75 protein-coding genes (1 of these 75 running past the window's edge) are annotated in these 84621 nt (G+C 59.2%); 41 read left to right on the forward strand and 34 right to left on the reverse strand.

The window, feature by feature from the left end:
• Positions 1–210 carry the start of a CDP-alcohol phosphatidyltransferase family protein gene (locus ALP40_RS22310; RefSeq protein WP_122210315.1) on the reverse strand. 408 nt of this gene lie to the left of the window's left edge, so 210 of the gene's 618 nt are visible here — the first part of the coding sequence; its start codon is at positions 208–210; its stop codon lies off the left edge, out of view.
• Positions 211–498: 288 nt separating this feature from the next.
• On the opposite strand from ALP40_RS22310, the gene hflK (ALP40_RS22315) reads away from it, so the two are divergent.
• From hflK (ALP40_RS22315) to cfaB, 5 genes are all read left to right on the forward strand, one after another.
• Positions 499–2442 (forward strand): protease modulator HflK, encoded by a 1944-nt coding sequence (gene hflK, locus ALP40_RS22315; protein WP_122210316.1) that lies wholly within the window; start codon positions 499–501, stop codon positions 2440–2442.
• A gap of 11 nt (positions 2443–2453) precedes the next feature.
• Entirely contained in the window at positions 2454–3482 is a 1029-nt protein-coding gene (gene hflC / locus ALP40_RS22320) for a protease modulator HflC (protein WP_122210317.1), read from the forward strand.
• Positions 3479–4549, forward strand: coding sequence for a protease modulator HflK (gene hflK, locus ALP40_RS22325; protein WP_122210318.1), 1071 nt, complete (start codon positions 3479–3481; stop codon positions 4547–4549). Before hflC ends, hflK (ALP40_RS22325) begins: the two co-directional genes overlap by 4 nt.
• Positions 4546–6471 (forward strand): cation-translocating P-type ATPase, encoded by a 1926-nt coding sequence (locus ALP40_RS22330; protein ID WP_122210319.1) that lies wholly within the window; start codon positions 4546–4548, stop codon positions 6469–6471. The genes hflK (ALP40_RS22325) and ALP40_RS22330 overlap by 4 nt, the downstream gene beginning before the upstream one ends.
• A 292-nt stretch (positions 6472–6763) precedes the next feature.
• Positions 6764–7951 carry a C17 cyclopropane fatty acid synthase CfaB gene (gene cfaB, locus ALP40_RS22335; RefSeq protein WP_122210320.1) on the forward strand — a complete coding sequence of 396 codons (1188 nt, stop codon included), beginning with the start codon at positions 6764–6766 and terminating at the stop codon, positions 7949–7951.
• Between the two features lie 180 nt (positions 7952–8131).
• On the opposite strand, the gene cls is transcribed toward cfaB, so the two are convergent.
• Entirely contained in the window at positions 8132–9571 is a 1440-nt protein-coding gene (gene cls, locus ALP40_RS22340; protein ID WP_122210321.1) for a cardiolipin synthase, read from the reverse strand.
• 166 nt (positions 9572–9737) lie between these two features.
• Here cls and ALP40_RS22345 point away from each other — a divergent pair, with 166 nt between their 5' ends.
• Together ALP40_RS22345 and ALP40_RS22350 are read left to right on the forward strand one after the other, a co-directional pair.
• Positions 9738–10259, forward strand: coding sequence for a DUF3617 domain-containing protein (locus tag ALP40_RS22345; protein ID WP_122210322.1), 522 nt, complete (start codon positions 9738–9740; stop codon positions 10257–10259).
• A gap of 198 nt (positions 10260–10457) precedes the next feature.
• Entirely contained in the window at positions 10458–11684 is a 1227-nt protein-coding gene (locus ALP40_RS22350; protein ID WP_122210323.1) for an N-acetylmuramoyl-L-alanine amidase, read from the forward strand.
• 6 nt (positions 11685–11690) lie between these two features.
• On the opposite strand, the gene ALP40_RS22355 is transcribed toward ALP40_RS22350, so the two are convergent.
• Positions 11691–12080 carry a glutamine synthetase gene (locus ALP40_RS22355; RefSeq protein ID WP_122210324.1) on the reverse strand — a complete coding sequence of 130 codons (390 nt, stop codon included), beginning with the start codon at positions 12078–12080 and terminating at the stop codon, positions 11691–11693.
• A 141-nt stretch (positions 12081–12221) separates the two neighbouring features.
• Between ALP40_RS22355 and zigA the strand changes: the two genes are divergently transcribed.
• Positions 12222–13430 carry a zinc metallochaperone GTPase ZigA gene (zigA, locus tag ALP40_RS22360; RefSeq protein ID WP_122210325.1) on the forward strand — a complete coding sequence of 403 codons (1209 nt, stop codon included), beginning with the start codon at positions 12222–12224 and terminating at the stop codon, positions 13428–13430.
• Entirely contained in the window at positions 13430–14080 is a 651-nt protein-coding gene (locus tag ALP40_RS22365) for a DUF1826 domain-containing protein (protein ID WP_122210326.1), read from the forward strand. Before zigA ends, ALP40_RS22365 begins: the two co-directional genes overlap by 1 nt.
• 6 nt (positions 14081–14086) lie before the next feature.
• On the opposite strand, the gene ALP40_RS22370 is transcribed toward ALP40_RS22365, so the two are convergent.
• The gene (locus tag ALP40_RS22370) at positions 14087–14458 is read right to left on the reverse strand and encodes an NADH:ubiquinone oxidoreductase (RefSeq protein WP_122210327.1); all 372 of its coding nucleotides are present in this window, start codon (positions 14456–14458) and stop codon (positions 14087–14089) included.
• A gap of 52 nt (positions 14459–14510) precedes the next feature.
• Here ALP40_RS22370 and ALP40_RS22375 point away from each other — a divergent pair, with 52 nt between their 5' ends.
• Positions 14511–15488 carry a GTP-binding protein gene (locus ALP40_RS22375; protein WP_122210328.1) on the forward strand — a complete coding sequence of 326 codons (978 nt, stop codon included), beginning with the start codon at positions 14511–14513 and terminating at the stop codon, positions 15486–15488.
• A gap of 150 nt (positions 15489–15638) precedes the next feature.
• Here ALP40_RS22375 and ALP40_RS22380 read toward each other — a convergent pair whose 3' ends face one another.
• On the reverse strand, positions 15639–16031 hold the full coding sequence (locus ALP40_RS22380; RefSeq protein WP_083181938.1) for a DUF3301 domain-containing protein: 393 nt from the start codon (positions 16029–16031) through the stop codon (positions 15639–15641).
• A 114-nt stretch (positions 16032–16145) separates the two neighbouring features.
• On the opposite strand from ALP40_RS22380, the gene pdxY reads away from it, so the two are divergent.
• On the forward strand, positions 16146–17012 hold the full coding sequence (gene pdxY, locus ALP40_RS22385) for a pyridoxal kinase PdxY (RefSeq protein WP_122210329.1): 867 nt from the start codon (positions 16146–16148) through the stop codon (positions 17010–17012).
• Between the two features lie 48 nt (positions 17013–17060).
• Here pdxY and ALP40_RS22390 read toward each other — a convergent pair whose 3' ends face one another.
• Positions 17061–17546, reverse strand: coding sequence for an acyl-CoA thioesterase (locus ALP40_RS22390; RefSeq protein WP_122210330.1), 486 nt, complete (start codon positions 17544–17546; stop codon positions 17061–17063).
• Positions 17547–17846: 300 nt separating this feature from the next.
• Between ALP40_RS22390 and ALP40_RS22395 the strand changes: the two genes are divergently transcribed.
• Positions 17847–19613, forward strand: coding sequence for a cation:proton antiporter (locus ALP40_RS22395; RefSeq protein WP_122210331.1), 1767 nt, complete (start codon positions 17847–17849; stop codon positions 19611–19613).
• Positions 19614–19654: 41 nt separating this feature from the next.
• On the opposite strand, the gene ALP40_RS22400 is transcribed toward ALP40_RS22395, so the two are convergent.
• The 3 genes from ALP40_RS22400 to uvrD form a co-directional block, all read right to left on the reverse strand.
• Positions 19655–20062, reverse strand: a complete 408-nt coding sequence (locus tag ALP40_RS22400) for an SMI1/KNR4 family protein (RefSeq protein ID WP_122210332.1) — start codon at positions 20060–20062, stop codon at positions 19655–19657.
• 131 nt (positions 20063–20193) lie between these two features.
• On the reverse strand, positions 20194–21036 hold the full coding sequence (locus ALP40_RS22405; protein WP_122210333.1) for a Tim44 domain-containing protein: 843 nt from the start codon (positions 21034–21036) through the stop codon (positions 20194–20196).
• 357 nt (positions 21037–21393) lie between these two features.
• On the reverse strand, positions 21394–23577 hold the full coding sequence (gene uvrD, locus ALP40_RS22410; RefSeq protein ID WP_122210334.1) for a DNA helicase II: 2184 nt from the start codon (positions 23575–23577) through the stop codon (positions 21394–21396).
• A gap of 339 nt (positions 23578–23916) precedes the next feature.
• Here uvrD and hexR point away from each other — a divergent pair, with 339 nt between their 5' ends.
• Both hexR and ALP40_RS22420 read left to right on the forward strand, forming a co-directional pair.
• The gene (gene hexR, locus ALP40_RS22415; RefSeq protein ID WP_122210335.1) at positions 23917–24783 is read left to right on the forward strand and encodes a transcriptional regulator HexR; all 867 of its coding nucleotides are present in this window, start codon (positions 23917–23919) and stop codon (positions 24781–24783) included.
• 109 nt (positions 24784–24892) lie between these two features.
• The gene (locus ALP40_RS22420) at positions 24893–25114 is read left to right on the forward strand and encodes a PA3496 family putative envelope integrity protein (RefSeq protein ID WP_122210336.1); all 222 of its coding nucleotides are present in this window, start codon (positions 24893–24895) and stop codon (positions 25112–25114) included.
• Here the strand turns inward: ALP40_RS22420 and ALP40_RS22425 are convergent.
• Positions 25068–26018 carry a LysR family transcriptional regulator gene (locus ALP40_RS22425; protein ID WP_122210337.1) on the reverse strand — a complete coding sequence of 317 codons (951 nt, stop codon included), beginning with the start codon at positions 26016–26018 and terminating at the stop codon, positions 25068–25070. The genes ALP40_RS22420 and ALP40_RS22425 overlap by 47 nt on opposite strands.
• A 181-nt stretch (positions 26019–26199) precedes the next feature.
• Here ALP40_RS22425 and ALP40_RS22430 point away from each other — a divergent pair, with 181 nt between their 5' ends.
• Positions 26200–27615 carry an acetyl-CoA carboxylase biotin carboxylase subunit gene (locus ALP40_RS22430; RefSeq protein ID WP_122210394.1) on the forward strand — a complete coding sequence of 472 codons (1416 nt, stop codon included), beginning with the start codon at positions 26200–26202 and terminating at the stop codon, positions 27613–27615.
• Between the two features lie 12 nt (positions 27616–27627).
• Complete coding sequence (gene oadA, locus ALP40_RS22435) at positions 27628–29436, forward strand: sodium-extruding oxaloacetate decarboxylase subunit alpha (protein WP_122210338.1); 1809 nt, start codon at positions 27628–27630, stop codon at positions 29434–29436.
• Positions 29437–29776: 340 nt separating this feature from the next.
• On the opposite strand, the gene ALP40_RS22440 is transcribed toward oadA, so the two are convergent.
• Genes ALP40_RS22440 through ALP40_RS22450 form a run of 3 tightly spaced genes read right to left on the reverse strand, consistent with a single transcriptional unit; the run spans position 29777 to position 31544 of the window.
• Entirely contained in the window at positions 29777–30448 is a 672-nt protein-coding gene (locus tag ALP40_RS22440; protein WP_122210339.1) for a GNAT family N-acetyltransferase, read from the reverse strand.
• Between the two features lie 11 nt (positions 30449–30459).
• Positions 30460–30906, reverse strand: coding sequence for a GNAT family N-acetyltransferase (locus tag ALP40_RS22445; RefSeq protein ID WP_122210340.1), 447 nt, complete (start codon positions 30904–30906; stop codon positions 30460–30462).
• Positions 30903–31544, reverse strand: coding sequence for an FMN-binding negative transcriptional regulator (locus ALP40_RS22450; RefSeq protein WP_122210341.1), 642 nt, complete (start codon positions 31542–31544; stop codon positions 30903–30905). The genes ALP40_RS22445 and ALP40_RS22450 overlap by 4 nt, the downstream gene beginning before the upstream one ends.
• Before the next feature lie 89 nt (positions 31545–31633).
• Between ALP40_RS22450 and ALP40_RS22455 the strand changes: the two genes are divergently transcribed.
• From ALP40_RS22455 to ALP40_RS22465, 3 genes are all read left to right on the forward strand, one after another.
• Positions 31634–33196 carry a PLP-dependent aminotransferase family protein gene (locus tag ALP40_RS22455; RefSeq protein ID WP_122210342.1) on the forward strand — a complete coding sequence of 521 codons (1563 nt, stop codon included), beginning with the start codon at positions 31634–31636 and terminating at the stop codon, positions 33194–33196.
• Between the two features lie 54 nt (positions 33197–33250).
• On the forward strand, positions 33251–34462 hold the full coding sequence (locus ALP40_RS22460) for a YeeE/YedE family protein (protein WP_122210343.1): 1212 nt from the start codon (positions 33251–33253) through the stop codon (positions 34460–34462).
• Positions 34463–34603: 141 nt separating this feature from the next.
• On the forward strand, positions 34604–35476 hold the full coding sequence (locus tag ALP40_RS22465; RefSeq protein ID WP_181116215.1) for a bestrophin family protein: 873 nt from the start codon (positions 34604–34606) through the stop codon (positions 35474–35476).
• Between the two features lie 315 nt (positions 35477–35791).
• Here the strand turns inward: ALP40_RS22465 and ALP40_RS22470 are convergent, their stop codons facing one another.
• From ALP40_RS22470 to aspA, 3 genes are all read right to left on the reverse strand, one after another.
• Positions 35792–36796, reverse strand: a complete 1005-nt coding sequence (locus ALP40_RS22470; RefSeq protein WP_122210345.1) for an asparaginase — start codon at positions 36794–36796, stop codon at positions 35792–35794.
• 28 nt (positions 36797–36824) lie between these two features.
• On the reverse strand, positions 36825–38276 hold the full coding sequence (locus ALP40_RS22475) for a sodium:alanine symporter family protein (RefSeq protein ID WP_122210346.1): 1452 nt from the start codon (positions 38274–38276) through the stop codon (positions 36825–36827).
• Between the two features lie 282 nt (positions 38277–38558).
• Positions 38559–39983, reverse strand: a complete 1425-nt coding sequence (gene aspA / locus ALP40_RS22480; RefSeq protein ID WP_004881647.1) for an aspartate ammonia-lyase — start codon at positions 39981–39983, stop codon at positions 38559–38561.
• Positions 39984–40268: 285 nt separating this feature from the next.
• Here aspA and ALP40_RS22485 point away from each other — a divergent pair, with 285 nt between their 5' ends.
• The gene (locus tag ALP40_RS22485; RefSeq protein ID WP_122210347.1) at positions 40269–41174 is read left to right on the forward strand and encodes a LysR substrate-binding domain-containing protein; all 906 of its coding nucleotides are present in this window, start codon (positions 40269–40271) and stop codon (positions 41172–41174) included.
• Between the two features lie 67 nt (positions 41175–41241).
• On the opposite strand, the gene ALP40_RS22490 is transcribed toward ALP40_RS22485, so the two are convergent.
• Positions 41242–41877, reverse strand: a complete 636-nt coding sequence (locus tag ALP40_RS22490) for a hypothetical protein (RefSeq protein WP_122210348.1) — start codon at positions 41875–41877, stop codon at positions 41242–41244.
• Positions 41878–42238: 361 nt separating this feature from the next.
• Here ALP40_RS22490 and purE point away from each other — a divergent pair, with 361 nt between their 5' ends.
• From purE to ALP40_RS22510, 4 genes are all read left to right on the forward strand, one after another.
• Positions 42239–42730 carry a 5-(carboxyamino)imidazole ribonucleotide mutase gene (gene purE / locus ALP40_RS22495; protein ID WP_002555898.1) on the forward strand — a complete coding sequence of 164 codons (492 nt, stop codon included), beginning with the start codon at positions 42239–42241 and terminating at the stop codon, positions 42728–42730.
• Positions 42731–42739: 9 nt separating this feature from the next.
• Positions 42740–43822 (forward strand): 5-(carboxyamino)imidazole ribonucleotide synthase, encoded by a 1083-nt coding sequence (locus ALP40_RS22500; protein WP_122210349.1) that lies wholly within the window; start codon positions 42740–42742, stop codon positions 43820–43822.
• A 463-nt stretch (positions 43823–44285) separates the two neighbouring features.
• Positions 44286–44531: a GlsB/YeaQ/YmgE family stress response membrane protein gene (locus ALP40_RS22505; protein WP_004881638.1), complete on the forward strand. Its 246-nt coding sequence runs from the start codon at positions 44286–44288 to the stop codon at positions 44529–44531.
• 83 nt (positions 44532–44614) lie between these two features.
• Entirely contained in the window at positions 44615–45148 is a 534-nt protein-coding gene (locus tag ALP40_RS22510; RefSeq protein WP_122210350.1) for a DUF3299 domain-containing protein, read from the forward strand.
• A gap of 12 nt (positions 45149–45160) precedes the next feature.
• Here ALP40_RS22510 and ALP40_RS22515 read toward each other — a convergent pair whose 3' ends face one another.
• Both ALP40_RS22515 and ALP40_RS22520 read right to left on the reverse strand, forming a co-directional pair.
• Entirely contained in the window at positions 45161–46072 is a 912-nt protein-coding gene (locus tag ALP40_RS22515) for a D-hexose-6-phosphate mutarotase (protein ID WP_122210351.1), read from the reverse strand.
• A 108-nt stretch (positions 46073–46180) separates the two neighbouring features.
• Positions 46181–46582: an acyl-CoA thioesterase gene (locus tag ALP40_RS22520; protein WP_099231224.1), complete on the reverse strand. Its 402-nt coding sequence runs from the start codon at positions 46580–46582 to the stop codon at positions 46181–46183.
• A 429-nt stretch (positions 46583–47011) separates the two neighbouring features.
• On the opposite strand from ALP40_RS22520, the gene ALP40_RS22525 reads away from it, so the two are divergent.
• From ALP40_RS22525 to ALP40_RS22565, 9 genes are all read left to right on the forward strand, one after another.
• Entirely contained in the window at positions 47012–48301 is a 1290-nt protein-coding gene (locus ALP40_RS22525) for an MFS transporter (RefSeq protein WP_122210352.1), read from the forward strand.
• Positions 48302–48463: 162 nt separating this feature from the next.
• Complete coding sequence (locus ALP40_RS22530; RefSeq protein ID WP_122210353.1) at positions 48464–49462, forward strand: phosphate ABC transporter substrate-binding protein PstS family protein; 999 nt, start codon at positions 48464–48466, stop codon at positions 49460–49462.
• A 138-nt stretch (positions 49463–49600) separates the two neighbouring features.
• Positions 49601–51886, forward strand: coding sequence for an ABC transporter permease subunit (locus ALP40_RS22535; RefSeq protein WP_183136074.1), 2286 nt, complete (start codon positions 49601–49603; stop codon positions 51884–51886).
• Between the two features lie 69 nt (positions 51887–51955).
• Positions 51956–53572, forward strand: coding sequence for a phosphate ABC transporter permease PstA (pstA, locus tag ALP40_RS22540; protein WP_183136076.1), 1617 nt, complete (start codon positions 51956–51958; stop codon positions 53570–53572).
• 70 nt (positions 53573–53642) lie between these two features.
• The gene (pstB, locus tag ALP40_RS22545; protein ID WP_122210356.1) at positions 53643–54476 is read left to right on the forward strand and encodes a phosphate ABC transporter ATP-binding protein PstB; all 834 of its coding nucleotides are present in this window, start codon (positions 53643–53645) and stop codon (positions 54474–54476) included.
• Positions 54477–54546: 70 nt separating this feature from the next.
• Positions 54547–55311, forward strand: a complete 765-nt coding sequence (gene phoU / locus ALP40_RS22550) for a phosphate signaling complex protein PhoU (RefSeq protein WP_122210357.1) — start codon at positions 54547–54549, stop codon at positions 55309–55311.
• A gap of 204 nt (positions 55312–55515) precedes the next feature.
• A complete protein-coding gene (locus tag ALP40_RS22555; RefSeq protein WP_122210358.1) occupies positions 55516–56412 on the forward strand; it encodes a response regulator in 897 nt (298 codons plus the stop codon).
• Positions 56413–56819: 407 nt separating this feature from the next.
• Entirely contained in the window at positions 56820–62030 is a 5211-nt protein-coding gene (locus tag ALP40_RS22560; protein ID WP_122210359.1) for a deaminase domain-containing protein, read from the forward strand.
• A gap of 138 nt (positions 62031–62168) precedes the next feature.
• Positions 62169–63071: a M23 family metallopeptidase gene (locus ALP40_RS22565; protein ID WP_122210360.1), complete on the forward strand. Its 903-nt coding sequence runs from the start codon at positions 62169–62171 to the stop codon at positions 63069–63071.
• 170 nt (positions 63072–63241) lie between these two features.
• On the opposite strand, the gene ALP40_RS22570 is transcribed toward ALP40_RS22565, so the two are convergent.
• From ALP40_RS22570 to phoB, 3 genes are all read right to left on the reverse strand, one after another.
• Positions 63242–64582 carry a hemolysin family protein gene (locus tag ALP40_RS22570; RefSeq protein WP_122210361.1) on the reverse strand — a complete coding sequence of 447 codons (1341 nt, stop codon included), beginning with the start codon at positions 64580–64582 and terminating at the stop codon, positions 63242–63244.
• A 99-nt stretch (positions 64583–64681) separates the two neighbouring features.
• The gene (gene phoR / locus ALP40_RS22575; protein ID WP_122210362.1) at positions 64682–66004 is read right to left on the reverse strand and encodes a phosphate regulon sensor histidine kinase PhoR; all 1323 of its coding nucleotides are present in this window, start codon (positions 66002–66004) and stop codon (positions 64682–64684) included.
• A gap of 60 nt (positions 66005–66064) precedes the next feature.
• Entirely contained in the window at positions 66065–66754 is a 690-nt protein-coding gene (phoB, locus tag ALP40_RS22580) for a phosphate regulon transcriptional regulator PhoB (protein WP_004881608.1), read from the reverse strand.
• Positions 66755–66915: 161 nt separating this feature from the next.
• Here phoB and ALP40_RS22585 point away from each other — a divergent pair, with 161 nt between their 5' ends.
• Positions 66916–67293 carry a hypothetical protein gene (locus tag ALP40_RS22585; protein ID WP_122210363.1) on the forward strand — a complete coding sequence of 126 codons (378 nt, stop codon included), beginning with the start codon at positions 66916–66918 and terminating at the stop codon, positions 67291–67293.
• A gap of 20 nt (positions 67294–67313) precedes the next feature.
• On the opposite strand, the gene ubiA is transcribed toward ALP40_RS22585, so the two are convergent.
• Together ubiA and ALP40_RS22595 are read right to left on the reverse strand one after the other, a co-directional pair.
• Positions 67314–68204, reverse strand: a complete 891-nt coding sequence (gene ubiA, locus ALP40_RS22590; protein WP_122210364.1) for a 4-hydroxybenzoate octaprenyltransferase — start codon at positions 68202–68204, stop codon at positions 67314–67316.
• Positions 68204–68764 carry a chorismate lyase gene (locus ALP40_RS22595; protein WP_122210395.1) on the reverse strand — a complete coding sequence of 187 codons (561 nt, stop codon included), beginning with the start codon at positions 68762–68764 and terminating at the stop codon, positions 68204–68206. The genes ubiA and ALP40_RS22595 overlap by 1 nt, the downstream gene beginning before the upstream one ends.
• A gap of 188 nt (positions 68765–68952) precedes the next feature.
• On the opposite strand from ALP40_RS22595, the gene ALP40_RS22600 reads away from it, so the two are divergent.
• From ALP40_RS22600 to ALP40_RS22625, 5 genes are all read left to right on the forward strand, one after another.
• Positions 68953–69120 carry a rubredoxin gene (locus ALP40_RS22600; RefSeq protein WP_054986759.1) on the forward strand — a complete coding sequence of 56 codons (168 nt, stop codon included), beginning with the start codon at positions 68953–68955 and terminating at the stop codon, positions 69118–69120.
• 23 nt (positions 69121–69143) lie between these two features.
• A complete protein-coding gene (locus tag ALP40_RS22605; protein ID WP_122210365.1) occupies positions 69144–70292 on the forward strand; it encodes an NAD(P)/FAD-dependent oxidoreductase in 1149 nt (382 codons plus the stop codon).
• A 188-nt stretch (positions 70293–70480) separates the two neighbouring features.
• Positions 70481–70780, forward strand: a complete 300-nt coding sequence (locus ALP40_RS22615) for an HU family DNA-binding protein (protein ID WP_122210367.1) — start codon at positions 70481–70483, stop codon at positions 70778–70780.
• 268 nt (positions 70781–71048) lie between these two features.
• Positions 71049–71489: a hypothetical protein gene (locus tag ALP40_RS22620; protein ID WP_122210368.1), complete on the forward strand. Its 441-nt coding sequence runs from the start codon at positions 71049–71051 to the stop codon at positions 71487–71489.
• 168 nt (positions 71490–71657) lie between these two features.
• The gene (locus ALP40_RS22625) at positions 71658–72035 is read left to right on the forward strand and encodes an SCP2 sterol-binding domain-containing protein (protein WP_122210369.1); all 378 of its coding nucleotides are present in this window, start codon (positions 71658–71660) and stop codon (positions 72033–72035) included.
• Here the strand turns inward: ALP40_RS22625 and ALP40_RS22630 are convergent, their stop codons facing one another.
• From ALP40_RS22630 to ALP40_RS22675, 10 genes are all read right to left on the reverse strand, one after another.
• Entirely contained in the window at positions 72036–73997 is a 1962-nt protein-coding gene (locus ALP40_RS22630; protein WP_122210370.1) for a DUF4105 domain-containing protein, read from the reverse strand. It abuts the gene before it with no gap.
• Positions 73994–74314: a DUF2388 domain-containing protein gene (locus tag ALP40_RS22635; RefSeq protein WP_122210371.1), complete on the reverse strand. Its 321-nt coding sequence runs from the start codon at positions 74312–74314 to the stop codon at positions 73994–73996. Before ALP40_RS22635 ends, ALP40_RS22630 begins: the two co-directional genes overlap by 4 nt.
• A 38-nt stretch (positions 74315–74352) precedes the next feature.
• A complete protein-coding gene (locus ALP40_RS22640) occupies positions 74353–74658 on the reverse strand; it encodes a DUF2388 domain-containing protein (RefSeq protein ID WP_122210372.1) in 306 nt (101 codons plus the stop codon).
• A 94-nt stretch (positions 74659–74752) separates the two neighbouring features.
• Complete coding sequence (locus tag ALP40_RS22645; protein WP_122210373.1) at positions 74753–75073, reverse strand: DUF2388 domain-containing protein; 321 nt, start codon at positions 75071–75073, stop codon at positions 74753–74755.
• A 318-nt stretch (positions 75074–75391) separates the two neighbouring features.
• Positions 75392–75607 (reverse strand): DUF1127 domain-containing protein, encoded by a 216-nt coding sequence (locus tag ALP40_RS22650; protein ID WP_004881584.1) that lies wholly within the window; start codon positions 75605–75607, stop codon positions 75392–75394.
• A gap of 320 nt (positions 75608–75927) precedes the next feature.
• Positions 75928–77421, reverse strand: a complete 1494-nt coding sequence (locus tag ALP40_RS22655; protein WP_122210374.1) for an acetyl-CoA hydrolase/transferase family protein — start codon at positions 77419–77421, stop codon at positions 75928–75930.
• Positions 77422–77599: 178 nt separating this feature from the next.
• Positions 77600–79054, reverse strand: a complete 1455-nt coding sequence (locus ALP40_RS22660) for an NAD(P)(+) transhydrogenase (Re/Si-specific) subunit beta (protein ID WP_122210375.1) — start codon at positions 79052–79054, stop codon at positions 77600–77602.
• Positions 79051–79374, reverse strand: a complete 324-nt coding sequence (locus ALP40_RS22665) for an NAD(P) transhydrogenase subunit alpha (RefSeq protein ID WP_004881581.1) — start codon at positions 79372–79374, stop codon at positions 79051–79053. Before ALP40_RS22665 ends, ALP40_RS22660 begins: the two co-directional genes overlap by 4 nt.
• Before the next feature lie 10 nt (positions 79375–79384).
• Positions 79385–80506 (reverse strand): Re/Si-specific NAD(P)(+) transhydrogenase subunit alpha, encoded by a 1122-nt coding sequence (locus tag ALP40_RS22670; protein WP_122210376.1) that lies wholly within the window; start codon positions 80504–80506, stop codon positions 79385–79387.
• Positions 80507–80935: 429 nt separating this feature from the next.
• Positions 80936–81844 (reverse strand): LysR family transcriptional regulator, encoded by a 909-nt coding sequence (locus ALP40_RS22675; protein ID WP_122210377.1) that lies wholly within the window; start codon positions 81842–81844, stop codon positions 80936–80938.
• A gap of 155 nt (positions 81845–81999) precedes the next feature.
• On the opposite strand from ALP40_RS22675, the gene ALP40_RS22680 reads away from it, so the two are divergent.
• Both ALP40_RS22680 and ALP40_RS22685 read left to right on the forward strand, forming a co-directional pair.
• Positions 82000–83181, forward strand: coding sequence for an acyl-CoA dehydrogenase (locus tag ALP40_RS22680; protein ID WP_122210378.1), 1182 nt, complete (start codon positions 82000–82002; stop codon positions 83179–83181).
• 12 nt (positions 83182–83193) lie between these two features.
• Positions 83194–84414 (forward strand): CaiB/BaiF CoA-transferase family protein, encoded by a 1221-nt coding sequence (locus tag ALP40_RS22685; protein WP_122210379.1) that lies wholly within the window; start codon positions 83194–83196, stop codon positions 84412–84414.
• Positions 84415–84621 lie beyond the last annotated feature (207 nt).

The following is an 84621-nucleotide window of genomic DNA, read 5'->3' on the forward strand; positions in this document are numbered from 1 at the left end:
GAGGGCCATGCGCAGGATCATCCACAGCGGGATGAGTGCAAACGCAGCGTAGTGAGGCACCGATAACGCTACGACAACGCCGATCAGCAGCGACACGAAGCAGGCGGCAATCGTGACCTGATTGGCCGTCACGCCCTTCTCGTACAGGCGCTGTACTGCGGGCCGCAACAGGTTTTGAAAGCGGGGTTTGAGCTGATAGATAGAAATCAACGAAGCGCATCCATGTCTGTGGATAACTACATAAAGCCCCCGCGCTTAGGGAGTGCGGCAGGGCCAGCCGCTAGTGAAACATAATGTGACCTGTATCACGCAGTGCTGTTTGTGCGATATGTCTCATCGTTGAGAAATCGTACGCTCAAGGCCAACTGAACACCGGTTGAACCTGACGAAAATTTCACGGCAAGTGTTACATCGTAACGCTATGATGCGGCAGCATTCAGACCGCCGATGCAGGCCTCCAGCAGGCCAAGGGCGACAGTGAGCAGGTTCGGGGTAGTGATGCGGGTTGATCTGGATGTAGAACACGCAGGCCTTGAAGGTCTGCCGCGTTTTCAAATGGCTTCGCGTCAGGTTCGACGCCTTGCACAGCTTATGTACATCGCCGCAGGGTTTGGCATTGCCGGGCTGGTGCTGGCGTTTTTTATCGATCTGTTTTCCCCGGGTTCTGTGTGGATGGCGGTGCTGGTCAACGGCAGCGCGGCGTTGCTGCTGCTGGCCGCAGGCTTGCAGTCGGCACGTGGCGTGGCGCTCTGGCGTACCCGCGCACTGGATTCACCGGTTGCCGTCGAACCCGCCCTTGCGACGCCTGACGTCGACGAAACGGGCTGGTACGAACGCCTGCTCACTCGCCTGAGCGAGTCCGGTGACTCGTTGCTGCGTCAGATAGGCACCTCGACCTTGTGGCTTGCGGGGTGGGCGCTGTGGGCGCTGATCAGTGTTCAGTCGATCTGGAACCTGACGCTGCTGGGCAACGAGATATCACCGATCGCCAATCTGGCCGGCAGCCTGCTGTTGTTGCTGGCGTTTGGCTTGTTGGTGCTTGAGCGGCAGCTGAGCGGCGAAGCCCAATGGCCGGAGGCCGAACCGCTGTCCAGGCTGGTGCGCATGACAATCATCGTGTTGATGGTCGGTGCGGTGTGCCTGTTCTTTTCCAGCGCTGACCGGGTGTGGCCCGCGCGTCTGGCGGTGTTGATCGGCCTGCTGCCAATGGCGGTCGCCATCGAATTTCTCGTTCGCGCCGCGCTGTCGTTGTTCAGCCCGCGCAACGAGCGGATCGAGCCTCGTCTGCTGGCGAGCAGCTTCATTGCCGACCTGCTGCGCTGGCCGCCGCGTCCGCTGATGGCGCTGCAGCACGAACTGCACAACCGCTTCGGCATCGATCTGCGCCAGATTTGGGCCTTCACTTACATGCGCCGCGCCTTTTTGCCGGTGCTCGCGGTTGTGGCTGCCTTGGGCTGGGCGCTGACCGGCGTGCATGAAATACCCCTGCAAGGGCGGGGCATCTACGAGCGCTTCGGCAAGCCGGTCGAGGTATGCGGCCCGGGTCTGCACGCCGGTTTGCCGTGGCCGTTCGGTCGCGTTCTGGCCGTCGAGAACGGCGTGGTACACGAACTGGCGACCAGCGTTTCGTCAGCCAGTGAGGCCGAGCAGACTGCCGACCCTGCCGAGGGGCCCGCACCGGCCAGCGCCAATCGCTTGTGGGACGCCAGCCACATCAACGAAAAATCCCAAGTCATCGCCAGCAGCGCAGGGGCCAAGCAAAGCTTTCAGATCGTCAACATGGACGTGCGCTTCGTCTACCGGATTGGCCTGACCGACGCTCAAGCCCTGGCGGCGACCTACAACAGCGCCGACGTTCCAGCCCTGATCCGCAGCACCGCCAGCCGCGTGCTGGTACACGATTTTGCCTCACGCACCCTTGATGAATTGCTAGGTGAGCAGCGCAGCGGTTTGGCAGACGACATTGGCAAGTCCGTGCAGGCCGACTTGCAGCGTTTGAACAGCGGCGTGGAAATCCTCGCCACCGTGGTCGAGGCGATCCATCCGCCCGCCGGTGCCGCCAATGCCTATCACGCGGTGCAGGCGGCGCAGATTGGCGCGCAGGCGTTGATTGCCCGTGAGCGTGGCGCGGCCAGCGACAGGGCCAATCAGGCTCAGCTCAACGCCAGCGTCGCCCACGATCAGGCCAGCGGTACCGCCCGCGAAGTACTGGCCACGGCTCAAGGCGCCGACCTGCGTTTCGATGCCGAGCGCAAGGCTTACACCAACGCCGGGCAGGCGTTCCTGCTGGAGCACTACCTGACCCGCCTTACCGAAGGCCTGGGTAATGCGAAGCTGTTGATACTCGATCACCGTCTGGGCGGCGATAACGCGCCGACCATCGACCTGCGTTCCTTCACACCACCGGCAGACCCAACGGCGCCGCGTAAAGCCGCTCAGTAAGGAGTCGTCCCTTGAGTCTGTTCCATCATCATCACGATCACAGCGACCACGGTGCCCACGACCATAGCGGTCATGGCCATCACCATCATCATCACGAAGCGGCAGGTCCGGCCGCGTTTCCCTGGCGGCGGGCGAGTCTGGCCGCGGTGTTGATCGCGTTCGCCCTCGCAGCCGCCAGCCTGGTGCAGGTGCGTTCCGGTGAGGCAACGGTGGTCACCCGTTTCGGCAATCCGTCCCGTGTGCTGCTGGAGCCTGGGCTGAACTGGCGCTGGCCTGCGCCGTTCGAGGCGACCATTCCGGTGGACCTGCGCCTGCGTACCACCTCCAGCGGTCTGCAGGACGTCGGTACGCGTGATGGCCTGCGGATCATCGTTCAGGCTTATGTGGCCTGGCAGGTTCAGGGCGACGCGGATAACGTGCAACGCTTCATGCGTGCGGTGCAGAACCAGCCGGACGAAGCGGCACGACAGATTCGTACCTTCGTCGGCTCGGCGCTGGAAACCACGGCGAGCAGTTTCGACCTGTCGAGCCTGATCAACACCGACGCCAACAAAGTGAACATCGCCGCGTTCGAGAACCAGTTGCGTCAGCAGATCGATCAGCAATTGCTCGTCACCTACGGCGTGCGGGTGCTGCAGGTGGGCATCGAGCGCCTGACACTGCCCTCGGTGACGCTCAACGCCACGGTTGACCGCATGCGCGCCGAGCGCGAAACCATCGCCACCGAACGCACCGCCGTGGGCAAGCGCGAGGCGGCGCAGATTCGTTCGGCCGCCGAGCGCGATGCACGCATCGTCGAAGCTGATGCCACGGTCAAGGCCGCTGACATCGAGGCTCAGTCCCGTGTCGAGGCTGCGCAGATTTACGGCCGGGCGTACGCCGGTTCTCCCCAGCTCTACAACCTGCTGCGCTCACTGGACACGTTAGGCACGGTGGTCACGCCCAGCACGCGGCTGATTCTGCGCACCGACGCCGCGCCGTTTCGGGTGCTGGTCGATGGCCCGCCGACGCTGGAAGGCAAGAGCGGATCGCAGCCATGAGTGCGCCTGCTGACGACACCACGCCTCAGCGCCCGGCCGTCAACGGGCCTTGGTTGCAGGCCAGCCGCCTGGCGTTTCTGGGGTTGTACGGTGTGACGCTGCTGGCGGCGCTGGGCTGGATCACCTCCAACGTGCGCCAGATAGACCCGCAAAACCGCGCCGTGGTCATGCGGTTCGGGGCGCTTGAACGTATTCAAAATGCCGGCTTGCTGACGGCCTGGCCACAGCCGTTCGAGCAGGTGGTGTTGCTGCCTTCGGCAGACCGGGTCATTGAGCGTCGGGTCGAAACCCTGCTGCGCTCGCCTGCTGCCCTGAAAGCCGATGAGATTGCCACGCTGTCCGCACCCATCAGCGACGCGTTGGCAGGCTCGGGTTTTCTGCTGACGGGGGACGCCGGTGTGGTCCAGCTGGATGTGACGGTTTTCTATAAGGTCACTGACCCGTATGCGTTCGTGTTGCAGGGCGATCATGTGCAGCCTGCGCTGGACCGGCTGGTCAATCGCAGTGCCGTGGCGCTGGCTGCGGCGCGAGATCTGGACACGATTCTGGTTGCACGGCCCGAGCTGATGGGCACTGACAGCCAGGCGGCCGAGCGACGTGAACGCCTGCGCGGCGATCTGGTGCGCGGCATCAATCAGCGTCTGGCTGCGCTGAAAGACGCCGGAATGAGCATCGGCATTGAAGTCGCCCGTGTCGACGTGCAGTCGAGTTTGCCGCCCTCGGCCGTCAATGCCTTCAACGCGGTGCTGACGGCCAGCCAACAAGCCGATCAGGCCGTGGCCAACGCGCGGACCGACGCCGAAAAGCTGACCCAGACCGCCAATCAGCAAGCTGACCGTACCGTGCAGGTCGCCCACGCTCAGGCGTCCGAGCGACTGGCCAAGGCGCAGACCGACACCGCGACAGTGGTCAGCCTGGCGCAGTCCGGGCAGAACCGGAACGATCCCGACCTGATGCAGCGTATCTACCGCGAACGGGTGCCCGCCATCCTGCGCCAGGCAGGTTCGGTGACCACGGTCGATCCCAAAGACGATTCCCGCCTGATCATTCAGGGAGCACAGCAATGAGTGGCGAAGCCGTTCACACCCACGAGCCTGCCAAACCACAAGCGGCGGGCAGCATGTTGAGCGGTGCCGAGCAGCGCAGCGCCGCCCGCCAGTTGACGCTGGCCATGCTGGCGCTGGGCTTGTTGGGGCTCGGCCTGATCTGGCGCTTTATTGCGCCGGAGCAGAACGGGGTCAGCCAGCTGTTGCTGGGTGCTGCGTCCCTGCTGGTCGCCATTCCGGTGGTCAGTGCCGGCTGGCACAGCCTGCGTCACCCGAGCCTGCACGGCATCACCGATCAACTGATCGCGCTGGCCATGCTGGGCGCATGGGCCACCGGCGACCTCATGACCGCTGCCTTGCTGCCCATCATCATGATCTTCGGCCACGTGCTGGAAGAGCGCAGTGTAATCGGCTCGCAGGAAGCCATCGAGGCACTGGGGCGTCTGACCCGCAGCCATGCCCGGCTGCTGAGTGCCGATGGCAGTATTCGCGAGGTGGACAACACGACCTTGAAAGCCGGTGATCAGGTTGAAGTGCGGGCAGGGGACCGGGTGCCTGCGGACGGGCGGGTGTTGTCGGGTCAAGCCAGCCTCGACACGTCTTCGATCACCGGCGAGTCGGTGCCGCTTGAAGCAACGGTAGGTGTTGAAGTGTTCGGGGGCGCGATCAACCTGGATGGGCTGCTGCGCATTGAAGTGACGCGCATCGGTGATGAATCCACGCTGGGCAAGGTCATCGCCCTGATGCAAAGCGCCGAACGCTCTAAGCCGCCGATTACACGCTTGCTGGAGCGTTACGCAGGCAGCTACATGGTGCTGGTATTGCTGATTGCCGCGCTGACCTGGTTCATCACCCACGACGCCCAGGCCATGTTGGCCGTGCTGGTGGCCGCCTGTCCGTGCGCCCTGGTGCTGTCGGCTCCGGCCACCGCCATCGCCGGTATTGCCGTCGCGGCACGCCACGGGATTCTGATCCGCAGTTCGGCCTTCCTGGAAGAACTGGCGGACCTGACCTCCTTGGTGGTGGACAAGACCGGAACACTGACCTTCGGACGACTGCGCCTGCAGTCGATCCAGGCCCGTGGAACGCAGCATGCGCAGTTACTGGAGCTGGCGGCCAGTCTCGGTTCTGCGAGCAGTCACCCGGTCAGTCGCGCCTTGGCCGGGCTTGTGGATAAAAGTGCGCTGCTGCCACTGACCGATATTCGCGAGCGTCAGGGGCTGGGCGTGGTGGCCTCGACCGCGCAGGGTGATGCCGCGCTGGGTCGTCCTGAATTGTTCGAGCAACTGGGCATCGTCACTTCCGAGGTGCCTGAGCACGACGGGCCTTTGGCAGGCCTGTCGCTGAACGGTGAGTTTCTGGCCTGGCTCCTGCTGGCCGACACGCTCAAGCCCGAAGCCAAAGCCGCGCTGCTGGAGCTTCGTGACTTGGGCATGGGCCGACAACTGCTGCTGACCGGCGACCGCCAGGGTGTGGCCGAACACCTTGCTCGCGATGTCGGCATTGCCGATGTTCAAGCCCAGGCGTTGCCGGAGGACAAGCTCAACAGGGTCACGCGCGAGATCGCCAAGGGTTTCAGGCCAATGGTAGTGGGTGACGGCGTCAATGACTCGCTGGCGTTAAAAGCGGGCGTGGTGGGCGTGGCGATGGGGGCGGGTGGCGCAGACATCGCGCTGGCTTCTGCCGATATCGTTCTGATCGGTAGCGATCTGCGACGGCTGGGCACTTGCGTTCGGCTAAGCCGTCAGTGCCGTCGGACGTTGCAAGTCAATGTGATCATTGGTCTGGGCTGGACGCTGGCCATCGTTGCTCTGGCCGCTTTTGGTCTGTTGGGTGCAGCGGGGGCGATGATCGCCGCCATTCTGCACAACCTGAGCACGTTACTGGTGCTGGCAAATGCCGGGCGTCTGCTACGTTTCCAAGAGCCGCTGATCAAGTTATGAGCCGCTTTGCAGGCATCGAGCGGAGCGGTTTCGCCTGAAAAGCTTCGGTCATCACAACGTGTTTAAGTGTCAAAAATGGCTTGAGCTTTGAAGAACTCTGTTACAGATTAAGAGTCACTCATCAAGAGTGCAGTCCAAATTCAGGCTGTCGTCTGGCTCGAGTCAGTGGGCACAAGGTTGTTCCCGGAAGTTGATTCAATGCAGTTTCGCCATCGCCAATAGCCTATCGGCCCTGTTGGGGGGCTTGTCTTGGATGCTCTATTCGAGTTTCTGGATAAGGGGGTGATTCATCATGCTCACGCAACTTCCGTCGGCCTTGCAGAGCCTTCATCTGCCGCTACGTCTCAAGCTGTGGGACGGGCATCAAATGGATCTGAGGCCTGAGCCCAGCGTCACGATTGTCGTGAAGGATCCGCGACTGGTTTCCGATTTCACCCACCCCAGCCTCGATCTGCTGGGCAGTGCGTTCGTTGAAGGACGGCTTGAGCTCGAAGGCTCCATCAGCGAGGTAGTGCGCGTCTGTGACGAGCTGACTCACGCGCTGGTCGAGGAGGACGATGTTTACGATGCGTCCTCCCATACCCGTCACGACAAAGACACCGACGCCGCGTCGATCTCGTACCACTACGACGTGTCCAACGAGTTCTACCAGCTCTGGCTCGACAAGGAGATGGTTTACTCCTGCGCCTATTTCAAGACCGGTAACGAGTCGCTGGAACAGGCGCAGCAGGACAAATTCCACCACCTGTGCCGCAAACTGCGCCTCAAGCCCGGCGAGTACCTGCTGGACGTCGGCTGCGGCTGGGGCGGCCTGGCCCGCTTCGCTGCGCGCGAATACGGTGCCAAGGTGTTTGGTATTACCCTCAGCCGCGAACAGCTCAAGCTCGCCCGTGACCGTGTCACGGCAGAAGGGCTTGATGGTCAGGTCGAACTTCAACTGCTCGACTACCGTGACCTGCCGCAGGATGGCCGCTTCGACAAAGTCGTCAGTGTGGGCATGTTCGAGCACGTCGGCCACGCCAATCTGCCGCTGTACACCCAGCGCCTGTTTGGTGCGGTGAAGGAGGGTGGGTTGGTGATGAACCACGGCATCACCGCCAAGCACACCGATGGACGTCCTGTTGGGCGAGGGGCGGGCGAGTTCATTGGCCGCTACGTCTTCCCCAACGGCGAACTGCCACACATGGCAATGATCAGCGCCTACATCAGCGACGCAGGGTTTGAGGTGGTCGACGTCGAAAGCCTGCGGCCGCACTACGCCAAAACCCTGGAGCACTGGAGCGCGCGCCTTGAGTCACGCCTCAATGAAGCCGCTGTCATGGTCCCCGAACACACGCTGCGCATCTGGCGCCTTTACCTGGCTGGCTGCGCTTACGCGTTTGCGCGGGGCTGGATCAACCTGCACCAGATACTGGCGGCGAAGCCTTTTGCGGACGGTACGACCGTGCTGCCGCTGACACGGGAGGATCTTTATCGGTGACTCAGGGCTAAAGACTCTCTGGCAGCAATCCATTGGCTGTAGGAAGCCTGCATCTTTCCGAGATGGTTTCTGATCCACCGCTTGTGCAGGTTTTGCTGCCGGTGCCAGGCAGATCGCGACAAGTCCGCTCCTACGCTGTTTGATGCCAGATGGTGCTGCGGAGGCTGCCTTCCTTGACCCTTACAAAATCGGTGAAATCAACCGGGCCACACGCATGCCCAATTGATGCAGCCGACGCGTCTCGTGGCTTTCCTGAATCGAGATTTCACGCGCCAGGGCGAAGTCGGCATTGAGCATGGCCTCAACCTGATTCGAAAAGTCGCTGTCCACGGTCAACAGCATCAATTCGAAGTTGAGCCTGAACGATCGGTTGTCGAGGTTAGCGCTGCCGATGGCGGTGATTTCGTTGTCCACCAGCACCACTTTCTGGTGCAGGAAGCCCGGTTCGTAACGAAATACCCTCACGCCAGCACGTACCGCATCGAAGGCATACAGGCTGGACGCGGCGTAGACCACGTAGTGATCCGGGCGTGACGGCAGCAGCAGACGCACGTCCACGCCACGCAGTACCGCCAGACGTAGCGCGGCCGACACTGCCTCGTCGGGGATGAAGTAGGGGCTGGTGATCCAGACGCGCTCTTCAGCCGCGTGGATGGCTTCGACGAAGAACAGCGAGCAGGTTTCCTGCGCGTCTGCCGGTCCGCTGGCCAGCAACTGGCACAGCACGCCATCTTCAGGAAAGGTTTCCGGCAGGCTTAAAGGCGGTAGCTCGCGAGTTGCCCAGAACCAGTCTTCGGCAAACGACTCTTGCAGGCAGGCAACCACCGGCCCGATGACCTCGACATGGGTGTCGCGCCACGGTGCCAGGGGCGGCTTTAGGCCCATGTACTCGTCGCCGACGTTGTGCCCGCCCATATAGCCTTTCAGGCCATCTACCACCACGATCTTGCGATGGTTGCGAAAGTTGATCTGGAAGCGATTAAGCCAGCCGCCGTGAGTGGCAAACGCTTTAATCTGCACACCGCCAGCGCGCAATGTCTCAATGTAATCGGCGGGCAATGCATGGCTGCCGATCCGGTCATAGAGCACGAAGATCGCCACGCCTTCAGTGGCCTTTTCCAGCAGCAGTGTTTGCAACTGCCTGCCCAGTGCGTCGTCGTGAATGATGAAGAACTGGACGAGTATGGTTTGCCGCGCCGCTCGGATAGCCTCGAAGATCGCGCCAAATGTCTCCTCGCCATTGATCAGCAGCCGGACCTTGTTGTTGGCCAGCGCCGGCATGTGTCCGAGTTTGGGCATAGCACGCAGCGAGGTATAGGCTTTGGAGCGCCGCGCCGCGACAGCTTCTTCGATCCACGGCCGCCAGTTGAGGCTGCCAATGGCCACGCGCATTTCCTGGTTCGCTTCGCGACGCGCCTTGATGTACGCATCAAACGAACTGCGGCCAAACACCAGATAGGGAATCAGTGTGAAATAGGGGATGAACACCAGCGGCATCGCCCAGGCAATTGCGCCTTGCGAAGTACGTACGGTCAACAGTGCATGAATGGCAGCACCGGTGCCCAGCAGATGAATGAAACCCAGGAGGTAACCGAAAAAATACGGGTCGTGGTAATCCATGTGGAACAATGCTCCTCGGCTTTGCTGCCTAACAGACCACAGCTGAACGGGAATGTCGCTATTTTATTCCGCGTGCAACTGGGCAGCGCTTCCGTCGTCTAAGCCTCATCTTCTGGCCGGTTGTCCCGGCCTTGTTTCTCTGTCATTGCCGCTCAGGAAAAATCAAATGAACAAACGTATGTTGGCCTTGATGTTTTGCCTGGCAACGCCGCTGGCTCAAGCGCAAATGCTGCAACCAGGCTTATGGGAGCTGACGTCCAGCAACATGAAGGTGGACGGTCAGCAATTGCCTGATTTGCAGCTGATGCTGGGGCAGCTGAAAAATCTGCCGCCTGAACAGCGGGCCATGATGGAGCAGATGATGCAGAAGCAGGGCGTCACACTGGGCGGCCAAGGGGTGCGGGTTTGCCTGACGCCGGCGCAAGTGAAGTCAGATGACATTCCGCTGACTGATCCCAAATCCGGCTGCACGCAAAAGATCACCGCACGCAACGGCAAAACCTGGAATTTCCAGTTCAGTTGCCCCAAAGCACAGGGAACAGGGCAGGCACAGTTCCTCAGTGATCGTGAGTTCACCACCAATGTCGTGGGTACTTTCAACGCCACCGGCCAACAACAGAACGGCAGCATGGACACCCGAGCCGTTTGGTTAGGCGCGCAATGTGGCACCGTCGCACCACGTACTTGAGCCAATTCAGACGCTTACGTTCCACGTGGAACATTCCTGAAATAACGGACGTTTTATTGTCATTCGTTGGAATGTTCCATGACGTAATCTTCATGAAGCGCTTCATATTTCATTCGTAACTGCATGTTATATTGTTACTAATGTCATGGATGAACCCTTCATGAGCCGGGATGCTCGTTTTTGCGCTTGAGACATCCCATGCACAGACGCCAAATGCTGCTCAATATGCTCCTGGCCGGTGCGGCCCTGACCTTGCCGTTAGGCGCTTATGCCACGCAAATCCGCAACGCGCGTCTATGGCGTACCAACGACAAGCTGCGTCTGGTCCTCGATCTCAGCGGACCTGTGCAATACAAAACCTTTACCCTCACCTCTCCTGACCGTCTGATCATCGACGTCAGCGGCTCGCGGCTGACCGGTGATTTCAGCCAGCTGGCCCTGGACCGAACCGTCATTACGTCCATTCGCTCCGGCCACTACGGCACAGGTGATGACACGCGCATTGTTCTGGACCTGACTGCACCCGTGCAGTTGAACAGCTTTTTGCTCGGGCCTCAGGGCGATCAAGGTCATCGTCTGGTGCTGGACATGAGTTCCACAGTGCGTGAACCGGTGAAAATGGCCGAGTTGCCACCGCCGGTTCCGGTCAAGCAGCCCAGCAAGGCGCGCACGGGTGGACGCGACATCATGGTCGTGGTCGACGCAGGTCACGGCGGTAAAGATCCTGGTGCAGTGGGTTCCAGAGGCGAGCGAGAGAAAGACGTGGTGCTGTCGATCGCGCAGTTGCTGGCCAAGCGTCTGAAGCGCGAAAAAGGCTTTGATGTGCGTCTGGTGCGCAACGACGACTTCTTTGTACCGCTGCGCAAGCGCGTCGAATTTGCCCACAAATCCAATGCCGATATGTTCATCTCCGTGCATGCCGACGCAGCACCACGGCTCACGGCGTCAGGCGCTTCGGTGTTTGCGTTGTCAGAAGGCGGCGCGACGTCTGCCACCGCCCGTTTCATGGCGCAGCGTGAGAACGGCGCGGATCTGTTGGGCGCAAGCTCGCTGCTTAATCTGAAAGACAAAGACCCGATGTTGGCCGGTGTGATTCTCGATATGTCGATGAACGCGACCATCGCCGCCAGCATGCAACTGGGGCACACCATTCTGGGCAGTCTGGAAGGCATCACCACGCTGCATCAGAAGCGCGTGGAACAGGCTGGCTTTGCGGTGCTCAAGTCACCGGATGTGCCGTCGATTCTGGTCGAGACGGGATTCATCTCCAATACGCGTGACAGCCAGCGTCTGGTCACGGCACGTCATCAGCAGGCAGTTGCCGACGGACTGTTCGAAGGTCTGCAACGCTACTTCCAGCGCAATCCGCCAATGGACTCGCACATGGCCTGGATGCAGGCGCAGAAGCAGGAACAACAGGTCTGATCTGCTTTATCTGCAGCCGTTCAAGCGACTGCAGGTGATCTTGCTGCGTGTGCCGTCCGAGCTTGAAACACGCGTGATGGTCGTCCAGCCCACGCGCTGTATGGTGCCGATCCAGGCTTCTCCATCGGAAGCCAAACCTGTGAAGAACGTCAATTGGTCGTAGCGGCTGTTGGTCTGCACCCAGCGACGTTTATCCAGCACTTCATAGCCTCTCAGCCAGGTTGTTTGTCCCGCCGTGGTGACGCTGTAGTGATTGCCCAGCGCGTCGCTGCATGCCAGTACCGTGGCGCTGCGTGTGCATAACGCCAGATCGGCGGCAGGCTTTGCGCCCGCCGCCATCGCCTGCGCGCAGGTCAGAGCCAGTAGTGCAATCAGACCTGTCGCGACCTGTTTCATGAAGAACCCTTTGTTGAGCCATATAGCTATTTTTTGTTGTTATACTATAACATCCGCGAGTGATTAGAGCGTGCTGCCAGATGGATTCGTCGCAGCACGTACGAACAAGGCTCAAGCCTTGCACCCCGTTGGAGAATCCTGATGTCGAACCGTTTACCCGTTACCGTCCTGTCCGGATTTCTCGGTGCCGGAAAAAGCACCTTACTCAATTACGTGCTCCGCAACCGTGAAAATCTGCGTGTTGCCGTCATTGTGAATGACATGAGCGAGATCAATATCGACGGCGGTGAAGTCCAGCGTGACGTCAGCCTGAACCGCGCCGAAGAAAAGCTCATCGAGATGAGCAATGGCTGCATCTGCTGCACCTTGCGCGAAGACCTGCTCGAAGAAGTCAGCCGCCTTGCTCAGGATGGCCGTTTTGATTACTTGTTGATCGAGTCCACCGGCATTTCCGAGCCGTTGCCTGTTGCAGAAACATTCACCTTCCGCGACGAAGCGGGCAAGAGCCTGACGGATTTGGCACGTCTGGACACGATGGTGACGGTGGTCGACGGGGTGAACTTCATGCTCGACTACGAAGCCGCCGAAGGCTTGTCCACCCGTGGTGAAACCTTGGGTGAGGACGATGATCGCTCGATTACCGACCTGCTGATCGAGCAGATCGAGTTCGCCGATGTGATCCTGCTCAGCAAGATCGATTTGATCAGCTCCAGCGAGCGCGAAGAATTGATCGCCATCCTGAGGCGCCTGAATGCCGATGCCGATATCATTCCGATGGTGATGGGTGAGGTGCCTCTGGCCAGAATCCTTAATACCGAACGTTTCGATTTCGACCGCGCCTCTCAGGCACCGGGCTGGTTGAAGGAAATGCGTGGCGAGCACATTTCCGAAACCGAGGAGTACGGCATCGCCTCCACGGCCTACCGTGCCCGTCGTCCGTTTCATCCGGAGCGCTTTTTCAATTTCATTAATCGCCCGTGGACCAACGGCAAGCTGCTGCGCTCGAAAGGCTTTTTCTGGCTGGCCAGCAAATATAAGGACGCGGGCAGTTGGTCCCAGGCCGGCGGGCTGATGCGGCACGGGTTCGCAGGCCGATGGTGGCGCTTTGTGACGCGTGAGAGCTGGCCTGAAGATCAGGAAAGCGTGACCTCGATTCTGAACAATTGGTCGGTAGAAACCGGCGACTGCCGCCAGGAGCTGGTGTTCATCGGTCAAAACATCGATTTCGAGCAACTGACAGCCGAGTTGGACGGGTGCCTGCTGACCGATGCTGAAATGGAGGCGGGTGTCGAGTGCTGGAATGCGTTGCAGGACCCGTTTGGCCCTTGGTACGAGGAGGTAGCCGCCTGATGCATGCTCATTTTCTGAAATACCAGCCGCCTGTTCGTCAAGCGCATGGCGAAACGCCGGACGTGTTGGGCGAAGTGCTGGAAGACGGCGTCAATCTTGCGGTCTGGCAGCGCCAGTTGCCTGCGCACATCGAAGACTTCGGCACGTTGCTTCTGTCGATGGGCCAATCGTTGTCCGAATCCCTGACGCTGGAGGTGAAGGGTGGCGATGTCGAGCCCGATCTGCGCACCCTGGCCTCGGGATATGCCGACCTGCAGGGCTATCAAGGCTTTATCGCCGACGTGTCCTGGCTGGTCAGCGCCTACGCCTGTCTACTGGGTGCGGACTGCGTGGGGCTGCGCCTGCGAGTGCTCGACAAGGCCATGTGCCCGCGCTTTCACGTCGATCACGTGCCTGTGCGCTTGATCACGACCTATGCAGGGTGCGGCAGCCAGTGGCTCGAAGAGGGTGCCATTGACCGCAAGCAGCTGGGCCGTGCAGAAGCGGGGCCATTGGATAGCAGCGTTATCCGGCAGATCAATACTGCAGCCGTGGCGCTGCTCAAGGGTGAGCGTTGGCGCGGGAACGAAGGTGCGGGTCTGGTGCATCGCTCCCCGGCACTGGTGGGCAACGAGCGTCGGTTAATTCTCACGCTGGACTGGCTGGCATAGCGCCTGTTACGGCGTGACCCATTGGCCCTTGCTTTGCCCCTCGCAGAAGGGCTTGAGGTACAAAGCGTCTGTGGCCACGCCGTAATAGTGGATGTGTTCGCGATAAGGCATATTGGCGACCTGTGCATCGCGACAGACCCCGAATGCGCCTGTTGGGCATTGTTGAGAATAGGTGACGTCCGTCTTCTGGCCTGCCAGCTGGGGTTGGCAGAAGCCGTCGCGGAACAGGCCCTCCGGGATGTTGATGTTCTCCTGACAGACTTTGACGTCCAGTCGTTCGGCCTGACTGTGGACCAGGCACGCCTGAGCCCACGTCTTGCCGGGAAACAGCGCCATCAGCATTAACGCCAATCCGGCAGATAGCCGCTTTGCTTGCATCGTTACCTATCCTCGTTCTTCAATGACGAACGCACTCGCAGAAGTCACTCATATGCTGCAGAACATTCCCACACACGTCATCGGCGGCCCGCTGGGTGCCGGCAAGACCAGCCTCATCAAACAACTGCTGGCCCAGCGCCCGGCCCATGAGCGGTGGGCCGTACTGGTCAACGAATTCGGGCAAATTGGCCTGGACGCTGCGCTGCTGAGCACGGCTGAGGATGGTATCGCAATTGGTGAGGTGGCTGGCGGTTGCCTGTGCTGCGTCAACGGCGTGCCATTCCAGATCGGGTTGAGTCGCCTGCTGCGCAAGGCCAGGCCTGACCGTCTGTTGATCGAGCCTTCCGGGCTGGGCCATCCCGCGCAACTGATGGCGCAATTGCGCGAAGCACCTTGGCGCGGGGTGCTTGCGCTCCAGCCAGGCATCATGGTGCTCGATGCGTTGGCACTGGGCGAGGGTGAGTCACTGCCTCCCACCCAAGAGCAAGCACTGGTACTGGCCGGGTTGGTGGTCATGAACAAATCCGAACACCTGGACGAGTCTGCCAGGCAGGCGCTGATCACGCAGTTGGCAGGTCATTCCCTGTTTTGGACGCGTTATGGACAATTGCCCGTCGAGCTGTTGCCGGGTTATGCGCATCACAACGCTGTGGATAAATCCGCTGTGGATAACCTGGTGCTGCCGCCCAGCGTCGGGCTGTTGCCAATGGTCTGGACCGACCCCAACGTGCCCATCTGCCTGAGTCATGAGGGCGAGGATGGCTGGAGCATCGGCTGGCGTTGGCACCCCTCACAGCGTTTCGACCTGACACGCACCCTGCATTGGCTGGAAAGCCTGTCTTGGCGAAGGGCGAAGATGGTTATCCACAGCGAGGGCGGTTGGTATTCAGGGAATGTCGCAGACAGCGGGCGATTGGCCTGGCACGCCAGCGAATGGCGACAGGATTCGCGAATGGAACTGATTTTCGCGACGCCTCAAGACGTGGAGATGTTGCAGGCACAAATGGCCGGGTGCCTCATTAAACTATGACTAGAAGCGCCACTCTATTTTACTGGACCGTGGGAGCGGACTTGTCCGCGAAGGACCATGACGCCGCTCTCCTGATCTCCATCGCCGACAAGCGGTTGCGAGCCAGCGCTGGATTAGACAGGTAAAGGCATCTCCCGGTTTTTCTGGCGACTACTGCTTCCACTTCTGATGCGATTGACGCCACTCGCTCATCTGGATGATCTCGGCGCTGGGCGGGGGCGTCTTGATTTCAAACGGGTAGGGTGCCAGTTCGATCTGCGCGGTATGGGCCCCGAACATCGTGATCGTGCCGGGATGGCGCTGTTCACCGGTGACGGTGAACTCAAAGCCGTACACCCTGGCCAATCGTCTGTGGCCCTGGGCGTCGCGGGCAAAGGTGAGGCGGCGCAGGGCGACGTTACCGTCCAGCAACTCGAGTTCGAGCCGGGCGCAGTGCTGCTTGACGCGCTCCAATGCTTTCTCGCGCAGACCATGAGCGTGCCACCACCAGGCCGCAGCGCTTGCGAACAGCATCAGCACGAAAATGTTTCCCAGGGTCAGCATGACGGAGTGCTCCAGCAAAGGAGCCACCAGCTTAACTGTCCTGAGTGATTTACAGCCATACTGTGCGACTTATATTTCTCATTACTGCATTTGCATCGTGTTCAGGATACTCCCATGAAACGTACACCCCACTTGCTCGCTATCCAGTCCCATGTGGTCTTCGGCCACGCTGGGAACAGTGCAGCGGTGTTTCCGATGCAGCGTATCGGGGTCAATGTCTGGCCGCTCAACACGGTTCAGTTCTCCAACCACACGCAGTACAAGCAATGGACGGGTGAAGTGCTGGCACCACAGCAGATCCCGGCCCTGATCGATGGTATCGCCGCGATTGGCGAGCTGGGCAACTGCGATGCCGTACTGTCCGGCTATTTGGGTAGTGCAGCGCAAGGGCGGGCGATCCTGACCGGCGTGGCGCGCATCAAGGCCGCCAACCCCAAGGTGCTGTATCTGTGCGATCCGGTGATGGGTCACCCTGAGAAAGGGTGCATCGTTCCGGCAGAAGTCAGCGATTTCCTGCTGGAGGAGGCCGCAGCAGTAGCCGACTTCCTGTGCCCCAATCAGCTGGAACTGGACAGTTTCTCAGGCCGCAAGCCCGAATCCCTGCTCGACTGTCTGGCAATGGCAAAGGCCTTGTTGTCACGCGGTCCCCGAGCGGTAGTGGTCAAGCACCTGGATTACCCCGGCAAGGCCGCTGACGGCTTCGAAATGCTGTTGGTGACTGCCGAGGCGAGTTGGCACCTGCGCCGTCCATTGTTGGCGTTTCCGCGCCAGCCAGTGGGCGTGGGCGACCTGACCTCCGGCCTGTTTCTGTCGCGCGTCCTGCTGGGTGATGACTTGGTCGCGGCATTCGAATTCACCGCGTCTGCCGTGCATGAAGTGCTGCTCGAAACCCAGGCCTGCGGCAGTTATGAACTGGAACTGGTGCGTGCTCAGGACCGCATTGCGCATCCGCGCGTACGTTTCGAAGCGACCCGGCTGTAATCGCTCAAATCAGACGCTTGGTTCAGGCATCCCTGCCTGGGCCAGGTCTTACAAGGCTTCTTCCTTGATTTCCTGATACCGCTTTTCCAGTTCCTGACGGAGCTGGCGGCGTTGTTGCGCCTGAATGTAGCGGCGTTTGGCGTCGGCGCTTTCAGGCTCCAGCGGCGGGACGCTGGCCGGTTTGCGATTGTCGTCCACGGCCACCATCGTGAAGAAGCAACTGTTGGAGTGGCGCACCGAGCGCTCGCGGATATTTTCCGTCACCACTTTGATGCCGACTTCCATCGAGGTATTGCCGGTGTAGTTCACCGACGCCAGGAACGTCACCAGTTCGCCTACGTGTACCGGCTCGCGAAATATCACCTGGTCCACAGACAGCGTCACCACGTAGCGTCCGGCATAGCGGCTGGCACATGCATAAGCCACTTCATCCAGGTACTTGAGCAGCGTACCGCCGTGTACGTTGCCAGAGAAGTTGGCCATGTCCGGGGTCATCAATACAGTCATCGACAGCTGGGCGTTTCCGGGTTCCATAGCGTACTCACACGGTCAAGGTGTTGGTGGGCGCCTATGCTGGCGCTCAGGGGTTGAAGGGTCTTGCAATCACATTATCGGGACGCTGGCTGTCAGGCAGCCGTCACGCTTGCGGCCTATCTGTTTCCATATATTGCACCGGCTTTCTGCCGAGGGGGGCGGTGTTACCCTTCAAAAACCCGTGGATCGGGGTTTTTACTACGCATTTATCAGACTCTGATGGCGAGGTTACCGCTATATGACGTGACAGGGAGCGTCGATACCGGTCGAGAAGTCATCCTTCACAAGGAGCCGCACCCCATGCATGCCATCAATTTCATTCAGGATCTGGCAGTGATCATGCTGGTAGCGGGTGTGGTTACCATCCTTTTTCATCGGCTGCGGCAACCCGTGGTGCTGGGCTACATCGTGGCCGGCTTCATCATCGGGCCGCATACGCCACCCGTTGGCCTGATTCACGACGAAGACACGATAAAGATTCTGGCTGAACTGGGCGTGATCTTTCTGATGTTCTGCCTGGGGCTGGAATTCAGCCTGCGCAAATTGTTCAAGGTCGGTGCCACGGCGTTCATTGCCGCCTTCCTCGAAATCGCCTTGATGATTTGGATCGGTTACGAGATCGGCCAGTTCTTCGGCTGGAAAACGATGGACTCGCTGTTTCTGGGGGCGATTCTGGCGATCTCCTCGACCACCATCATCGTCAAGGCGCTGAACGATCTGAAGATGAAGAACGAGCGCTTCGCTCAACTGATCTTCGGGGTATTGATTGTTGAAGACATCTTGGGGATCGGCATCATTGCGCTGCTTTCCGGTATTGCGGTCAGCGGTTCGGTCAGCTCTGGTGAAGTGTTCTCGACGGTCGGCAAATTATCGCTGTTCATGATCGTGGCGCTGGTGATCGGTATTTTGCTGGTGCCCCGTGTGCTGGCGTACGTGGCGCGATTCGAAAGCAACGAGATGCTGCTGGTGACCGTGCTGGGCCTGTGTTTCGGTTTTTGCCTGCTGGTGGTCAAGCTGGAGTACAGCATGGTGCTGGGTGCGTTCCTGATCGGTGCAATCATGGCCGAATCCCGGGAGCTGGTAAAAATAGAACGCCTGATCGAGCCCATCCGGGACATGTTCAGCGCCATATTCTTTGTGGCAATCGGCTTGATGATCGACCCGAAAATCCTGCTCGATTACGCCTGGCCTATCGCGGTGATTACCGTCGCCGTGGTGCTGGGCAAGATGCTTTCCTGCGGGCTGGGCGCCTTTATCGCGGGCAATGATGGCCGCACTTCGCTGCGCGTCGGAATGGGTCTTTCACAGATCGGCGAGTTTTCCTTCATCATCGCGGCGCTCGGCATGACATTGCAGGTCACCAGTGACTTTCTCTATCCCGTGGCGGTGGCTGTTTCCGCTATCACCACGTTGCTGACGCCCTACTTGATTCGGGGCGCTGATCCGCTGTCGAACAAGCTGGCGGCAAGAGTGCCCGCACGCATCGCTCGCGTTTTCAATATGTACGGTGAATGGCTGCGCAGCATTCAGCCACAAGGGGAGGGGGCGGTGCTGGCCAAAATAATCCGGCGCATCCTGCTGCAGGTCGGCGTCAACCTGGCGCTGGTGATAGCAATCTTCTTCAGTGGTGGCTATTTTGCCGAGCGTATTGGCGGCTACATGAGCGAATGGATCGGTGACATCAGCCACCAGAAGGCATGGATCTGTGGCGCGGCCTTGTTGCTGTCGCTGCCGTTCCTGATCGCGGCCTATCGCAAGCTCAAAGCGTTGTCGATGCTGTTGGCCGAGATGGGCGTCAAGCCGGAAATGGCAGGGCGTCACACCGCACGGGTACGCAAGGTCGTGGCTGAAGTGATTCCACTGGTTTCGCTGGCGGTGATCTTCGTCATGCTGGCAGCGCTGTCGGCAAGCATTCTGCCGGCCAACGAATTACTGCTGGTGGTCGCTCTGGTCGCAGCGCTAGTGGCTGCACTCTTGTGGCGCTGGTTCATCCGCGTGCATACGCGCATGCAACTGGCGTTGATAGAGACACTGGGTAACAACAATCAGGAGTCATCCGGGCATTGAGCCCGGTGACACATTTTTCGGCAGGCGTCGATCAGCGGATATCAGCTTTCCAGCCAGACATCCCGCGCCCAATGCCAGACCGATTCCCAGCTTTCTTCGGTGACCAGTTCTTCTTCGGCTGACCACAACAGCACGGTGCCGTCTTCTTCGACACAGTAGTAGTCTTCACCGTCCTGGCAGATCGGGATCAGCTCGCGTGGCACGCCATTGTCCCAAGCGGTTGCCGCCACTTCCGGCAGGTAGGTATGCGACTGCGGGTCGGTGACCGTGACCGGCTCCAGGCTGCCATACACCACGTCGCTGACGGTCAGGAGAAACTCCTTGAAGACAAACGGGATGTTGATGAACAGCTGTTCCTCGATCTCGACCAACTGGTCTTCATCAGGCAGTTCGAGCGGAACCGGAACCGGTTCGTTTGCTTCACGCAGTTGTTCGATGACTTCTTCCACGACACAGATCCTCTCACTTGATGGCGCGGGTTATACAGTAGCGTAAAGGCTTTCTCAAAATAACTATCCGAACGGATAAACGAAAAACCCCGGACATGTCCGGGGTTCTGAACGCATGAACGTAATCTGGTTCAACCGTTCTGGCGAATTCCCGCAACCAGCCAGGGTTGGTTGTCGCCTTGTGCGCGTTCCATGTTCCAGCTTTCACTGAACACTTCGCCCTGATCAAAGCGCGAAGTTTTGGAAACACCCGAGAAGGTCAGCGTCGCGATCGTCTTGTCGGCACGATCATCCACACCGTCCAGCTGAACGGTGAGGTTATCGATGTAAGTCGACTGGAAGCCATCGCCCAGGTCCGCACGTTCCTTTTTCAGGAACTGGAGCATTTGCGGGGTCACGAACTCGGCGATCTTGTCCATCTCGTTGGCATCCCAGTGCTGTTGCAGCGACTGGAAGTGACTGCGAGCGGCCTCAAGGAAACGTTCTTCGTTGAACCAGGCAGGCGCGTTGATAACCGGCGCTGCGGAAGCCGCCGAACTGCTGCCGAAAATCGGGTTTTGCGCAGGCTGACTGGTTTCACGCTGGTATGGCGCACCGGCACCGGCCATTTTCGGCTGTTGCTGCTGACGTCGACGCGCAATGAAGCGGAAGATCAGGAAGGCGATCAGGCCTACGATCAGGAAGTCGAACAGTTGAAGGCCCTGGAAGCCGTCACCCATGAACATCGCCGCCAGCAGGCCACCGGCAGCGATGCCGGCCAATGGGCCCAGCCAACGGGACGCGCCGCTGGCGGCAGGCGTTGGGCGACCTGCAGCATTAGGCGCTGCGGCAGGGGTTGCAGGTGCAGTCTGGCGCGCTTGATGGCTCGGCGCCGAGCCCATGCTCTTGCCACCACCGAAACGCGCGGCGTTCACATCCAGACTCAGAGTGAGCCCGATGCACAGCGCCATCGCGAAGCTAAGAAAACGTTGCATATGGGTATTCCCGTTTTGTGATTGCACGCGCGCCATGTTGCACAGCACATGGCTGCATGACCAGCGCGTTAATGTTTCGGACTTTTACATAAAAGGCGTAAGACATTTCGCTTTAGCTTGTGGGCTTGGTCATTTGTACGTGCAGTTATACATAAGTTTCGCTGAATGAAAGCACAACCCAGGCATTAACGATGAGCGTGCTGTCGTGACGATAGGTGTCATATTCCAGAGCGGATGCGGAACGTCCCGGGCGGTGTTACCACGCAACGCGTGGGAACAATCACGAATCCCAAAGCTGATGATGATCGTGCGCATGCTCCGCGTGGGCATACGGAGCATAGGAACAATCGAAACCGGTTACAAAGCCACCAGCTTCGCGTAGCCCATCATCAGCCACTTGCTGCCTTCAGCGAAGTTGACCTGCACGCGGGCCTGAGCGCCTGCGCCCTCGAAATTGAGGATCACGCCTTCGCCAAATACCGCGTGCTGCACACGCTGGCCCAAGGTGAACTCGGTTTCCGGAATCCCGGTGCCGGTGAACAGACTACTGTTGTTGACCTTCTGCGTGCCGCCGAACGGTCGGCTGACACTGTTGGACAGGCGCACTTCCTGAATCAGCGCCGGCGGGATTTCACGCACGAAGCGCGATACCTTGTTGTAGGTTTCGCTGCCATACAGACGGCGTGTTTCGGCATACGTCATGACCAGTTGCTGCATGGCGCGAGTGATGCCAACGTAGGCCAGACGACGCTCTTCCTCAAGACGGCCGGGCTCTTCCAGGCTCATTTTGTGCGGGAACAGGCCTTCTTCCATGCCCACCAGGAACACGTGGGGGAATTCCAGCCCCTTGGCGCTGTGCAGCGTCATGAGCTGGATGCTTTCTTCATGTTCCTGAGCTTGGGTGTCGCCCGCTTCAAGCGATGCGTGACCCAGGAAAGCGGCCAATGGCGTCAGGTCCTCTTCGCTTTCGGTATTCTCGAAGGCGCGTGCAGCGCTGACCAGTTCCTCAAGGTTTTCTACCCGAGCCTGGCCTTTCTCGCCTTTTTCCTGCTCGTGATAAGTAATCAGCCCGGACTGCTCGATGACGGTCTGGGTCATCAGGTGCAGCGGCATGTCCATGACTTTGGCCGACAGGTTCTCGATCAGCTCGATGAACCCGCCCAGCGCAGTGGCTGCGCGGCCAGTCAGGCCTTTGTTGGCGACCAGCAGACGCATGGCCTCCCACATCGAGACGTCGGCGTGTCGGGCATGCTCACGAATCGCCTCAACGGTTTTCTCACCGATGCCGCGTGCCGGAACGTTGATCACTCGCTCGAGCGCCGCGTCGTTGCCGCGACCTTCCAGCAGTCGCAGGTACGCCATTGCGTTCTTGATTTCGGCGCGCTCGAAGAATCGCTGGCCGCCATAGATGCGATACGGAATACGCTCGCGCAACAGCGCCTCTTCCAGTACCCGCGACTGGGCGTTGGAGCGGTACAGAATGGCAATGTCGTTACGCGAAATACCGGTCTTGAGCACGCTCTCGATGGTTTCGACCACGTAACGCGCTTCGTCGTGCTCGTTGAAGGCGGCGTACAGGCTGATCAACTCGCCGTCGCCGACATCGGTCCACAGCTCTTTGCCGAGGCGACCGCTGTTGTTGACGATCAGGCCGTTGGCCGCTTTGAGGATGCTCGCCGTGGAGCGATAGTTCTGCTCCAGACGGATGACTTCAGTGTCCGGGAAGTCAGATGAATACTGGTGAATGTTCTCGATCTTGGCGCCGCGCCAGCCGTAGATGGACTGATCGTCGTCGCCCACCACCATGAGGCTGTCGCCGCCCTGGGCCAGCAGACGTAACCAGGCGTATTGCACCGCGTTGGTGTCCTGGAACTCGTCCACGAGTACATGGCGGAAGCGCCGTTGGTAATGCGCCAACAGACCAGGGTTGTCGCGCCACAGGTCCAGAGCGCGCAGCAGCAGTTCGGAGAAGTCGATCACTCCCGCTCGCTGGCAGGCGGCCTCATAGGCTTCGTAGATACTGCGCATGGTGGTGAGGAACAGGTCGCCGCTGGCCTGAATGTGCTGTGGGCGCAGCCCTTCATCTTTCTGGCCATTGATGAACCACTGTGCCTGACGGGCAGGCCAGCGTTGTTCGTCCAGACCCAGCTCGCGGATCACGCGCTTGACCAGACGTTGCTGGTCGTCGCTGTCCAGAATCTGGAAGGTTTGCACCAGCCCGGCTTCCTGCCAGTGCGCCCGCAACAAGCGGTGCGCCAGGCCGTGAAAAGTGCCGACCCACATGCCTGCCGGGCTGATGCCCATCAGTTGCTCGATGCGATGACGCATCTCGGCAGCCGCCTTGTTGGTAAACGTCACCGACAGGACTGAGTGCGGGGAGGCTTGCTCGACCTGCATCAGCCAGGCGATGCGGTGTACCAGCACACGGGTTTTGCCGGAGCCAGCACCGGCCAGAACCAACTGACGACCCACGGAGGCGGCTACGGCCTGGCGTTGGGCATCGTTGAGGGAATTGAGAAGCAGAGAGAGATCATCGCGCATCGGCGCATTCTAGGGTGCTGCGTCATGGTGGGCAAACCATGCTTTGCGTCAGACAATAAAAAATCCACAAGGCTGACGACCGGTCGGCACGCGATTATTTCATCAACAGGCAGATTGGTGAGAGCAATGGCCGAAATGCTGCTTCAATGATTCTGAGCGCGTTATGATTTCCGGGAGAACGTCGGTTATGTAGGATTATTCCCACATATTTTTATGAATCGCCCTCCTAAATGCCGAGCATGACGTTTCACGTTCGTTTAACTGGGCGTCCCGCAGGTCATGTAGTATAACTACAAGAAAGCTACACCCCGCCCACCGCTTCATTATCGAGTCTGCCTTTTGAATCTGCTGCAACATATCGCACAGTCCCGTCACCTGTTGCGTAAATCGGAGCTCAAGGTAGCTGACCATGTGCTGCTCGACCCCGCAGCCGTGATGCACAGCTCAATGGCCGATCTGGCGCATAGCGTCGGAATCAGCGAGCCGACCATCGTGCGTTTTTGCCGCGCGATCGGCTGCACCGGGTTTCAGGACCTCAAGCTCAAGCTGGCCCAGAGTCTGGCCGCAGGCGCGAGCTTCGGGCAGTTCGCGATTCACGAAGACGATTCGGTTGCCGACTACAGCCTGAAGATTTTCGATACCACGCTGCACACCTTGATGGAAGTGCGCGAGAACCTTGATCCCCACGCGCTGCAACTGGCCGTTACGGCGATGGCGGGAGCCAATCGTGTCGAGTTCTACGGCTTCGGGGCGTCCGGTGCAGTGGCTGCAGATGCGCAGCACAAATTCTTCCGACTGCTGCTGACCGCGGCGGCGTATTCCGATCCACACATGCAAGCGATGTCGGCGGCGACCCTCAAGCCAACGGACGTGGCGGTCTGCATTTCACAATCCGGCCGTTCCAAGGACCTGCTCATCACCGCCAACATGGTGCGTGAAAGCGGTGCGACCCTGATCACGTTGTGTCCAAGCCAGACGCCGCTGGCCGAGTTGTCGTCGGTCAATCTGGCCATTGATGTTCATGAAGACACCGAGATCTATACCCCGCTGACCTCGCGCATCGCGCATCTGGTGGTGATCGATGTGCTGGCAATGGGTGTCGCAATGGCCCGTGGCCCGAGCCTGGTCAACCATTTGAAAAGCGTCAAGCGCAGCCTGCGCGGTTTGCGTTTGTCACCCAAGTCGATCAAGACCCACGAAGACTGACAGCCCTTTCGACGAACGAAAGTTCATCGATCTGTCATCTTCGTGCCGCCTGACTGTCACCCGTGCGCTTCATTCTGGTGCTCCCTCAAAACGTATTGGGAGACAGGACATGGCTCGGCACTACGACGATTTACCCAACAGCACCGTGAAAACCCGCCGTCAGCAGGAAGATCAGCGTCGCATGGAATTTCGTCGCGCTATCGAGAGCTATTGTGAGGCGCGTCAGCTCAATCAGGATCTCTGCGATTACATGGACAGCGTGAGCGGCACCGTCTGGCAGACCGTCACGCCATCCGTGGGCGTCCGTCAAAACGCTCGACAAGCTGGCTGATTTGCGCACGTTCGGTACGGATGAACGCCAGGAACGCGTGGGCGACCGGCGACAGGCGTTTGTCCCTGGCCTGAACCACGCACCAGCTTCGGTATAAAGGCAGCTCCGCCACGGGCAGCTCAACGAGCGTGCCCAAGGCGAGTTCCTGGCAAACGGCATGTCGCGTCAGCACGGCCAGCCCCAGCCCCGCCACCACGCATTCACGCTGCGCCTCGCTGGATGACACCTCCGACGTCTGCGTAAAGTGCACGCGCTTTTCCTTGAAATACTCTTCGCAGGCTCGGCGCGTCCCTGAGCCGGGCTCGCGTGTGAGCAGCGGCCAGGGTTCAAGGTCTTTCAGGGTCAGTGAGGGCTGGCTGCACAGTGGATGATCAGGCGGCGCCACTGCAACGATGGGGTTGTTCAAAAACGGCAGAAATTCCAGGCCCATGTCCTGCGGCACCATCGACATCACCACCAGATCATCCCGGTTATCCGAAAGCCGCCTGATGACGAGTGCCCGGTTGACCACGGTCAGGTTCAGGCTGACTTCCGGGTAGTGGCGTTTGAACGCCGCGAACAGGTGTGGGATGAAGTACTTGCAGCTCGATTCGATGGCCAGTTTGAGCTGGCCTTGCAGAGAGCCCTGCATGTCCGAGAGCTGCATATCCAGATTTTCCAGTCGCCCAAAGATGTCGCGGCTGGCGGCCTGCAATGCCTCGGCCGCCTCGGTGAGGTAGAGCTTTTTGCCGACGTACTCGAACAGTGGCTGGCCGACCAATTCCTCCAACTGGCGAATCTGCAAGCTGACCGCAGGCTGTGTCAGCGCCATTTCCTCGGCGGCACGGCTGTAGGAGCGCAGGTCGCACACCTCATTGAAAATACGCAGTTGACGCAATGTCATACGCATCAATGACTTACGCATTTCAGCTAGCCCCCGAAGATTGATTGAACGCCGACTATAAGCTTTTGCTTATGGGTAACCCAATTTTTACTCATTTTTATTAATTGTCGATCAGGCATAGGGTGTCCCTGCGGCAATGAGTCACATGCCCGGTTACAAAAAAGCAGCCGTGACGTTGGTCCTTAAGGTCGAGGGAACGCCAGTGATAAAAAAAATATTGATTGCCAACCGTGGAGAGATTGCCGTTCGTATCGTGCGCGCTTGCGCCGAGATGGGCATTCGCTCGGTGGCAATTTTCTCCGACGCCGACCGCCATGCCTTGCATGTCAAACGCGCTGACGAGGCCTATAGCATTGGTGCCGAACCGCTGGCCGGGTATCTGAACCCGCGCAAACTGGTCAATCTGGCTGTGGAAACCGGCTGTGATGCGCTGCATCCCGGCTACGGGTTTCTGTCTGAAAACGCTGAACTGGCGGACATTTGCGCCGAACGCGGGATCAAGTTCATCGGTCCTTCCGCTGAAGTCATCCGTCGCATGGGTGACAAGACTGAAGCGCGTCGCAGCATGATCAAGGCGGGTGTACCCGTCACGCCGGGCACTGAAGGCAATGTGGCTGATATTCACGAAGCGCTCATTGAAGGCGATCGCATCGGGTATCCGGTGATGCTCAAGGCCACCTCCGGCGGCGGCGGGCGCGGTATTCGGCGTTGCAACAGCCGTGAAGAACTGGAGCAGGCTTTTCCCCGAGTCATCTCGGAAGCAACCAAAGCCTTTGGCTCGGCCGAAGTGTTCCTCGAAAAGTGCATCGTCAACCCCAAACACATCGAGGCACAGATTCTCGGCGACAGTTTTGGCAATGTTGTGCATCTGTTCGAGCGCGACTGCTCGATCCAGCGTCGCAACCAGAAGCTGATCGAAATCGCCCCCAGCCCGCAACTGACCCCAGAACAGCGCGCCTACATCGGCGATCTGTCGGTACGTGCCGCCAAGGCCGTGGGCTACGAGAACGCGGGCACCGTGGAGTTTCTGCTTGCCGAAGGCGAGGTGTACTTCATGGAGATGAACACCCGCGTTCAGGTGGAACACACCATTACCGAAGAAATCACCGGTATCGATATCGTTCGCGAGCAGATTCGTATCGCGTCCGGCCTGCCGCTGTCGGTCAAGCAGGAAGACATCATTCACCGGGGCTTCGCGTTGCAGTTCCGGATCAACGCCGAAGACCCGAAAAACAACTTCCTGCCCAGCTTCGGCAAGATCACCCGCTACTACGCGCCCGGCGGCCCCGGCGTGCGCACCGATACGGCGATCTACACCGGCTACACCATTCCGCCGTTCTACGACTCGATGTGCCTGAAGCTCATCGTCTGGGCGCTGACGTGGGAAGAAGCGATGGACCGCGGCCTGCGCGCCCTGGACGACATGCGCCTGCAAGGGGTGAAAACCACGGCTGCCTATTACCAGGAAATTTTGCGTAACCCGGAATTTCGCAGTGGTGAGTTCAACACCAGCTTCGTCGAGAGCCACCCTGAACTGACCAACTATTCGATCAAGCGCAAACCCGAAGAGCTGGCTCTGGCCATCGCCGCCGCCATTGCCGCCCACGCAGGCCTGTAAGGAATACTGAAAATGTCCAAGAAGATCTTCGTTACCGACACCATTCTGCGTGATGCTCACCAATCGCTGCTGGCCACGCGTATGCGCACCGAGGACATGCTGCCGATCTGCGAAAAGCTCGACAAGGTCGGCTATTGGTCGCTGGAAGTATGGGGCGGCGCGACGTTCGATGCCTGCGTGCGCTTTCTCAAAGAAGACCCGTGGGAGCGCCTGCGTCAGTTGCGTGCGGCACTGCCCAACACTCGCCTGCAAATGCTGCTGCGCGGCCAGAACCTGCTGGGCTACCGTCATTACAGCGATGATGTGGTCAGGGCGTTTGTCGCCAAGGCGGCAGTCAATGGTATCGACGTGTTCCGCATCTTTGACGCCATGAATGACGTGCGTAACTTGCGCGTGGCCATCGAAGCGGTGAAGGCAGCGGGCAAGCACGCGCAAGGCACCATCGCTTACACCACCAGCCCTGTACACACCATCGATGCGTTCGTGGCGCAGGCCCGGCAGATGGAAGCGATGGGGTGCGACTCGGTTGCGATCAAGGACATGGCCGGTCTGCTGACGCCGTTTGCCACAGGCGAGCTGGTGCGTGCGCTGAAGGCCGAGCAGTCGCTGCCAGTGTTCATTCACTCCCATGACACGGCGGGTCTGGCCGCGATGTGTCAGCTCAAGGCCGTCGAGAACGGCGCTGATCACATCGACACGGCCATCTCCAGCTTCGCATGGGGCACCAGTCATCCGGGGACCGAGTCTATGGTCGCGGCGCTCAAGGGCAGCGAGTTCGACACCGGGCTCGATCTGGAACTGTTGCAGGACATCGGCCTGTATTTCTATGCCGTGCGCAAGAAGTACCACCAGTTCGAAAGCGAATTCACCGCCGTCGATACCCGTGTGCAGGTGAATCAGGTGCCGGGCGGGATGATTTCCAACCTGGCCAACCAGCTCAAGGAGCAGGGCGCGCTCAATCGCATGAACGAAGTGCTGGCTGAGATACCCAGGGTGCGCAAAGACCTGGGCTATCCGCCGCTGGTCACACCGACCTCGCAGATCGTCGGCACCCAGGCGTTTTTCAATGTACTGGCAGGCGAGCGCTACAAGACCATCACCAATGAAGTGAAACTGTACTTACAAGGCGGCTACGGTAAAGCGCCGGGGCAGGTGGACGAAAAGCTGCGTCGTCAGGCCATCGGTAACGAAGAGTTGATCGACGTACGCCCGGCCGATCTGCTCAAACCGGAAATGACCAAACTGCGTGCCGAGATCGGCTCGTTGGCCAAGTCCGAAGAAGACGTGCTGACCTTTGCCATGTTTCCGGACATCGGCCGTAAATTCCTTGAAGAGCGGGCCGCCGGCACGCTGACGCCTGAAGTGCTGTTGCCGATTCCCGAAGCGGGCAGCGTTGCCCGCGCAGGCGGAGAGGGCGTGCCGACAGAATTCGTGATCGACGTACACGGCGAAACCTACCGCGTGGACATCACTGGCGTCGGCGTCAAGGCCGAGGGCAAGCGGCACTTCTACCTGTCGATCGATGGCATGCCGGAAGAAGTGGTGTTCGAACCGCTCAACGAGTTTGTCAGCGGCGGGGCCAGCAAGCGTAAGCAGGCGCATGCACCGGGCGACGTCAGCACGACCATGCCGGGCAACATCGTCGATGTGCTGGTCAAGGAAGGCGACGTGGTCAAGGTCGGCCAGGCTGTACTGATCACCGAAGCGATGAAGATGGAAACCGAAGTCCAGGCCTCCATCGCCGGCAAGGTCGTGGCTATCCACGTTGCCAAGGGCGACCGCGTGAACCCGGGCGAAGTCCTGATCGAAATCGAAGGCTGATCGGGCAGAGAGCCGATCCGACAGCTGAGCCGTTTACCTCTGGGGGAGCCTTCGTGGCTCCCTTTTTTTATTCGTACAGCTCGCAGCGTCCCGGCTGCATGCCCACGCGAGCACTCATCGTTATACAAAAGTCGCGATGAGCATCTGGAGCGGGCACGATTTCGGCCGTGGGAGTGGACTGTCCACGAAGGCTTTTTTGGACGCGCCGTCTCGATTGAATGGGCCAGCCACTTCGCGGGCAAGTCCGCTCCCACATTCAGGCTTGGTGATCGTTCCTCACGCTCTGCGTGGGAATGTCGCTCGGGACGCTCCGCGTCCGAACCGGTCTCGCACGCTGAGCCTACTGCCGAAACGCCTCCAGCCCTTCGATTTGCTGGCCGTCCTTGAAGTTATCCACAGCCAGCCAGCCTTCGAACGCGGTTTGCAGGGCTGGCCATTCGCTGTCGAGGATCGAGTACCAGGTGGTGTCACGGCTCGCGCCCTTGACCACCATGTGCTGACGGAACGTACCTTCGTAGCTGAAGCCGAATCGCTCGGCGGCGCGTTTGGAGCGGGCGTTGTTGGCGTTGCATTTCCACTCCAGGCGGCGATTGCCCAGTCGGAAAGCTTCCTTGGCCAGCAGATAGATCGCCTCGGTGCCTTTCGGCGTGCGCTGCATGGCGGCGCTGAACGTGACGTGACCAATTTCGATCCGGCCGTGTACCGCGAATATCGACAAGTAGCTGATCACGCCCTCGGCCTTGCCGGTCTGCTGATTGATCACGGCGTAGAACCACGGATCAGTCGCCACCTGATGCCCGGCCAGCCAGGCATCGAATGCGTCGCGCTCGTTGAAGGGCCCGTAGGGCAGGAAATCCCAGAGCGTGGGGTCGGCATCCGGTCCCTGAAGTACCGACCACAGGTCATCGGCATGCCGGGCTGTGTCCAGCTTTTCCAGGCGAATGAAGCGACCGTTCTGGGGGTGGGGGCCAGGCAATGTCGCGGGTTGCCAATCCAGTGGAGTCTCAGACATCAATCAGTTCCTCAAAGCGCTTTGCGAAATTGAATATAGCCGGCGCGATCAGCGATACGCTCATACAACTGGATGGCCGTGGCATTGGTCTCGTGGGTCAGCCAATGCACCTTCTCGCAACCGTCTGCCTTTGCGGTCGCGTAGACATGTTCGATCAGTTGCCTTCCAAGACCCGTGCCACGCTGCTCCGGCGCGACGATCAAGTCTTGCAGGTAACAGGAGTTGCCAATACTCCAGTTGGAACGGTGATAGATGAAGTTCACCATGCCCACCGCGTTGCCGTCGACCCACGCCAAGGCGGAGTGTGTCGGCTCGTTCGGGTCGAGCAAGCGCTGCCAGGTCACTTCGCTGACACCTTCGGCCAGTTCGGTTTTGTAAAAGCGCAGATAGGACTGCCATAGCGGCAACCATGCCTGTTGATCATCAGCCGTCACCGGGCGAATCAGGACATCACTCATGACGCCTCCTCCTGATCGCTCATCAAACGAGCGATTTGCTGTTCGTTGATTTTCTGGCTCGCGGCAAGCCCGTCTCTGACCCCGGCGATATCCGAAGCGCTGCGGTTCTGGCTGAGTTTGCGTTTGCCTTCCAGTCGCTGGACGGGCAGGGCGAAGCCGACGATTGCACGAAGCATTTTGCTGATGTACTCGGCGGGCGCGTCGTCAATGGACCAGGGTTGGGCACGATCGGATTCGTGTCTGGCCGTCAGATCATTCAGCAACTGGCGTAGCCGGGACGCATCGGTAAAGGTTTCCGCCTTGCCGTAAGCGTGAACTGCAAGGTAGTTCCAGGTCGGCACAACCTGGCCATGTTCGGCTTTGCTCGGGTAATACGAAGGACTGACGTAAGCGTCTTCGCCAGGGAAGATCACCAGCGCTTCGGCACACGTGTCCAATTGACGCCACTGCGGATTGGCTTTGGCCAAGTGACCGTAAAGTGTGCCGTTGGGGCCTTGGTCCTCGCGCATCAACAGGGGCAGGTGCGACGCCTGCATGCCTTCCTCGTCCCACGTGATCAAAATGGCCAGGCGAGTCTGGTTGATCTGCTCATGGAGTCTGGACGTTTCGTCGTCACGGAATGCTGCAGGTGTGTACATGGCGATGCTCCTTGGCCGATGAACAGATCTTAGTCAGCGCATTGGTCTGTTGTAAGATCCATTTCTCAGAGATTTCATAGAGCCAATCCATGTCGTCCGATGCGCCTTCTTTTCCCTCCACGCTGACCGGCATCAGGCTGGACAGGCGTCAAGGCCTCAGCAAACAGCTCTATCGCGCATTACGCCAGCAAATACTGGACGCCCGGCTAGCCAGTGGAACGCGCCTGCCCGCGAGCCGCGAGCTGGCGGATCTGCTGGCGATTTCCCGCAACAGCGTGATGCGTGCTTACGATCAACTGTATGCCGAGGGCTTCATCGAAACCCGGGTAGGAGATGGCACGTACGTCGCGAGCCTTCCGGGGCGCAAGGACGTGCTTGACAAGGAGGGCAGCAAAAAACTATCCACCGACTTGTCCACAGGTTTGTCTACAGCTTTGTCCACAGGCTTATCCACATTTAATGAGCAAGTTCTGGGCGCTTGGCGGGACGAAGTTATCCACAGTTCGGCGCTGAATCGGTTAAAAAACCATCAGCTTCCAGCACCTTCCGGCGAAGCCCCTAAAGCTTTTCGCGTGGGCGTGCCCGCCGTTGACCTGTTCCCATTCGCCCTGTGGGGCAAGCTCTATGCAGCATTCTGGCGTCGTCCGGACCCTGCCATGCTGGGCTATGGCGCTGCGGCGGGCGAGCCAAAGCTGAAAGAGCTGATCGCGGCGTATCTGCGTTCCTCACGAGGCCTTCACTGCACGGCTGAGCAAATTGTGATCACCAGCGGCGCGCAACACGCTATCAGCCTTTGTGCACAGATGCTGGTGGAGCCCGGTGAAGGCGTTGCTGTGGAAAATCCTGGCTACCGCGCCGCTGGTCATGCCTTCGCGGTTGCAGGTGCTGTGCTCAAGGGAGTGGCTGTTGATGGAGAGGGGCTGCGTTGCGCCGATCTGACACACGGTGATTGCAAGTTGGTCTACGTCACCCCATCTCACCAATACCCGACTGGCGTGGTCATGAGTCTGGCCAGACGCCTTGAGCTGCTGGACTGGGCCGAGAAGCGTCAGGGCTGGATCATCGAGGACGACTACGACGGTGAGTACCGGTACAGCGGGGCGCCGCTGGCACCCTTGGCCGCACTGGATCGCAACGGGCGGGTCCTGTATGTCGGCACCTTCGGCAAGATTGCCTTTCCGGCCTTGCGGCTGGGTTATCTGGTGCTGCCGCAGAAGTTGGTCCAGCCCTTCAGTCAGCGCAAGGCCGTGGACATGCGCCATACCGAAGTCAGTACTCAGGTGGTCATGGCGCAGTTCATCGCACTGGGGCATTTCCAGCGGCACATCCGCCGGGTGCGTCGAGCGTCTCTGAGTCGTCGCAATGCATTGCTGGCCGGTTGGCCATCGGATATCCCTGGTTGCGCGGCGATGCCCAGTGTGGCGGCGGGGCTGCATGTGATGATCAAGGTCGACAGCCTGGCCCGGGAGCGTGAGCTGATCGAGCGCGCAACCCGCGTCGGTGTTGAGATCACGGCCTTGAGCAGCTACTGGTTGCCCGATTCGGCCGAGCCAATGGATGAGCGAGCCGGACTGGTATTGGGTTTTGCCGCTGTGCCTGAGGTGCAGATCAGCGAGGCGCTGAACAGGCTGCGCAAGGTCTGGTCCGAGTAAGCCTTTGGTACACGTATAATCGCCTTATTCTGTTAATTCGTTGTCGAGAGACCTATGAACACTTCTCTGTCTGCAACACCCGGCCGCGCGTATGGCGCGCCGCTGGCGGCGTTGTTTCTGTTATTGATGGGCGCGCAGTTTCTGCTGCTCAGTGTAGGCACTCGTCAGGTTCTGCTATGGATCCTCGGGGCGGCGCTGGGTGTCACCCTGTATCACGCCGCGTTTGGATTCACATCGGCCTGGCGGGTGTTCATTCGTGAACGACGCGGTGCCGGTCTGCGCGCGCAGATGGTGATGCTCGCCGTCGCCGTGCTGCTGTTCTTCCCGGCGTTGGGTGCTGGCACGCTGTTCGGGCAGCCGGTCACCGGGCTGGTTGCGCCAGCTGGCGTCTCCGTGGTGGTCGGTGCGTTTATTTTCGGCATCGGCATGCAGTTGGGCGGTGGGTGTGCGTCAGGGACGCTGTTCACGGCCGGCGGCGGTAACGCGCGGATGCTGATTACCCTGCTGTTCTTCATCCTCGGTTCGCTGATCGCCACTCATCACGTTGACTGGTGGTTCGCCCTGCCTTCGTTTCCAGCCACATCTGTGGTCAAGAGCTTTGGCGTGATCCCGGCGCTGCTCGGCAACCTGGCGCTGTTCGCCCTGATCGCATTCGTTACCGTGCGTCTCGAAAAGCGCCGTCATGGTCAGCTTGAAGCGCCAGTCGCCACTGAGCATCGCGGCCTTCGCCGATTGTTGCGCGGGCCCTGGATTCTGGTGTGGGGCGCTGTGGCACTGGCTGTTTTGAACTACGCAACGTTGGCGCTGGCCGGTCGGCCGTGGGGCATTACCTCTGCATTCGCCTTGTGGGGTGCCAAAGTGGCGAGCGGTCTGGGCGTGGATGTCGGCAGTTGGGTGTTCTGGCAGAGCGCGGCGAATGCCAAGGCACTGGCCGCGCCAGTCTGGGAAGACATCACCAGCGTCATGGATATCGGCATCATGCTGGGCGCGCTGCTCGCGGCTGGGCTGGCCGGACGTTTCGCCCCGAATCTCGACATTCCGACGCGCTCCATCGTGGCGGCGGTGATCGGGGGCTTGCTGCTCGGCTACGGCTCGCGTCTGGCGTACGGCTGCAACATCGGCGCGTATTTCAGCGGGATCGCATCCGGCAGCCTTCACGGCTGGCTGTGGCTGGTCGCGGCCTACGCGGGGAACGTCATTGGCGTGCGGCTGCGTCCGATTTTCTTTGCAGGAGAGCGTCCGCAGGTCGCGTTGAGCAGCTGCTGAAAAACGATCAAACCCTTGAGATAAAGCGGGCCGCTGGCGAACCATCTGCCCATTTGGCATTCAAACCCCTTGCAGTAGCGAGGATGTCCGAATGCGGTCTCGCTTATTTATCGACGGGGTAGTCCTTTGCAGCAGACGATCATGGGAAAAATCCGGTTTTTGGGCAAGACAATCGGATACGTGGGCTGGTCGCTCTTCTGGCTGCTGATTTGGGACGTGATTGTCACGGTCGATTTCATGCTGTACCTGGAGCGCAAGATCACCTTGCCGTCCATGCCGCTGACCCTGTTGGGTTCGGCGCTGGTGGTGCTGACCAGTTTCCGAAACTCCAGCGCCTATAACCGATGGTGGGAAGCCCGCACGCTGTGGGGTGCGCTGGTCAACAGTTCGCGCAGTTTCGCCCGCCAGGTGCTGACGCTGGTCGAGGACGACGACGGTATCAACCCGGTAAAAGCGACTTTGCTGCGTCGTCACGTGGCCTACGTCAAATGCCTGTCTGCACACCTTAAGGGCACGCATTGCGGCGACGAGGTACAAGCCTTGATCCCGCGTGAAGAGTTCGAGCGGCGCTTTGACACCAACAACTTTCCCAACGACCTGCTCAACACTTCGGCCGCGCTGTTGGCCAAGGAATACCAGTGCGGTCGTCTGGACAGCATCCGTCTGGCGCGCCTTGAATCGACGATGGTGGATATTTCCAACTGCCAGGGCGGCATGGAGCGGATCGCCAACACGCCGCTTCCTTATCCGTACGTGGCGTTTCCGAGGCTGTTCATCACCCTGTTCTGCCTGATCGTCCCTATCGGCCTGGTCGAAACCCTCGGCTGGTTCACGCCCTTGGCGTCCACCGTGGTGGGCTTCATGTTGTTGGCGATCGAGAAAATCGGTACCGACCTGCAAAGCCCGTTCAAGGCCAGCGAACACGAAATTCAGATGACATCGCTGTGCGAAAACATTGAGCGAAACCTCGACTCGATGCTTAGAGGGGCGAAGGAAGAAAGCAAGGCGTCTTGAGAGAAATGACTGACTGAGTCAACGTCGAACCGGCTTCTGCTCGAAGCGACTCGCCGCTACGCCTCAGAGGTCGCGCGCCGTTTGTCCGCGATCTGCCGGGCACCGGCAGCACACGTGAACATGCGCTGGATCAGATGCAACTCAGGGGGCCGCTGCGTAGCCCATCGCAGCCGTCGTAACCTCCCGAAGCCCCCACGCCCTTCGGGCAGAAGCAGTTTCAGCGTTTCTTCAGAGGTTGGGTATTTGTCGCGACACTCGTGGGAGTGAACCGGGTGACGCTCCGTTTGTCCGCGAATGCCGAAACCTTTCAAATGCTCAGCGCAGTTCGCCACACAGGTCCAGTTCGACCAACCGTCGCACGTCTTCCGTCGTCAGACCTGCGCCCAGCAAGGTGTGCAGTTTGCCAAGCGCGGCCTCACGCGTCATGCCACCACCGGACAGCACACCTGCACCGCGCAGGCGGCTTCCCGCTTCGTACACGTCCAGCTCCACGCCGCCCTCATGGCACTGAGTGATTGCAACCACACAGATACCTTGCGCACGGGCGTTTTCCAGGCTGGCGATGAACTGCGGATCGTCGCTTGGACCGGTGCCGTTGCCGAAGCACTCCAGCACAAGGCCTTGAATGCCGCTGTCGATCAGGCCGTCGAGCTGAGGTGCACCGATGCCCGGAAAGAGCGGCATTACGGCGACCTTGGCCAGGGTCCTGGCCTGACGGTAATTCAGCGCGTCGGGCAATGCGACCGCAGCATGACCGCCCCGCGAGCGTTGCAGTGGAGCGAACGGGTGACGTCCGAAGCTGCGGATTTTTGCGCAGCGTGTCGGCGCCATCAGCTCGCCGTGGAAATACAGCTGAACGCCTGTCGCCAGTCCGCTGCCCAGCGCGAGCAGGGCGCCGTTGACGTTTTCCCAGGCATCGCTGTCCGGCACACCGGCGGGGAGCATGGAGCCTGTGAACACTACAGGGGCTTCAAGGCCCAGCAACTGGAAACTCATTGCCGCCGCGCTGTAGGCCAGGGTATCGGTGCCATGCAGCACCAGTACCGAATCGCAGCCATCCACATCCACCGCCTCGATCACCGCTTCACGCAGGCGCAACCAGTAGGCTGGCGTCATGTTGGCGCTGTCGATCAGTGGCGACATCTCGCGAAATCGCCACTCAGGCACGATAAGCTCAGGGTGTTCAGCCAGTTGCCCAGCCATTCTTGTCTCGAAGCCCGAGGCCGGGGCGAGGCCGTTGGCGCTGGCCTGCATACCGATGGTGCCGCCCGTATAAAGAACCATCACTCGCTTGGCGGGTTGATGTGCGTCGTGAGTCATGGCTCTCTCCTGTCAGGGCGTTGTGCGGTTATCGTGGGTCGGTAGCAGGCTTGCCCGCGACTTCGGCGTCATGAACCGGCGTCTGGGCAGGGTTGGCAGGCCATGCACTGCGGTCCAGATCCAGGTCAGGGAACTTGCTGGAGTCAAAGACCGGGGTCTTGATGCCTGCACGACGCTGAGCATCGTAGTCGCCCAGAATGCGTTTGACGACCTTGAACAGCATCGCCAGGGCGATCAGATTGACGAAGGCCAGCATGGTCATGGTGATGTCGGCAAAGGCCAGCACATCTTTCAGGTCAACTACCGCACCCCAGAGAATCAGTACCAGCACCGCGATGCGATAGCCGATGATTGCCTTCTTTTTCTCGCCGAACAGGAAGCGCAGGCTGTTTTCACCCAGGTAGTAGTTGTAGAGGATCGAGGTGAACACGAACAGAGCCAGTGCCACGCTGATGAAGATCCGGCCCCAGTCACCGACCACAGCCGCCAGCGAGTTCTGTGCAAGCACGATACCGTTGCCGTCGTAGCCCACGTCATAGATGCCGGACAGCAGAATCAGCAGGGCGGTGCAGGTGCAGATCACGAAAGTATCGAGGAACACGCTGAACGCCTGAACCACGCCCTGTGCAACCGGATGCTCGACCTGAGCGACGGCCGCCACGTTAGGCGCGCTGCCCAGACCGGCCTCGTTCGCAAAAACGCCGCGCTTGACGCCCATGACGATCGCGCTGCCAACCAGGCCGCCGAACACTGGATCAAGGCCGAAGGCGCTGCGCACGATGGTCATCAGCATGGCTGGAACGTGATCAATCTGCAGAACGATGACGTAAACAGTAACCGCGATGTAGATCAGGGTCTTGACCGGCACCAGCAGGTCGGAGATCGCAGCGATGCGTTTGATGCCGCCGATAAAGGCCAGGCCCAGCAGCACGACCAGGCAGATACCGGTGGTCATGGTGTCAACGCCAAAGGCGCTTTTGAGCGAGTCGGTGACAGCGTGCGATTGCAGGCCGTTGAAGGCGAAGCCGAAGGTCACCAGCAGCAGAACCGCCATGACCATGCCCAGCCAGCGCTTGCCCAGGCCATGCTGGATGTAGAACGCCGGGCCGCCACGGAATTGGCCTTCGGAATCCTTGCGCTTGTAAAGTTGAGCGAGGGAACACTCGATGAAGCTGCTGGACATGCCGACCAGTGCGGTCACCCACATCCAGAACACGGCACCCGGGCCGCCCAGTGTGACGGCAATGCCAACGCCTGCGATGTTACCGGCGCCTACTCGGCCAGCGAGGCTGAGCATCAGGGCCTGAAACGAACTCAGTTGTCCTGCGCTGCTTTTCAAGCTATCGCGGAACACCGCGAACATATGGAAAAAGTGTCGAAACTGAACGAAACGTGAGCGGATCGTGAAGTAACTACCCAGGCCTACGATAAGTACGATCAGTACTTTACCGGAGAGAAAGTCGTTAATCATTTCCAGCATTTTTGTTATTCCTCGCTACTTTTGAGGGGGCGCACTATACCGGTGCAAAGTTTTTACGTCTGTAGCCGCTTTGTTGTGGGGCTGATTCTTCATTTGCGGCGATAAATGAATGCTCTGTGGATAACCCCGCAGAGCGTTGCACCAAGGGCTCTGGACCGCTTATCGGATCCAGTTCGGCCAGCAGGCAAAAAAAAGGGTCTGGAGAATCACTCCCAGACCCTCAAAAAATTGAGGGGTGTCTAGGCCCTCAATCTGGTGAGCTTGTTGCGCAGGTCATCCCTGTCAGGCCTTCAATGGGGCCAGGCGGGGAGCGATCATGTTTTCAGGTCGCAGGATGTCGTCGAGCATTGCGTCGTCGAGCAAGCCTTCTTCGCGAACCAGTTCCAGTACGCCGCGGCCGGTTTCCAGCGCAATGCGGGCGATACGGGTGGAGTTCTCGTAGCCGATGTAGGGGTTCAGTGCGGTCACCAGACCGATCGAATGCTCGACCAGTTCGCGGCAGCGCTGTTCGTTGGCGGTGATGCCGACGATGCAGTGCTCGCGCAACATGTCCATCGCACGCTGTAGCAGGCGGATCGAGTCGAAAATCTTGTAAGCGATCAGCGGCTCCATCACGTTGAGCTGCAACTGGCCGCCTTCGGCCGCCATTGTCAGCGCCAGGTCGTTGCCGATGATTTCGAATGCCACCTGATTGACCGCTTCCGGGATCACCGGGTTGACCTTGCCGGGCATGATCGAGCTGCCTGGCTGACGTGCCGGCAGGTTGATTTCATTGATGCCGGTGCGCGGACCGCTGGAGAGCAGGCGCAGGTCATTGCAGATCTTCGACAGCTTGACTGCGGTACGCTTGAGCATGCCTGAGAACAGCACGAAGGCACCCATGTCGGAGGTGGCTTCGATCAGGTCGGCGGCAGGCACAAGCGGCTGGCCGCTGATGGTCGCCAGGCGTTCTACTGCAAGGTGCTGATAGCCAGGGTCGGCGTTGATGCCGGTGCCGATGGCAGTACCGCCCAGGTTGACCTCGGTCAGCAGCTCGGGTGCAAGGCTGCGCAGACGGTTCAGGTCTTCGGTCAGGGTAGTGGCGAAAGCGCGGAATTCCTGACCCAGGGTCATCGGAACGGCGTCCTGCAGCTGGGTGCGGCCCATTTTCAGAACATGGTTGAATTCCTGGCCCTTGGCCGCGAACGCCTGAATCAAACTGTCGAGGCTGGCCAGCAGTGCGTCATGACCCAACAACAGACCCAGGCGGATGGCCGTCGGGTAGGCGTCGTTGGTCGACTGAGCCATGTTCACGTCGTTGTTGGGGTGCAGGTGCTTGTACTCGCCTTTCTCGAAACCCATTGTTTCCAGCGCGATATTGGCGATGACTTCGTTGGCATTCATGTTGGTTGAAGTGCCAGCGCCGCCCTGAATCATGTCGACCACGAACTGATCGTGGAAATCACCGCGGATCAGGCGGGCACAGGCTTCGCTGATGGCTGCGTGTTTGGCATCGTTGAGGTGTCCCAGCTGGTGGTTCGCGTCAGCTGCCGCCTGCTTGACCATCGCCAGCGCTACGACCAGTTTCGGGTAGTGCGAAAGCGGTACGCCGGACAGGTGAAAATTGTTGACCGCTCGCAGAGTCTGGATGCCGTAGTAGGCGTTTGCAGGGACTTCGAGAACACCAAGAAGGTCTTTTTCGATGCGCGATGATGCAGGCGAGGACATGATAAAAAAAGTCTCAAAAAAGGCACGGACGAGGCCGGAACGCAGCGGATAGTGGGCTTTGAGTTTAAACTTGACCAATGCTGTTAAACGCTGGGGTATGCAGAAACGGCATAACGGGTGTGTGACTCGCCTTTTTTGCGGTGGATAAAAGGGACAAAATGTCGCACCCGCCTATGTCCTTGTCGCTCACGGGACGTAAAGGTTTTTTGTAACTGCATCGCGCCAGGCATCGTCTCTAGTCGCAGTCGCCTGCTGATGCAGTCAGCCATTGTCCGGGAGGACCTGATGAATCTGGAAAGCAAATGGTTGGAGGATTTCAGCGCCCTGGCTGCCACCCGCAGTTTCTCCCAGGCCGCCGAGCGTCGTTTCGTGACGCAACCGGCGTTCAGTCGGCGCATCCGCAGCCTGGAATCCGCGCTCGGGCTCACGCTGGTCAATCGCTCGCGCACGCCGGTCGAACTCACTGCCGCAGGGCAGCTTTTTCTCGTGACGGCACGTACGGTGGTTGAACAATTGGGTGAGGTGGTGCGTCATCTGCATCATCTGGAAGGTGGGCAGGGCGAGGTCATGCAGGTGGCGGCAGCGCACTCGCTGGCGCTTGGCTTCTTTCCGCGCTGGATTGCCCAACTGCGCAATGAAGGTCTGAATATCGCGACCCGTCTGGTAGCGACCAACGTGGGCGATGCGGTGCATGCGCTGCGTGAAGGCGGGTGCGACCTGATGCTGGCGTTCTATGACCCTGATGCTGCCTTGCAGATGGACGCCGAGATTTTCCCGTCGCTGCACTTGGGGCAGACTCAGATGCTGCCGGTCTGCGCCGCTGACGCACAGGGGCGGCCACTGTTCGACATGGACGGGGAGGCCAGCGTGCCTTTGTTGGCTTACAGCGCGGGGGCTTTTCTGGGGCGTTCGGTGAATATGCTGTTGCGCCAGCGCAATTTGCGTTTCACCACAATTTACGAAACGGCGATGGCCGACAGCCTGAAAAGCATGGCGCTTGAAGGGCTGGGCATTGCCTGGGTGCCGCAGTTGAGCGTGCGTGCCGAGCTGGCGCGCGGTGAGCTGGTGGTCTGTGGCGGGCCGGAATGGCATATTCCGCTGGAGATTCGGCTGTACCGCTGTGCGTTGGTGCGCAAGGCGAACGTTCGCCTCTTGTGGCGCAAACTGGAAAGTGCAGCGCCACAGGAGTAAATGTGCGCGGGCTGCTCCAGAGAGCCGCCCGCTTTTCAAACGCTGGATCTGATTCAAGATAGCCCGATCAGGGGTACTCGCTCAGATTGGCCGCGATACGTTGCTTGTTCTTGTCACTGTAGACATAGCAGTTGGCGCGGACGACTTGACGGACAGCCACCAGGTTGGTTTCACACCACCAGCCGTCTCGGTACAGAACCTTCGCCAATTCGTGAGTGCCACCAAGCATATGACCCAGTTCATGGGCAGCGGCCGTGTAAGTGTCCAGCGATGCAATACCTGTGTATCCCTTGTCGACCGTGAAGCCCAAGGTGCTTGAGTCGATTTTGTCCTGCGTGACCAGCAGGTATTTGGTGGTGCCGTTGCGAGGCAGGTTTTGCGCATTGAGGTACTGATCGACACGCTGCTTCCACGCACCGTAGATCGCGTCCGAGTCACCGCCTTTGTAAGCGAAGTCGGTCAGCGTCGGAATGCCGCGTAAAAACTGCATGTGGACGCGCCGCCCGGTGAAGCTTTCAAGGTCTTTCACCAGCCACGCAAAGTAGTGCGTCACGAGGCGCTCGGTGTCGGTCTCTTTCACGTCGTCATGCAGGAACAGAAAGAAGAACAGCGGGCGTCTGGAGGTTGAATCATCGGCCAGTGCCATCTGGCCCAGCAAAAGGGTAGCGATCACCAGCAGTGATCTTGTCAGGGTTTTCAACATGAGTACTCATCCATGAGTAGGCGTAACAAGGCCTGCCCGAAATGGGTCAGGCGGCAAGTACTTAATCGCAAAACGCAGTGGTGTTATGCCGGGCATGGCGGCCGTTGCTGTAGTCCCTGATAGACGAATGTGCAGGACCGGTGCGTGTCTCGCTGTGGGATCACCCGTTGCCCTTTGGGCTGTTTACAAAAACCTTGTACGGATGGTCGTCGAAGGGGCTGTCATCCTGTCGCTTTACGGTATACTGCGCGGCCTTTGGCCGGCTCGACCGGTCATTATTCGTACAGCAAGCCACGCCGGTTCTCCCGCGTGGCTTGTTGTTTTTAGATGCGCCTGCGGGCGCCCGATGAGAGGCACGACGATGAGCGCACTGGTTGGCGTGATCATGGGCTCCAAGTCCGATTGGTCCACCCTTAGCCACACCGCCGATATGCTGGAAAAGCTCGGCATTCCCTACGAAGTCAAAGTGGTGTCTGCACACCGCACGCCGGACTTGCTGTTCCAGTATGCCGATGAAGCGGAAGGCCGTGGTATCGAGGTGATCATCGCCGGTGCCGGTGGTGCCGCTCATTTGCCGGGCATGTGTGCGGCCAAGACGCACCTGCCTGTGCTGGGCGTTCCGGTGCAGTCCTCGATGCTGTCGGGTGTCGACTCCCTGCTGTCCATCGTGCAGATGCCTGCCGGCATCCCTGTCGCGACGCTGGCCATCGGCAAAGCGGGCGCGATCAATGCCGCGCTGCTGTCGGCGAGCATCCTGGGCGCCAAGCACCCGCAATTCCACGCTGCGCTGAAGAAATTCCGCGCCGAGCAGACAGACAGCGTCCTGGACAATCCAGACCCACGCCACGCCTGAGGTTTTTCCATGAAGATCGGTGTAATCGGTGGCGGCCAGTTGGGCCGCATGTTGGCCCTGGCGGGCACTCCGCTGGGCATGAACTTCGCCTTCCTCGATCCCGCGCCGGACGCTTGTGCGGCGGCATTGGGCGAGCATCTGCGTGCCGATTACGGTGATCTGGATCACCTGCGCCAGTTAGCTGATGAAGTCGATCTGGTGACCTTTGAATTCGAGAGCGTCCCCGCCGAGACCGTGGCGTTTCTGTCCCGGTTCGTGCCTGTCTACCCGAGCGCCGAAGCGTTACGCATTGCGCGTGATCGCTGGTTCGAGAAGAGCATGTTCAAGGACCTTGGCATCCCGACGCCGTCCTTCGCAGACATCCAGTCGCAGGCCGATCTGGACGCGGCGGTGGCGAGTATCGGTCTGCCTGCCGTCCTGAAAACCCGCACGCTGGGCTACGATGGCAAAGGTCAGAAGGTGCTGCGTTCAGCCGATGACGTGGTCGACACCTTCGCCGAGCTGGGCAGCGTACCGTGTCTTCTGGAAGGCTTCGTACCGTTCACCGGTGAGGTATCGCTGATCGCTGTGCGTGCCCGTGATGGCGAAACCCGCTTCTATCCGCTGGTGCATAACACTCACGACAGCGGCATCCTGCGTATTTCCATCGCCAGCACCGACCATCCGTTGCAGGCGCTGGCTGAGGACTACGCGGGCCGTGTGCTGAAGCAGCTGGACTACGTGGGCGTGCTGGCCTTCGAGTTCTTCGAAGTCGATGGCGGCTTGAAGGCCAACGAGATCGCGCCACGTGTGCACAACTCCGGCCACTGGACGACCGAAGGCGCCGAGTGCAGCCAGTTCGAGAACCACCTGCGTGCTGTTGCTGGCCTGCCGCTGGGCTCGACCGCCAAGGTAGGGGAGAGCGCCATGCTGAACTTCATCGGTGAAGTGCCGGCGGTCGACAAGGTCATCGCGGTTGAAGACTGCCACCTGCACCACTATGGCAAAGCGTTCAAGGCAGGCCGCAAGGTCGGCCACGCAACCGTCCGCAGCCACGACCGCGCCACGCTGGATCGTCAGGTCAAGTTGGTCGAGTCGTTGATCAAGGGTTGACGAGCTTTTCGTGCTCACCGTTTTGTAGGGCTAACAAAAGCGGGTCTGAAACGGTGGAGGCTGGCTGAAAAGCGCATCGCCGGCAAGCCGCCTCTTATCAAATAACGCGCAGTCCATTGAAGAAATAGGTTCGTAGGAGCGGACGTGTCCGCGAAAGGGCTGTACAGCCGATGAAAGTTCAGCGACTGAAATACAGCATTCGCGCACACGTCCGCTCCTATGGTCCGTGTTTGCTGCGCAACAGGGCTACGTCGCAGAGGTTGGCGGGGCCTTTCGCAGGTTTTGCAGTTATCCAGCAATACGCGTGCAGAGCAATGAGCGCAGTGCGTGAGACACGATCATTTGCCTCATCCTGCCCAATCTTGATTTCCGCTGGAACCATTCCCTGTCGCCGTTCTCAGATAGCAGTAAGCCAAGGCTGCTATGGGTCATGGCACGTTTAATTCAGACAGAGGGAAATGGCATGGGTATCATCGGAACCATCTTCATCGGCTTGATCGTTGGCCTGCTGGCTCGCTTCCTGAAGCCGGGTGATGACAGCATGGGCTGGATCATGACCATCCTGTTGGGCATCGCCGGTTCGCTGGCTGCAACCTACGGTGGCCAGGCTCTGGGTATCTACCAGGCAGGCGAAGGCGCAGGTTTCCTGGGCGCGTTGGTCGGTGCGATCATCCTGCTGGTGATCTACGGCATGATCAAAAAGCGCTGATAAACAGGCGTCGGCCCTCTGTTTTGCATTGCGCAGAGGGCTAGAATGCGCAGGCATTCTTCTTTTCCTGCCGAGCACTGTTCATGCGTCGCTTTTTATTATTGACCCTACTGCTGGTATCCGGGCTCGCACACGCCCAGTTGCCGGAAACCGACTGGCTGGAACTCATGCCCAAGTCGGACCAAAAGGCCCTTGAGGCCATGCCCGAAATCGATCACAACTCCCCTGAAGCCTTGGGCACCTTCGACAGCAAAGGTGGGCTCAAGCAGAGCAAAGGGCTGCCGGCGGTGATGTATTCCGCCAAGACCGTCCCTGCCATGAACAACAAGACTATTCGACTGGGTGGCTATCCGGTGCCTCTGGAAACCGATGCCAAAGGTCATAGCACCCTGTTTTTCCTCGTTCCTTATCCCGGCGCCTGCATCCACGTTCCGCCTCCGCCGCCCAATCAACTGGTGCTGGTGCGCTACCCCAAAGGCCTGAAACTGGATGACATCTATACGCCCCTGTGGGTCGAAGGCACCTTGAAGGTCGAGAAGATCAGTAACGATCTGGCCGACGCGGCCTACGCGATGGATGCAGCAAAGGTCCGCGTCGTGGTCGAGTCGGACCTTTGATGCAGGCTTGAATCAGAGCGGCTCGCTCCAGATGCTCACATTTAGAATGTGCATGTCGTCCGGGGCCAGCGTTACCACGTCGCTCATCACATTGGCGGTTTCCACGCAGACCATGCGCTGCCAGCCATCCGCTGCCATGTCGGTGAACCGGCCAGTCTTTTCGACCCACGGATTCCACAGGATGGCCGAGTTCGAACCGGTGCTGTGGATCTGGATGCGGCGTTGCCATTGCGGATCGACAATGCTGAGCAGGCCGGGGGTGTCGAGATAGATGCGGTCGGTTTCGCCGGTAAAGGTCAGATCGCCTGTCTGCTGGCGCTCCCCCCAGTTCTCCAGGGTTTCGATGTAGCTCAGGCCGTCGAGCTCTTCGACACTGACCTGACGCGAATCACTGACGGCGAAATAGGTGTGTAGCGCCTGGCTGAGGGTGACCGGCTCGGTGCCGCAGTTGTAGCTGACCAGGCTGACGTTCAGCGCCTCATCCAGACGAATGCTCAGCTTGAGCGCAACGTTATGTGGCCAGCCCGGCAACTTGCCTTCGGCCTGTGGCAGGACGAACTCTACGAGCAAGGCGTCGCCGTCTTCGCCGATGCCCAGCAGCTCCCAGTCCAGCGCACGGACTTCGCCGTGGGCCTTGGCGGGTTCGTCGCTCTGGCGCATGGCCTGTACGCTTTCAGGGTTGCGTTCCAGATTGCCGAACCAGGGCCAGCAAATCGGCATGCCCGCACGGATGGGCTTGCCTTGCTTGAACACCGCTTTCTCGTTGAGCCAGATCAGCGGCTCCTGCCCGTCGCGCTGGTAACTGAGAATGTGCGCGCCTTGCTGGGCGACGAGTAGTTCTGCATCGCCGTGCCGAATGCGCCAGCAGTTCAGCTCATCGTATTGAACGGTTTCGACGCTGGATTCAATCGGGGATGTAGGCATGCAAAATCTCTCACTCAAGGGCCGTGACGAAATCAGACCGTTCTGGACGGGATGAGTTTACCCCGAGGCCGCAACCCTTTCAGGTGCCAGCCTTCAGGCAGGGTGTGTTCAGCGGCGTGCGGGGACCGAACGTGTGCGGCCGCTGGCATCGATGGCCACGAAGACAAACACCGCTTCGGTGACCTTGCGCCATTCGCTGGTCACGGGGTCGTCGCTCCACACTTCGACCATCATTTTGATCGAGGTGCGTCCTACTTCGAGGGTGCGTGTATAGAAGGACAGCTGTTCGCCCACCGCCACCGGCACCAAAAATGCCATACGGTCAATCGCAACCGTTGCGACGCGTCCGCCTGCCACCTTGCTGGCCATTGCAGTGCCAGCCAGGTCCATCTGAGATACCAGCCAGCCGCCGAATATATCGCCAAAACCATTGGTTTCACGGGGGAGTGCCGTGATTTGCAACGCAAGATCGCCTTGCGGAGTTGGATCTTCTTGTTCGAGCTCGATCATGCCTAGGGTGCCTCTGACCCATGACTCTATTATTTTTTGCCGCGGTTGACAGGCGCCATTCAACCCCTTGCACATGAACATTGTATGTTCCGCTGCCGGGATGGCCCTTGAGGGAAACTCTGCGAAAACCGCTGATTCAGACGTTTTCGCACAAATTCCCTTTGCCGTTGACAGCCTGCGAGTATATCGGGCGTTGCGTCATAGAACGACCGCCGGGTTCTGATTTTGTCCGTGCGCAGTTCCTGCTATGTGTTTTTTGAAACAATTTGCTATCTTGCAGAACCTCTACAGGTGACAAGACTGCCTGTACACGCAATTTTGGTGCCTATCTGCACAGTTGCCCCGGACAATCGCTTCTGCACGCCACCCCGCCGCAGCCAGCGCAGCTGTCGCATGCCCATTTCAGAACAAGCAAAGAGAAGCCTTGTCATGTCATCTGTTTCCTCCAGTACCGCGCAACCGGCGCGACCGTTGACCCGTAGCGACTACAAGACGTTGTCGCTCTCCGCCCTGGGTGGCGCGTTGGAGTTTTACGACTTCATCATTTTTGTGTTCTTCGCAGCTGTGGTCGGCAAGCTGTTCTTCCCTGTGGACATGCCTGACTGGCTGCGCATGATGCAGACGTTCGGCATTTTTGCCGCCGGTTATCTGGCACGTCCCCTGGGCGGCATCATCATGGCGCACTTCGGCGATCTGCTGGGACGCAAGAAAATGTTCACCCTGAGCATCTTCATGATGGCCGTGCCGACCCTGATCATGGGCCTGTTGCCAACCTATGCGCAGATCGGCATGTGGGCACCGATTCTTCTGCTGTTGATGCGCGTCATTCAAGGTGCGGCGATTGGTGGGGAAGTACCAGGCGCCTGGGTGTTTGTGTCCGAGCACGTTCCGGCGCGTTACATCGGATATGCGTGCGGCACCCTGACGGCAGGCCTCACGGCAGGCATTCTGCTCGGCTCGCTGGTCGCCACGGCGATCAACAGCATTTACAGCCCGGTCGAAGTGGCTGATTACGCCTGGCGTATCCCGTTTTTGCTGGGTGGCGTCTTTGGTTTGATGTCGGTGTACCTGCGTCGCCTGCTGCACGAAACCCCGGTGTTCGCTGAGCTGCAATTGCGCAAGGCGCTGGCCGAAGAGGTGCCGCTCAAGGCCGTGCTGCGTGATCATCGTGGTGCCGTTGCGTTGTCGATGCTGATGACCTGGCTGCTGTCGGCCGGCATCATCGTCGTGATTCTGATGACCCCGACCATCCTGCAGACTATCTACGGTTTCCCGGCGGCCACAGCATTGAAAGCCAACAGCCTGGCCATCGTCTTTCTGAGCATTGGCTGCATCGCTGCCGGTGCTTTGGCTGACAGGGTCGGCGCAGGTTGGGTGTTCCTGCTGGGCAGCGCTGGTCTGTTGGTGAGTTCCTGGACGTTCTACCACATCCTGGCGGACAACCCCGGCGTGCTGTTTCCGCTGTATGCGATCACCGGCCTGTTCGTCGGCACCATCGGCGCGGTGCCTTATGTGATGGTCAAGGCGTTCCCGCCGGTGGTGCGTTTCTCCGGTCTGTCGTTCTCCTACAACCTGGCCTACGCCATCTTTGGCGGTCTGACGCCAATGGTCGTGACCTTCATGCTCAAGAGCAGCCCGATGGGACCGTCCTGGTACGTGGCGATCCTCTGCGGCATGGGCATGGCGATCGGTGTCTACCTGCTTTCGAAAAAGCGCTGAACGCGACCTTTCGGGCATCCTTAATCGATAGTTTGTATCAAAAGGCCATCACCCGATCAGGTGGTGGCCTTTTTCATCTTATTGTCACAATCAATTCATAGAGTGGTCATACGGCTGGCAAAAGCGGCCCTGTACCTACATACCCTGCCAGGAGCGCAAGGCATGACACTCAAGAGTCTGATGACTGCACTGACATTCGCCGCGGCCGGAGTTGCCGCTGCCAATTCGTTCGCTGCTGTCGATCCCGCCATCAAGGCCTATACCAAGACTTCCGGTGTATCGGGCAATCTCTCCAGTGTCGGCTCCGACACCTTGGCCAACCTGATGACCTTGTGGGCCGAGGCCTACAAAAAAGAATACCCAAGCGTAAATATCCAGATTCAGGCCGCCGGTTCATCTACCGCGCCGCCTGCATTGACCGAAGGCACCGCCAACCTGGGGCCCATGAGCCGCAAGATGAAAGACGGCGAGCTGTCGGCTTTCGAGCAGAAGCACGGCTACAAGCCGACGGCCATTCCGGTGGCCGTGGACGCGCTGGCGGTGTTCGTACACAAGGACAATCCGATCAAGGGCCTTACGCTGCAACAGGTGGACGCGATCTTTTCCGTGACGCGCCTGTGCGGTGCCAAGGCCGACGCGAAGACCTGGGGCGATGTCGGTGTGACCGGTGATTTGGCGGGTAAGCCGATCCAGCTGTTCGGTCGCAATTCGGTGTCTGGCACCTACGGCTACTTCAAAGAAGAGGCCTTGTGCAAAGGTGACTTCAAGCCCAACGTCAATGAACAGCCGGGCTCGGCTTCGGTGGTCAGCTCCATCAGCAACTCCCTGAACGGCATCGGCTACTCAGGCATTGGCTACAAGACGTCGAATGTCCGTACGGTCCCACTGGCCAAAAAGGAAGGCGCCGAGTTTGTCGAAGATAACGAAGCCAACACCCTGAACGGCACATACCCGCTGTCGCGCTTTCTGTATGTCTACGTGAACAAGGCACCCAATCAGCCGCTGGCACCGCTTGAAGCCGAGTTCATCAAGCTGGTGCTCTCCAGGCAGGGTCAGGAAGTGGTGATGAAAGACGGTTACATTCCGCTGCCTGCCCGCGTTGTCGAGAAGGCGCTGACCGACTTGGGCCTGCAAGGTGCTGCGAATGTGACGGCCAAGTAAACGACGCTATAACGAGGCTAAATGGACGGGCCTTGTCATGTGTTGAACAGTCCGCCGCCGGTTTTCTTGGGCAGCGGGCTTTTTTGCGTCACTCTTCTGTAATGTTTCTGTCATACAAGGCCGCTACGGTGTGTGCGCATGAATGAGTTGGCTAAAACCGTAATGAATCAGGACTCACCTCCCGAGCGCATTGATTTCAATACGCCTGCGATGTTGCGCAAGCGTCGTGTGCGTGCGTTCAAGGATCGCCTGACTCACTGGTACGTGGCCATTGGTGGTCTGGCAGTGCTGGCTGCCATTACCCTGATTTTCTTCTACCTCGCTTACGTCGTTGCGCCGCTGTTCAAAGGCGCGAGCCTGACCGCTGCTGCGCCTCTGAATGCTGCCTGGATGCAGGACGCGGGCAAGCCGCTGATGATTACCATCGAAGAGCAGAACCAGATCGGGATGCGCATCTCCGACAAGGGTGAAGTGATTTTTTTCGACATCAGGAACGGCGCTGAGCTGCAACGTGTGGCGCTGCCGATTCCTGCCGGGGCGTCCGTGGTGTCCATCGGCAAGGACCAGCCCGGTGCCCCCCTGATTGCGTTGGGGCTGTCCAATGGGCAGGTGCTGGTCTTCAGGCATTCGTACCTGACGACGTACCCGAACGATCAGAAAACCATCACGCCAAGCGTCGCCTGGCCGTTCGGCAAGACGCCATTGGTGCTGGATGAGACCGGTCGTGCTGTGGAGCACGTAACGGTCAGCGCCGATGGGGAAAGCCTGAAAGTGGCGGGCTCCACTGGCACTCAATTGCATGTAATGGCGATTGAGCAGACCGAGAACATGATGACCGGCGAGATGACACGCGAGCAAAGCCGTATCGAGCTGCCGCAGATGTCTGCCACGGTCAAAGCTATTTATATCGATCCCCGCCAGCATTGGTTATACGTGATCAACGGACGGGCGCAGGCCGACGTGTTCAGTCTGCGCGACCGCACGCTCAACGGTCGGTACAAGCTGCTGGAAGACGGCAATGCCGAGATCACCGCCAGCGCACAGTTGGTGGGTGGCATTTCGTTGATCATCGGCAACTCCAAAGGTGAAATGGCCCAATGGTTCATGGCGCGAGATACCGATGGCGAGCAGCGCTTCATGCGTATTCGCGATTTCAAGATGGGCAGTGCGCCCATCGTTCAGATCAAGCCCGAACAACGCCGCAAAGGCTTCATCGCTCTGGACGCGTCGGGCAAACTGGGTGTATTTCACAGCACCGCGCATCGCACGTTGCTGGTCGATCAGGTCGTGGACGGCCCCGGCATCCTGGCCTTGTCGCCAAGAGCCAACCAGGTACTGGTCGAAAGCGGCAGCACGCTGTTGCCGCTCACGCTGGATAACCCGCATCCGGAAGTGTCGTGGAGTTCGCTGTGGGGCAAGGTCTGGTACGAAAACTACGACGAACCCAAGTACGTCTGGCAGTCCACGGCCTCCAACAGTGACTTCGAACCCAAGCTGAGTCTGGCGCCATTGACCTACGGCACGCTCAAGGCCGCGTTCTACGCCATGCTGCTGGCGGCTCCGCTGGCCGTGGCCGCTGCGATCTATACCGCCTATTTCATGGCGCCGGGCATGCGCCGCAAGGTCAAGCCGGTGATCGAACTCATGGAAGCGATGCCGACGGTGATTCTCGGGTTCTTCGCCGGGCTGTTTCTTGCGCCGTACCTTGAAGGTCATCTGCCGGGCATCTTCAGCTTGTTGCTGCTGACGCCCATCGGCATTCTGCTGGCGGGATTCTTGTGGACGCGCCTGCCTGACTCGGTTCGCCTGCGCGTACCGGACGGTTGGGAAAGTGCGATTCTGATTCCAGTCATTCTGCTGGTGGGCTGGTTCTCGTTGAGCATGAGCCCGCACCTGGAGAACTGGTTTTTCGGCGGCGATATGCGCATGTGGATCAGGAACGACCTGGGCATCACCTACGATCAGCGCAACGCACTGGTCGTGGGGTTGGCGATGGGCTTTGCCGTCATACCGAATATTTACTCGATTGCCGAAGACGCCGTCTTCAGCGTGCCCCGCAGCCTGACGCTGGGTTCGCTGGCGCTGGGTGCCACGCCTTGGCAGACGCTGACGCGGGTGGTGATCCTGACCGCCAGCCCCGGCATTTTTTCGGCCCTCATGATCGGTATGGGCCGCGCCGTGGGCGAAACCATGATCGTGCTGATGGCCACCGGGAACACGCCGATCATGGACATGAACCTGTTCGAAGGCATGCGGACCCTGGCGGCCAACGTTGCCGTGGAGATGCCGGAGTCGGAAGTAGGCGGCAGTCATTATCGAGTGTTGTTTCTGGCAGCGTTGGTGTTGCTGATGTTCACCTTTGTCATGAACACCGTCGCGGAGCTGATTCGTCAGCGCCTGCGCAAGCAATACTCGTCGCTTTAAGGAAGGTAGAAGTTCGTGAAAAGGAACTCCCTCAGAGGCTGGTTCAAAAGCGGCGCCCCCGGCGTCTGGATGAGCGCGGGTGCCGTTTCCATCGCCGTGATCATGACCATCGGTCTGTTGACCGTAATTGCCGTTCGCGGCCTGGGGCATTTCTGGCCTGCCGATGTGATTGCTGCGCAATACGACGTGCCGGGCCAGCCGAAACAGGTGTTGCTGGGTGAGCTGGTCGAGAAAGAACAGGTGCCGCGGGCCCGCTTGAAAGGTGCTGGTCTGCCGGTGCCCGACGCTGGGCCTGAATTCATGACCCGTGAGCTGTTCAAGGTCGGTAACCGCGACATCAACCCGAGTGACTTTACCTGGGTGATCGGTGAGTGGCTGACCGGTGAAAGCCGACCAATCGACCTCATGACCCTGGAGCGTCGCGAGTGGGGCAATTTCTACGGCTATCTGGTCAACGTTAAGGAAAACGGCAAGACCGTTGCCGAAGGCGAAGCGGCCTGGCCTACCTTGCAAGCGCGCATCAAGCGCGTCGAAACGCTGGCTGACGAGTTGTATGTGCTTGAGAAGAAGGACATCGGTGCCATCAATCACGGTATCGAGCGTTTGCGCCTTCAGGCGCGCAAGCTGGAGCTGGAAGGCAGGCTGGATGCTGCTGCCCAAGCCGACATGGCTGCGGAGCGCGCAGAACTCGACGCCCGCTATGCGTCTATCGAGGATCGTCTGGGTGCGCTGCACCAGGCATTTGACCGGGACAGCCTCACGGCGCGCGACGCCAACGGCAAGGAAATCGAAATCAGCCTCGGCAAAGTGGTGCATGCCTACCAGCCCAACGCGATGGGCATGGTCACCAAGCTGAGTTTCTATTTCAAAAAGCTCTGGGAGTTCCTGAGCGACGATCCGCGTGAAGCCAACACCGAAGGCGGCATTTTTCCGGCCATTTTCGGCACGGTGATGATGACCCTGATCATGGCGATCATCGTCACCCCGTTTGGTGTGCTGGCGGCGGTCTATTTACGTGAATACGCACGGCAGGGGCCGATGACGCGCCTGATTCGCATCGCGGTCAACAACCTGGCTGGCGTGCCTGCGATTGTGTACGGGGTATTCGGCCTGGGGTTTTTCGTCTATGTGCTGGGCGGCTCGGTGGACCGGTTGTTCTTCCCTGAAGCCTTGCCTGCGCCGACGTTCGGCACGCCGGGCCTGTTGTGGGCGTCGTTGACCCTCGCGCTGTTGGCGGTGCCGGTGGTGATCGTGGCGACCGAAGAAGGGCTGGCGCGTATTCCGCTGACCCTACGCGAAGGCTCGCTCGCACTGGGGGCTACCAAGGCCGAGACGCTGTGGAAGATTGTGCTGCCGATGGCCAGCCCGGCGATGATGACCGGTCTGATTCTGGCCGTGGCACGGGCTGCGGGCGAGGTCGCACCGTTGATGCTGGTCGGGGTGGTCAAGCTGGCACCGTCGCTGCCGCTGGATGGCAACTACCCGTATCTGCACCTCGACCAGAAGATCATGCACCTGGGGTTTCATATTTACGACGTGGGCTTCCAGAGCCCCAACGTCGAGGCCGCTCGTCCGTTGGTGTACGCCACGGCGCTGTTGCTGGTGCTGGTGATCGCCTTGCTCAACCTGTCGGCGGTCAGCATTCGCAACCATCTGCGGGAAAAGTACAAAGCGCTCGACAACTGATTGATGAGTGCCGCCCCCTCACGCGAGGCGGGCGGCCCGATGAAACGAATGGTTCGCACAGGAGCAATCCATGCAGCATGAAAGCCCGACTCACAGCATGAACATGTCGGCTCTGAGGCGTCACAAGCAAGGCCTGTATCTGGCCGACGAAACCGTGGCGATCGAAGTGCCGGGTCTGAACCTGTTCTATGGCGAAAAACAGGCGCTGTTCGACATCGCCCTGAACATTCCCAAGCAGAAGGTGACGTCGTTCATCGGTCCGTCGGGTTGCGGAAAATCCACGCTGTTGCGCACCTTCAACCGCATGAACGACCTGGTAGACGGCTGTCGCGTCGAGGGCGCTATCAATCTGTACGGTCACAACATCTACACCAAGGGCGAGGAGGTCGCTGAATTGCGCCGTCGCGTCGGTATGGTGTTTCAGAAGCCGAACCCGTTTCCCAAGACGATCTATGAAAACGTGGTCTATGGACTGCGCATTCAGGGGATCAACAAAAAGCGCGTACTCGACGAAGCGGTCGAGTGGGCCTTGAAAGGCGCTGCACTGTGGGATGAGGTCAAGGATCGACTGCATGAGTCGGCACTGGGCCTGTCTGGCGGTCAGCAACAGCGTCTGGTCATTGCCAGAACCATCGCCGTGGAGCCGGAAGTCCTGCTGCTCGACGAACCCTGTTCAGCACTGGATCCCATTTCGACCCTTAAAGTTGAAGAGCTGATCTACGAACTGAAATCCAAATACACCATTGTGATTGTTACGCACAACATGCAGCAGGCGGCTCGGGTGTCGGATTACACCGCGTTCATGTACATGGGCAAGCTCGTCGAGTTTGGTGATACCGACACGTTATTCACCAATCCGGCCAAAAAACAGACCGAAGATTACATCACCGGTCGTTACGGCTAAGGCGTGCTTCGTCAGATCTGAACCACCACTGCGTTTTCGCAATTAACCGGACGTTCCAAGGACACCCAGCATGATCCACAAAGACAGCCACACGCATCACATTTCCCAACAGTTCAACGCTGAACTCGAAGACGTTCGCAGCCATTTGCTCGAAATGGGTGGCTTGGTCGAGAAGCAGGTGAATGACTCGGTGACGGCACTGATCGAGGCCGACTCGGGCCTGGCCCAGCGCGTGCGCGAAGTCGACGACCGGATCAATCAGATGGAGCGCAACATCGACGAAGAATGCCTGCGCATTCTGGCTCGTCGCCAGCCTGCCGCTTCCGACCTGCGTCTGATCATCAGCATCTCCAAGTCGGTGATTGACCTGGAGCGCATCGGTGACGAGGCCACCAAAATTGCACGCCGTGCCATCCAGCTGTGCGAAGAAGGCGAATCTCCGCGTGGCTACGTCGAAGTGCGCCATATCGGCGATCAGGTGCGCAACATGGTGCGCGACGCTCTCGACTCGTTTGCCCGCTTCGACGCCGAGCTGGCGCTGTCCGTGGCCCAGTACGACAAGGTCATCGACCGTGAATACAAGACGGCCCTGCGCGAGCTGGCGACTTACATGATGGAAGACCCGCGCTCGATCTCCCGCGTGCTGAACGTCATCTGGGTGCTGCGTTCGCTGGAGCGTATTGGCGACCACGCACGCAACATTTCCGAGCTGGTGATCTATCTGGTGCGCGGCACCGACGTCCGCCACATGGGCCTCAAGCGCATGAAAGAAGAAGTGCAGGGCATTTCCGCGAGCGAAAAGGCTAATGTTCCGGGCGATGCTGACGATAAGTAAGATTGCCTGCAATAAAACGCCCGGCACATGCCGGGCGTTTTTCGTTATGCAGAGCTACATTCTCAGTCGCCTGCGGATTAAATCTTCTGGCGCAGTCAATCAATATGGCAGTTGGCTATCAGTCAACGCTATGCTTGCCGAAACAAAGGGCGTGTTGGCACATCGCAGTTCGCCTACCGGGTGAACACGTCCGCAGGAGCGTCGATGAGTAAGGTCAGTGTATTGGTGGTGGATGACGCGACTTTCATTCGCGACTTGGTTAAGAAAGGGCTGCGCAATTATTTTCCCGGGATTCACACCGAGGACGCAGTCAATGGTCGCAAAGCCCAGGCGTTGCTGAGCAAAGAGTCGTTCGACCTGATTCTGTGCGACTGGGAAATGCCAGAAATGTCCGGTCTTGAGCTGCTGGCCTGGTGCCGCTCGCAAGACAACTACCTGAAAACCGTGCCGTTCATCATGGTGACCAGCCGTGGCGACAAAGAAAACGTCGTGCAGGCCATTCAGGCCGGTGTCAGCGATTTTGTCGGCAAACCGTTTACCAATGAACAACTGCTGTCCAAGGTCAAGAAAGCCCTGGCCAAGGTCGGCAAGCTCGATGCTGTCATGTCCACCGCTCCGGCCCGCATGAACTCGCCGCTCAACGATTCCCTGAGCGCGCTGACCGGCGGCAAGGCCGAGGTGGTGCGTGCCGCGCCTGCAGCGGCTTCTGCCTCCGGCGGTATCGCCAAGGCACCGCCTGTGGTCGCCAAGTCGGCAGAACCGTCCGGTCGCGGACAAGGCCAACTGCGCCTGCCCAATGGCATCCAGCCCTGCGTAATCAAGGCCCTGACCTTGAAAGAAGCATCGCTGGTGGTGCGTCGCAGCGACAACCTGCCACAAGTCCTGGACAGCGCCGTGCTGGACCTGGAGCAGGGCGAGAGCAATGAAACGGCTCGTTTGAATGGCTACCTGCACTCGGTCGCGGCCTTCGAGCAGAAGCCTGACAGCGACTGGCTGCAAGTAATCTTCCGTTTCGTCGACCAGGACGCGCAAAAGATGGATTACCTGTCACGCCTGATCGCGCGCGGCACGGCTCAGAAGCACTTCGTTCCGGGTGCTTGATTCACGAGTGGGTGAGCGAAGTTATTGATTGAGCAACACGTAACCTACTGAAGAAACGCTGCTGCAACCAAGGCCGTTGCGCAGCCCGTCGCAACCCCTTGGGGCGCTCTGGCCCATTGGACAGCAGCAGATTTCGGTGTTCGGTAAGTTATCTTTTTGGATGAAATGCGGCTGGCTGCGACAGTGTCAGGCCGGCCACTGGACGTTTGCCTGAAGGGTCGCATGGCTGACAAACTTGCCGGACAGCGCAGCTTCCCAGTGACTCCCACACGCCATGTTTATCGTCCGACATGCCAGAACGTGCTTTCTCGCTAAGCACGTCCCCGGCGTCTGCTTTCGAATAGGCGGCAGTTACTATTGGGTATCTCAGTCCCTCACCGTTCGTGAGGCTACTGGAAGTTTACTCAATGTCATCCACATCGCTACAACCCCTCGACATTCTGGCTATCGATGCCAACCAATTGTTTCTCAACATCGACACTGTGCTGAGTGCGCCCCACGATCCTGTGTTTTATGTGACTGATGGCACGATTCAGCCTGAAGAGCAGTTCCGGATCGTCAGGCTGGTGCTGACCCACCTCCTTGGCGAGGACATCAGTTTCTCGACCCGTGATCTGGCTGTCCCGGATGCAGAGCAAGAACGCAAGCTGTCGCTGCTTTATCTAAGCGCCAAGGCCCATATGCTTTACGCCAACGTCATGGGCGTCGCAGAAACTGATGTCAGCCTTTGGCAGATGCATCAGTTCTACGCCCGCATCGCCTGGTTGAATGAATCCAGTGTCATTGGCGAATCGGCCAAAGCGCAACTCGAACACTACGTGTTCAAGTCATTACCGTTCTGGAATAAAGCGTTGACGCTGGAGGCATCGGGCTACTCTGAGTTGGCTGAATTGCTCACGCCTATTCCGCAAGACCTGCGTCTTTGGATGGTGCAGTTCAAGCGCGGGGCTCGCCTGGTGCCGGGGGCCGAGTGGATCAAGCTGAATTCATCGCCGTCGCTCTACAACGGTCTGGCCGAGCGACATGCTCTGAATGCTGACGACGATAAGCTTGATGCAATAAGTCTGTTCTGCGACAGCTTCCCCGAATTGATCCCGACTGGCCACTATCGCGATAGTGAGTTGTCGCAATGGCTGAACCCGCGTCTGGAAACGCCTGACGTGTGGGCGATCATTTCGGATGCTTTGAAGAGAACCGAACAGAGCGACCCGGCGCTCGGCGGGCTTCAGGTCGACCCAGCCACGCACCTGTCGCTGGCCGCCCGAGCCGAATACCTGCGCAAAGTGGGCGCCTATGTGGTGAATCCGGACAATGGGCACTGGCTGAGTCCGGCCATCGCCAGCGCAGAACGAAGGCTAGCCATGCGAGCTTTGTCGCTGGCAATCAGGCTTCGCTTCGAACATCCGAATCAAGGATTTGGACATGTCATGCTGCTCGCTTCACTGTTGCTGGGGGCCGCACTTGAAACAAGCGTCGAACCGGACGAAGCGTTGCCAAGTGCTCGGGCACTGGATGTCGAAGTCCCGCGTCTGGAAGACTGGGGCACGTTACACGACGCGGACTTCCTGTTCTCCCAGTCGGGTATCGAGTTGCTGTGCGATGTAAATGACGGAGCGCGAACGCTGCGTTTTTCGCCCCATGAAACCTGGCATGCACTGATCCATACCGCGCAGTTCAAGTCCGCTATCGAGCCCATGCTCAGCGCTATGGGCTGGTACGGGGGCCATGCTGACGAGCAGGCTTCACCCCGTATGACCCAGGCGGTAATCGGGCGATCCATCGTCGAGTTCTTTGTGGGCGCGCCTCAGGAGGTCATGCTCCAACTTGGACGGGCACAGGATTACAGCCATGTGCAACTCAGTGAGCGGGTCAGGGGACTGATACAAAAAAGACACACCGGTGCCTCGCCGAGTACCGTCGACATGCTGCATTACCTGCTGTTGCGCGAAACGATGCCCGAGCTGCTGGTGTACGGCGTGCCTGATCATCTGCAATACGGCCGCTCCCTGCAAAGCGTTGCGTTTCTTCACGGTGTGGAACTGGTCGAGGCGATGACGTCCGGACGTGCCGTAACCCTGCCTTACGATGAGTTGATCAAGGTGAGCGCAGACCTGGCCGAATCCTTGGAAACCGAGGTGCAGGCACTCTGGGCAAGAACGCTAACGATGCCTGCCTTGCGCTACGCCGCTGCCCATGGGGTTATTGATGGGGCAGCCAAGGATGACGTCCATCAGGCCTCCGCAGCGCAGGTCACCCAGGCGCTGAGCTATTTGCAAACGCAACAGGAGCTGCACGCTCAGGAATTGAACCGTTTGCTGGCAATCAAGCCACCTGATCGCAAGTCGCTGGCAGAGCAGATGTTGCGTGAAGCCCATGTACCCAGCTGGCTCTGGGATGAACGTATCAGGCCCGACCATTGGCCGATATTGCAGGAACACGGATTCACCGTTGCGCATTCCTACTTCCTTGATCGACAGTTCGCGGTGGGGCAGCCTGAGGCCCCCGTTGTCGAGCTGGTCATGATGGGTGAGGCGTATATTGCTGGTAAGCCGACCATTCCCGAAGCCTACGCCAGCGTATGCAAGATTTTCCGAACGTCGCTGGTCAGTGCTGAGACTGACGTCATCAAAAGGCTGCTGACCGAGATGCAGCCGGGCATTCGTGCGACGTTGCTGAGTTCGACCTGCGAAGTGAGCCGCGTCGGGTTTGTTACCGGGGAGGGTATTCAGGGTCTCTTCATTCGCTGCCAACCAGGCGATCATCTCAATGATTTTGAGGGGCATTCGGTTGCAGAGCTGTTCTTCGAGCTGATTCCCGCTTCCGGCGTCGCACGTGAAGTCAGCCAGTCGTTTACGTATTCGGTTGAAGACGTAACGTGGTCGGGCATTATTTCGATCCCTGAAGCACTGCGTCGGCGCGAGGCGCACCAACGACGTATCGAAAAAGCCAGAACCACGCCATTGTTGCCGATGGACAGCGATGCTTATCTCAACGGCACGGTGTCGCGCAGTCTGATGAGCCCGCATACCCCGAAGCAAGGGACATTGATCCCTTCGGTCGAACTGGTTTACCTGCCCGATACGGATGAGCCGACCCGAATCGATACGCTGGCGCGTCACTGCGCCACTCACCTGCTTGCCCGGTTTTTGGATCAGCGTGAGGCTGAGCATGAACATAAAACCAAATGGGAGCGAGTCTGGGCAGAGGAGCGCGAATACATGGATATCGTGGCCCGGTTCATCATTCCTTTCTATGGGTGCATCAAAGATGTGCAGGAGGGCGATCATAGCGCCAGTGCAATCGTGGGGTGCGTAATGGACGTTGCTTTTGCGCTGATCCCCTTGGGGCAGTTTGCGAGTTCAACAGCACGCATCGTAATGCGCGCTGGAGAGCTGAGTGTGCTGTCTGTCACCCGACTGACCGGCAAGGCGGTCGGCCGACTGATCGTGGGGCTGGCGGAGCAAAGCGGGTTTGTCGCTCTGCGCGATCTGAGCAAAGCCGGACTGCAGATGAGCAGGCTCGGCTGGTCGGCCTTGCTGCACCTATCCCCGACGCTGAAAACGATCGTTTCGTCGCGAGCGCTGGTTGAAAGTGTCTTCGTTTTTGACAAGGGTATGTATCGGGTGCTCGACAGTGTCGAGCACCCTTGGCAGCCGATGCGTGCGGCGTCGGACAGACGTGCTGTGGTCGATGGCCGTCCGGCTGTGGCAGTACGTGAAGTCGGCAGTGCGGATGCCCCGGACTTCAGGCTTCTCGATCCGGACTATGACTGTGTATTCGGCAAGGCACTAACGCCTGTTGTTCATGGCGAACGCCTGGAGCTTTCTTCGGCATCGGCTGCAGACGGGATTCGCCCTGATCGCCACCCGCCCGTCGTGCCGATAACCTCAGGTGCCGATGGCTTTCATGAGGTGCGTATCGATGAGCGTTGCGCCGTCAGCGTCATTGAAAGGCGCGAAGGTGACTTTGATATTCTCGTCGAAGGCAATGTTTATCATCTGGATACCCACGCATCGGATGCAGCACTGCGCAAGCGGGGTATCGACAGGCTCTCCTTGACGTCAGACCCATTGGTGGAGGTTGAAAACCTATGCCGGCTGCGTCGTGATCTGGAGCCGGTGGCTTGCTCTACGGGCATCAAGCTCGCAACGCCCAAGCCTGAGCCTGTTTCTGAAAGTTCGACGTCTTCCACCCGCTACGGCCTGTACCCAAGCCGGGCTATGGATGCCTATGAATTCACGCTCGCCAGACTGGCTGCAAAGTCGGGCAGTGAAACGCCCGGCGTTGATGTGTTTGTCAACGAAGGCAAGTATTGCAAATGGGCGGAGCCGGTCGAAGTGGCATCGGGATCAACGTCCGATGGCAAGATCCTCAGCCCTCTTTCAGAAGACGAGCGGGCACTGTTCTCTCTGCCTGAAACGCCGGCGTACCTTCCCGAGCTGAATGGAGCCCTCTCCAGCGAACGCTTCTTAGGGCTGCCGGAGAACGTTGCTCATGATGATGCTGCATGGATTCACACGCATATCCCTGTAGTCGATCTTGGACCTATCGCATTAGGTGTCAGCGATGCGCGTACGTTGCGTGGTATCCAGATGGAGTTTGCTTCACAGAAATGGATATTCATCGAGCCTGATACAGGCGTGTTTTACAAGGCTTTGACGCCTGGCGAAGACAGCACGGCCCTACGGTTTTCTCGCGTTGAAGCGCGTGAGGAAATCAGCGAGTTCATCAGGGTATCAGAGCAATACAGAGTGTTTCGAGAGCGCCCGAACGCCAAGGTGGACCAGGAAAATATCGCACGCCTGCTTTTCGATCTGCTTGATGAGTCCGAGCGAGCTTCCTGGAATTTCTCGCCGGGCCAGGCAATCCGCACCTATGACGACTATGTGAACTGGTGCGCGGCCAAGAGGGAAACGAACGAACTCTTGGCCATTGGCAGCAATGTGCTTTCGGGTGAGACGATTCAAAGAAAGTTTGTCGACCTAGTGAAGTCGAGTATCCCCGACTTCAAGAAAATGGCCGAGCGAAGCCTGCCTGATCAGCAGCACATTGTGGAGGTGCTTAACCGCCTGCTGCCTGTGCAAGGATCGAAGGCCAAATGGGAAGCGTTGAACTTGCAGAGCGCGGTGACGCCGAAGGCTGCGAAAAGCATCCTCAAGCAGATTAAAGGTGCCAACCTGTCCTTCATGCAGGTCTATACCGAGTCTGGAGAGCGCATCGTGTACTACGCCCTGTCCGGGGGGCAGAGCGCTATAGAGCTCAAATTGCAACTGGATCTGGCAGAAGGGGCCGAGCATATTGTCGATGGCGTGATCTTTCGCGATGCCCGAGCGCGCATGGTGGGCCGCCCGCCGGATCCCGCTTTTACCAGTCTGCCGGTGTTGCGCGACGCTGAGCGTCTCGTGGTGAGAGAGTTTGCCCGTCACCTGGATTCCGAGCGCCTGATTGCGACGATAGTGAAAGAGGACATGGCGTCGACACGGCTGAAGCACATCAAGGTCTTCACCGTATTGGACACCTGCCGGTCGTGCGGTGGTTTTGTCCTGCCCCGCTTGATGCTCGACTTTCCCGACGCGATGTTCTCGGTGACGTATATGAAGGATTACAAGCCGGGCTGATACGGGTTGAGCATGCTCCGGCTTTCTGGCGTGCAGTTTTTGGCGTGCGCTCTGTTGCCGATTGATACCGTTGCGTCCTGTTGAGGCCATAACGCTGCTAGGCTTGGCACCCATCGTCAACGAACCAGAACCTTTCCGATGCTCGAACGCTTGCTGATCATGATCGCCCTGACCGTTGCTACGCCAATGGCCTGGGCGATCACGATCTATAAAACCACCGATGCTGATGGCGTGGTGTCGTTCTCCGACCGTGCTTCGCCCGGTGCAGCCGTCATGGTGTTCAGGGACAGAATGGTCGAGCGCATCGAGCAACAGGTGCATTTGAGTATCCGCCGCGACAAGGGTGTGCATAGCCTTTACGTGCGCAACGACCTGTACGCGCCGGTCGACGTCGAATTGAAGCTTTCCAGCGTCAAGAACGTGCTCGGCGTGTCAGGCTCCTCGACGACGCTTCGCCGTACGATCCCTGCGCGTACCAACGAGCGCGTGGTGGTGTTGAGTCCCAAGGCTGCGGACAAGGCGATGAATTATGCGTCAGTGTTGACCTCAACCCTAGGTGACCCCCGCAGTACGGCTCAGGCCTACCGGTATCCGTTGCCGTGGGTGGGCGGACCGTTTCGTCTGACCCAAGGGCCGGGTGGCAAATACAGCCACTACGGGGTCAAGGGGCGCTACGCGATGGACATCGCCATGCCTGAAGGCACGCCGATCATTGCGGCGCGTGGCGGCACAGTGATCAAGGTCGAGAACAGCCAGTCGGGCAGAGGCTCGAACGCCTCGGGCAACTTCGTGCGCATCCTGCATGACGACGGCACGATGGGCGTGTACCTGCACCTGATGCGCGGCTCGGTCAGCGTCAATGAAGGGCAGCGGGTACGCGTTGGCAGCCCGCTGGCGCGCTCCGGCAATACGGGCAACAGCACCGGCCCGCACCTGCACTTCGTCGTGCAGCGCAACAGCGGCAATGAGCTGGTCTCCATCCCCTATGAGTTCGCCCAGCCCGTACAGAGCCTGCCCAACTTTGCGGTGGGCGGGAATTAGCTACCTGCCTGCATGACTGTTGGAGCGGACCTGGCAGGAGCTGGCCCGATTTCGTCCGTGGGAGCGAGCTTGCTCGCGAAGGGGGCCGCCCAGCCGCTATGGATAGGGCGGTGGCAGCATCGCTTTCGCGAGCAAGCTCGCTCCTACGGGATTCGATCCGGATGTTGGTTTCAATCCAGCTTTAGCACCTTGGCCAGGACAATCTTGGGGCCTTTCATCTTCTTGATGATGATGCGCAGTCCTTCGACTTCCATCTGCTCTTCTTCTTCCGGCACCCGCTTGAGGGTTTCGTAGATCAGGCCTGCCAGGGTTTCGGCTTCGATGTGGTCCAGGTCGATGCCCAGCAGGCGTTCGATCTTGAACAGCGGTGTATCGCCCCGAACCAGCAGCTTGCCCGGTTGGTAGGCCAGAATACCGCGCTCAACCTTGCGGTGTTCGTCCTGAATATCGCCCACCAGCACTTCGAGCACGTCTTCCATTGTCAGGTAGCCGATGATCTTGCCGTCGGCTTCCTCGACCACCGCAAAGTGCGCGCCGCCTTTGCGGAACTGCTCCAGCAACTGCGACAGCGGCATGTGCCGGGAAACGCGCTCCAGCGGTCGGGTCAGTTCGGCCAGGTTGAACGACTCGGGAAGATGGTCCAGGTCCGCCAGTTCAAGCAGCAGATCCTTAATGTGCAGCAGGCCGACGAATTCGCCGCGCTCGGCGTCGTAGACCGGATAGCGGCTGAACTTGTGGCGGCGAAACAGCGCCAGGATTTCCTTGAGCGGAGCGTTGAAATCCAGCGTCACCATGTCTTCACGAGAGTTGGCCCAGTCCACCACTTCCAGTTCGCCCATCTCTACCGCGGAGGCCAATACGCGCATGCCTTGATCGCTCGGGTCCTGGCCACGGCTGGAGTGCAGGATCAACTTCAGCTCGTCGCGGCTGTAGCTGTGTTCGTGGTGCGGACCTGGCTCGCCCTGGCCGGCGATACGCAGGATCGCGTTGGCGCTGGCGTTGAGCAGGTAGATCGCCGGGTACATGAGCCAGTAGAACAGGTACAGCGGCGCAGCGGTCCACAGCGACAGCAGTTCCGGCTTGCGGATTGCCCAGGATTTGGGGGCCAGCTCGCCGATCACGATGTGCAGGTACGAGATGATGAAGAAGGCGGTGAAGAACGAAATGCCCTTGATCAGCTCCGGAGTGTCGACGCCCATTGCAGCGAGCAGCGGTTCCAGCAAGTGGGCAAACGCGGGTTCACCGACCCAGCCAAGCCCGAGGGAGGCAAGGGTGATACCCAATTGGCAGGCCGACAGATAGGCATCGAGTTGGCCGTGGACCTTGCGCAGAATGTGCCCGCGCCAGCCGTTCTTGTCGGCAATTGCTTCGACCCGGGTCGAGCGCAGTTTGACCATGGCGAATTCCGCCGCAACGAAGAAGCCGTTGAGCAGAACCAGGAACAGAGCAAAAAGAATCATGCCGAAGTCGGCAAAGAGTGAAGACAGGTTGACGCTAGGGGAAGGGTCCATGATGGAGTTTTACGGGGTCCGTTCTAACAGAAAAAGAGGTCAGGTTGCGCTGAAAAAGCGCCTTGAACCCGGCAATGTAGCGGCTGTGTGCGCGATTGCCTAGTAGTCTGACTCCTCGCTTTCGGGTTTGAACATCTGGCTGGTGGCGAAATGGCAGGTGAAAACGCTGCCCTTGTTCGGAACACTGTTGATTTCAAGGGTGCCGCGATGACGCAACAGCACATGCTTGACGATCGCAAGCCCAAGACCTGTCCCCCCGGTATTCGACGCACGGCTGGTGTCGACCCGGTAGAAACGTTCCGTCAGGCGCGGCAGATGCTTGGCGTCGATGCCGATTCCCGAGTCCTGCACGCTCAGGTGCGCACCTCGTTCGTCTGCCCACCAGCGGATACGAATGATGCCCTCTGCCGGGGTGTATTTGACCGCATTGAAAATCAGGTTGGAGAACGCGCTGCGCAGCTCGGTTTCACTGCCTTTGAGCTGCATGTCGCTTTCGAGACTGAGGTGGATCTGCTGATTCTTGCTGCCTGACAGGGCAGTGGCGTCGGCCTTGATGGTCTTGAGCAAGGTGCTGATGACGACCGGGTGGTTGTCAGACGGGTAGTCGGTGGCTTCGAGCTTGGCCAGCAACAGCAGGTCATTGAGCAGCGTTTGCATGCGCCCGCCTTGCTGGTGCATTTGCTGCAAAGCCCGCACCCAGCGTGGATTTACGTCATCCACATTGTCGAGCAGGGTTTCCAGATAGCCGAAAATCACCGTCAGTGGCGTGCGCAACTCATGGGACACGTTGGCGACGAAGTCTTTGCGCATCTGCTCCAACTGATGAATGCGTGTCACATCGCGCACCAGCATGAGGTGTTCGTTGTTGCCGTAGCGCGTGATCAGCAACTGGATATGCACGTGATCGTTGGTCGGGGAGGGAATTTCCAGCGGTTCGGCGTAGTTGCCCTGCGCGAAGTATTCCTTGAAGCGCGGATGACGAACCAGGTTGGTCACCGGCTGGCCGCTGTCCTGTGGCGTCTTCAGCCCCAACAGGGTTTCGGACGCACGATTCCACCACTCCAGGTTGCCTTCGCTGTCGAGCATGATCACGGCGTCCTTGAGGGCAGCGGTGGACTCCTGAACACGATCGATGACGGCTTGCAGGCGTCCGCGAACACGTTGATCGCGGCGTTGCAGGTGGTAGATGCTGTCGAAGACTTCGCCCCACAGACCGTAGCCGTCCGGTGGCGGCTCGTCAGCCTTGTGGCTGCTCAGCCAGTCGTGCAGGCGCAGCAGTTGCTTGAGGGTCCAGGCCAGGTAGAGGCCCAGCCCGGTTGCCAGACTCCAGCCGTACTGCCCACTGATCAGACCGACCAGCATGCAGGCAGTCACCAGCAACAACATGTGGCGTATCAGCGTGCCATGCCAGTTTTGGTTCAATTAAGGGTACATCCTAGTCTGCTGCACGCTGCCGGTGTCCTGTGTCTGCGAAAACCGCTGTCAGCTCTTTGTGGAAAAGCGATAGCCAGTGCCGCGCACGGTTTGTACCAGGTTTTCATAAGCATCACCCAAGGCTTTGCGCAGACGACGAATGTGGACATCCACGGTGCGTTCCTCAACGTATACGTTACCGCCCCATACCTGATCCAGCAGTTGGCCGCGGGTGTAGGCGCGCTCCTGATGGGTCATGAAAAATTGCAGTAGGCGGTATTCGGTCGGGCCCATCTCGGCCGGTTTGCCGTCGATGGTGACGCGGTGGCTGATCGGGTCGAGCAACAGGCCGCCGACTTCGATAGGCGCTTCGCCGTCCGTTGGCCCTGCACGGCGCAATACGGCCTTGAGGCGTGCCACCAGTTCGCGGGGCGAGAAGGGTTTGGTGATGTAATCGTCAGCGCCGACTTCCAGGCCCTGGATCTTGTTGTCTTCTTCGCCCTTGGCCGTGAGCATGATGATCGGGATATCCCCGGTCAGCTCATCGCGCTTGAGGCGACGCGCCAGCTCGATGCCCGACGTGCCGGGCAGCATCCAGTCGAGCAGGATCAGGTCCGGCTTGCGATCAACGATGATCGCGTGGGCCTGCTGAGAGTTTTCGGCTTCAATACAGTCGTAGCCGGCCATTTCCAACGCAACGGCGATCATTTCGCGAATAGGCGCTTCGTCGTCAACGATCAGAATGCTCCTGCCAACCATGCTTGAACCTCGTGTCATTTAACTGTCTTGGGGCGCATTAGATAACGGAATTATTGCAGTCGTGTGACAGGTTGGGAGGAGGCTACCACGCATGCCGCTGGACGACTAAGCTGGGCTGGCTATCTCGAACTTATTTGAACGATAAAAAGAGGATGTATCCGATGGCTAATGTCTCTACTGCACTCAAGTTGCTGATGGCGGGCGCTGCTCTGACATCGTCCGCGCTGGCCTTCGCTGCCGAGCCTGCGATGACCAAGGACGGCACGCTGGTCGATCACGAAGGCATGGCGCTTTACACGTTCGACAAGGACAGCATGGGCAAGTCGGCCTGCAACGATCAGTGCGCCGTGAACTGGCCGCCGCTCGCCGCCGAAGCCGACAGCTCTGCGGAGGGCAAGTGGACTGTCATTACCCGTGACGACAAGACCCGGCAGTGGGCTTACGATGGCAAACCGCTCTACACCTTCAAGAGCGACACTAAGGCCGGAGAGGTCACAGGGGATGGCAAGGGTGGCGTCTGGCACCTGGCCAAACCCTGAAGCGTGAGCCTGCCGGGTGATCAGCGCACCGCGTAATCGACGACGATTCCGAGGAATATCGCCAGTCCTGCCCAGTGGTTGTGGATAAACGCTTTGAAGCACGCGTCTCGCTCGCGCAGGCGCGTGCTCCAGAATTCCCAGGCAAAGCAGCCCGCCGCGACCAACAGGCCTGCGTAGAAATACAGGCCCAGCTCAAACCGCGAACCGGCGAGCATCAGGCATCCCAGCGCCAAGCCCTGCAAGGTAAGGATGATCACGCGGTCTGCATCGCCGAACAGTACGGCGGTGGATTTCACACCGATCCTCATATCGTCGTCGCGATCCACCATCGCGTAATAAGTGTCATAGCCGACGGTCCAGAGCAGATTGGCGATGTACAGCAACCAGGCTGCGGCCGGCAGCTCACCGGTTTCTGCGGTGAACGCCATCGGCATGCCCCATGAAAAGGCCGCTCCCAGCACCACCTGCGGGTAATAGGTGTAGCGCTTCATGAAGGGGTAACACGCCGCCAGCGCCAGGCCGCCAAACGATAACCCGATCGTTGCAGCATTGGTGAACAGCACCAGCACGAAACTCAGGCCCACCAGCACCGCGAACAGGATCAGCGCTTCCCGACCGCTGACTTTACCGCTGACCAGCGGACGCTGCTCGGTGCGCTTTACATGACCGTCCACCTTGCGGTCTGCGTAGTCGTTGATGACGCACCCTGCCGCCCGCATCAGGAACACTCCCACCGTGAAGATCAGCACGTTCGCCAGCGACGGCGATCCCTTGCCGGCAATCCAGACCGCCCACAGTGTCGGCCAAAACAGCAGGTAGATGCCGATCGGTTTGTCGATGCGGGTCAACTGGATGAAGTCCCAGATGCGTGGGTTCAGGCGATTCAGTGATTTGAGCAGCGACAGGTACATCAGGCTTGTTCCTTTTTCTGAATCACGCTGGAGAAGGTCGGCAGGAAAACCTCGGCAACCAGTACGCTCAACGAACCCCGGTTGAAGCATGAGCGACGTGCCCATAGGCCTTCGGCTGAGTCGGCTGGAGGCAGCCAGCGCTGAGGGTAGCGACATACCTGAAGCGCGCCACGCTCGAACGCAGGGTCACTGAACAACAACTCGCCCAGTGAGCGTGAACCCAACGCGTCCATCTGCAGGCCGCCTGTCTCAAGCGCACTGCGGGCCGCCACGCTGCGGGCAAAGACCCAACGGCTGTCATTGCCCAGCAGGTAGACTTCACGAACCCAGCCTTCACTGGCCCGGGGCAGTGCCAACGCCGCGCATTCATCGTCGCGTAACGGCTGCCAGCCTTCGAACAGAGGAATGACGCTGAATCCTCCGTCGGACAACAGGTCCAACCGACGGGTCAGGGAATCCTGATTGAACAGCCAGTCGAGAATCACCGGTTCGGGCGCATCGATCAACTGGCTGCGTTCAAGCCAGACTGGCGTCGTAAGGGCGGGGTTTTGCTGGGTCACGGTAAGCACGCGTCGGCCTTTATCGGGGGCGCGAGCTTATCATGATTGGTGACCCTGACAGATGGGGGTGCAGACAGCCCGTTATACAAACGGACTTGCATCCAGGCCTTGCGATCAGTACAACGCCTGCTCAAGCGGCGAACGACCGCTGCGCCAATATTTAGCCTGAATGATGAGAGAAACGAACCATGAAGAAGTGGCAATGCATTGTCTGTGGCCTGATTTACAACGAAGCGGATGGTTGGCCGGACGACGGCATTGCGCCGGGCACGCTCTGGCAGGACGTACCGGAAGACTGGCTCTGCCCGGACTGCGGCGTCGGCAAAATGGACTTTGAAATGATCGAAATCGCTTGATCCACCTGACTCGGGAAACAGCAATGAGCGCACCTGTCATCATCATCGGTACTGGCCTTGCGGGCTACAACCTGGCGCGGGAATTTCGCAAGCTGGACGCTGAAACGCCCCTGTTGCTGATGACTGCCGATGATGGCCGGTCCTACTCCAAGCCCATGCTGTCGACCGGGTTCGGCAAGAACAAGGAAGCCGACGGTCTGAGCATGGCCGAGCCCGGTGCTATGGCAGACCAGCTCAAGGCCGAAGTCCGCACGCACACGCGCATCAGCGGTATAGATCCGGGCCACAAGCGTCTCTGGATCGGTGAGGAGGCGGTGTACTACCGCGATCTGGTGCTGGCCTGGGGCGCAGAGACGATTCGGGTGCCTGTTGAAGGGGATGCGAGTGACGCTGTCTTTGCGATCAACGATTTGCAGGACTACGCCCGTTTTCGAGCAGCGGCGGCAGGTAAGCGGCGTGTTCTGATCCTGGGTGCAGGCCTGATCGGCTGCGAGTTTGCCAACGATCTGATCCTGGGTGGTTACGAAGTGGATCTGGTTGCGCCGTGTGAACACGTCATGCCGACCCTCCTGCCTGCAGCTGCGGCGGCGGCGGTGCAGGCAGGCCTTGAAGGACTGGGCGCACGCTTCCATCTGGGTCTTGTGCTCACACGCCTGCAACGCGACGATGGGGGCCTGCAAGCTCATCTGTCCGACGGCCAGACAATCACCTGTGATCTTGTGGTTTCAGCCATCGGCCTGCGGCCCAGAATCGAACTGGCTGCCGCCGCAGGTTTGCAGACCGGGCGCGGCATTCTGGTGGATCGATACCTGCAGACGTCGCATGCCAATATCCATGCGTTAGGCGACTGTGCAGAAGTAGACGGGCTGAACCTGCTGTACGTCATGCCGCTGATGAGCTGTGCACGCGCCTTGGCTCAAACCCTGGCCGGAACGCCGACATCGGTGAAGTATGGGCCGATGCCGATCACCGTAAAGACCCCGGCGTGCCCGCTGGTAGTCTCGCCACCGCCCCAGGGGACACAAGGGGCCTGGAGTATCGAGGGGCAGGGCGCAGATATCAAAGCGCTTTGCCATGGCGCTGACGGCCAGTTGCTGGGCTATGCGCTGACGGGTTCGGCGGTTATGGAAAAACTTGCCTTGAACAAGCTTTTACCAGCGTTATTGGCATAATTTCGCGTCATTTTGTCGGATAGACCACGTATTTTTGCCAATAAAGGTCGGTCCTGCACTGGCGCGCCTACCGTCGGCGTGCCATCCTCGCTTTCGTCTGCCGCTACGTAGAGCCGTCGCGGCGCCTTGTTACTGTTTGCCATAAGCAGTGCGGGACATAAAAACAAAAACCGTAAAAGAGGCTTCATATGCGTAAACCTGATATTGCAGCCGCCATTGCTGAAAAGGCGGACCTGACCAAAGAGCAATCCAACCGCGTTCTCAATGCCATTCTTGAGGAGATCACCGGCGCACTGCATCGCAAGGACAGTGTCACCCTGGTTGGTTTCGGTACGTTCCTGCAACGTCACCGTGGAGCCCGCACCGGCAAGAACCCGCAGACGGGTGAACCTGTGAAAATCAAGGCGAGCAACACGGTGGCTTTCAAACCGGGTAAAGCGTTGAAAGACAGTGTTAACCCTGAACCCGCCAAAAAGAAAAAAGCCTGATACAGGCTGCCTGCTTCGGCGGGAGGCGGGCAGCGAGCAACGGGCACACCAGTTAAACTGGGTGTCCGTTTTTCATGTGCGCAGTACCGTCATGTGGTCGGCATGCCAGCCCTTGTTACGGGTAAGAAGTTTCCTACTTTAATGCGCTCTTCTGCCTTCATCCCGTTCAGTCTTTCCTGACTTTTTCTCGTTGCACATTCCCTTAAAGTCCCGCTCCCGCAGCTCTTCTGGCTTGCGGTGCTGAACACTTAATATTGGGAAGTCATAAATGAATAAGCTATGGAAGTCTGCCGCTGTTGCCACCGTGATCGCTGTCACGTCGGGATGCGTGAGCTACAACGTGAGCCAGCCGTCTGCACCGCTGGAAGGCGTGGTTAAAACCGATCTGAAGGCGGACGTGAAAGTAGGCGGCACCATCAGTGGCGAATCCTCCACCAACGTTCTGTTCAACTTCCTGAGCATCGGTGGCGACACCCAGTTCGCCGACGGTGTGACCTACGGCGGTGCAAGTGGCGGCGGCTTGGGTCTGGCCCTGCCGGACCCGGTATCGACTGCCAAGGCTGCAGCGGCTTACAAGGCCGTCAAGTCTTCCGGCGCCGACCTGATCGTGGCGCCGCGCTATGAAGTCAACGTGAAGGACTACTTCATCTTCAAGAAGGTTGACGTAAAGGTTACTGGTAACAAGGGCAGCATCAACAGCATCCGCTGATTGATTGTCCCGGCGCTGCTCTTCCCCCATCGGAGCAGCGCTCATGAAATGAAGTATTTCTGGAAATTCTCATCAAACAGGACCTTTCCTACAGGAATTATGTAGCCAAGTCGCTACACTGCGCCGCCGATTCCGACCGCGGGCTCGAACAATCTCTGAGGCTGTTGCATGAAATTTCGCTTTCTTCTCTGGATGCTTGGCTTTTTGATGAGCCGCGCCAGTCGCAACAATCCTGCATTCCAGCAACAACTGGCGGGTAAAGACCTGACATTTCAACTGCAGACCGTGGACGGAAAAGTAGCTCGCCATTTCGTCGTACGTGATCAACGTATCAGCAGCGCCAGAGGGCTGGTCGCCGAACCTGCGTTCGCGATCTCGTTTCGCGACGCCGCATTTGGCTTTGCGACCCTGCAAGCCAAGAACAAGCAGCTCGCATTCATGCAGGGTATTCAGGACAAGGACATCCATATCAAGGGCAATCCGGCCCTGGTGATCTGGTTCCAGGGCCTGACCAAATACCTCAAGCCGAAAAAGAAGAGCCTCTGATCAAGGAAGCTGCAACCCGCCCGATGCCTTGTGCAAGGCACGAAGGTGATCCCCCATCTGCTTGAGGTTGGCTTCGTTTGCGGCGATCTCTTTGGCGCGCTTGGGCTCCAGCAATGCACGCACCTCCTTGTCCAGATCTCCGGTCAGGCGCTTGAGTTGTTTCTGGCGCTGGCTGCTTTCACTCTCAAGCTGTTGCCATTCGCCAGCCTGGGGCAGACCGTAACCACGGCTGCCCAGCAACTCCGCAGGGCGGCTGAGAAACCCGCTACTGGCCAACAGCTCTTGCAGCGTGCCAGTCGCTTTTGAAACCTGGCCATCTTTTCGCTCCCGAGCCCCCAGGTAACTTTGCTTCACTTCATCCTGCGCCAGAAGCAATTGGCGACGCAGGCTCGCCTGTTCCAGCAACAAAATGGCTGCGCTGGTGCGCAAATCCGCTTTATCGAACCACTGACTGCGCTCGCTGGCAGGCAAACTCATCCAGTCTTCTACGGTGGTCTGCTTGATCGGCAGGTGCTTCTTCAGCACCTCGAACATCGCTTGATAGCGATCCCGGTAGGAATCGAAGCGATAACCCAGACGCAGGGCTTCCTTGGGATCGTCCAGAACGCTGGTGTCGGCAAGATCGCGTCCCTTGAGTACCTCAAGCAAACCGTTGGGCAAGATGCTGTCCAGGCCGACCAGCTTGGGGTTGTGCGTCCCGCTGCGCAGCAGCTTCAGGTTTTCGACCGCGCAGTTATTCGACAGGAAGTAGTAATTGCCGTCGTAGCTCCAGTGCATTTCGGCGGCGTGCTGAACCAGACCATCGATTTCAGGGCGTGACAGTTTAATGGGCACCGAGGCCAGGCTGCGCAGTTCAGTCTTGGTGTATTCGTCGATGACTTGAGCCAGTGGCAGCACGAACAGGCGTGACGGGTAAGCGCCCATCAGGCCATCCCAGCTGGAGAGCTGCACATCCCCCACAAACGCGCGGTATGACAGGACAAGGTGCTGATCCAGATCGAGTCGGCAATCCGGGCCACGTGGGCGGCCCGGCTTGCAGATCACCAGGCGCAGCATGCTGTGGCCCCAGCGGCTCACCCAGTTCTGGTTCGCTTCGGCTAGCAGGTAATCGACCGCATACACCCGCTCAGGGTCCAGCTTGCCCAGCGGCTCGCGTCCGAAATCGCTGCCCGCGTTCAAGTAGGGATAAAAGGTTGGGCAGGTATCCTTTGCAGCAGGTGCCCAGCCGAAACGCTCCTTGTAATACGCGTACAGCGCCGGGCGACGACAGGCGTAGGCCGGGTCGAGCAGGAAATATTCCATGTTCACTGCGACAAATTCGAGCGGGCTGGTGGTTTCGTAGATATCCGGGCTGCGTGCTACCTGACCGTTGTGTTCTTCCCGTTCGCCGCGTCGCCCGACGTACTGCGGCCAGCCAGCAAGGTCCAGCAGGCGAGGGTCGTCACTCAGGGTGAAGCGTCGTTCAGTCTGACCACGGCAGCCATCGGGCAGGCCGATATTGCCCAGCGAGCTGTTACGCCGCGAACAACGCACCAGGGTGGCTCGTTCGGTATCGGACCACAGTCGGGCACGGTCGTAAATGTGCGTCAGTTCGTGCAGAACCGTGGCAAGCATTTCCCGGCGCACAGTGCCGTGCGGCCGGCCGGTCTGCGTCGTCGCGGCAGAGCCATCGGTGAGCGAGGCCAGAAGGTTGGTGTTGAGGTACAGCTGATACGGCCCGGCGGCCTGGCCGTAGGCATTATGTGGCATGTCATTGGACCAGCTCACCTTGACGTGGCGGTCCAGCGACTCGATGAAGCGGGGCGGCAGGTCGCGCATGGCTTCATCGATCAGCGCCTGACTGGCTTGCTGCTGGGCTGTGTTGAGCCCATCGGTCTGCAAATCAAGCTTCAGGCTGGCTGAAGCATAAGTCCCGACCAGCGACAGTGCGCTGGCAAGCAGCCAGACGCCAAAGCGCCTCACAATGCGAGGATTGCTTCAGCCAGCGTCTGGTCGCTGGCGTCGCGTGCTTCAGGCACACGGGTGCGCAGCGTGTCGAAGGCAGCGTCGAGCTGAGCTCCGTGAATATCGCCACCACTGGCGACATAACTGGCGGCATCGTCCTTGGCCTGAATCACAACCTTGGAATCGCGGATGGATGTCGTGGTATCAGAAGTGAAATCGATGGTCCGGCCAAATGCCCGAACAATGATATTGCTCGTGGCAACAACAGTCTGAGCCTGGGCAAAGTCGGCCATCAGCAGCAGGCCAAGGGATACAGCAATCAGCGGCGTACGCATTTTAGTAACGTCTCCAGTTACGCAGAAGGGCAAAGTGGCTATTGGACGAGGATTGCTTGCGCCAGTTCAAGGTCGCTGGCACGAAGTTTTTCATGGGACTGGCGCAAGCTGCGCAACGCCGACTCGAGTCGGGCCCCGCGGATCTGGCCGTCACTGGCAATGAACGCCGCAGCGTCATCCTGAGCCGCCATTATCAGCTTGTTGTCAAAAGGTGAGCTGCTGACCTGACTGGTTGCGTACCCCGTTTTTACCAGGCCCTGCGTGGTCGAATCGAACGCATGGGCCGGGCTGATCCAGCCGAAGCCGGCAAAGAGGACGATCAAAAAGGGGTGTACTGGGCGCATGGCTTTCACGAACCGGCAAAACAGGTGTAGAAGGCTAGCGCAATGCTCTGGCCAGAGCTACCCCGGCAGTCTGCAGACCTCCGGGAGCGGCTTGTCAGATTGCCAGAATAGCTTGAGCCAGCTGGTCGTCAGTGGCATGCAGTTCAGGCATTTGCTGACGAATGTGCTGGAACGCGCCTTCAAGTTGAGCGCCTCGAATGTCACCTGCACTGGCCACGAAGCTGGCGGCATCGTCACGGGCTGCGCGAACGATCTTGTCGTCCTTGAACGAAGACGAAATATCGGAAGTGGCATCGGTCGACGCGGCGACAGCGCCAACGACGGTGTCAGTGGTCACGATGAAGCTGGAAGCGTTGGCGCTTGCGGCAGCGGCGGTCAGCAGAACGGCGGCGCCAAATGTACGTAGCAGAGACATGATCAAGTTCCGTCAGAAGAGATAAAGCACAGATTGCGGGTGGCACAGGATGCGTGCGAGGCCGATCTGGCGTCCAGCCTATAACAGCGCTGCCTGGCTTGCTATTGGAAAGCAGCGCAGAAACGCTGTATGCCATACATTAAATGGTAACTGTACTGGCCTAAGTTTGTAACATTTGAAATTGTACCTGCCATATTATCGGCAGGCTTGGCGCACAAATGACAAGACCCGATTCAGCTGCCTGAATCGGGTCTTGTATGAAGCAATTCGGGTTGCTGGCGGGGAGACTTCAGTAGTCTGGGGCCAGCGAGCGCTGTGTTAGCGCCAGAACGGCTTGCTCAGCTCTTCGTAACGCTGCGCTTCGCTGATACCTGCGTCGGCCAGCAAACGTGCGTCCAGACGGGCCAGTTGATGGCGGCTGGAGAGGCGGCGCTGCCAGAGCATCAGGTTGGCGAACATGCGCAGAGGCAAGGAAGATTTTGCAGTGGTGGCGGTGCTTTCGCTGAACAGATCGGAACTGATTGTACGTTCCATGGTGTGACTTCCTTCCGCTTGTGGCGGGATAAGTGAGTTGCTTGACTGGTGCCCATTCTCCTCTCGATTCACCAGCCCCCATAGACACAGTTCATCTGTATTGTGAGGGTTCAGTTAACTGTTTACAGGGACTGTTTTGTTCATTATTGGGGCAACTGTACCGGTCGGCACTCTTATAGTGCGTTTTTGTCAGGTGCGGATGGCGTTTTGTGTTTTAAGACGCTTTTATGACCAGTACAGCAGTACAGTTTTTCTTCATGTGGGCCGTGAGTGGAAGCGAGCCGATGGCCAAAGGTCTTGCTCACTTCCAACTGTCTCGTTCAGGCCGGCAGCATGCGACCTGTTTCTTCGAGGTTTATGTGCCAACTCAGTGCTTCGCGAAGGATGTGAGGCGAGTGCCCGCCGCGTTCGCATGCAGCGTTGAAATAGGCGTTCAGCGCGTCCCGGTAATCGGGGTGGACACAGTTGTCGATAATGACGCGGGCGCGCTCTCGCGGTGCCAGACCACGCAGGTCCGCCAGTCCTTGTTCGGTTACCAGAATGTCGACGTCATGTTCGGTGTGATCGACATGGCTCACCATCGGCACGACGCTTGAGATGGAGCCCCCTTTGGCAATCGATTTGGTCACGAAGATGGCCAGATGAGCATTGCGCGAGAAGTCTCCCGAGCCGCCAATGCCGTTCATCATGCGCGTGCCGCATACATGGGTGGAGTTGACGTTGCCGTACAGATCGAACTCCAGCGCGGTGTTGATCCCGATGATGCCCAGTCGGCGAATGACTTCAGGGTGGTTGGAGATCTCCTGCGGGCGCAGCACCAGTCTGGATTTGTAGCGGCTGAAGTCGGCAAAGACCTGCGCGTGCTTCGATGCTGAAAGCGTCATGGAGCTGCCTGAGGCGAAGCTCAATTTGCCTGCATCGAACAGATCGAAAGTTGAATCCTGCAGTACCTCGGAATACATGGTCATGTCATGGAAAGGCGAATCCAGCAGGCCGTGCATCACCGCATTGGCGATGGTGCCGATGCCCGCCTGTAACGGCATCAGCGTGTTGGTGAGACGGTCCTCGCGCACTTCTTTCTTGAAGAATTCCACCAAGTGCTGAGCAATGGCCTGGGTTTCCACGTCCGGCGGTAGCACCGTGGACGGGGAGTCGGGTTGATTGCTGATCACGATGCCGATGATCTTTGCCGGATCAATCTTCACCGCGTGGCTGCCGATGCGCGAATCGGCTTCCAGTACCGGGATGGGCAAGCGCGTGGGGCGATAGCTTGGAATATAGACGTCGTGCAGCCCTTCCAGCTCCAGAGGCTGAGCCAGATTGATCTCCACGATCACCTGTTTTGCAAGAATGGCGAAGCTGGCGGAGTTGCCCACTGAGGTGCTCAATACCAGATGGCCGTCCTCGGTGATGGCCACGCACTCGATGACGGCCAGGTCCACGGCCTTGATCTGCCGATTGCGCAGTTGCTCGACGGTATCGGACAAATGCTGATCGATGAACATGACGGTGCCGTCGTTGATGGCGCGGCGTAGTGTGCTGTCGACCTGAAATGGCATACGGCGGGAAAGCACACCGGATTCGGTCAGTTGCTTGTCCAGATCATTGCCCAGGCTGGCGCCGGTCATCAGGCTGATCTTGAGCGGCGAGACCTTTGCACGCTCAGCCAGCGCTTGGGGAACGGCTTTGGCTTCACCTGCTCGGGTGAAGCCACTCATGCCGACGGTCATGCCATCTTCGATCAGGGCGGCGGCGTCGGTTGCGCTCATTACCTTGCTCATCAGGGAGGGCAGGCGGATACGGTCATGGTGCATGGATTCATTCTCGAAGGTTGAGGCGAGCGACAAGTCTAGACAGTCGGGTTCTTTTCGTCCCGCTACCATGGTCGCATTTGAGGGCTCTAATTAGCGGTTCTCAGCGCAAAACACTGTTACGCAAAATGCAAAAAGCCCCGGTCGCAGCGCGAGCCGGGGCTGTTCTGGACGGGGCAGACTAGGCGTTATCGACGGCCTTCACCATGTCCTCGATCACCTTTTTGGCGTCGCCGAACACCATCATGGTTTTATCCAGATAGAACAGTTCGTTGTCCAGACCTGCATAGCCGCTGGCCATCGAGCGCTTGTTGACGATGATGGTCTTGGCCTTGAACGCTTCGAGGATGGGCATGCCTGCAATCGGCGATTTCGGGTCGTTCTTGGCGGCCGGGTTGACCACGTCGTTGGCGCCGAGCACCAGTACTACGTCTGCCTGACCGAACTCGGAGTTAATGTCGTCCATCTCGAATACTTGGTCATAAGGCACTTCGGCCTCAGCCAGCAGCACGTTCATGTGGCCGGGCATGCGTCCTGCCACCGGATGGATCGCGTACTTCACGGTCACGCCATGATGCACCAGCTTTTCGGTCAGCTCTTTGAGAGCATGCTGGGCGCGCGCCACTGCCAGACCGTAACCCGGCACGATGATCACCGTGTCGGCATTGGTCAGCAGGAAGGTGGCATCGTCGGCCGAACCGGATTTCACCGGGCGTGCTTCCTTGGCGCCTGCAGGGCCGGCCGTATCCGTCGCGCCGCCGAAGCCGCCGCCGATCACGTTGAAGAATGAACGGTTCATGGCCTTGCACATGATGTACGACAGGATCGCGCCCGAAGAGCCCACCAGCGAGCCTGCAATGATCAGCATCGAGTTGTTCAGCGAGAAGCCAATACCTGCCGCCGCCCAGCCCGAATAACTGTTGAGCATCGACACCACGACGGGCATGTCGGCCCCGCCAATCGGGATGATCAGCAGAACGCCGATCACGAAGGCCAGTGCGAGCATGATGGCGAACGCGGTCAGGTTGCCTGTGAACATGAACGTGAGGCCGAAGAACAGCGTGGCCAGGCCCAGAATCAGGTTCAGTTTGTGCTGACCGGCGAACTGTACCGGCGCGCCCTGGAACAGGCGGAACTTGTACTTGCCTGACAACTTGCCGAACGCGATCACAGACCCGGAGAAGGTAATCGCGCCAATCGCCGCGCCCAGGAACAGTTCCAGGCGATTGCCGGTGGGTATGGCGTCGCCCAGGTGTCGAACGATGCCCAGCGACTGAGGCTCGACCACTGCTGCGATGGCGATGAACACGGCCGCCAGACCAATCATGCTGTGCATGAAGGCCACCAGCTCCGGCATCTTGGTCATCTCGACCCGCTTGGCCATGATCGAACCCGCAGTACCACCGACCAGCAGGCCGACGACGATGTAGCCGATGCCGGCGCTGGTGCCTTCAGCGGTCGACAAGGCGGCCAGTTTGAATACCAGGCCGACCGTGGTGAGGACCGCCAGCCCCATGCCCAGCATGCCGAACAGGTTGCCGCGACGCGATGTGGTCGGGTGGGACAAGCCTTTGAGCGCCTGGATGAAGCAGATCGAAGCGATCAGGTACAGCAGGGTAACCAGATTCATGCTCATGGCTTCTGCACCTCGTCTTTCGCTTTAGGTGCCTTTTTCTTGAACATTTCCAGCATGCGCCGGGTAACCAGGAAACCGCCAAAGACGTTAACGGCAGCCAGCGCGACAGCCAGTGTGCCCATTGTTTTGCCCAGCGGCGTGACCGTGAGCGCTGCGGCAAGCATCGCACCGACGATCACGATGGCGGAGATGGCATTGGTCACCGCCATCAATGGCGTGTGCAGTGCGGGCGTCACGTTCCAGACCACGTGGTAGCCGACATAAATCGCCAGCACGAAAATGATCAGGTTGTAGATGCCGGGGGAGATCAACTCTTCCATTGGGGTGTCCTCAGCCGTTCTTGCGGATGATTTGACCGTCGCGGCACATCAGGCACGCGGCGACGATGTCGTCTTCGAGGTTGATCGAGAATGCGCCATCCTTGTCGAACAGCAGCTTCATGAAGTCCAGCAGGTTGCGGGCATACAGCGCCGATGCATCGGCGGCCACCAGTGCGGGCAGATTGGTGTGGCCGACGAGGGTCACGCCGTGCTCGAGCGTAACGTGGTCGGCCACGGTCAGCGGGCAGTTGCCACCTTGAGCGGCCGCCAGGTCGATAACCACAGAACCGGGCTTCATTTGCGCCACGGTGTCGGCGCTGAGCAGTACCGGTGCTTTGCGGCCTGGAATGAGGGCGGTGGTAATGACGATATCCGAAAGCTTTGCACGTTCATGCACTGCCACAGCCTGGCGCTGCATCCAGCTGACCGGCATGGGGCGTGCGTAACCGCCGACACCCTCGGCGCATTCACGTTCTTCATCGGTTTCGTAAGGAACATCGATGAATTTCGCGCCCAGTGACTCGATCTGCTCTTTTACGGCTGGGCGCACATCCGACGCCTCGACCACGGCCCCCAGGCGCTTGGCGGTGGCGATGGCCTGTAGACCGGCAACCCCTGCACCGAGGACAAGCACGCGGGCAGCTTTGACCGTTCCCGCAGCGGTCATCAGCATCGGCATGAACCGCGGGTAGTGGTGCGCCGCGAGTAAAACCGCTTTGTAGCCAGCAATGTTGGCCTGCGAAGACAGCACATCAAGACTCTGCGCACGCGAGGTGCGCGGGGCGGCTTCAAGCGCAAAGGCGGTGATGCCACGCTCTGCCATCCGGGCAATGTTCTCGTTGTTGAAGGGGTTGAGCATTCCGATGACGACCGTACCGCTCTTTATAAGCGCCAGTTCGTTCTCGTTCGGGGCCACGACCTTGAGGATAAGTTCGCTGGCGAAGGTGTCGTCGGCTCCACGCACGGTGGCGCCTGCGGCTTCATAGGCACTGTCCGGGACGCTGGCATGAATGCCGGCGCCGCTTTGTACCGTGACGCTATGCCCTTGGCTGATCAGCTTCTTGATGGTTTCCGGGGTGGCAGCGACCCGGGTTTCACCTGACTGGGTTTCGAGGGGAACACCAATGTGCACGTCAGAATCTCCTGCGCGATCTTTTTTATCTTCATGAATAGGCCAGTGCACTGCGGCTATTGCGCCTGGAAGTGGCCGATCAGCAAGCCCCTGAATACAGGGAGCGCCGCATTTTGCAGGCGAAGTCGAAGGGGTTCAACACATTCTGTAATGAGACTGAAGATTAACTACAAGTCACCCTGTGACCTATTGTCGCGATTAAGGCATTTGGCCCTTTATTTACGGGGGGTTTTACTGAAAGCCGTATGTAAACCAGCGGAAATCGCCATTTCTATCCAGTACGTGTCCGCGGAGCAGCTATCTGTGCATGAGCCTTGTAAATAAAGGCCTGCAGGCGAGGTTGAGCGTTATCGTACAACTGTTGTTTAAGCGACATAAGCTTATATCTGTAGGTTATTTATAGTGTGTACTACTTTTCCACCTCAGGCCTCAAACCCGCTCGGACGGTAGCGTGTAGCCATTTGCTTGATCGATGAGCCAGTCACGGAACGCACGCAAAGAGGCTGATTCGATTTTCCGCTCTGGAATCATCAGGTGATAAGCCTTGTTACTGGGTAACGAATGAGCATTGGCAATCACCAGGCGTTTTTCCTGCAATTCACGCTGGATGAGGAAGGGTGGGATCAGTGCGATACCCATATCGTGCATGGCAGCTTGCGCCAGCATGGAAAACAGCTCGTAGCGAGGGCCTGTCATGTCACGCGCCACGTTGAGGTTCTGAGCGGCGAACCATTGTCGCCATGCGTAAGGACGTGTGGTTTGTTGCAGCAGCGGCAGTTCACCCAGTTCACCTGCATCCAGATGTTCTCGGCCTTGCAGAAATGCGGGGCTGCAGACGGGCATCGAGTTCTCATTCATCAGCCGATAGGCCTCAGTGCCCGACCACTCGGCGTCGCCAAAGTAGATCGCAGCGTCGAAGTCGGTGTCGGCGAACAGGAACGGGCGTGTGCGATTGGTGAGGTTCACCGTCACTTCCGGGTGCTTGTGTTGAAAGTCTCTGAGGCGAGGCAGCAGCCATTGCGTGCCGAAGGTTGGCACAACGGCCAGTTCAATAACGTTCGTGCCCTGTTGGCCCATGATCGATAGGGTGTCGCGCTCCACGGCGTCGAGCTGCATGGCGACGCGACGGCTGTAGGAAAGACCAGCCTCCGTCAGCTTCACCCCGCGACGCGAGCGTCGGAAAAGCTCGATACCGAGAAACGATTCCAGGCTGCCAATCTGTCGGCAGATGGCGCCCTGTGTCAGCGATAACTCTTGAGCGGCCTTGGTAAAGCTTTCATGGCGCGCCGCCGACTCAAAGCTGATCAGTGCGGTGGTGCTGGGAATCTTGCGTCTCATGTACCGAGTCCTCACTGATTGTGGTGTCTATTCGGGCCTGGTCCCGTTTCGGAGTGAGAAATTAGCACAACAGGTTGAAGAATCCTCGTTTGTCGGTGGGGCGATCCGGGACTAGGATCAAGCGCACAACATTCAGGTTAGCGTGAGGGCGAGTTATGAGTGGCAAGGCGAGTTTCAACTGGATCGATCCTCTTTTGCTGGATCAGCAGCTCACTGAAGAGGAGCGCATGGTTCGCGACAGTGCCGAGCAGTTCGCTCAGAGCAAGCTTGCCCCGCGTGTACTGGAAGCCTTTCGTCACGAGCGGACCGACCCGGCCATCTTCCGCGAGATGGGCGATATGGGACTGCTGGGGGCGACCATTCCCGAAGCGTTTGGAGGCAGTGGCCTCAACTATGTGTGCTACGGCCTGATTGCCCGCGAGGTCGAGCGCATCGATTCCGGTTATCGGTCAATGATGAGTGTGCAGTCTTCGCTGGTCATGGTGCCCATCAACGAGTTTGGTACTCAGGCGCAAAAAGAGAAGTACCTGCCGAAGCTGGCTTCGGGTGAGTGGGTCGGTTGTTTCGGTCTGACCGAGCCCAATCACGGCTCCGATCCGGGAGCGATGATCACTCGTGCCAAAAGCGTGGAGGGTGGCTATCGCCTGACCGGCAGCAAGATGTGGATCACCAACAGCCCGATCGCTGATGTGTTCGTGGTGTGGGCCAAGGATGATGCGGGCGACATTCGCGGCTTCGTTCTCGAGAAAGGCTGGGCAGGCCTTAGCGCTCCTGCGATTCACGGCAAGGTTGGCCTGCGGGCGTCCATCACTGGCGAGATCGTGATGGATAACGTATTTGTGCCTGAAGAAAATATCTTTCCCGATGTACGCGGGCTCAAGGGGCCTTTTACGTGTCTGAACTCGGCGCGCTATGGCATCTCCTGGGGAGCATTGGGGGCTGCGGAATTCTGCTGGCACACAGCGCGTCAGTACACGCTTGATCGCCATCAGTTCGGTCGGCCTTTGGCGGCCAATCAGTTGATCCAGAAAAAGCTCGCTGACATGCAGACCGAGATCACGCTGGCCCTGCAGGGATGTCTGCGTCTGGGGCGTATGAAAGACGAGGGCACCGCTGCGGTGGAAATCACCTCGATCATGAAGCGTAACTCCTGCGGCAAGTCTCTTGACATCGCGCGGATGGCGCGGGACATGTTGGGGGGGAATGGCATCTCCGACGAATTCGGTATCGCTCGCCATCTGGTGAATCTGGAAGTGGTCAACACCTACGAGGGCACGCATGACGTGCATGCGCTGATCCTTGGGCGCGCACAGACCGGCATTCAGGCCTTCTATTAAGGAGGGCGCAACATGGGCGCGCTTTCTCATATCCGGGTGCTGGATTTGTCGCGAGTGCTGGCAGGTCCTTGGGCAGGCCAGATCCTTGCCGACCTTGGCGCGGATGTCATCAAGGTCGAGCGTCCGGTTTGCGGCGACGATACCCGTTCGTGGGGGCCGCCGTTTCTGAAGGATGAGGCGGGGCAGAATACGACTGAGGCGGCTTATTACCTGTCGGCCAATCGGAACAAGCAATCGGTCACTATCGATTTCACTCGTCCTGAGGGGCAAAGGCTGTTGCGTGAGCTGGTCGCGAAGTCTGATGTGGTGATCGAAAACTTCAAGGTCGGTGGGTTAGCTGCCTATGGTCTGGATTATGAATCCCTCAAGGCGCTCAATCCGAAGCTGATCTACTGCTCTATCACCGGGTTTGGTCAAACCGGTCCTTATGCGAAGCGTGCCGGTTACGACTTCATGATTCAGGGCTTGGGCGGGCTGATGAGTCTGACAGGACGCCCTGATGGCGATGAGGGTGCTGGGCCGGTAAAGGTGGGCGTCGCTCTTACGGATATTCTGACGGGGTTGTACGCATCTACATCGATTCTTGCGGCATTGGCGCACCGCGATCAAGGCGGTATCGGGCAATACATCGACATGGCACTGCTGGATGTCCAGGTCGCCTGCCTGGCGAATCAGGCGATGAATTACCTGACTACGGGGGTCGCGCCAAAGCGGCTGGGCAACGCGCATCCCAATATCGTGCCTTATCAGGACTTTCCTACGGCCGATGGGGATTTCATTCTTACCGTCGGCAATGACAACCAGTTTCGCAAATTCGCCGAGGTGGCGGGGCAACCGCATTGGGCGACAGACCCAAGGTTTCTCACTAATAAGCTAAGAGTGGCCAATCGGGCTGAGCTCATTCCGCTGATACGGCAGGCAACAGTGTTCAAGACAACCACGCAGTGGGTGGAGGCGCTGGAGGCGGCAGGCGTTCCCTGTGGGCCGGTCAACGATCTCGCTCAGGTGTTTGCAGATCCCCAAGTGCTGGCGCGCGGGTTGGCCATCGAGTTGCCGCACGTGCTGGCCGGGCAGGTGGCGCAAGTGGCCAGCCCCATCCGATTGTCCGAGACGCCGGTGGAATACCGGCGTGCGCCTCCGTTATTGGGGGAGCATACGTCGCAGGTTCTTCAGGAATTGCTCGGGATGAGTGCGGATGAGGTTGTCGCGCTTCAAGCTGCAGGCGTGTTGTAGCGATATAAGCAGGCGTGGGTTTGTTGTCTTTCTATATAGCTACAAGGCCTGAATCGGCTAATTTCGACTTAATCGAAAATAACGGTTGACGCGCTCGTTGAGGTGTCTATAATTCGCCCCACTTCCGGCGCAGACGGAAACGAAAAAGCCTTGAGATTCAATGAGTTACAAGGGTTTATAGGATGAAGTCAGCGAGGAAGGAGGTCG

Origin of the sequence: Pseudomonas viridiflava (genome assembly GCF_003702045.1) — a bacterium.
GTDB classification, from domain to species: Bacteria; Pseudomonadota; Gammaproteobacteria; order Pseudomonadales; family Pseudomonadaceae; genus Aquipseudomonas; species Aquipseudomonas viridiflava_C.

What these genes read in the sequence shown, in the direction of transcription:
- hflK (WP_122210316.1), top strand. Translation starts at nt 499, where the DNA reads ATGCGGGTTGATCTGGATGTAGAACACGCAGGCCTTGAAGGTCTGCCG.
- hflK (WP_122210318.1), top strand. Translation starts at nt 3,479, where the DNA reads ATGAGTGCGCCTGCTGACGACACCACGCCTCAGCGCCCGGCCGTCAAC.
- ALP40_RS22330 (WP_122210319.1), top strand. Translation starts at nt 4,546, where the DNA reads ATGAGTGGCGAAGCCGTTCACACCCACGAGCCTGCCAAACCACAAGCG.
- cfaB (WP_122210320.1), top strand. Translation starts at nt 6,764, where the DNA reads ATGCTCACGCAACTTCCGTCGGCCTTGCAGAGCCTTCATCTGCCGCTA.
- cls (WP_122210321.1), bottom strand. Translation starts at nt 9,571, where the DNA reads ATGGATTACCACGACCCGTATTTTTTCGGTTACCTCCTGGGTTTCATT.
- ALP40_RS22345 (WP_122210322.1), top strand. Translation starts at nt 9,738, where the DNA reads ATGAACAAACGTATGTTGGCCTTGATGTTTTGCCTGGCAACGCCGCTG.
- ALP40_RS22350 (WP_122210323.1), top strand. Translation starts at nt 10,458, where the DNA reads ATGCACAGACGCCAAATGCTGCTCAATATGCTCCTGGCCGGTGCGGCC.
- ALP40_RS22355 (WP_122210324.1), bottom strand. Translation starts at nt 12,080, where the DNA reads ATGAAACAGGTCGCGACAGGTCTGATTGCACTACTGGCTCTGACCTGC.
- zigA (WP_122210325.1), top strand. Translation starts at nt 12,222, where the DNA reads ATGTCGAACCGTTTACCCGTTACCGTCCTGTCCGGATTTCTCGGTGCC.
- ALP40_RS22365 (WP_122210326.1), top strand. Translation starts at nt 13,430, where the DNA reads ATGCATGCTCATTTTCTGAAATACCAGCCGCCTGTTCGTCAAGCGCAT.
- ALP40_RS22370 (WP_122210327.1), bottom strand. Translation starts at nt 14,458, where the DNA reads ATGCAAGCAAAGCGGCTATCTGCCGGATTGGCGTTAATGCTGATGGCG.
- ALP40_RS22375 (WP_122210328.1), top strand. Translation starts at nt 14,511, where the DNA reads ATGCTGCAGAACATTCCCACACACGTCATCGGCGGCCCGCTGGGTGCC.
- ALP40_RS22380 (WP_083181938.1), bottom strand. Translation starts at nt 16,031, where the DNA reads ATGCTGACCCTGGGAAACATTTTCGTGCTGATGCTGTTCGCAAGCGCT.
- pdxY (WP_122210329.1), top strand. Translation starts at nt 16,146, where the DNA reads ATGAAACGTACACCCCACTTGCTCGCTATCCAGTCCCATGTGGTCTTC.
- ALP40_RS22390 (WP_122210330.1), bottom strand. Translation starts at nt 17,546, where the DNA reads ATGGAACCCGGAAACGCCCAGCTGTCGATGACTGTATTGATGACCCCG.
- ALP40_RS22395 (WP_122210331.1), top strand. Translation starts at nt 17,847, where the DNA reads ATGCATGCCATCAATTTCATTCAGGATCTGGCAGTGATCATGCTGGTA.
- ALP40_RS22405 (WP_122210333.1), bottom strand. Translation starts at nt 21,036, where the DNA reads ATGCAACGTTTTCTTAGCTTCGCGATGGCGCTGTGCATCGGGCTCACT.
- uvrD (WP_122210334.1), bottom strand. Translation starts at nt 23,577, where the DNA reads ATGCGCGATGATCTCTCTCTGCTTCTCAATTCCCTCAACGATGCCCAA.
- ALP40_RS22420 (WP_122210336.1), top strand. Translation starts at nt 24,893, where the DNA reads ATGGCTCGGCACTACGACGATTTACCCAACAGCACCGTGAAAACCCGC.
- ALP40_RS22425 (WP_122210337.1), bottom strand. Translation starts at nt 26,018, where the DNA reads ATGCGTAAGTCATTGATGCGTATGACATTGCGTCAACTGCGTATTTTC.
- oadA (WP_122210338.1), top strand. Translation starts at nt 27,628, where the DNA reads ATGTCCAAGAAGATCTTCGTTACCGACACCATTCTGCGTGATGCTCAC.
- ALP40_RS22440 (WP_122210339.1), bottom strand. Translation starts at nt 30,448, where the DNA reads ATGTCTGAGACTCCACTGGATTGGCAACCCGCGACATTGCCTGGCCCC.
- ALP40_RS22445 (WP_122210340.1), bottom strand. Translation starts at nt 30,906, where the DNA reads ATGAGTGATGTCCTGATTCGCCCGGTGACGGCTGATGATCAACAGGCA.
- ALP40_RS22450 (WP_122210341.1), bottom strand. Translation starts at nt 31,544, where the DNA reads ATGTACACACCTGCAGCATTCCGTGACGACGAAACGTCCAGACTCCAT.
- ALP40_RS22455 (WP_122210342.1), top strand. Translation starts at nt 31,634, where the DNA reads ATGTCGTCCGATGCGCCTTCTTTTCCCTCCACGCTGACCGGCATCAGG.
- ALP40_RS22460 (WP_122210343.1), top strand. Translation starts at nt 33,251, where the DNA reads ATGAACACTTCTCTGTCTGCAACACCCGGCCGCGCGTATGGCGCGCCG.
- ALP40_RS22465 (WP_181116215.1), top strand. Translation starts at nt 34,604, where the DNA reads ATGGGAAAAATCCGGTTTTTGGGCAAGACAATCGGATACGTGGGCTGG.
- ALP40_RS22470 (WP_122210345.1), bottom strand. Translation starts at nt 36,796, where the DNA reads ATGACTCACGACGCACATCAACCCGCCAAGCGAGTGATGGTTCTTTAT.
- ALP40_RS22475 (WP_122210346.1), bottom strand. Translation starts at nt 38,276, where the DNA reads ATGCTGGAAATGATTAACGACTTTCTCTCCGGTAAAGTACTGATCGTA.
- aspA (WP_004881647.1), bottom strand. Translation starts at nt 39,983, where the DNA reads ATGTCCTCGCCTGCATCATCGCGCATCGAAAAAGACCTTCTTGGTGTT.
- ALP40_RS22485 (WP_122210347.1), top strand. Translation starts at nt 40,269, where the DNA reads ATGAATCTGGAAAGCAAATGGTTGGAGGATTTCAGCGCCCTGGCTGCC.
- ALP40_RS22490 (WP_122210348.1), bottom strand. Translation starts at nt 41,877, where the DNA reads ATGTTGAAAACCCTGACAAGATCACTGCTGGTGATCGCTACCCTTTTG.
- purE (WP_002555898.1), top strand. Translation starts at nt 42,239, where the DNA reads ATGAGCGCACTGGTTGGCGTGATCATGGGCTCCAAGTCCGATTGGTCC.
- ALP40_RS22500 (WP_122210349.1), top strand. Translation starts at nt 42,740, where the DNA reads ATGAAGATCGGTGTAATCGGTGGCGGCCAGTTGGGCCGCATGTTGGCC.
- ALP40_RS22505 (WP_004881638.1), top strand. Translation starts at nt 44,286, where the DNA reads ATGGGTATCATCGGAACCATCTTCATCGGCTTGATCGTTGGCCTGCTG.
- ALP40_RS22510 (WP_122210350.1), top strand. Translation starts at nt 44,615, where the DNA reads ATGCGTCGCTTTTTATTATTGACCCTACTGCTGGTATCCGGGCTCGCA.
- ALP40_RS22515 (WP_122210351.1), bottom strand. Translation starts at nt 46,072, where the DNA reads ATGCCTACATCCCCGATTGAATCCAGCGTCGAAACCGTTCAATACGAT.
- ALP40_RS22520 (WP_099231224.1), bottom strand. Translation starts at nt 46,582, where the DNA reads ATGATCGAGCTCGAACAAGAAGATCCAACTCCGCAAGGCGATCTTGCG.
- ALP40_RS22525 (WP_122210352.1), top strand. Translation starts at nt 47,012, where the DNA reads ATGTCATCTGTTTCCTCCAGTACCGCGCAACCGGCGCGACCGTTGACC.
- ALP40_RS22530 (WP_122210353.1), top strand. Translation starts at nt 48,464, where the DNA reads ATGACACTCAAGAGTCTGATGACTGCACTGACATTCGCCGCGGCCGGA.
- ALP40_RS22535 (WP_183136074.1), top strand. Translation starts at nt 49,601, where the DNA reads ATGAATGAGTTGGCTAAAACCGTAATGAATCAGGACTCACCTCCCGAG.
- pstA (WP_183136076.1), top strand. Translation starts at nt 51,956, where the DNA reads ATGAGCGCGGGTGCCGTTTCCATCGCCGTGATCATGACCATCGGTCTG.
- pstB (WP_122210356.1), top strand. Translation starts at nt 53,643, where the DNA reads ATGCAGCATGAAAGCCCGACTCACAGCATGAACATGTCGGCTCTGAGG.
- phoU (WP_122210357.1), top strand. Translation starts at nt 54,547, where the DNA reads ATGATCCACAAAGACAGCCACACGCATCACATTTCCCAACAGTTCAAC.
- ALP40_RS22555 (WP_122210358.1), top strand. Translation starts at nt 55,516, where the DNA reads ATGAGTAAGGTCAGTGTATTGGTGGTGGATGACGCGACTTTCATTCGC.
- ALP40_RS22560 (WP_122210359.1), top strand. Translation starts at nt 56,820, where the DNA reads ATGTCATCCACATCGCTACAACCCCTCGACATTCTGGCTATCGATGCC.
- ALP40_RS22565 (WP_122210360.1), top strand. Translation starts at nt 62,169, where the DNA reads ATGCTCGAACGCTTGCTGATCATGATCGCCCTGACCGTTGCTACGCCA.
- ALP40_RS22570 (WP_122210361.1), bottom strand. Translation starts at nt 64,582, where the DNA reads ATGGACCCTTCCCCTAGCGTCAACCTGTCTTCACTCTTTGCCGACTTC.
- phoB (WP_004881608.1), bottom strand. Translation starts at nt 66,754, where the DNA reads ATGGTTGGCAGGAGCATTCTGATCGTTGACGACGAAGCGCCTATTCGC.
- ALP40_RS22585 (WP_122210363.1), top strand. Translation starts at nt 66,916, where the DNA reads ATGGCTAATGTCTCTACTGCACTCAAGTTGCTGATGGCGGGCGCTGCT.
- ubiA (WP_122210364.1), bottom strand. Translation starts at nt 68,204, where the DNA reads ATGTACCTGTCGCTGCTCAAATCACTGAATCGCCTGAACCCACGCATC.
- ALP40_RS22600 (WP_054986759.1), top strand. Translation starts at nt 68,953, where the DNA reads ATGAAGAAGTGGCAATGCATTGTCTGTGGCCTGATTTACAACGAAGCG.
- ALP40_RS22605 (WP_122210365.1), top strand. Translation starts at nt 69,144, where the DNA reads ATGAGCGCACCTGTCATCATCATCGGTACTGGCCTTGCGGGCTACAAC.
- ALP40_RS22615 (WP_122210367.1), top strand. Translation starts at nt 70,481, where the DNA reads ATGCGTAAACCTGATATTGCAGCCGCCATTGCTGAAAAGGCGGACCTG.
- ALP40_RS22620 (WP_122210368.1), top strand. Translation starts at nt 71,049, where the DNA reads ATGAATAAGCTATGGAAGTCTGCCGCTGTTGCCACCGTGATCGCTGTC.
- ALP40_RS22625 (WP_122210369.1), top strand. Translation starts at nt 71,658, where the DNA reads ATGAAATTTCGCTTTCTTCTCTGGATGCTTGGCTTTTTGATGAGCCGC.
- ALP40_RS22635 (WP_122210371.1), bottom strand. Translation starts at nt 74,314, where the DNA reads ATGCGTACGCCGCTGATTGCTGTATCCCTTGGCCTGCTGCTGATGGCC.
- ALP40_RS22640 (WP_122210372.1), bottom strand. Translation starts at nt 74,658, where the DNA reads ATGCGCCCAGTACACCCCTTTTTGATCGTCCTCTTTGCCGGCTTCGGC.
- ALP40_RS22645 (WP_122210373.1), bottom strand. Translation starts at nt 75,073, where the DNA reads ATGTCTCTGCTACGTACATTTGGCGCCGCCGTTCTGCTGACCGCCGCT.
- ALP40_RS22650 (WP_004881584.1), bottom strand. Translation starts at nt 75,607, where the DNA reads ATGGAACGTACAATCAGTTCCGATCTGTTCAGCGAAAGCACCGCCACC.
- ALP40_RS22655 (WP_122210374.1), bottom strand. Translation starts at nt 77,421, where the DNA reads ATGCACCATGACCGTATCCGCCTGCCCTCCCTGATGAGCAAGGTAATG.
- ALP40_RS22660 (WP_122210375.1), bottom strand. Translation starts at nt 79,054, where the DNA reads ATGAGCATGAATCTGGTTACCCTGCTGTACCTGATCGCTTCGATCTGC.
- ALP40_RS22665 (WP_004881581.1), bottom strand. Translation starts at nt 79,374, where the DNA reads ATGGAAGAGTTGATCTCCCCCGGCATCTACAACCTGATCATTTTCGTG.
- ALP40_RS22675 (WP_122210377.1), bottom strand. Translation starts at nt 81,844, where the DNA reads ATGAGACGCAAGATTCCCAGCACCACCGCACTGATCAGCTTTGAGTCG.
- ALP40_RS22680 (WP_122210378.1), top strand. Translation starts at nt 82,000, where the DNA reads ATGAGTGGCAAGGCGAGTTTCAACTGGATCGATCCTCTTTTGCTGGAT.
- ALP40_RS22685 (WP_122210379.1), top strand. Translation starts at nt 83,194, where the DNA reads ATGGGCGCGCTTTCTCATATCCGGGTGCTGGATTTGTCGCGAGTGCTG.